Raw genomic sequence first — 115343 nt, 5'->3', positions numbered from 1 at the left:
TGATGACGATCAACTTCAACAGGCGCTATTGGTCAAAGCTCTGGGATAACCCTCGGCCTGTAATTTGCACTATGGCTTATCAAGCTCTTCGTTTTGCAAATATATTTTGTTAAAGGTGTAGTGGTTTAGACAATCTACCGGATTCACTAAGCCACGACACCTTTATTCCCACTACATCTCCACAATTTTACTTGTGAACCTATCCTCAAAATGCATTGGGTAATCGTTAAACCTCTCAAGTTACTGCCCACCTCATAATATTCAAACCGTCCTGTATTTCCCCACCATTCACCGCAAGCAACTGGTTCTTGTACCAATTTTCCTGCATTTTCAGCCTCACCTAAAACCCTTTTAAAGCCCTGAGTTTTGATCACAAAAATATGCTCGACAGTACTAATTACAAGATAAAAACCCACCCTCCCTCGGAGTTCCAACAGGAATACACCCGTTTTAAATAGTTATGATTTTCCACCTCTAACTCGCCCCCGCATCAAGGTTTCACAGTAGAAATGCGTGCAACGATTGCTTAACCAAGGAAATGCCGCAATATGGATATTATTAAACCTAAGAAACGCCCCCTGATTAAGCACCCTTTAATGCTAGGTGGTGCTGCTCTTGCTTTTGTGGCATTTACCAGCACCCTCCTGTTACTTCCTGACAGCGCCTATAAGGTAGAGCGGGAACAGCTGATGTTGGGTACCGTCCAACAGGGAGACCTGCAAGTTGTGGTAGATGGCTACGGTAGGCTGCGTTCAGACAAGCAGACTTTAATTACCGCCCTAACCGCAGCGAATGTTGAAAAAATCATGTTGCGTCCCGGTGCAGAAGTACAAAGTGATAGCATCATTATGCAGCTGAGTAATCCAGAGTTAATGCGCGACCTGGATGCAGCCGAAACCTCCCTGGAGCAAGAGGAAGCTAATCTGCGCCGGCTTGTTCTGAACAACCAGCGCGATGTTCTCGCGGAGGAAGCCATACTCGCGGAATTGAACTCCAATTACCAAGTGATCAAGTTGCGTCGCGAAGCTGAGGACGAGCTGGTAAAAAGTGGAGTGGTTTCCCAGCTCACCTACCAAACCACCGTCTTACGCCAGGAACAGATGAAAAAACGTGTGGACCTGCAAAAACAGCGTATCAATCACTTGCGCAAAGTCGCCGTCGAATCAGAGTTAATCCAGCGCGAGCAAATCAACCAAGCCCAAACCCAATTGCAAAGTATCCAGCAACGTACAGACCGACTGACAGTACGCGCCGGCCTGAACGGCATACTGCAACGACTACCAGTAGAGCTGGGGCAAGGTGTCGATCCCGGGCAAGAGCTGGCGCTGATCGGCAGCGAGACTGATCTTCTCGCTTTGGTTCAAGTACCACAATCCAAAGCAGAGCAACTGGAGGTTGGCCAGCCCGCTGAAATTGATACCCGCAGAGAAAAGGTCGAAGGTATGGTAACCCGTATTACTCCTGAAGTTCGGGACGGCAATATTGAAGTGGAAATTGCTTTTAGCGCGGGCGCGCCAGAGTCTGCCAGGCCACAGCTCAACGTCGATGCCCGGATATTCACTGCCACGATGGAAAATACGTTGTTCGTCGAGAGACCTATCAATGTGCAGAGGCACAGTGAGGCCAATCTCTTCCTGATTAACGAAAACGGGGAGGAAGCGGCACTCCAGCCCATCAGCTTCGGCGAGGAGTCAGGTCGATATATCCAGATCACCCAAGGCCTCAATGAAGCGGACCGCATCATCCTCTCGGATATGGCCAATTTTAATGAAGCTGAGCATATCCAGATTGTTGACTAAAGCCTGAAACCCAAAGCGAGAACAGGGAGTTCGCTATGTCCAAGCCAATCCTCCATATGGCCGGGATCACTAAGGTGTTCAGCACCGAAGAAATGGAAACTCACGCCCTGCGGGGCGTTGACCTGAGTATTTACCAGGGGGAATTTGTATCTATCTGCGGCCCCTCGGGTTGCAGTAAATCCACACTTCTCTCGATTCTCGGCCTGCTGGACCTCCCCACCAGCGGCAGCTATCAGATTGAAGGCATTGAAGTCGCTCAATTGTCGCTGAGTGAGGCGGCGACTATTCGCAACGAGAAAGTAGGCTTTATCTTCCAGTCCTTTAACCTGATTGACGAACTCTCTGTCTACGACAATATCGCCCTACCCCTGCGATACCGCCGCAATCCCATTCCCAAGCCTGAAGCCGACAAAAAAGTGAAACACTGCCTGGAGAAGGTGGGAATGAGTCACCGGGCCTCTCACAAACCTAACCAGTTATCCGGTGGCCAACAGCAGCGAATCGCCATAGCCCGCGCGCTAGTTGGCAATCCATCCCTGCTACTGGTGGACGAGCCCACCGGCAACCTGGATTCCCACAATGGCGATGCAGTAATGGAAATGCTGCGGCAACTCAATAATGAAGGTACCACCCTGTGCATGGTGACCCATGACCCTCGCTATGCAGATATGGCCAGCCGTCAATTGCATCTGCTGGATGGAAAAATCTCAACGCCGCAGCCCATACTAGAGCCCCATGAGATGGCCCTATGATCACCACAAAGGACCTGTCCATTGCCCTCCAGTCCCTCAATCGGGCGCGGAGCTACGCCACCACTATTATTCTGACCCTGGGTATCACTCTCGGCGCCCTGGTAACGCTGTTTAATCTCAACTACCAACTGTTAGCCGCACCCCTACCCTACCCGGACGAAGATCGGCTGTATGTCGTGAATGGTAATCTCTACCAGAACAAGCAGCTGCGGCTGGAAAACAACAGCCAATACCCCGCCCTGGTTGAAATCTATAAGAACGATAGTTTCTTCGAGTCCAGCGCCCTGGTGTACTTCTGGGAAGATGTGGTTCGCAATTTATCCGGATCACCACGGGTTAATGTTTCCTATGTCTCTCCGGAATATCTCCAGCTGGCTGGAGCACCCCTGGCCCTGGGCAGACAATTCAATGCCGATGAAGGGCTCGACAGCCGAGTCCCTGTGGCGGTTATCAGCTATCAAACCTGGGAGCAGATGTTCCGGCGCAACCCAAATGTCTTGGAGCAAAGCCTGCAATTTGGGGAGGTGGACTTTCGCATTGTCGGCGTCACCGCCAAAGACTTCATTGAACCCCAAATCTATAAGCAGGGCCGACAAACGGCGGTCTGGCTGCCCTGGGACTTTAACGATACACAAGTAGAGCGCAGAAATAATTGGAGAGGCTTCCTGCCTTTCCGCATGCTCACAGGAAAGCTGAAGCCGGGCATTGACCCCGCCAGTGCGGGGCATGAATTGAGCACATTAATGGATGCCCAATATCAAGCTGCCCTAGCGGGAAGATCCTCTTCGGTAGAAAGGTCCGTTGAATACCGACTCACCCCCTTCGCCAATAAAATACTTGGCGACAGCGCCACGCGAACCTTAATGGTAATGGGCGGTACACTGGTGCTTCTGTTAATTGCCTGCGCCAATGTTACCAACCTGATTCTTTCTCGCGCAGCCAAACAACAACGCAATATGGCGATACAGGTCGCGTTGGGCGCACATAAAAAACATATCTTTTTGGCCCTGCTATGTGAAATCGGCCTACTTATGTTAGGGGCTGCATTACTTTCTCTACTTTTAGCCCTGGGATCGACGGAAGTATTAAAGGTGATGGCTACGGAACAAATTCCTCGCATTCAAGAGCTCACCTTAAACTGGCAGACACTGGTTTTTGCACTGTTGTGTGCCTTACTGCTCGCCCTGTTCTTCTCAGCCATAGTCAGTCGCCAGGTTAATTACCGCGCACTGAATCAAATGCTGCAGAGCAGCGGCAAAGGTTCTGGCGTACAGATCTCGCCTCTAATCCGCAAAATCCTCATCAGCAGCCAAGTGGCGATGACCAGTTTGCTTATCGTCGCCAGCTTGCAGATTTTCCTTCAAGCTAACCGACTGATTAACCAGCCCTTTGGCTTCCCCTTGGACAACGTTCAAGTGATGACTCTGAATATCGGCAATCTTAGGAGTGCCCCCACTGCCGAACGAGAGAGTTATCTGAAGGCCATCAGGCAAAGATTGCTGGAGCACCCTAAAGTACAAAATGCCAGCCTGAGCCTAAACACTCCTATCTCCATCAGCCGGCCACTCTGGACCACATCCCTGAGTCATTATGCCAGCCGACAAAACCCGGTGATGGCCAAGACCACAGTGGTCGACGAAAACTACCTTTCCATTTTGCGTATGCCTTTGATAGCTGGCCGCCATATCAATGCGGCTGAATTTTCCGATAACAATCGCATGATGCTCGTCAACGAAACCCTGGCCCAGCAACTGGAGCCGGATGGAGAAGTATTAGGCAATCGCTACTACTGGCGAGGTGACTTGCCCTACCAAGTGGTCGGTGTAGTACGCAACGCAAGCCTGCCCGGCAAAAAGGAACCCGCCCGCTTATTTGTGCGCGGTATCAACGTGAGCTATCCCCTACTCGTACTCAGGCATAAGCTTCACCAACCGCTCAGCACCACAGAGATAAATCGGGAGTTTGCCGAAGTAAACAGGCAGTACAAGGTTTCCGAGCTATTCACCCTGGAGCAGGCGCGAGACCTACTCCTAAGCAATGACCGGGTCTCAGTTTGGGTAACCACCGCCCTGACATTACTGGCACTCAGCCTCGCTGCCATCGGTATCTTTGGAGTGCTCAGTTACAGTGTACAACTGCGGCGTACTGAGCTTGGCGTGCGCATGGCAACCGGCGCCCGCCCAGCGACGATTTTCTATCACACCCTGATCGATAGCCTGATTCCCGTCGTTATCGGTATCGCTGTAGCGACCTTGGTCCTAGTCCCTCTGGCGCTTTGGCTTGAGCAAAGCGAGTTCAGTATTGAAACCAGCCTCTGGGGCTGGCTGCTACCACCACTACTTATTATCGGCCTAACCGCCTCGGTGACCCTGCTTTCAGTATGGAAGATAATCAATAAGCCCGCGATTTACGCATTGCAAGGAACAGGATAATTACTTTCCACCTGATAGCCGCTGCTTGAGGTTGCGCGCTCATCGTGCAATCTTTACAGCAAATACAACAATAAGAAATGGAACAGCCAATGCAGCCTCAGCAGTGGTTATCAAACGGAAAGATTTTTGATTATCAAAACCACCAACTCTTCTATGTCGATAGCAACCCAAGCTGCCGACATAAGCATGTACTGCTTTTGATTCACGGTTTTCCGACCAGTAGTTATGACTGGCAAAAGGTATGGGCCCAACTGACAGAGCACTATCGCTGTATTGCTATGGATATGCTGGGATTCGGTTACTCAGACAAACCCAAGCAGCATAACTATAGCATCCACGGGCAAGCTGATTTACATGAAGCTCTTCTGCAACATTTAAACATTAACAAGGTCCACCTGCTGGCCCATGACTATGGGGATACCGTTGCCCAGGAGTTACTCGCCAGAGCCAATAGCGGTGGTACAACGAGATATGCCTCAGCATGCCTGCTAAACGGAGGTCTATTTCCAGAAACTCATCAAGCGCGTTTCGTACAAAAACTGCTGCTCTCTCCCGCAGGCTTCCTGGTCAACAAACTGATGAGTTACCGGCAGTTTTGCCGCAGCTTCAGTGCCATTTTCGGACCAGAGACACAACCAACCAAAAGAGATTTGCGAGACCTGTGGCAAATTCTCCAATATAAGAATGGCAACCGGCTCCTCTATAAACTAATCAGTTATATGCGCGACAGGCGCCAACATCGTCAGCGCTGGGTCGACGCCCTAAAGCAATACCCCGGCCCCCTATTACTAATCAATGGCTCATTAGACCCAGTTTCAGGGAAGCATATGGTGGATCGATTTCGGCAACTGATAGATCGGCCAACGGATATTGTTGAGCTGGGAACGATTGGGCATTATCCGCAGTGGGAGGCTCCTGAAAATGTTGGGAATGAATATCTAAAATTCCTAAAAATACACCAGAACAACCCTTTCTTACTTTCTACACTATCGGAGTAAAGTAAACTACTAGGGTAATGAGAGCTAATCATAGTAGCAATGCCGACACACTAGCCACTAGTAGTAATAACTAAGACTGGAATCTTCCTGTTTTAATTTAGTAAATCACCCAATTACAGAGCACAAAAGTAGATAGAATGATCGAAAGGATAAACTACCAAGACCTTCCCCAAGCTGCAGGCCCTTATGTACACGCAACAAAGCACAACAACACCCTATACATATCTGGCCTTACAGCGTATGAAACCGAAGTACAATCTTCTAGCTTGATTGCTCAGACTACTGAAATACTTTCCCAGCTTTCAATAATCCTTGATTGCGAGGGACTGGTAAAAAATAATTTAGTCAAACTAACAATCTTTGTTCGCGATATTGGCAGTCTAACATCCATTCGAGAGCTACTTTTTCAATTTTACGAAGAAAGTTTACCCGCTTGTTCATTGGTGGAAGTTTCAAAACTAATACACCCAGATTTACTAGTAGAAATAGAAGCTATAGCAGCCCTTTAGCGATGAAACTTACAAAATTTCACAACATTTATCTTACACTTCACGCACGAAAAGCGAGACCCAACATTTGAGTATGAGACACTTAACGACAAAAGCCATTACTATTCTATATTGCATTTCGGCCCAATATTCTATTGCCAGTAATGAAGTAACAATACATAAAATACCAAAGGAGAAGGTTGCACAGGAAAATAAACTGCTCACTGATTTATTCACCCAAGACCAAAGCGCGCGCATTGCCCCCCACCGTGACATTGACTGGGAATCACTAAATCATGAAGACAAAACCCGGCGGATAAAAGTCTTAAAAATGCTTGAGAATGGGCATATTAGAACGTCAAAGGACTACTATCATGCAGCACTTATCTTCCAGCATGGTAATAAATCAGAAGATATAAGACTGGCCCATGCTCTTGCCACTATTGCAGCAACCCTGGCAGAGGATAAGAATAAAGCTAATTGGCTAAAAGCGGCCACTTGGGATCGCTTAATGATGAATCTTGGTCGGCCACAGTGGTACGGCACTCAGTTTGTTAAAGATGACTCTGGAAACTGGAGCCTTTATAACATTGATTCTGATATAGTCTCTGATCAGCAGCGAATAGATTGGTCCGTTCGTACACTAGAAGAATCAAAGGCCATGGAAAAGTCGCTAAAGAGTAAAAAGAAAAGTTAGCATTGATAAAGCTTTACAGAGCCAGCCAGCGGGTATCTGGCTAGTCAGTTCACCACCAATCTCTGGCCAATGCTATCAAACATAGGGAGAGACAACAGTATGATACGAGCAGTTAAAGCTTCTGACTCTGCTGGGATTGCTAAAATCTACAATTACTATGTGGAGAATACCTGTATCACTTTTGAGGTAGAGCCAGTTTCTGCAGAAATTATCGCCGACCGAGTCGAAGAATGCTCAAAAAACAATCTTCCCTGGTTAGTTGCTGAGAATGAGGGCCGTTTAATTGGCTATTGTTATGCCAGTAAATGGAAAGGACGCTGTGCTTACCAGTATTCGGTGGAGGCTACCGTGTACTTGGACACGAACTATTCCTCTAAAGGCTGGGGCTCGAAGCTCTATAATGAACTGTTTAAACAGTTAAGTGAACTCAATGTCCACGCGGTAATCTGCGGTATAGCTCTACCAAATGCAGGCAGCGTAGCACTTCATGAGAAGTTTGGAATGGAAAAAGTTGCTCATTTCAAAGAGGTCGGCCGAAAATTTAACCAGTGGATAGATGTTGGTTATTGGCAGTGCTTACTCCCCTTAAGAAAGGAGAAAGCATGAAATAAGTACTTCATGAAGGAGTACATTTTAAGCAACTTTTATGTACCCACATTAACCCCACTAGGGAATTTTAACCTAAATTTTACCAAATCCTCTCTAATCTAGGGTCATAACTGCGCGCTTTTGCGCAGCAAGGGCTATTACATTGAGTAGCCGAGACTTTATTGAGGGCACTGATTCCCCCCCCATTATACCAAAATAAAAGTGGACAACTTACTATAGAGAAAGTTGCAGCAATTACTGGATTGCTTTTAATTTAGCTCATATTCCATCAAAAGTTACTGGCCTATATGATCATTACACTTTTCACCCCGGAACCCTACCTCATTTAATGTAAGATAAAAGCTAAAACCCAGAAAAGGTACGGTAGCTAAAAACAAACATTCGACCACCATAAAACAATTAAATATATTCGCATAACGGATCCAGGTTAGGGTAAGATCACCAAAAGAGCCAAAAATATAGGTAATTATAATTAAGGGAGTGATATGATTTTTTCAACTACAGAAACAGTACCAGGAAGAGAAATATCGGAGGCACTGGATATCGTTACGGGCAACGTTGTTCAATCAAAACATATCGGCCGTGACTTAATGGCAGGTATAAAGAGTATTGTCGGTGGAGAGATACGAGGCTATACGGAAATGCTGACCGAAGCGAGAAACAAAGCTTTTCAAAGATTAAGTGACAGTGCCCGGCAAAAAGGCGCTGATGCCGTGGTAGGAATTCGTTTTACTACAAGTGCAATTATGGATGGCTCCTCAGAAATTCTTGTTTTTGGTACAGCTGTAAAACTAAAAAAATAGGTTGGAATGCCCCTAAAGTTCTACCGCAAACTGCCCCAGTTTTCTCCGCACCGCAGGAATAGAACTGGCGGCAGCGATTAACGCTCGAAATTCAAATCTTGCTTTCAGAGATTGTCCAGTGATCATTTTCCGGCCACGCTCAGTAACCTCAATAACCTTTTTATCTTCTTGGTGGCGCAAATCAGAGTAGCCTAGGAGCTGCCCCTCAGTGATCCGTTTTGCCAATTCGGCTGCATCAGCTATCCCAAGGTTCATACCACGACCTCCAACCGGAGAGTGGCAATGGGCAGCATCCCCAGCTAGATGTATCCTGCCCTTTGAGTAAGTTTCCGCTTGCCGAATTGAGATTTTAAAGGTTCCCTCCCGCCGAACCCTCTTAACATCCACCGCCATCGGAAATGCTTTAATTGCATTATCACAGCTAGCTACCAGACGGTGTCGGCCTTCTCCCAATGGCACGGCAACAGCGACCACGCCAGATTCCATTTTGACCAAGGTAAACTTTCTTTTAGGAGGCCAATCCCCTGTATCAACATCCGCGATTGACCACACTTCTTCCAAGTCAAATCCAGGATAACTGATACCTGCAGCTTCACGAACAGTACTGCGAATACCATCCGCTCCTACGACCAGGTCAAATTGCTCCTCTTCACCATTATCAAAAAAAGCCACTACCCCACTCTTTTCCTCGGTAAGGGTTTTGAGTTCTTTCCTATATTCAACTTCGACTCCCATACCAAATAAAACCTGAGCCATGAGAGCTTCAGTTCTGTCTTGAGGAAGTCCAAGAATGGCGGGGAAATAAGTCCGATCGGAATGAAGGGGGAACTCTAGTGCTAAATGCGTATTTAGGTAAATGCATGCGCTCTGAACAGCGATCCCCTCAGCAATCAACTTTTCAGAAACGCCAGAGTGAGAAAGCAACTCAAGGCTGCGAGAAGTAACTCCCACTGCTCGACTAAGGGTTGACGCGCTATCCCGGCGGTCCACAATTCTTGGCAGTAGCCCTCGCCGAGCAAGCTCGACCGCTGTTGTAAGGCCCGTGGGCCCAGCCCCAACAATCAGTACTTTCACAGGCTACCTCAAATAACCCCACCTAACAGTAAGATAGTACATATGAAAGAGTAAGGGTGACTAGCTGGTCTGAGGCTCTTCATAAAAAACCTCGGCCGCTATCTGTGATCTCTTCACAGCAATACCAGTCACCGCTTGGTGAGTACGTGCTTAAACTTGCGAAGTCGAAACCTCTAATATCTGGCAACGATCTACAGAAGACTCGTCTTGCCAATAAGTACCCACTGTTATATCGATATTTTTTATGTTTCAGCTCTTGGGTATAATTTCTAAATGATTACACCACTTTACGATGATGTACATGGACTCGCACTTGAGATAGTCAATAAATCCGCCTCTGGGGATAAAGCTGGGTGCCAAGACTCCCTCAACTCGCTAGAGAGACTATGCGCAAAATATGCCGGAGGCGAGCTAGACCATCCCCTACAGTGGGAGGCTCTGGGTGATTTTTCAGAAAGCTGTGAGGATGCAATACAGGCATACACCCAGGGACTTAACTGCTCCATAAAATTAGATCTCCCTTTGTATTCAGCTTCAATTGCCCTGGAAATGGCTGAATGTTTTTTGAGACTAAACAATCAAGATAAAGCCTTGTAATTTGCCCATAAAGCACGTATCTATTCTGTCAGTACAGAGGATTATGAACTACAAGAATCCATTAACAATTTCCTTAGAAATCTTATACAGGTTTAGTTTACCCTTAAAGACCATCCAAGCTGAGTTATCATAGTTAACTAAAACAATGATTCTAAGATCACTGATTACTTCTATATTAGTCAGCCTAAGTTACACTCTGGCTGCACATTACATTTACGATAACTCTTTTGGTGAAGGTGAAATTCTGAAGATCCAGGCCTCCATATTGATGTTTCAAGCTTTAGTCGTTTTCATACCTACATTCACTGCCTGCTTACTAATCACACTCTGGCTAAGCAAGATCAATAGAAAGACAAAATAAGACATTCTGTATGCCCCCAACTTCAAGCATCATGGCTACCGCTTCAAAAATCAGCCTTTGCCTTATAGCAAGTTCAATAGCAACTCTTATTTCCATTATGGAGTACTGGCGAGGGCTTAATGGTAACGAACTTCTTTTAGCCAGAAGTGTCTCCGCTGTAACAACTGCCGGGAAAAACGGCCCCAAGTATATAGAACCGACGCTAGCTGCCGGAAATGATGGCATTACTGAAGTTCAAGTCATCTTAATGGCTCTAGGCTTATCGGCACTTTTGGCCTTAAGTTCGCTGATAGTGGTGACGATTTACAGGGTCAGGCACGGCCATCACAAACTCTATCTGCCTTTAGCTTTCTGTTCTACAGTTCTATGCTTGGGCATTATTTATGTTGGGTTTAAGTCCGGTATTCAGTATAGTCTTTGAAGTAGGACAAGCTTAGGCTAGTACTGAGGCATAACAAAGGAATATCAAAGTGAAAAGAATTGCCACCGCACTGCTATTTTTATTTGCGGCGATTGCCTGCTACGCTTTCGGAGTCCCTGTGGGAGGAGTAATCTTCCTTGCTCTTGGCATTATCTTTGAAGGAATCTTCTGGATTAAGCTATTTAAACGTAAAAAGAAGCCAACATAGGTGTAGTAATACAACGTTACTTCGGCTAGATTCAATTGAACTAGTGATTATCGAATAAACTACACGCCTCAACCTGGCACCATAGAACAGGAAGGTCGCTTACTCCCTAAGCCACCTAATTGCCATCCCATCATTCTATAAATTTATTTTCCAGCCATCAGTAATCCCCACCTCACTATTGGTACACACTTGCATCAGGAATAGATACCGAGCACGGAAACTATGGAGGAAACTTGAGACATATTTAAAGACGGACTAAATTGTGCGCCGTTAAATGGATTCTATAAGGAAATACCCATGTCCCTTCACCGCTCACCACGCTGGATTGCGGTCATTCTTCTTTGTCTTATTGCTATGGCTTGCTCACAAGAAAAGTCAGAGAAGAAACTCGCTGACACCCCCAAGCTTGCGGAAGGCGGGAGCGTTGAAGAGGGTAACAACCAGGCACAAGCTCTCAGCCCCACTGAGAAAGTGCATAAAAAAGAAGCGGCCTCTTCTAGTGAAGCAATCTCGAAAGCTGATGAAGCCCAGCGCACTTCTGAAAGAAATTCTACTGATCTGACAGAGAATGATGCTACCCCTTCACAAGTCACAGTCAATGCCAGCACTCAAATCTCCGGGGATCACTTCCTAAAGGTCCTCCACATTGGGGAGCGGACATTTAAAGATGCAAGGGCCATCGCAGTTATCTTTTCTGAACCTTTGCTGGGCAATGCCCATTTTGGCTCCTACTTGAATCTATCCCGTGACGATGGCGAGCGTGTAGATGGTGGTTGGGTTCTCTCCGATAACCAGAAAATTCTCTATTTTCCTCATATTGAACCAGATACTCGCTATAAACTCACCGTGCTCCCGGGTCTGCCCGGCGAAAACGGCTTGGAGTTACAGGAAGAGAAACAGGAGAGGATTCGCACCCGACGGATTGAGCCCAGTATCAGCTTTGCCAGCAATGGAAGTATTTTTCCCACGACGGTAACTCCCGGCCTACCTGTTACTGCAGTCAGTGTTGAGGCTGCACAGATTCACTTCCATAGAGTGAAACCTGAGCATTATTCCGAGTTCTTCAGGCTGATCAAAAGCCAGTCACTAAAATACTACTATCGCTTAAAGTCCCTCAATCAAGTGGCCGATTTTGTCTATAGTGCCCAGTTCGATCTCACCAAGGAGAAATACGTCCAGCGAGATTTCGACCTCTCTATCGGGCATATAAAGCCCCTGCAACAACCAGGAATCTATGTCGCAGTTATGCAGCCGGCAGGCGTGTATGACACTAACCTCTATGATGTCACCCACTTCTCCATCTCCAACTTAGGCCTTCATGCGAGGTACTATCCAAACAGTGTTGACCTCTATGTTTCATCTCTGGATGAAGGGCAGGCTCTTAAGGGCATTGAGGTTGAGCTGCTCAACAACAAAGGGGAGCTAATCCAGCAATACACAACCGACCAAGACGGCCAGGTGCGCTTTGCTCTGACGCAGGAACAGGAAGACTCACAGCGCTTCTTCATCGCAAGAGATCCTGATACCGGTCACTTCTCCATACTCGACCTGCGTGAACCTGCATTGGACCTTTCGGATTTTCAGTTGGGCCAGCGCCCTTCGAGACCGATGGAGTTTTTCATGTATGGCCCGCGAGATCTGTATCGCCCCAATGAATCGATCCAGGTGAGCGGGCTGCTGCGCAATTATGATGGTCGCTATATCAAAGACCTGCCGATCAAGGCAGAACTCATAAAGCCGGACAATACCAGCGCGCGCGCATTCACATGGCACGCCAGCGCGCCCGGATACTACGAAAAGCTTATTCCACTTCCACAAAATGCACCTACCGGTGACTGGCGCCTGGATGTTGAGCTAGCCGATGGGCGCAAAGTGAAATATCCATTTAAGGTAGAAGAATTCTTGCCAGAGCGAATGAAGCTGGTTTTGCAAGACGGTGAAGAGCGCAGTCTGGTAGAGGGCCATAAAGAATCTTTCGAACTTCAAGTAGAAGGTAGTTATCTCTATGGTGCGCCAGCGGCAAAGAACCGCCTGGAAACTCTGGTGCAAATTAGCCACTATCGCGAGCCCTTCCCCCAGTGGAAAGGGTTCGTATTTGGGAACACTAATGAATCTTTGCCCACGCGACAGTTTCATGCCCCAACGATTGAGCTCAATGAGGAAGGGTTGAGCAATCTGACCTTGCGCTCCCGTTGGAAACGAGCAAAGAGCCCGCTGAAAATCAACTTGGTTTCCAGCCTGTTCGAATCCGGCGGCCGCCCGGTAACTCGCCAACATCCAGTCCTGGTATGGCCCACACACCCGGTGGTAGGTATTCGCCCAAATTTTGGAGAGGAAAACCCATCGGCCAACAGCAGGCCTGAATTTGAAATAGTGGTTGCCGACGCACAGGGCGAGCCTGTTATCGGACGGGATCTCAAAGCGGTGTTAATTTCCGAAGACCGCCAGTACTTTTGGGAGTACTCTTCAAATCGGGGCTGGCACTATGAATACTCAAGTGCTGAATTTGAAACTTTCAGTCGCCAGCTCCAATTCACCGAAGAGCAACCACTGAAGCTCACAGTCCCAGTGGAACATGGCCACTACCGCTTAGAAGTCACTGATACCAATACGGGGGCAACCAGCAGCTTACGCTTCCACGCCGGCCGGGACTGGTATTACTGGTGGCGTAAGGACCAAGTAGCCAAAGGCCAGGCTGCGCGTCCAGATACCGTGGCCCTGTCACTGGATAAACCAAGGTACTCTTCTGGAGATCTGGCGCAACTCACCATAGTACCGCCCGCTGACGGAGAGGCGTTGGTGTTGGTGGAGAGCGACCAACTATTGTGGTCCAAACGACTACCTGTAGAAAAGTCGGGCACCAATATCGAAATCCCAATCTCTCCTGAGTGGGATCGCCACGACACCTATATTTCTGTTACTGCTCTGCGCCCTGCGGACAAGAATGAGCGTATCGCCCCCAATCGCGCTTTTGGTCTCGCCCACCTGCCCCTGGATCGCGATCCTCGGCGCCTGCCCATTTCACTCGAAGCGCCCACGAATGCCCTGCCCGGCTCGGAAATTGAAGTTACCATTTCTGCCGACGAAAATTCTATCGAACAAAACGGAAGCAAAGCCTGGGCCACCCTGGCCGCCGTCGATGTCGGTGTACTCAATATCACCCGCTTCAAAACCCCGGATCCCTTCGAGGCCTTTTTTGGCCAGCGCCGTTACGGTGTGGATGTAAGGGATATTTATCATCGCATTATTGAATCCAACAGTGGCAAACTGGTGGAGCAACGTTTTGGCGGCGATGCGGAACTGGCCCGAGGCGGCGACGAGCCCAACTCCGACGTTCAAATAGTATCTTTATTCTCAGGACCCGTTGAATTTGATACTCAGGGCCAAGCAAAGGTCGCGCTACAATTACCGGAGTTTAACGGACAGCTACGCCTGATGGCGGTTTCTTTCAGCAAAGACCGATTCGGTAGCACCGACGGAGAAGTAACAGTCGCCTCACCGGTTGTCACCCAAGCCGCCTTGCCTCGCTTTATGGCCCCTGGTGATAGCAGCACACTGGCCCTTGACCTCAATAACTTAAGTGGCCGCTCCCAAAAACTCACTGTAAATATGCAATCAGTGGGCGCGGTAGATTTGGAAATGGGTGAGCGGTTGCTGGAACTGGCGGATGGTGAACGCAAAACTTTGCGCTTCCCAATCACCGCCAAAGATGCCACCGGAGATGCAGAGTTCAAACTGGTCGTGCAGGGTGCCGCCGATAAAGATGGAAATGATATCGATATCGAACAGCAGTGGCGCCTGGGCGTGCGCCCCGCTTGGCCGGCAACCACACGCAACCAGCGCAGACTCCTGTCCCAGGGCGAGAGCTTCAGTGTCGATAGCAGCTTCCTGGATTCCCTAATGCCTGGAACCGTTCAAACCCTGGTATCCCTGGACAGCCGACCGCAACTCCAGTTACAGGATCACCTATCTAACCTGCTGCAATACCCCTACGGCTGCCTGGAACAAACCTCCAGCCGGACCTTCCCGCTAGTCATGGCAACGCCGCAACGACAGCAAAAACTGGGCCTTGAACCTCTGGATGAGAATGATCGGGCCGAACGTATCGACGCAGGTATTGAACGCATTTTCAGCATGCAAAAAGGGAACGGCAGCTTTGGCCTATGGAGTTCCGAGTCTTCCGAAAGCCAGTGGCTAACCGCCTATGTAGTCGATCTTATATTGCGGGCCCGGGACCAGGGAATCGTATTTGACGATAACCGCCTGGAATCCGCACTCAAGCGCCTGCAGGATTACGCCCGTGAGCGCGGTGCTTTCTATCAGCAACGCTATAGCTATAGTCCCGATTTCTATGCTTATGCCGCAAGAGCTTACGCAGCCTATGTGCTCTCACGAGTACAGAAAGTGTCTCTCGGGCAACTGCGTACCCTTTATGAAAGCGGCTCGAGCCTGACCCAATCTCCCTTACCAATCCTGCATATGGCAATCGCTTTGCACACCATGGGCGATGCCACCCTGGCCCAGGAGGCCCTGCAAAAAGCGCTTAAAATCGAGCGCAAACGCCGCAGCTACTATGGCGATTATGGGTCAGACCTACGGGATACGGCCCAAATGATCTCCCTGCTCCTAGAGCACAATTTCGCAGGTGATAAAACGGAATCCCTGGTGTTCGAGCTGGCCGATCTTCTCCACGGTCGCCAATATCTCAGCACCCAGGAGCGCAATAGTGTGTTTATGGCTGGAGCACAGTTGCAACTCAATAGCAGCGCAAACTGGTCTGCGACTTTGGCCAGTATTGATGGCTTGCGCGAGCTCAATAGCGATAACCCGCACAGCGCATTATTCCGCGGGCGCGAAGCCGCCAGCGCACTTGAGGTAACTGCACAGATAGAAAAGCTCTATGCAGCAATCACTATCAATGGTTACAGCAAGAAGTCACCTGAGGCGGAGATGGATAAAGGTGTCAGAATTAAACGCAGCTACCACAATTTGGATGGCACGGAAGTCATTCCCAATCAAGTTCGTGAGGGCGAGCTTTACCTGGTGCGTTTGCAAATTGATGCGGACCAACGCCTGCCCGACCTACTTGCAGTGGACCTATTGCCCGCAGGTTTTGAGCTGGAGAATCAAAACCTGGCCGACAGTGTCAAAGTGGATGAACTCGAGTTCGATGGCAAAAGTATTGCCCAGTGGCAGGACACCCAGGACAATATCCAACACACTGAATATCGCGATGACCGCTTTGTGGCGGCACTGGATCAGCTGAGATACAAAACCACCAATCTCTTCTATATCGCCCGCGCAGTAACCCCAGGCAACTATCAGGTGCCCCCACCCTACGTAGAGGATATGTACAAACCGGAACGCTTCGCTATCGGTGAAAATCCCCTAACGCAATTGCGGGTAATCGGTAAACAGTGAAGCTGTTGGCCACTATCCGGAGAGCCTGGCAAAGCAGCAGTCGCAGAGTTCGCGCACTGCTGCTTGCGCCCGCCGCCCTCACAGCGGTACTGCTACTGCTCGACTTTGCTTTCCCTCCACCTCTTCCCGAAACTCAAGATTTTGCACGGGTCGTTGCAGATCGTTACGGCAAACCACTACGTTTCTTTGCCGACAGTCGCGGAGTTTGGAGATACCCAATATCTCGGGAAAATGTATCACCGCGCTTTATCGAAGCTCTTCTCACCTACGAAGACCGACACTTTTATCGGCACCCCGGAGTAAATCCGCTAGCCCTATTGCGAGCTTCAGTCCAATACCTTCGCAATGGACGAGTCGTTTCCGGCGGTTCCACTCTCACCATGCAGGTAGCGCGACTACTGGACCCACACCGCAAAACTCTGCTGGGCAAAACCAAGCAGATATTGCGTGCATTGCAATTGGAGTGGCACTTCAGCAAGAATGAAATTCTCGATCTGTACCTGAACCTCGCACCTTACGGCGGCAATATTGAAGGCGTGGAAGCAGCCAGCCGTCTATACCTGCGTAAATCAGCCTCCGACCTTACCCATGCGGAAGCTGCACTGCTAGCTGTACTGCCTCAGGCTCCGAGCCGCCTGCGGCCAGATCGGCATCCTCTAAAGGCACAAAAAGCCCGGGACAAAGTTCTGGATAGACTGCAGTCATTTATCGTCTGGAGCGCAAAGGATGTTGAGCGCGCTCAACTTGAGCAGGTCTATGCGGAACGCTTGGAATTCCCACAAAACGCCCCGCACCTAGCCCGCAGGCTGGTGAATACCATCAGCGATCAAGAAGTTATTCGCACCACAATCGACGGCAACATCCAGCGCGGATTGGAAGATTTTCTGCGCGATCATATGGATAGCTATCCAGCCAAAACATCTGCAGCTGTTGTAGTTTTGGAGAATTCCGATTTATCCGTGCGCGCCTACGTAGGAGCTTCTCATTTTGGTAACAGACGCCGCTATGGCTATGTCGATATGGCCGGGGCTGTGCGCTCACCGGGCTCTACGCTCAAGCCCTTTTTGTACGGACTTGCCATTGATAAGGACCTGATCCACAGCGCCTCCCTGCTCAGCGATGCGCCCCGTATATACGGCGATTACCGCCCTGAGAATTTCCATCGAGGCTTCGCCGGCCCTGTCACCGCCACCGCCGCCCTTCAGAAATCTCTCAATGTTCCTGCAGTTCAGCTACTGGAACATTACGGCCCCGGTCGATTGGCCGCAGCCCTGGAAAATGCCGGACTAGCACTAGAGTTTCCCAGTGGCGGTAGACCCAGTTTGGCCATGATTTTGGGGGGAGTAGGTGCTCGTCTTGACCAGCTGGCAGGCATTTATGCCGCACTGGCACGGGGAGGCCAGACTGCAGCTCCCCGCTATTTACCCGAGGAGCCCGTACGTGAAAGGCATCTGATGTCTCCTGAGGCAGCTTGGATTACATTTGAAATGCTCGCTTCCAATCGCGGAGGTTCCCGCCGTTGGCGCAATCTGGTGCGGCAAAACAAGGCAGATATCGCCTGGAAGACAGGCACCAGCTACGGCTACCGGGATGCCTGGGCGATTGGCGTAACTCCCGGCTACACCGTCGGCATTTGGGTAGGCCGACCGGATGGCACTCCCCTACCCGGTTACTATGGCTCCATTAGCGCCACACCTCTGTTGAACGCAGTTATCGCCGCATTACCAGACAACAAACAACAGCACCTGAAAAAGCCCGACTTAGTAACTCAAGAGACTATTTGTTGGCCGCTTGGGGGCCAGAAGACGCTCACACAAACCAGCCACTGCCATCTGCAACACAACGCCTGGTTAATCCAAGGGCGCACACCCAGAACACTATCGCCGCAAGGTGAGCCTCTGCGGGCAGCACAAACCTTTAGTTTCTTTGCAAACCGGCAAGGTATGCGGGTAAAGCCCAGTTGTATGGATTCTTCTACTCAAAGGCATAGCTTAGCCCTTTGGCCAAAAGAACTGGAATCCTGGCTACCTGAAAACCAGACCCGGGCCCAACAAATTCCTCCGACGGCTCCCGAGTGTTACACCCCGACTGCAACAACAGGGACTCCACTAAAGATTATCGGAGCTGGAGATGGTAACCAGTATCGACCTACCGGCAAAAATGCCCCACTTCCGCGTTTAACTCTGAGCGCGATTGGCGGACAGGGAAAGCGCTATTGGTTCCTAAACGGTGAGCCCAAGGGCGAAACCCTCGGAAACGAAAACCTGGCACTATTTCCGGGAAGTGGTAAGCACCAAATTGCTGTACTGGATGCTAGCGGGAATGTCGATCGGATTGAGATTTTTGTAGGAAACGACAACTGATTTTCATAAAGCAGAAGACTGCCATGTCGTTTCTCTCACAGAACATAGCCCTTAGTGTCACCCTATCGGCAATCGAGTGTCAGCATTGGCGTGGAACATCGTAGTTCGGGCTCAATTTTAGTAACTCCACCAACTTACCCAAAATAGGGAAGACGCGAATACACAGCACACCTTAAATGCAGTATATCTTTCCGGCTTCTCCAGCAGTAACACTCACTCGCTTACTACTTTCCCCAGATTAAAAACCCCTCCGATCTTAATCCAAACAGGCAGGTTCAGCTGTTACATGAGTATTGGCAATCCAAGTATTACTTCCACTGCAAGTTGGATCGGTAGGATCACGTAAATCAAATGCAGAATTATCAAGCGATGTATTCCCTACCACCACATTATTCTCATTATTGAATCCAGCGATATTGATACCGGCTGTATCAGGCGAGCCATTTGTGCCATTTTCCATGACTATATTTTGTATTATAGAAGTACTTGATACATCCACATTGAGTTCAATCCCATTACTCGCACTGCCGGTAACAAAGTTCTGAATAACTGCTGTATTACTTTCATTAATATCAATTCCGTTATCACCATCAGTACTGCCGACAACAGTATTTAGCTGAACCAGTGTAAATACACCATTTACCGTAATCCCCTGATCACCGGCTGATTCAATATAATTATTGATAATTTGGTTTCGATCGCCTCTAACATCTATACCATCATCATTGCCAGTATCAATAATTTGATTCCCAACAATATTATTGGAGTCACTATCAATAACAATTCCCTCTCGTGGAGAGTTTAAGATCATAATTCCATCTATGGTATGAAATCCATCTCCCTCCAGGTTTAAACCATCTGGACAGTCGGTTATCGTCCCACCATAAACGGCACCAGATAATCCATTAACTAAAATTCCAGCGATACCTTCTAGATTTGGGTTATCACAAATAATTTCCCCGCCCTCTGCCATCGTAAGTCTTCCACCGGGTCCAGTTACTGTTACCGCATAGGGATTCGCCAGGCTCAGTTCACAATTCAGCATTTCCGACAGGGTTTCAGCTGTTGTTATTACATCGCCACAATCAACAGCCATAACAAGTGGTGATGAGAATAAAGTAGCACTTGTGACGAAAGCTGTGACTAACTTGTGGTAATAGGTGTTCATAGCAGGTCCCTCTCATTGATATAAGAAAATTGTAGGCATAAGCCACACTTCACGTTTCCAATATCAATGAAAAGAATTCATTCTGAGCCTAAGGGAGCTTTTATTATGTTGCTCTATCTCACATCTATTATTTGAGGTAGGCAAGCATAACGAAACTTTGATAACGTCAGCAAATAGACACTGTAATTGCCTTTATAATTTACATAATTAATCCTTGAGACCTACTAAAAAAAAGAGCCTCAATAGCGTTTCACCTCTATTTCTCATCACCTCAAAAGCTATTCTCGAACAGGACGTCATTTATCGACAGCTGTCCACCACGCCCATTCGCAACTTTTGCCGCTTTTCCAATCACTATCATCATCCCGATCAAATAACCTTCGGGCAAATTGATCAGCTCAGCGACTCTCTCTGGGTCAAACCCAACCATTGCACCTGTGTCATATCCCATAGACTTTGCCGCTAACATCATGGTTTGTGCTGCCAATCCACAGCTTCGAATAGCCTCGTCCCGCTGTAGTTGCTGCTTACCCTTGTAGAACTCAGTTAGCATTGGCACTAACACATCCCTAGCCTCTTTCGGCGCTTCGGCCCAGTACCGCTCCGGCCGGTCGCTCCAGGCATTAATATCTGCACAAAGTATGATCAACTCAGAAGCATCTTCTACTTGCTGTTGCCCCCAGGCTGCATCTTTAAGCTGGCTACGGAGGGAAATGTCAGTGATGCGCAGGAAGCGCCAGTGCTGGATATTGTAAGAAGTCGGCGACAACATAGTCGCCTGGACCAGACGGGTGAAGTCCTCGGCAGGCATCTCTGCTGTGACATCGAAATGCTTAACCGAGCGGCGGGATTCAACAGCTTTAAACAATTCCATAAGTTTCTCTCTGACTATCGTTCGTTGATTGAATGTCGATGAGAAGAAGCTTATTGGGTTTCCTTATCGTTGATAATGGGGTTCGGCGGAGACTTACTGTTGACGAAAGGTTAACAGTTTACTGATCCCAATAAGGTGTATCGCCGCCAAAGTACTCTATTGCAAAGTCTATAAAGGCGCGGACTTTGGCTGGCATAAACTGCCGCTCAGGGAAAACCGCGTAGATAGACTTGGCAGGCATCTGGTACTCCTCGAATAGAGGAGTTAGCTTTCCAGCCTCAATGTCTGGTCCTGCCACGAAGGTGGGTAAGCGGCCTATCCCTACACCCTGAAGAAGAGCTTCCCTCAGTGCCTCACTATTATTTACCTGGTAGTTACCCTTCACCTCGATGGTATTTAAGTGATTGTCTTTGATAAAACCCCACTCTTTCACATCCCTGGAATAAGTAAAAATCAGGCAATTATGGGCGCTCAACTGCTCCAGTTCTGTGGGCTCTCCGAATGCCTTCAAGTAGGAAGGTGACGCACAGAGTACACTTTTCAGAGGTGCAAGTTTGCGGGCAATCAGGCTGGTATCGGGAAGGTCCCCTCCGCGAATGGCTATATCAAAGCCCTCCCCCACTAAATCGACAACTTTATCGTCCAGTACCATGTCGATACTAATCTCGGGGTAACGCTTCATAAATACGGGAATTAACGGAGCCAAATGCAATCTACCAAAGGACATAGGAGCATTGATCCGCAAGCGCCCCCGAGGCTCCCCCTGTAGCTGCAGAACTGCGTCTTGAGCATCTTTGGCCGATTTATAAGCAATGCGTGCGTGCTCATAAAAATGCTCCCCGGCCTCCGTCAGGCTCAATTTTCGCGTAGTTCTGTGCAAAAGCTTCACCCCAAGTTGCAGCTCCAACTGGGTAACCCGCTTACTTACCGCTGATTTTGAGATGCCGAGTAACTTTGCCGCCGGGGAAAAGCCACCGGTTTCAGCCACAGTCACAAATATTGGAATCGATGCAATTGTCTCCATAAGCGACTGTTTCCTTCTCCTCAACAGTGAGTGTCTATAATGCTGGATTATCAGTTTACCAGAAACGACATACACTTATCTCTCGCTAATAGAGGGAAGAAGCATGAGTGAAGTTACCAGGGGGTTAAGCCCATCAACTACAAGCCCCAACACCTCGCTCTGGTGGGTTCACTGCCTGATGATACTTTGTACACTACTGGTTGCAGGATCATTTCCTATTGGGGAGTTAATCGCCGATTCACTCCCGGCGGATTCCATGATGTTGATTCGATTCTTAATTGCGGCGGGACTATTTGCACCCTTCATATTTTTAAAGCACGGGATTCAGCTTCCAGAGCCAAAAAAACTACTGGGGTATGCACTACTCAGTATCCCATTGGTTGTCTTTTTCTGGTGTATGTTTGAAGCACTCAAATACACCACCGCAGTAAATACCGGCGCTCTTTTTACAACCGTTCCGGCGATGACAGCCATCTTTACTTTGATCATCAATGGCGAGCGGAGCAGCACCCGTAAAGTTATCGGCCTAACCCTTGGGACTCTGGGTGCAGCCTGGATTGTATTCAAGGGGAGTATCACAACAGCGATAACGCTAGACCTAAACAAAGGGGATTGGATATTCACCCTAGGTGCTATATCACTCAGTTTATATAACCCGCTTATCAAGAAGGTTCACTCAGGGGAGCCTACAGAGGTCATGACATTCTGGGTTATTCTATTTGGTGCGCTCTGGTTACTATTGCTCTCTTTTCCAAACTTAAACCAGATAGAATGGCGAAATATACCCACCGAGACTTACGGCGGGCTATTCTATTTAGCCTTATTCTCAACTTTAATTAGTTTTTTTCTGCTGCAATTCAGTACATTAAGGATCGGGGCAACTAAAGTAGCAGCATATAGTTTCTTGAATCCGATATTTGTACTAATAGTGGCCATAGTATTGGAAATGGCAAACTTTAATATCAGCTTCATACCTGGAATAGTGTTGGTCTTTGCAGCCATGCTATTTATCCAGGCGGAAAAACCTAAGGAATAATATCTCTGAACAGCTTATAAGAGATAGAATGGTGCTGCTATCAATAAGTGCAATATTTCTAGTCTACAGGCTTTTCTATCTCATAAATTGCATCAGAAATATCCTCCAACTTAGAGGACACTATTACCTGAGCATCATGTAAGCCCTGATTATAAAATTCGGCCCCCATCTCCTTTGCAAGGAAATCAATAAAGAACTCCGCTTCAAAACCGCCAATTTCCAGCTCAAATTCTTTAGACAGATAGCCCCTGACCTTCTCGATTAGCTCTAATTTCCGTCTCTCTTCCAATTGTATTTCGGACATACTTCTACCTTGTATTAAAGAAAGCATGCAAGTATGACACAAATATATTAATCGTGGCGCCCCCAAGCAATTATAGAATCTTCTACAATATATCTCAGGGGAGAGGTATCCAAATTCAAATCTCTATCGATTATTTGTTGCGATAATACCTAATCCACTACTTTAATTTTTGATGTCCCATACTCACTGACAATATCTCCGTAAGTATCAGCACTCGGACCATTTATAGATCTTACTGTTTCATAGAGCCGCCATCGACCTGTAAACTGATCACTTTCAAATTTACTAATCAAGTAACCTGCTCTATTCCCTTTGCGGAACTTCATATGAGGATTTTTCTTTAACGTAGTCTCGGTGCTACGGTTATCTGCGATTTCGTACCAAATAGCACCACCATCCCCGCGGGTCAGGGATGGAGCCGTTATTTCAATCGCGACATTATCTCTACCCGCATTGTAATCATCCGCAAAGGGATCTAAGGCGAGCCCTGAGGCCATTGCTTTATGTAACCCCCCGGACAAGACCACGATATTGTCTTCAAGCTCACCAAATAAATTCAATAACCAGTTATGGGATTGGGGGTATCCTCGCCAGGCACTCGGGGAGTAATTGTTCCACCATTCAAAAACCGGTGCCCCAGAGCAAACTATTCGCCAGCGCGCACTGGATTGCTTAATGGCCTGCTCAAACCATGTCGCCTGTTCCTGACCAATAATACTGCGGCCAGGGTAATCAAATTCAGAAAATATAGGTTGCCGTTTCTTGAAGTTATCCGGCATATCATTGATTGGCTCATCCCGATCATAGAAGCACATATCCAGGAAAAAGATATCAGCCATTTCACCATAAGGAACAGAGCGCCATACTCGCCTCGGCGCAATAAAACGGATTGGCATCCAAAGGAAGAAGGTTTCCATTGCAGCTTCCATCACTTCTTCGAAGTCAGCTCCGTTGATTTCCGGCCCCTCTCGCCAAACACCATTTCTCAGGTCGCCATCATCCCAAATCACCATCCAGGTGTGCATTTGATGTGCTTGCTGTAGAAATGCATCCCTTCTAATTTCAGAGTATCTAGCTCGGTAACTCTCCCGATCAAATTTGAAGTCAGAGTACTCAAACTTACGGTAGTCACCAGAATTTGAGGATGCATAGGAGTAGTCCCCCAGGTGGATAACAGCATCAATATTCTGCTCCCGCTCCACCATATCCCGGTAGCCTACAAACTCCCCATGCTCAAAATGTGAGCAGGAAGTGACAACAAACTTAAGAAAAGAAACATCCTCGCTAGTCGCTGGAGCCAATTTTATGCGACCGACAGAAGAAGTCTGATCCCGGTACTTAAATCGGTAGGTATAATCCCGACCGTAGTTTAGCTCTGTAACATCCAGCTTAACCGTAAAGTCTTTTGATTCATCCGTTTGCAGATACCCGGATGAAACAACCTGGCCAAATGTATCGTCGAGAGCAACTTCCCAATAGACAAGGGGAGAAACCTCCTCAGTGGTTACCCTTGTCCAAATAATAACCGAATTGGCTGTTGGGTCTCCGGAGGCTACACCATGCATAAAGTGGCTCGAGGTACTAGCGAGCCCATCATACTCATAATCGAGCACATCACTACTGGCCCTCAGCGATGGCGCCATAGCGCTAACGGTTAACAGCCCACCCCATTTTAAAAGCGTCCGTCGATCAAATCTGTTCATTGTAAGCAGCCTTGCCCTTGCTACGGTATGAATGTTGACGCGCAAGTGAAGCAAACGATGATGACAAACAGGTTAAGGCTAAACGCCCTTTAAAAACGTGAGATCCTATTCCAATGGAAAGCTAAAATTCCCCTGCAAGTATTTACACTCGCAGTTACTTCCAAATAGCTTACAACACATGTTTTGGGGTAATTACAGCAACAGATTATTTATTGCTCTAGATAGCTCACAATAATATTTTTCCAGAACAGCTGAATTAATTACATCATTAGATCTGCGACATCATGCCGATAGTATATTGATCAGTGAGAGGTTCATTAGGCAATAAAAAAGCCGGACTGCATAATACAGTCCGGCTTTTATCATACTCGCTTAGTAACTACTTAGAAGTTGTAGTTAAAGCGCACACCGTAGCTCATTGGGGTAGAGAATGGACCAGATACCAGGCCATCACTTCCATCTGCATAGTACGGAACAACTTCGTCAGTCAGGTTGTTGCCAAAGGCTTCAACATTCCACTGATCGTCCGGGCTTACATACTTCACGGAAGCATTTACCATCCAGAAAGAATCACGGCTGTCATCAAAAGCAGAAGTATCACCAGTGGGGAAATCGTGCTTGTCAACATTCCAGTAGGTCAGGTAAGACTCATCTTCCCAGTGAATACCGACAAATGGAATAATCGCTCCACCGTGGGCTAACTCAAAGGTGTGGTCATAATTGATAGTAAAGCTGAATTCAGGTGATGCAGGCAGCTCATTTCCTTTCAGGTTGCGATAGAGTTCTTCATTGCTGTTATCGTGAGCTGCGCCCCAGTCATCAATCTCAAACAAAGACTGGTTGTTAAAGTTCCAGCGGTTCCAGAAATCAGAGGTAATTTCTGTTTTCATCCAAGTGGCGAAACCACTAATTCGGCCATTTGGATATGGAGCCCAGTCAAACTCAAACTCCATTCCCATTATTTCGGCTCTGGCGGCATTTTTTGTGAGATAAATTACGGCAGGCTCTGTCGTAACTTCTCCCGTCAAATTGCCTTCATCATCAACCTCTTTAACATAAAAAGTATAGGCAGTATCCGGCGCAGCCAGCTGCATATCTTTATACTTGGAGAAGAAGAAAGTATTGGCAAGGTTCAAGCGACCATCCAGGAAAGTCCCTTTGGCACCAAGCTCCAAAGTGACCACAGTCTCTTCATCGTAGTTGGTATCAAAAGTTGCAGCTACAACACGGTTGCCATCATCATCATAAATGTAGTCGGCAGTATCAGGGTCCTGCTCATACTGAGTAATTACATCGCCTAGACCGCCAGATTTAAAGCCGGATGCAACGTAAGAGTACAGCATCACATCATCTGTCAGATCGTAATCAAGACCAATACGGAAATCCGCATTTTCCCAATCGTCACTAACATCATTGTAAGTGTCTACGGAATAGATTGAATCATCAGCAAAGTAACCGGTAGACAATTCATTAAAGAGCGCCTGACTGTATGCAGGGAAACAGCCGTACTCGCCAGTTGCATCAGTATCAAGTGACCAATCACGTGTACAGCTTAAGTTATTACCGCCCTCATCACTTTTCTCATCATATGTATAGCGGCCACCAAGTGTCAGGTGCAGAGTATCGGTGAGGCTATAAGTTGCCTGGGCAAATGCCCCCAGTGCATCAACATTTCTCTCTGGCTGACGCCAGAAAACGGCATTATCCAGCGAAGCCAAGAAGTAACCATTGAGGTCATTGGACTCATGGAAGTAGAAGAGACCGGTGATCCATTGAAGCGGAGCATCATCAGTAGATTGGAGCTGAAGCTCATGGGAATATGAAACATTCTCTGCATCTGTGATGCTCATGCTCATATCCCAAGTATTGCGGCCGGCGTCAACATCGATCAGGTTACTGCGGTTTTGTACCGCATAGCCAGTGTTGTACACAAACGCCATGCTGTCGCTAAAGTCCCAGCGGAAGTTGGATCGGAATGAAGTCATCGTAAGGTCAAGTTCACCAGGAACATTAACCGCTACCGTATACTGATCGGCTCCAGAACCGTAGTAGGTTTCGCAGTTTACGCCATCATCGCGCTCATCAGCTTTATCACAGTCAATGGTATTAATACCACCGGCACTGCTGTCCTGATAATGCTCAGCAACGGCATACCAGGAAATATCTTCGGTTGGTTCCCACAAGGCGCCAATACGTACTGCCTGCTGGTCAACATTCCCGTAGAAATCATCAGCATCAGCCCTTACCAGGGATACATCCTCAGATGCCCACCAGTTTCCGTTTTGGGTGAAAGTGCGATCTGCATCGTCAGAAAGGGTAGTCGCCCCGAGACTATCTGCACTAACATAACGGTTGTCATATTGGTTAGCGTCGTAGTATCCAGTCAGATAGGAATCCCGAGTCTCATCCAAAAAGGATACGCGAAGAGCAAAGGTGTCAGAAACCGGGATATTAATAACACCCTTGACCAATTCTTGATTCCAGCGGCCAAGTTCAACACCTACGGAACCTTCAAACTCATCGATTACCGGTCGCTTTGAGATAACATTGATCGCGCCTACTGTAGAGTTTCGTCCATAAAGGGTACCCTGAGGCCCTCGCATGGCTTCAACCCTTTCAGAGTCAAACATCATTGCCATAGCAGACTGGGGGCGTGAAGAGTAAATACCATCGAAGTGCAGGCCTACTGCCGGATCGCCAAGTTCACTGGTATTGGTGGAGCGCACGCCGCGCATAGAAATTACTGGTGAAGACTGGGAGGCATCGTAGCCAATATCCACATTGGGGATAGTGTTGCCCAGATCTTTTACATTCTTAATACCCTGGCGATCGAGCTCTTCTTGCGTAAATGCACTGATCGCTACGGGGGTGTCCATCAAATTGGTTTCGCGCTTGGTTGCGGTAACCGTTACTTCTTCCAGCGCCCAATCGTCATCCTGTTGACTATCTTCCTGAGCCCAAGCCGACACTACCGCGACATTTGCCATTGCAATTGCAAAGGTAAGTGGTTTTTTAATTCTCATTGATGTCTCTCCAATCTGCTGCAAAAGGAAAGCCACATTTATTTTTTAATGAATGGCCATCCCATAGGGCCGTCGGCAGTACGGCGGCTAGGCTAAAATCTCAAAAAGAAGGGACGTAAGAAACTCAGATACGATAGAGCGGATCGAGACTAGGACAAAGAGGACTAGTTCACAATTTGTTGCCACTAGCTGCGACCAGCAAGTCAAATAAGTACTGAAACCGTAGGATTCATACACCAGCTGTCTACGAATATTGGGGATTTTTTAGAGTCTATCTGCTTGCTCACCCAAAGCCTCGCATCCCAACAGCAGGCCTTAAATATACGTACGCTGAGCAATAAAGGCTATATCTAAACAGACCTAGATGTGACTATTAAGGCAAGCCCTGTCTCACAATGATAAAAACACAGCCTTTTTTCTCAGATAAAAACCTACCGGAAAACACAGGAAACCGGAAAAAAAGTTATTGTCAGGATTACTGAGATTAATATTCGCCTATTAATTTAAATATATACGGAATATTAAATTTGATTGGAGTAAAAATGTAAAACCGATTCCTAATCATTTTTACAGTAGGAAATAAAAAGGGGCCAAAAGGCCCCCTGTAAAGAAATCACCAAAGTCCTAAAAGCTATTGCCAGGTATTCGCACCCAACCTTCCATTAGGATTCGGGCGCTGCGACTCATAATGGCCTTGGTAGCAGTCCACTGACCATCGACCTCTTTGGCTTGAGCACCCACACGTAAGGTACCCGATGGGTGACCGAAGCAAACAGAGCTGCGTTCTCCCCCGCCAGCTGCAAGGTTAACCAAAGTGCCCGGGATCGCCGCAGCGGTGCCAATAGCTACTGCTGCCGTGCCCATCATGGCGTGGTGCAACTTGCCCATAGATAAGGCGCGCACGAGGAGATCAACCTCGGAAGATGCCACTGCCTTACCACTGGATGCAGTGTAATCCTGCGGTTTAGCGACAAAAGCAACCTTAGGGGTGTGATGACGATTGGCAGCTTCTTCAATGGTAGAAACCAACCCCATCTTTACCGCACCGTGAACGCGAATACTCTCAAACATCGCCAGCACTTTGCTGTCACCATTAATGGCATCCTGCAATTCAGTGCCGGTGTAGCCAATATCTTCTGCATTGACGAAAATCGTCGGAATGCCAGCATTGATCATGGTGGCCTTGAGCACACCTACATCGGGCACTTCCAGATCATCGACTACGTTACCGGTAGGAAACATGGCACCCTCACCGTCGGCAGGGTCCATAAATTCCACTTCCACTTCAGCCGCCGGAAACGTCACTCCGTCCAGCTCAAAGTCTCCGGTTTCCTGAACTTCACCATTGGTCATAGGTACATGGGCAACAATGGTCTTACCAATATTGGCCTGCCAGATGCGCACGGTGCAGATGCCATTTTCTGGCACTCTGTCGGGCTCTACAAAACCGCTATTGATGGCAAAGGCACCCACGGCGGCGGTGAGATTGCCGCAGTTACCACTCCAATCAACAAACGGCTTATCGATGGAAACCTGACCAAACAGGTAGTTCACATCGTGATCGGCTTTATCGCTGGGCGATAAAATTACCGTTTTGCTGGTGCTTGAAGTAGCGCCACCCATACCGTCGGTCTGCTTACCGTAGGGATCCGGGCTGCCAATCACGCGCAGCAGCAAGTTGTCACGGGCCTGCCCCGGCACTTGTGCAACTTCGGGCAGATCTTGCAAGCGGAAGAAAACGCCCTTGCTGGTTCCCCCGCGCATATAAGTCGCGGGGATTTTTATTTGAGGAGCAAACTTCATAACTCAGACCGTCGCTTCTGCTTCGAGGAAGTCTTTGGCAAAGCGCTGCAAAACACCCCCAGCCTCATAAATGGAAACTTCTTCTGCGGTATCCAAACGACAGGTAACAGGAGCCTCAATCGTCTCACCATTGGCACGGTGGACAAGCAAGGTCAGCGTGGCATGGGGAGTGCGCTCACCGATTACGTCGAAACTCTCGGTACCGTCGATACCCAGGGTTTCACGGGTAGTGCCCGGCTTAAACTCCAGCGGCAGTACACCCATACCGATCAGGTTGGTGCGGTGAATTCGCTCGAAGCCTTCGGCCACAATCGCTTCCACACCCGCAAGGCGCACACCTTTCGCAGCCCAGTCACGGGAGGAGCCCTGCCCATAATCGGCACCCGCAATGATAATCAGCGGCTGCTTGCGATCCATATAGGTCTCGATGGCTTCCCACATACGGGTAACCTGTCCTTCCGGCTCGACACGAGCCAGGGAGCCCTGACGGACCTCGCCGTTATCATCGCGCACCATTTCGTTGAGTAGCTTCGGATTGGCGAAAGTTGCACGCTGGGCAGTGAGGTGGTCGCCGCGGTGGGTCGCGTAGGAGTTAAAGTCCTCCTCCGGCAAGCCCATCTTCGCCAGGTATTCACCGGCAGCACTGCTGGCCAGAATGGCATTGGACGGAGACAGGTGATCGGTGGTGATATTATCACCCAGCACCGCCAGCGGGCGCATCCCCTTCAAGCTGCGCTCGCCTGCAAGGGCACCTTCCCAATAAGGTGGACGGCGGATATAGGTGCTCATCGGACGCCAGTCGTAGAGTGCGTGGCCCTGCTCTTCTGCGGCATCCCGCTCTTCGAACATCGGAATATACACATCGCGGAACTGCTGTGGCTTCACGCTCTGACGTACGATCGCATCGATCTCTTCATCGCTGGGCCAGATGTCTTTCAGGGTAATCGGGTTGCCATCGGCATCGTATCCCAGCGCATCTTTTTCAATATCGAACCGGATGGTGCCGGCAATAGCGTAGGCAACGACCAGCGGCGGTGAAGCCAGGAAAGCCTGCTTGGCATAGGGGTGGATACGACCGTCGAAGTTGCGGTTTCCGGACAGGACCGCAGTAGCATACAGGTCGCGATCAATCACTTCCTGCTGAATTTTCGGGTCCAGGGCACCGCTCATACCGTTACAGGTGGTGCAGGCGAAAGCCACTACGCCGAAACCCATCTGCTCCAGATCCGGTAGCAGGTCGGCCTCTTCCAGATACATTTTTACCGTTTTGGATCCTGGAGCCAGGGATGACTTGACCCAGGGCTTACGGGTTAGGCCGAGCTTGTTCGCATTGCGGGCAATCAGGCCTGCGGCAATCATATTGCGCGGGTTGCTGGTATTGGTGCAGCTGGTAATCGCGGCAATAATCACAGCACCATCGGGCATCTCACCAGCTTTCTCTTCCCAGGCTTTAGCGATTCCACGATTAGCCAATTCCGAAGCCGGCAGAAGCGCGTGGGGGTTGGAGGGGCCAGCAAGGTTGCGACCCACTGTGTCCAGGTCAAACTTCAGTACCCGCTCGTATTCGGCATCCTTCAAGGTGTCGGACCAAAGGCCCGTTTCCTTGGCAAACTTCTCTACCAAAGCTACCTGCCCATCATCACGGCCGGTGAGTTTGAGGTAGTCGATGGTTTGCTCATCGATAGAGAACATGGCCGCAGTAGCGCCATACTCTGGAGTCATATTGGAAATAGTGGCGCGATCGCCCAGGGTCAGGTTGGAAGCCCCCTCACCGTAAAACTCCAGGTAGGCGCCGACCACGCGCTCGCGGCGCAGGAATTCAGTGAGAGCCAATACCAAGTCGGTACCAGTAATACCCGGCTGCAACTTTCCGGTGAGTTCCACTCCAACAATATGCGGCAGACGCATATAAGAGGCGCGGCCAAGCATCACGCTCTCAGCTTCCAGGCCGCCAACACCCACAGAAATCACACCCAGAGCGTCTACCATCGGCGTGTGGCTATCGGTACCGACACAGGTATCCGGGAAGGCCACGCCCTCGCGCACCTGCACCACCGGAGACATTTTCTCCAGATTGATCTGGTGCATGATGCCGTTACCGGGGGGAATCACATCGACGTTTTCAAATGCGGTTTTGGTCCAATTGATAAAGTGGAAGCGATCTTCGTTACGACGCTCCTCTACCGCACGATTTTTTTCAAAAGCATCCTTCTCAAATCCGGGGTGCTCTACCGCGAGGGAGTGATCCACAATCAACTGGGTGGGAACAACTGGATTTACCTTGGCGGGATCACCGCCTTTATCGGCAATGGCATCGCGCAGACCAGCCAGGTCTACCAGCGCGGTTTGGCCGAGGATGTCGTGGCACACCACTCGGGCTGGAAACCAAGGGAAGTCCAACTCGCGCTTGCGCTCAATAATCTGTTTCAGGGAGTCGGTCAGTTTTGCCGGCTCGCAGCGACGCACCAGGTTTTCCGCCAGAATACGTGAGGTATACGGCAGTTTGGCATAGGCTCCGGGCTGGATCGCGTCAACAGCGGCTCGGGTATCGAAATAATCGAGGTCTGTACCGGGCAGTGATTTGCGGTAATCAGTATTCATAGCAGGTAAATCAGTCGAATCTTTTTTTAAAATCGTGTCTCTTCTGAGGGTGGCTCCAGGCCGCTCACCAAAGGCGACCTGGAGCCGGCACACCGGGTGTGCCTCATTTCAAAAGTGAAATGAAAATTAACCGCGCTCAGCGATTGGAGTTACTGTACGAGGCTCAACACCTACGTACTCTGCACTCGGGCGAATAATGCGGTTATCAGCGCGCTGCTCGAAAACATGTGCAGCCCAGCCGGTAACGCGGGACATTACAAAAATCGGGGTAAACAATTTTGTGGGAATACCCATAAAGTGATACGCGGAAGCGTGGAAGAAGTCTGCATTACAGAACAATTTTTTCTCACGCCACATCACTTCTTCACAGCGAACAGATACCGGGTACAACACGGTATCACCAACATCTTCAGCCAACTTTTCAGACCAGCCTTTGATAATCTCATTGCGCGGGTCGGACTCGCGGTAAATGGCGTGGCCGAAACCCATAATCTTCTCTTTGCGCTCCAGCATGCCCAGCAGTTCTTTCTCTGCTTCGTCTGGATTGGAGAAACGCTCGATCAGTTCCATTGCCGCTTCGTTGGCACCACCATGCAGAGGACCACGCAGAGTGCCGATAGCACCGGTGATGCAGCTGAACAGATCGGACAAAGTGGAGGCACAAACGCGAGCGGTAAAAGTAGATGCGTTAAATTCGTGCTCTGCATACAGAATCAGGGAAACGTTCATGACCTGCTCGTGCAGTTCATTGGGCTTCTCATCGCGCAGCATATGCAGGAAGTGGCCGCCAATGCTGTCGTCATCGGTTTCAGTTTCGATGCGCACATTGTCGTGGGTGAAACGGTACCAATAGCAGATTATGGAGGGGAATGCGGCCAGCAGGCGATTGGCTTTATCCAACTGCTGGGCGAAGGATTCTTCACCTTCCAGGTTACCCAACATGGAACAACCGGTGCGCATTACATCCATAGGATGGGCATCAGCCGGAATGCGCTCAAGCACTTCTTTTAATGCTTGCGGCAGGCCACGCTTGGCTTTCAGCAGCGCCTTGTACTCCGCCAGCTCTCCCTCAGTGGGTAATTCCCCATAGAAAATCAGGTAGGCAACTTCTTCAAACTCACAGTGCTGGGCCAGATCTTTAATATCGTAACCGCGGTAAGTCAGGCCGGAACCGGATTTGCCCACTGTAGAAAGTGCAGTTTTACCTGCTACCTGGCCGCGCAGACCAGCACCGCCCAATGCTTTCTCTACCATCTTCTTATTTCCCCTGTTGTATACACATTTGCTGTGTTCATCCAATTGAAAGCGCAGCGCCCGGCTTTCGCACCGGGCTGCTTGGGAGCCTATGAATAACTCCGTAATGCCTACTTATTGAAAAGTTCGTCCAGCTTCTGTTCAAACTCGTGATAATTCAGGTAATCGTACAGCTCCTCACGAGTCTGCATGGTGTCGACAACCGCTTGCTGATCGCCATTTTGCAGGATACTGGTATAAACATTTTCCGCCGCGCGGTTCATCGCACGGAACGCCGACAGTGGATACAGTACGATATCTGCGCCCGCTTCGCCCAAATCTTTGGCGTTATACAGCTTGGTTTTACCAAACTCGGTAATATTCGCCAAAATCGGCACATTTAGCGCGTCCTTAAAGGCACGATAGTGCTCAAGTTCAGTAACTGCTTCCGCGAAAATGCCGTCGGCGCCAGCCTCAATACAAGCCTGGGCGCGTTCAATAGCCGCATCGAGCCCTTCCTGTGCAAAGGCGTCGGTGCGAGCCATTACAAAGAAATCGTCATCGGTACGGGCATCTACCGCCGCTTTGATACGGTCGACCATCTCCTGCTTGGAAACAATCTCTTTATTCGGGCGATGGCCACAGCGCTTCTGCGCTACCTGATCTTCGATGTGTACCGCAGCGGCACCAGCGCGGATCATATCTTTAATGGTGCGGGAAATGTTGAAAGCGCCACCCCAACCAGTATCGATATCCACTAAAAGCGGCAACTCACTGGCAGCAGTTATGCGGCGCACATCCTCCAGTACATTATCGAGACTGGTCATACCCAAGTCCGGCAGACCGTAGGAGGCGTTGGCAACACCGGCGCCAGAAAGGTAAATCGCCTTGTGACCAATACGTTCGGCCATAATGGCGGAATAGGCGTTGATGGTACCAACCACTTGCAGCGGTTGATTCTCGGCGAGTGCAGCGCGGAAACGCGCGCCAGCAGAAGGCTTTTGGCTCATGCTCTACCTCAGTTTCTTTTCAATGTTTATTCTCGAGGCGCGGATATGCCGGCGCATTAATAGCTCCGCCAGCTCACCATCCCCGGCCTCAATGGCCTCAATAATATGGTTGTGCTCGCGGAAAGCCCGCTGGGCCCGGGGACTGGCCATCCCCAATTGGTAGCGATACATACGAACACGGTAATAAAGTCGATTGCACAGGGTATCGATCAGAAGATCATTCTTTGATGCCTGCACGATACGGAAATGAAAATCAAAATCCCCTTCCGGCTGGAAGTACGCCTTACCGGCCTGCAGCTCTTCCTGCTGCTCATGGTGGTAGAGCATTTGGCGCAGCTCAACCAGGTCTTCCTCGGTGCGCTGTTCCGCTGCCAGACGGCAAGCCATACCCTCAAGGGCTTCACGAACTTCATAGAGTTCCAGTAAGCCGCGCTCACTTAACTCTACAACCCTTGCTCCAATATTGACCTTGCGTTCCAGCAGCCCCAAAGACTCCAGGCGCATCACTGCTTCGCGCAAACTCCCGCGACTGGCATTAAATCGGCGCGCCAGTTCCGGCTCGCTAATTTTGCTGCCAGAGGCGATTTGCCCCTCCACAATTTCAGCGCGCAAAGTCAGAAATAAGCGTTCAGCAAGGCTTTGACGCTCCTCTGAAGCTGAACCGGCAGTACCAACTACAGTCATGCAAGACCTAGATTGTCGACAATCTTAATGGGGCATGACATTAAATCACCAGCATTCTCTCGTCAACTGCAGGCATCCCCGATTAAACATTAAGGATTGTTGACAATAGGGCAAAATAGGTGACTTTCAACAGAGCAGTAGTCTTGCCATGTTTAAGTGGGCATAATAGCGCCCGCGCCAGATGAGCCTGTTCGACTAACGCGAGCGCTCTATGCTTTATTTGGGGCTTAGGGAAAATCCCACAGAAAGAATATCCAGGCCTCGGAACAGCGCTTGTTTTAGGCTGCCACCACCCAGGTTACAGACAGAGTTATGCCGAAGAGTATTATCAGGCGATGGCTGCCAAGCCCCGAAGAAGTTAGAGCCAACAATGGCCTCAAATTTCTGGGGACTCTTCTCCACGACCCCAACCTTTTTCATTTGAACCGACACTCAGTCTCGGTCGCATTTGCGGTTGGCGTATTTACCAGCTTCCTCCCTTTGCCAGGGCAAATGGTTATTGCCGCTCTGCTCGCACTTTGGCTGCGCTGCAATCTACCTTTGTCGATGATTCTTGTATGGATCAGTAACCCGATCACCATGCCGGCTATTTTCTTTAGCACTTACAAGCTCGGCGCCTGGGTTCTGGGGGCGCCACCGGTGGATTTCAGCATCGAACTGTCGTGGGAATGGTTGACCAGTGAAGTCGGGAAGATCTGGCTGCCACTATTTACCGGCTCTCTGATTGCCGGGGCATTCTTTGCGACAGTGGCCTATTTTGCCATGCGTGCCCTCTGGCGCTGGCACGTTGTGAAAAGATGGAAATTGCGAATCCAAAGGCGATCAGCGGTCAGTTAACTTTTCCCACTGTAAACCCTCTGCAGGCACCAACAGGCAAAAGCCCCTGAAGCAATTGCCAGCAATGCCTGCAGGTAATACTCGGTAAGAGCACCTAGCACCAGAGCTGCAATAGCTCCAACAAATAAAGCCTTGCGGGCCACCTTAATTTTGGCGGTAGCCGCAGCCAACGCTGCCGCCCACACTACCATAAACGCTGAAAGTACCGCTCCCAGTGAAACAATCCAAATGGGCCAGATCTCCCACCCCTCTGCGTAGCAAACGGAACCACTACGCATATCAGGCGGACAAAAAACCCTTAGGTACCACCCATCCAGCATCAAGGTAAAACAGGCAGCCAGCACCCAAGCCAAAATTGCGGCGGGCACCGGTAGATATCTTCTAATAATTGATACCCTACCCAAAAGCCCGGCCCGACTTATTCATTGCGCAAGGCCGCTGCCGGCTGAACCCGACTGGCCTTAAAGGCCGGATACAAAGTTGCCAGCAAGCTAAGTAGAAAGCCCGCCGCCACAACCAGTGCCACGTCTGCCCATACCAACTGGGACGGCAAATAATCCACGGGATAGACATCAGACTTTAGGAACTGAATGCCGAGCATTGACTCCAGCCCCGCTACCAATTTGGTCACCGTCAGCGAGCCTAACACCCCCAACGCACCGCCAACTACAGCCCCCACAAGCCCGACCAGCGCCCCCTGACTCACAAAAGTCAGCAAAATCTGTCGGGTACTGGCACCCATGGTACGGAGGATGGCGATATCAGCATGCTTATCGATAACCACCATTACCAAAGTGGAAACCACATTAAAAGCGGCAATCGCAATAATCAGGAAAACCAGTAACCCCACCAGGTTGCGGGACATCTGAATAGCCTGGTAGAGGTTGCCGTGGGTTCGGCTCCAATCAGTGCCGTAGAAATTGCCCCGAGGCAGGTCTTGCAGAAGACGCCGCATAATCCAGTTGGCCTCGAGCATTTCATTGACCCGTAACTGGACCCCTGCCCCACCGCTACCTCCAGCCAGAGTCCTGGCCTGCTGCCAGGCAACCAGGGCGAGAGATTGATCCAATACAGTGCCAGAGTGAAAAACCTGCGCCACTTTAAATCCAGCAACCCTGGCTGCCTTGCGTGCACCGGTGGCACTATCGTTATTTGGTACAATCAGGGAAAGGTAATCACCCGCCTCAACCCCCAACTTCTCAGCGAGCCCTTTACCCAGAACCACACCCGGTTCAGATGGGTCAAGCAAGGCATCGAAGGATGAGGATTCAAGGAAGTCCCCGATATTGGAAACTTCAGTAATTGTCTCCGGGTTGACCCCCTGCACCAACAGCGGCGTCACTTCAGCCCCACGCCTGGCAAGCGCATTGACCTGCCACACTTCTGCCGCAGAGAGAACCGCAGGGTCAGAAACCAATTGTTGGCGCAACTGGGCCCAATCCACATCAGGGCTCCCGTTGTAAATAGTGACATGGGGCATGATTCCCAGGATTCGCTCGCGCAACTCCCGGTCAAAACCATTCATCACCGACATCACCACAATCATCAGGGCGACACCGAGGATCAAACCAATCATCGATAAACCGGAAATGAATGAGACCAAACCGGCCGAATCGTCATTTCTGCGCTGGGCACCGGCATAGCGAAGCCCAATATAGGCGGGAAGAGGCTTAAACATGATCACCCTGGTGCCAGTCAGCGGTCAGCCGCCCATCGATCAGATGCAGACAGCGATCCAGGGCCGCCGCCAGATCCGGGTCATGGGTAACGATCACAAAGCTAATTCCCATCTCCTGATTCAAGCGATCCATCAACTTGTGGATCTCTGCCGCCGTAGCCCGATCCAGATTGCCGGTGGGTTCATCCATCAAAACACAGGCAGGCCTTGTCACCAGTGCCCGGGCAATGGCCACCCGCTGCCGTTCACCGCCAGAAAGCTGTGATGGCTTGTGCCCCATGCGCTCACCCAGGCCTACCGCCGTGAGCATCGCCTCGGCCTCTTTGCGGGCTTCGGCAACTGAACGCTTGCCGATCAGTAGTGGCATGGCAACATTTTCCAGGGCGGAAAACTCGTTAAGCAAATGGTGAAACTGGTATACAAAACCGAGACTGCTATTTCTCAACCAGCCCCGCTCATTGGCGTTGAGTTCAGCGAGATTCTTACCTGCAACCCAGACCTCACCGGAGCTTGGAGTATCGAGGCCACCAAGCAAGTTGAGCAGTGTCGATTTACCAGAGCCAGAAGCGCCGACGATGGCCAATTTCTCGCCCCGCTTTACCTCAAGCTCAACACCACTCAGAACCTCCAGGTCCCGGCCTCCCTGGCGATAATGTTTGCGCAATTGCCGACAAGCCAAAACAGCACCATCCGGGGCCGGAGCTGGCTGCGCTTTTTCCGTATCTATTTCCACTCGACTGTTCATCAAATTATTCGCTGTCTCTCAACATCTATAAATCACACCAAAACAGGCCGACTTATATAAATTATTCGTAACGCAAAGCTTCCGCCGGCTCAATCTGTGCCGCTCGCCAGGCAGGAAATATCGTTGCCAGCAGGCTCATACAAATTGCCGCCGTTAACACCACCACTGCATCGCCGACACGGAATTCAGAAGGCAGGTAACTAACAAAGAAAACACGGGGATCAAATATCTTGGCGCCTACTACCGACTCAATCCAGCTCACCATTTCAGTCAGGTTCATCGCTATCACGATGCCTAAAACAGCACCGGCAAAAGCGCCGATAATGCCAATGGCACTGCCCTGAATCACAAATACCGCCATAATCTGACGGGAGGTCAGCCCCAATGTTCGCAACACTGCAATATCGGAGCGCTTATCCGCAACCATCAGCACTAATGCGGAGACAATATTGAATGCGGCCACGGCGACAATGATCATCAGCATCAACGTGACAACGGTCTTTTCCATTTTAACTGCCTGGAAAAGACTTCCCTGGGAATCCCCCCAATCTTCACCCTGAAAACCCTCGCCCAGCTCATTTGCATAAACAGAAACAAGCCCCAGCGCATTGTCCATATCGTCAAAGCGCAACTGCAGCCCCTGGACCTTACCCGTCATCCGGGTCAGACGCGCAGCATCTTCAATATTGATCAGCGCGAGATTCTGATCCACCTGCGCACCCACAGAGAAAACACCGGCAACCGTGAAACGCTTTGTTCTCGGGAATATACCAGCGGGGGTCACGCTGACTTCTGGCAGGGTCAGTATTACCGAATCTCCGGGAATCACATTGAGCTGATGGGCAAGGATTCGCCCCAGAACCACCCCATAGCTGCGAGGCTCGAGCAAATCCAGGTTACCCATCACCATATGCTCACCGACGGTAGACACCTTGCGCAGCGCTTGCGGTTCCACACCTTGGAACTGGGCACCGTGACTGCTGCCATGAGCACTCAAGAGGGCATAGCCATTCACAAAAGGGCTGGTCGCTTCGACATGTGGCTGAGCTTCCAACTGCCGTGCAGGTGTCTCCCAGTCCACAAGGCCGCCTTCCCGCTCGACAAAGCCGTGAGGTACAACACTTAGTATTCGGGTTTTAAGCTCACGATCGAAGCCGTTCATAACAGAAGCGACAACAATCAACGCAAAAACACCAAGGGCCATTCCCAGTAGAGAAAAGCCATTGATAAAGGAAATAAACTGCTGCCTGCGGCGGGCAGCCACGTAGCGCAGACCAATAAATAGGGGAACAGGTTTTAACATAGGGTCGATTTAAACGGAAAAACGTCAGGAAATCCAAAGATTTAGGCAAGTTTACCGAACGTTGTAAGTCTTGAGCTGGGCCTTCAGGCGCTTCAACGCCTCCTCATCCCACTCCTCTGGCTCTGTAAGGGCGAGCCACGCTAAGGTGTATCCCCACGGGGTATACCGATGGCCAAAAGATAACGGAGCGAGCCCTACATTTAAGTCTGCCAGCAGCTGCAAGCCGGTAACTAGAGGGTACCACTGGAGATCCGGCGATACATCAGGTCCTCTGGGATGGTTCAACCAGTCGGGCCTTTCCAGCGCCCAGCGCACACTAAAGAATACTATCGGGTCACTGGCGTGCTGCAAAAATGCAATCCTGAACTCACCCCATGGCTCACGGCCAATATAGCCTCCGTACTGATTACCAAAGCGCACCACCTCTCCCCCTTTGAACTCTGGCAACCAGGCGGGAGTGCCCGGATCTCGATTTCTGACAATCCGGCTCCACATGCCTACACCGAGGGGCGGCCCAGCCCAAAGGGCTCCATCAATCGGGTCATCGATAATGTCATAAAAGTCGAAGGAGTCTTCGGAAAGTTGAGCGCCAAGACTGAGGCCAAACAAGTAAACTCGGGGCCGCTCATCTTCTGGCAACTCAGCCCAATAATCATAAATGACCTTAAACAATGCTCGCGCCGACTCAAGCCCCTCAGAATCATCCGCCATCAGCGCTATCGGGCTGGATAAATAGGAATACTGCGCCGCAACAGTGGCGGTATTACCTCGATACAAAAACTCTAAAGAATTTACAGCACCGGGATCAACCCAGCCGGCGCCGGTTGGAGTTGCCACTAACAAGATCTCACGCCTGAATGCACCAACCCGCTTTAATTCCTCCAGCGCCAACTGAGCGCTCTTCATGGGCGTCGAAGCACTATCAAGCCCAACGAAAACCCTGATGGGCTGTACTGCAGAGCCAGCCACCTCTTTTATTTCTTCTTCTGTCGGCCCCAGCGTTAAGAACCGGCGCCCCTGATTGCCAATGTCATCCCACTTGATCAGCGAATTGGCGCCGCCAGGAAGGTTGGGGTCGGCCGGTGGAGAAATACTTTTTGCATATGAATTATCTAGCCGCTGATAGGTCGATGAAATTACATGCAATCCTGCTTTTAACAGCACACCATTAAAAACAGCCCAGTAAAGAAGCACAGCCGCTAATACACCCACAAGCATCGCCACTCGCTCGGGCACATGCTGCTCCACATAGCAGGCCACCAGGAGGACTATTCGCTGAAACCCTTTTCCCAGGCACCACAAAACCAGGAACATGAGTAGTGCGGTCATAGCTACAGTAATCGGTCCTACGGACCCCACCTGCTCCATGCTCATAAGAGCACGGATCGAGTTCTGCCACCTCACTCCCTGCCAAAGAGATAAAAGGATAACCAAGAGACATACAGCCAATACGCTCCGATCAAATAAGCGCCTCTGCCATGGAGAAACCGCCAGATTTGGAATACCCAGGTATTTCCAGAGCCAACTAAGAATGACCCCGAAGACATAGCCTACAAAGAACGCAACGCCGGCCAATATTCCCTGCATAAAGTCACTGCGAGGAACAAGGGAAGGGGTAAGGGAAAGCGCAAAGCAGATGGAACCGATCAGAAGGCCGAGAATTGAAAAGGTTTTAACCAGCCTCATTCTTGTCCGCTCGACAAGCCAAGCATAATTAACAGCCTAGCATAGGCGCCGATACAGCCAGCCAAGCCGTCTTCTGTTAAATCGCATCAAAATTCGAAGTAGTAGCGCTGCAAGAATTTAGCCATCAACTCATGGCACCTAACATTCCAAAGAGGCGCATTTATTTCTATTCTTGGCGCGAAAACGTGAAGAATAACAGGAGCATTGGCGGAAATTCTGTTTTAATGGGACGGCTAATGGAACATCTACATCGGAGAACAAAAAATGTTCAGCAGACTCCGCAGCGGATTGAATTGTCTCGCTGGCTCAATGGCTCTACTTCTTACTTTTGGCGCCCAGGCGACAACCATTGAAGTACCCGTAGGCACCCAGGGTGGGGAGCTCACCATTGAAGAAGTCCGTGGGCTTAAAAAACATGATGTGACCTCACGCCTGGGAGAACCCCTTGGTATTGAAGGGCCAATTGGCGAACCCGCTATCACGCGCTGGGAATACGGCGAGTTCTACGTTTTCTTTGAACAGGACACCGTCCTACACACAGTGAAAAAACCCAGCGGCTGATCTAGCACATCCTGGCAGGCGCTCAACTGAATCTGCCTGCCTCACCCAAAGTGAAGCACCCCACTCTAGCTGCAGCTGCAAGATAATTCAGCCCCACCCTTTTGCTGATTCGGAAATTTAAGATCACAGCAACCTGAAGCAACCACCTCCAACCGGTGTTACAAGCCGTGCGCTATATCGCCATTCTGTTTTTTGCATTAACCACTATTGCCCAGGCTGAAGTCACTCTGGTGGAAGTGATTAAGTCCGAAAACAAAATGCACTTGCTCGATGGCGACAAGGTTATAAAGAGCTACCATGTAGCCTTCGGCGGGCAACCCCAAGGACACAAGCAGCAGGAAGGCGATGAAAAAACCCCTGAGGGACACTACACGCTGGATTACAAAAAAGAAGACTCCTCTTATTATCGGGCAATGCATATCTCCTACCCCAATGCCGAAGACCGCGCTCAAGCTGAGGCTCGGGGAGTCTCTCCAGGTGGCTTCATTATGATCCATGGCCAGCGCAATCGACTGGGCTGGTTCGCTCCAATCACCCAACGTTTTAACTGGACCGATGGTTGTATTGCCCTTACCAATGACGAGATGGATGAGTTTATGGCTCTCGTAAAAATCGGCACCCCCATTGCAATCCGCTGGTGAGACATCACCAATATAGAGGCCATAACAGCTCTTCAAAGTCCTTAGGGAGATTTTGAAGAGCTGCCCGATAGCCAAGGGACTGGATTTCCCCTCTACAACCAGTCAATATGCCCGCCGTAACTTCACCTTGGTGGGGTGGTCAACTTTTAGGCAAGCTGACAGAACACCACCTTCCGGACTAATGAGAAACCGATAGAAAATGACAGTAAAAGTCGAATCCGTAGATAGCCTATTGAAATCCAGCGGTCGCGAGGGCGAAGAAGTCCGCGTTCAAGGCTGGATCAGAACCCGCCGCGACTCCAAAGCCGGCCTCTCTTTCCTGGCCGTACACGACGGCAGCTGCTTTGATCCGATCCAGGTGGTTGCTGAGAATCACCTGCACAATTACCAGTCAGAAGTGCAGCGCCTGACTACCGGCTGCGCGGTAGATATCCTCGGTACCATCAAACCATCCGAAGGCAAGGGTCAGTCTATCGAACTGCTCGCCACCGAAGTCCAGGTTGTCGGCTGGGTGGAAGACCCGGATACCTATCCCATGTCCCCCAAGCGCCACACTATGGAGCACTTGCGCGAACACGCTCACCTGCGCCCGCGCACCAATGTCAGTGGTGCCGTGGCCCGCGTACGTAACTGTATCGCACAAGCGATCCACCGTTTTTATCACGAGAACGGCTTCCTCTACGTGCACACCCCAATTCTCACCGCTTCTGACTGTGAAGGTGCCGGGGAGATGTTCCGGGTTAGCACCCTGGATATGGAGAACTTGCCGCGCACAGATAAAGGTGCGGTGGACTACAGCAAGGACTTCTTCGGCGAAGAGAGCTTCCTCACTGTATCCGGCCAGCTGAATGTTGAGAGCTACTGCCTGGCCATGTCCAAGGTGTACACCTTCGGCCCCACCTTCCGTGCAGAAAACTCCAATACCACTCGCCACCTGGCAGAGTTCTGGATGGTTGAGCCGGAAGTTGCCTTTGCAGACCTGGCAGATGTAGCCGATCTCTCCGAGCAAATGCTGAAGTATGTATCCAAGGCGGTACTGGAAGAGCGCGCCGATGATATGGCCTTCTTTGCCCAGCGCATCGACAAGGAGGCTATCAGTCGCCTGGAGAATATCGTCGACAACGATTTCGCCCGCATCAACTACTCCGAAGCGATTGAAATCCTGGAAAGCTGCAAAGAGAAGTTCGAGTTCCCCGTATCCTGGGGTATTGATCTGGCCTCTGAGCATGAGCGTTACCTGGCAGAGAAGCACTTCAAAAAGCCAGTTATCGTGATGAACTATCCGAAGGATATTAAAGCCTTCTACATGCGCATGAACGACGATGGTAAAACTGTTGCCGCAATGGACGTTCTGGCACCGGGAATCGGCGAAATTATCGGCGGCGCCCAACGTGAAGAGCGTTTGGAGAAGCTCGATGAGCGTATGGATGAAATGAATGTACCCAAGGAACACCTGGACTGGTATCGCGACCTCCGCCGCTACGGCACCGTGCCTCATGCGGGCTTTGGCCTGGGCTTTGATCGCATCGTGTCCTACGTGACCGGCATGGGCAACATCCGCGATGTAATCCCCTTCCCGCGCACACCGAAGAACATCTCGTTCTAAATAAAAAGCCCCGCGTTGCGGGGCTTTTTATTTCACATACAAATCCTCAAGCGCTCTGCCCAGTTGCTGTAGCAATGATGTCATCGCTCGCCTTTTCACTGATCATATAGACCGGCACCACAATGAAGAAACCGGGGATTCGGGGGAACACCGAAGCATCCACTACCCTTAAATTATTGGTGCCGTGAACCCGGAATTTACTGTCGACAACTGCCATAGGATCACTGGCAGGCCCCATTTTATTGGAACAGGAAGCGTGATGCCCCCAAGCTTGGTTCTTAACAAAATCGCCAATTTGCTGATCTGATTGAACCTCATTACCGGGCAATAATTCCCTGGAGACCTGCTTGTTCACAATAGGGCCCGACATAATATCCCTGGAAATTTTTACCCCCTCAACAACTGCCTGAAGGTCTTCTCCCAGAGCATCATTACCCTCACCAAAATAGTGGAAGTTGATTTCCGGCGTATCCCTGGGATCAGCAGATTGCAGGGTCACACGCCCGGCGGTATTGTTCGTATGGCCTTTCAGTACAATCCAGGAGAAACGGTCTTTGTAGTCCCGCAACGCCTGGGAGTACCCGGGAAAGTATCCGTGGAAATCGGAGGGCACTCCGAAAATAAACAAGTCGGGATCTTCCAGCTCCGGTTTGGAACGTTTGACTAGAGACAATACCGGACCATTTCCACTGTAGGGCCCCTGATTGAACCAGCCATAGCGATAGCGATTTAAGCAGGGATCATTCCCCTCCCCCCAAGTGCAATCTTTAAGAAGGGCAAGATCCTCACTCATCTCACTAACGATTCCGACCTCGTAGCGATCCTGGAGGTTCTCTCCTACCCCAGGCAGATCTACCAAGGGCTCTATGCCGTGATCTCGGAGCTCATGGGCGGGACCAATTCCCGACAATTTGAGAAGTTGCGGGCTATTGAAGGCCCCTCCAGACAAGATAACCTCGCGATTTGCCCGCACTTGCCTCAAGACTCCGGCAGTACCGCTTTCGTCATGGTAAGGGTCTGCCTTATACAGGCTCGCCCCTTCTAAAAACTCCACTCCAACAGCAGTATTCCCCTCAAACAACACACGAGTTGCCAGTGAATTTGTACGAATATGAAGCAAGTTTGGGTAAACTGACTGGGTATCTAAGAGGTATTCGCGCACACTGGTACGGCGGTTTCGACTATCTGCTGCCATAGGGGCGATAAAAGGCCCTTCCTGGCCACTGGCCACGTCCCAATGATTGATATCCAGGCGAAGATTGCCGCTGATAATTTTTTCCAGGGCCCCTTCGAGCCCATACTTGGCCAGCGCAGCCTGCGCAACTTTCAAGATCGCCGGGTCTTCCAGCAACAACGCGGGGTTGCCGCGATTCGTGGGCAGCCAACCATCAAAACCGTGGCGAGATGGATTGGAGAAAATTGGGCGGGGCACATATTCACAACGCTCTAAACGCTCAAAATATCGCCGCATGTTTGCGCTATCCCAGGAAATATCCCCTGTATCCCGTGCTATGCGGTCAAAATCATTGTTATGTGGATAGACCGTAATCAGTGCGTGGTGCGTGGTACAACCACCGATAGTACTCGCCCGTGGGTAGAGGATTCCCTTCCCGGAAACGTATTTTTCGTCCAGTTTCTGCTGATTGATATCTGCATAATGCTTAACAAAAAAGTCCCAGCTCAATTTGGGGTCTTCAGACGCGAAGGGGTGCCATGCTGGAATATTATGGGTGTCATCACTGGGATCGTCAGCACCAGCTTCCAACACCAAAACAGAAAATCCCGCCTTTGCTAAATTTACCGCTAATGGCCCCCCACCCGCACCCGACCCAACAATCACGTAGTCATATTGATCATAGAAATTCCGATCCAACATTGAGAGAGCGGAAACCAATCCTGTCGAAGCCGCGCTGGCAGCAATACCCAGTTGCACCGCTCCTTTAGTAAAATTTCTACGGCTAATTTTTTTGCTCGACACTTTCTTGTCAATCGAATCCTTCTCTTCCATAGTGCTTATCCATTTTTATACGTTGTATCCGAGATAAGCATTATGCACGCCAGCTTTTGCAATTCTGTCTTACAGGGATTGCTTTAATCTAAAACTCGACCTACTTACCAGCGCGAGGATGTATCACATGCCTAAAAGATATATCGACGCAAGACTTCTTAAATGAAATTAAATAAACCTCTCCCATTCCACCTGGAGACCCCAGAAGAGAAGCACCTGTGAGGCATCAAATAAAAGGAAAACGAGTTTTTAAGCTAGCCAAAATCAAAGGTCACGCTTCAAAATTCAATCAGCCAGATAAACCTTCAAACACCACCTCAAAAAGGAAACATAAATAAATTTGAATAACTGCAAGGCAGTTTATTATTTTAAGCATTACGCCAACGCTTAAAATAATAACCCCCCAGTCCGGCAAGTAACAAACTCAGATCACAACGGCGGTTTTCGTGAATTTTCTACACAATCAGTCGCTGGAATATTCTTAGCCCCCCTATTGAGAGCTTAAAACATTGCCCAAAGTATCAATCTGTCTATATGATGCAATCATCGAATTTGATTGCGATTCTTGGAATAACAACTAGATTAATAAACACTAAAAAATAAAAGCGATCCGATTCAACCCAAAATCCTCAGGAGCATCGGACACAAGTTTTAGTTGATGACCGTGAGAAGGAGATCAGAATGTCTGGAAAAGAGCTCTATATCACCTACGAAGAACTTTTAAAACTCGAGAGTTTTAGAAAACCTAACTCAACACCAAGAAAACCCCAAAACATTGATACCACCCACCTTGATGATATCGAAGTAATCATTGCTAACGGCAAAGGAATTCAAGCTCTCGATAGAGAAGCTATCAACAAACTACCACTAACAGGATGGGTTTGTAGATTTCCCGCCCACATTCACCCCCCCAAAGGGTTGAAACTCGTTCAAGTCAGCGAGCACCTATTGAATATTGCTCCGGCTAGAAATATGCCGTTGCAAAAATTTGAGGCTTTAGTCAAGGAACTCACTATCAGCGCCATCACAATATTCAAGAAGCAAGGTCGAGCCGTCTGATATATGACCATGATCACAGCCGACTGCAAAACGGTATGCTATTGAGCTGCCGTTTTGCTATCTCTCCACTAAGTACTTACCCCCTAGCCTATTAATTTCTGAAATGCGATTAACTTCCTGATGTAAGCTCGCATTTCCGGAGTATCAAATTTCCCCTGATAACGATCAGGATCGTTGACTGAGCGCCCCTTAATACCGGGACAGCCACCAAATCGTATTAGTGTGGAAAAAGCAGGCATTAACTGCAACTCCTCTACCGAAGCCTTGATTTCTAAATCCAAATGATCTGAGTACTCTTCAATATATCTGGAAACCGTCCCCATACCTGAAAGTGTTTGTGCACAAACCATATTCCCAACTGTCCCAAACTTGGGGAATCGATGAACTTCTTTAAAGTCCACCTTATCAAAGCTGGCCAATAGATTTTCCTTCAATACCAACTCGGCAAACTCCAGGTGCTCCCCCTTTTTGGGTTTCAAGCCTGTCACCTGGTAGTGGAGCGCCTCAAAGGGAACAAAAAGATTGCTCCACCCCTTTTCAATTTTTGAAATTGCATATTCCTTATAAGCAGCTTTTTCCTGATACTTATCGATAGTCTGAAAGATTGAAAGCGCCAGACCAACAACTGCCACCCCGGCTGCAACACCGCCTATCCTGGTTACCCTTTTCAGGCCAATTTGGGTTTCATCCCATGTCTTCCCATGAATTGCCAAAAGAGCCGCGATAGCTGTAAGTGCATGCCCTAAAATAGAAATAGTCAGATCCATAAGCTCTCCCAGAAAAAGCTCAAATTTCAATATGCACTAAAAATCAAATCTTGGTATCACTATCTACCGATACCAGAAAATTTCAACACAGTAGATACACGCCACATTGCGAAAATCACCGCCAAACTATCTATTTTCATTAATGGGCAGGAACAAATAGAAAGATACACTTACTCAGAAAAGCTAATCAATAAGTTAAAATTACTATTTTTAGACTGGAGCCTTATAAGAAACCCAAAACAAAACAATCGTACCCATTTGAATTCACCTCATCGCACAGAATTAAATAGCAATATACGGAGCTTGTACTTTTCCTGTGGATTTAATTAGAAAGTAGGCAGCGCAATAAGGGGCTAAGGTTGACTCACAAGATAGCGCTTTACTAACTATACTATTTAAGTCAAATCCCCTGACTCCATACAATTAATAAATTTAAGGAGCCTCTGAATAACTCCATAATGCCTCTGCGGGTCTTGAAGGCTGCAGATGTTAGGCGCAGCTCGCCGCGAATGGCCTAGCCCTTTGCAAGAGCTGCAACGCAGCAGCTGTGGCCTTCAAGGCCCGCCCTTCGGGGCTTGCAGAGCGATTCACACTCCGCGTTGCAACTTCTTGAAAGGTCTAGACATTCCTGCGAAGCCGCGCCTTGATTGTGAACCGCTCTGCATGCCAGAGGTATCACGGAGTTATTCAGAGGCTCCTTAAAGGCCTATTATAACAACCGACCCCCAACTACCCGCCAAACATCTCCTTTGCGACCCAAAGGCTACTATTGGGAACCTTTTTAAAACTTGACCCTGAATAGCTAACTACTATAACTATTCACAAGGTTGTATAACACGCAGCATCTACTGACCAACTGGTATCCATATGATACATCTATTTATGCACGCGAATGTTAAGGACTTCAACGAATGGCACAGAGTGCTAGAAGAGTTTATGCCTATAGTGAAGCAAATGGGCGCTACAGCTACATCTGTATACCGAGAAATTGACAACCATCACAATGTAACAGTGATCCATGAGTTTCCTTCGAAGGAGCATGCTATCAAGTTTGTCAATAGTAGTGAGCTTGAAGAATCTAGAAAAAAGGCTGGCGTGCTTGTAACTCCAAAAATTTGGTATACAGAAAAATTATAATTATTCCTTATTATGGCATAAAAATTTATAAAGCGATCTTCACCCCCAATAGGCCTATCCATTCAAGGGGTGTATCTTGATCAATGGCTCTTCCTTTATAAATAAGCTGACTCTAGAGTATCCCTCCACTAACAGTACCCATATAACAATACTGATAATCCCTACCTTTAAAGTAACTTCATATACTTGACTGGCACATGATCAACCAGCCACACATTATTAGCAGAGCGATAAAAATCAAAACCATCTCGATGCATGGATTTAGCCTCCACCCTTAACAGTACGGGCTTGCCATACCTGGCCCCAACAGATCGAGCAACTGCCTCGGATTCTGACAGGTGAACATGATGCCTTTGCATTTTCTTCAGTCCTTGCGCGAGGATATCTTCAACAAAACGCTCTGCAGTGCCATGGAGAAGCGCACCTGGTGGCTCAAGGGGGCTTAAATGTAAATTAATATCTACAGAATGTCCCTGATTGGCTCTGATAGAAAGACCATCATCACTTATAGAAAACCGCTGCTTATCATTGGTTTCCACAACGACAGAAACCAAATCCCTGTTTAGCTCAAAGTCTACAGTTTTCTGAATCAACTCATCAACTGCCACCCATCCATTCTCATCCATAAACAAGCCGATGGCTTCAGGCTTATGCCTGAGCAGGTAGCTGAAGTATTTTGATATCCTGCTCAGCTCTCTACTGAATTCAGTATCTCTATTCAATTCTAATATTCCACAACTAAGAATATAACTCGAAATTTTATGATGGGACATTCACCTTGGCGAAAATGTACTCATCAAAATAAAAACCCCCTTTTTTTTACTGAGCAGCTTAAAGTCCCTTCATGCTTATACCCCGCCTTCTGTAAAACCTTCATTGATCCGACATTTCCGGAAAAGACAGAGGCATAAAGCCTGACAATATTTTGTGAAGAAAAAATCTCACGAGTAAACTGAGTCAAAGCAATAGTAGCAATTCCTCTCCCCCAAAATTCTCGCGCAACCCAATATCCAACCTCACCGGAGTGAGAATGCTCAAACAGCTGCTCGCGCATACTTATAATCCCGCAAAAGGCCCCTCTGTACTCTATTGCCTTTACAACCCCTTCCTTCTTACAACCTTTATCAACCCACCAAGCAGCATCTTCCAATGTATAAGGGTGAGGAATTCTCGATGACAAATACTTAAGCACAGACTCATCATTTAAGTACTCAACCAGTAGTGCTTCATCATTCTTTTCAATGTTTCTTAATTCAATCATTCGAACAAACCATCAATTCCCTAACCTATTACTGACACCCTTTCAATGAAAATCAATGCTTTTGAAAGCTAGGGTTCTCAGCTATCAACTCTTCCTACCTACTCTCCAATCAGCACAATAGCTTTTTATCTTCCTGCGACTGCCTCACAATTATTACTACATCTCAAAAATTTCAGCCATTATCAATTATAATCGACCCTATTTGTACGGAATGCTATCAATATGTACCCTCAACAACTCAACTTGGCAGTATGGGCCTCACTAGCCCCTGCTGCGTTGGTGTCTGCCCAGGAAGTAACTCAAACGGTAGAAGAAGTTGAAGTTATTGGTAGAGCCCAACAATTTTATCTGGACTCTCATACACAAGTTGGAACTAAAACTGACGCAGACTTATTGAATATTGCAATGTCTGCTCAAGTACTAAGTGAACAGCTTATTGAAGACCAGGCTGCCCGGGATATCACTGACTTGTACCGTTCCATCGCAGGAGTTAGTGAATTCAGCTATTCCGGAGTCACATTTCGGGGATTTCGAGACAATAAAAATATATTTTACGATGGAGTCCGCGGCGATCCCTATTCGGGGTTTAGTGTTCCTCAAGTATCAAATGTAGCGCGCATCGAGGTACTAAAAGGGCCATCCTCCGCCCTCTATGGCGGCGGTGAGCCCGGAGGGATGATTAACTACACCTCCAAGAGGCCAACCTTCGATGAGCGCCGTGAATTAACAGTCACCTCCGGAAGCGAATCGCTAAAAGGAGCTTCTGTCGAGCTAACAGGCGGTGTAATTGGAAATATCGCCTATCGTTTAGGAGGCTTCTATGAATCTCAAGATAGCTTTCGCAATAATGCGAACAGCGAGAACATTGAACTTGCCGGGGGACTACTATTTGACCTCTCAGCAGACACTCACCTGACGACCACCTTCGAGCACATAGAACAAAACCTAGGCGGTAACCGCTTGCGCGGCGTACCCGTTAATGATGACGGCAAATTCCTGGTAGATCCCTCCTACAACACCAACGAAAAATCTGATTATCAAAACCTAAAAGCCTTGGTTCTTCGAACTAAAGTCAAGCATAAGGTGACAGATAGCCTGAACTTTAACGCAACATTGCGTTACATGGAAAATGAAAGGGAGCAGGCTTATCACGAATCACGCGGTTGGGTAGACATCAATGGTGATGGAATGGCCAATGCTGAAGATGGAACCATCCGCCGTGAGTACCGCGATCAGTACCGGGCAAATGAAGAGCTGAGCCTTACTTTGGACTTTGTGTATGACACAGACATTTCAGGTATGAATCATCAGATTTTGCTTGGTGGTGACTATCATGATGTTGATACAAAATATGACTATTGGCGAGCGCGCCCTGGAGCAGACGGTGTTACAAACCTCAACATCTACGAACTCAACTACGGCATAACTGACCCGTCAACTTACAACCTTATCAATATGAATAAGGATGGTACGGCCAGCATCCGTACCAGCATTTATATCCAGGATACTGTGGAATTGACCAATCAGTGGTTCTGGATGCTAGGTGCGCGCCTTGATCAGTTCGATGAAACTGAAAAAGAAAGCGGCAATAGCTACAAAGATAATGATGCAAGCTACCGTACAGGCATCACTTATAAGCCCGTAGATACACTATCCCTCTATGCAAATTACTCCCAGAGCTTTAATCCGGTGAGCGCAGACGACTTTGAGGGCGGCGCTGAGGAGCTTGAACCCAGTACTGGCAGTCAAGTGGAGGTTGGTGTAAAGAAGGAATGGCTGGATGGGCGTATCCTGACCACTCTAGCCTTCTATCAGATAAAAAAAGCAAATATGGCCCAAAGTAACCCCGCCTATATCAGTGCCGATGAGACCCCGAATGAAGCCGAAATTATCAACCTCGGGCAGGTTCAAAGTGGTGGAAGCGAGTTCACCTTAGTCGGTGACATAACTGAGAGGCTAAGCATAACAGCTAATTATGCGTACAACGATACGTATATCGCTGAGGGTGACTCACGCAATGTGTCAGACTCAGGTCAGTTCGTAAATGCACCCAAACACCAAGCAGGCTTGTGGGCCCGCTATGACCTCAGCATCTGGGACTCAGCGTTTGCCATTGGTGCCGACTATGTGAGCGATCAAATAAGCTTCGATGATCAAAAAATAAAGGCCTACACTGTACTCGATGCCAGCTGGGCAACTCGCTGGGATGATATTCAGCTGAGTATTAACGTAAACAACCTTTTGAATAAAACGTATGCAGTGAGCGGTTTTAATGAGCGGCAAGGACATTTTCCCGGCCAACCACGAGAGCTGATCGCCCAGCTTTCCTATGACTTTTAGCAACCTAGTAATTTATCGTCAGCGGATTTCCACTGGCGATATCATCTTGTTTTATACAGGAAGGAAGTTCTTTGACGATACACTCACCAATATATCCCCGCAGATTTACCCACCTGTTCAGCCCCTCTTCTAAACTTAGATATTATGAAAACGACACTGATCCCCCAGATTGAATTTCTATTGGCAAATATTCAATCCGAGGTAGCACCTTCAATCAAGACGAGCACAGGCCGTATAAATTTCGATCGAACAATCTTTCCCTGACGCTATACAGGCAAAAACTACGATTAATCAAGTTGGTATTCAAGGTCGTAGTAATGAACTCCACCATCCATCTGAATAGACATTTTCCCAGAGAGTCCCACTAGTTCTCCAGTGCCAGAATCAGGCACAACCTCTAAAATAAGGAAGTCCTCTCCCTTCTTCATGGTCCCAAAGTGCTGTAAAACAAACGTGCCTCGCTTACCACCTAGAGTACCGGCAACTTGCTTGTAGTGGTCTAATCCTTCCGGACACTTCGCTAAGATGGTAAAACTACCAAGCGAGGTGAAGTATGACAACAAAAGGTACACGTCGGCATTTCAAGCCGGAATTTAAGAAAGACGCCGTAGCGCTAGTCTCTGAGCAAGGGTATTCAATTTCTAAAGCAGCAGAGGTTGTAGGAACAACAGCCAATAACCTGCGACGCTGGATAAAGGAACTGAAGCAGGAAGAAGACGGTGTGAGGTTGGATGTAGGTGAGCGCGCAGAATTAGAGCGATTACGACGTGAAAATAAGCAGTTGCGGATGGAGAAAGAAATCCTAAAAAAGGCCAGCGCCTTCTTTGCGAAAGAAATGAAATAAAGTACAGCTTTATTGAAAAACAGCAAGGCAGCTTTCCTGTTAGGGTGCTCTGCCGGGTAATGCAAGTAAGTAAAACTGGTTATTACGATTGGTGTTGCCGTGGTAATAGCTCAATAGATGCTCAAACATGGCAACTATGCCATCGTTTGAAGGCCCTATTTGCAGAATCTAGACAGAGCCTGGGAAGTCGTCGGTTAATGAAGCTGTTACGTAAAGAAGGCTTTGAAGTCGGGCGCTATCGAGTCCGCAAGCTCATGAAAAAGCTAGGCTTGGCAGTAAAGCGTAAGAAGCGATTTACACTGACGACAGACAGTAAACATCACCTGCCGGTCGCAGAGAACCTTCTGAATAGGGAGTTCTCACCGAGCGCTAAAAATCAAGTTTGGACGACTGATATTACATATATTTGGACTTCGCAGGGCTGGTTGTACTTGGCGGTAGTGATTGATCTCTATTCGCGCCGGATTATTGGTTGGCATCTAGATCGCAAGATGGAAACGGCCCTGGTAACTCGTGCGTTGATGATGGCTGTCAATTTGCGTTCGCCCCCAAAAGGTCTCCTGCATCACTCTGATCGTGGCAGTCAGTATGCCAGCCATACCTACCAAACGTTATTGAGTCAGCATGGGATGGTGTGTTCAATGAGCCGTAAGGGAAATTGTTGGGACAACGCACCGACTGAACGTTTCTTCAGCAGCCTGAAGCGGGAGTGGGTAACGGGAAACCTTTATCCGACAAGGGAGGATGCGGTAGCAGATGTAAGAGCCTATATTGCTTATTACAACTCACGCAGAATACATACAACACTGGGAGACCTAGCCCCTATCGAATTTGAGAAATGTGCTTAAAGAAGTGTCCGGTTGGAGTTGACCACAACACCTCTATGGCTACATACCCCGCAGATCCTTTTACAGGAGTCATTGCACTTAGCATTTCTCCTCGACTTTCTCCTGAAAGATCACCGTAAAAGACTTTATTAATTGACATACGCCCCAAGCTGTTTCCTTCACTACCTTTCGCATACGGATCCATCGGCTTTACAGTAACCTCGAACTTTCCTGAAATTTTCATATTTGCTCCTTTGCGAATTTAGATTGAAGTAGTACGTGTCTGGCTTTACCAGTAACAACTTAGGCTCTAAGGGAGTCTAAAGTGCTACTTATCGGTTTTCCATTTTAATATACAAAACTGTATATTTATACACCTAAGATGGCATAGTGAATGACTATGGGTTGAGATGTTTATGAAGGTGCGCAATTAACACTCAAAAGTACTAATGTCCATTAAGCGGTTAAGAGACATAAGCGAGAAATATTGGAACCCACCGAAGCAGTATGGGCTTTTAGCACTTCCAATCTCGTCGAGAAGATAGTTCATTATTATTTGGGACCAGGTGGAAATACGCTTGTCGATTCTACACAGAGAGAAATTAAAGAAATCGGTAAAACGGGATTACAAGAGTTCAGTGAAGCAAAGCCGAAATGACGATGCCCCCAAAACTATTTTGGAGGCTATGAGTTATTATTTTTTCTATACTAGTATTGGCAAAACGATAGATCGTAGATCTGTGGATTGATTAGCCCAAAACACTGACTGCCCAACTTATTAGCACCATTATTAGGTGTAATAAGCTAGGTATATCCCAGGAAACCAGCTTCCCTTCGTATAAAACGATCAACTACTTGGCGCAGTTGCCATAGGCGCCGGTACTAATACGTCTTCGCCATCACTATCTTCTTGAGGTTCAGTAAACCCAAAGTCCTCCAGTATTCCGTATAGTGCCGGTAGCACCAAAAGGATCAGAATAGTAGAACTGCTGATACCAAATACAATACTGGTAACAAGCGGCACCAACACCTGTGCCTGCAGACTGGTTTCAAATAACAGTGGCAACAGGCCTGCAACTGTGGTCAGTGAGGTAAGGAAGATGGCTCGGAAACGATCGCGGCTGGCTTGACTTGCCGCGCTATGCACATCCATTCCTTCACGCACTCGCCGCTTCACAAACTCCACTAACAATATTGAGTCATTGACCACAATTCCGGCGAGAGAGACAAAACCCATCATGCTTGGCATAGACATATTCTGCCCCATGATCAGATGCCCCCAGATAACACCAATCAGCGCCAAAGGAATAGCCACCAATACAATCAACGGCTCCACATAGCTGCGGAATTGCATGGATAGGAGAAGGTAGATACCAATGGCACCTATTAACAGGGCCCGACCAATGGACTTACCGGTAACCTCACTATTTTTCATTTCCCCTTGCATATCAACGCGCAATCCTGGGAACTCACGGGTAAGCTCAGACAGGAACTTCTCCTGGGTGTCACCTAGTACCTGTCCAGCATTCGCTTTCTCAGTGAAGACATCAGCAAACACACTCACTACCCGCTCGCCGTCAATACGTTGAATTCGCGCATACTCCCGATTCATTTCTATATCGGCAACGGCAATCAGCGGAACTCGTTGCTTGGTAGCTGGATGGATAATGACTAATTCATCGAAACGGCTCAGTGCACCGCGGGAATTTGCATCCATACGAACCTGAATCTCGTAGGTTTCCCCCCGATATTGAATTTCATCTATCTCCATCCCCTGGTAAGCAGCTCGCAACTGATTGGCGACATTGCTGGCATCCAGGCCGGAGGCATAGGAGCCTTCACGCATTTTGACGGTGAGTTGTGGCTTGCCGGGACGCAAGTCATCCACCACATTCACTACGCCGTCGTATCCACGCAACCAATTCTGCAAGCGAATGGACGCTGCCTTTAGCTGATCCAACTCCAAACCGGCAAGTCGCAAGTGGATAGCACGGCCGGCAGGGCCTAAGGCCGGTTCTTTGTAAAGAATAGCGATTGCCCCTGGTGTGTCGCCGGCGGCCTCACGCCAAGCATGGCGCAATTCATCCATGCTGGTATTGCGGCCTTCAGCGGCAAGCAGATCGACATTAATTGTGGCCACATGGGGCCCCGATTCAAAGGCATCTCCGTTAACTCCAAAAGTGACACTCGTATGGTTTACCAAAGGTGCTCTTTCATTTTCAGAAAACTCTGAGGCAACTTGATCCAACGTCTTCAACTGCTTATCGACTAATTTCTCCATATCGACCAAAGAAGTGCCTTGAGGCATTAAGATCCGAGCTTGCAATAAATCGCCCTCCAAGGTGGGAAACCCCTGAAACTTGACGATCCCCGATGTCATCAAACTAATAGTGACTAGGAACAAGCCAAATACACCCCCGACAAAGGCATAGCGATATTTAACAGCCCAATCCGCTGCGCGCCCCATATTTTCTCGCCAACCATCAAAACGTTTGGCAAAAGCCTGCTTCCAGGCAGGGGTGCGACTTTTATGCTCAAGGGCATGCCGCAAGTGTGCCGGCAAAATCAGGAAAGCTTCGATCAGACTAATGAGCAATACAGAAATCAATACAATGGGGAGCACCTTGAGGACCTGCCCCATATCCCCCTTAATAAAGATCAACCCCCCAAACACCATTACCGTAGTTGCGAATGAAGACAGTACTCCACGAGCCACTCGCTTGGTGCCATTGATAACCGCTTCCAACGGCGACCTTCCCTCACGGTGTTCACTGGCAATACTCTCCGATAACACAATGGCATCATCCATCAGGATACCAATGGCAATCAGCAGTCCTACCAGACTGATCATATTAATGGACACGCCCATGGCCGTGATCAGTGCAAACGAACCCAGGAATGAAACCGGCAAGCCCATGACCACCCAAAAGACATAGCGGCCACTGAAAAACAGATAGAGAGCCAGCGCTACCAAAATCAGGCCCTGCCAGGCGTTAGCCATAATCATCTGCAAGCGATCCGCAACGATAGAGGCGCTGTCTTGGGTTAGCGTGAGTTGCATACCCTCAGGCAGATTTTCATTTTCACGGTCGACAAAGTCGCGTACGGCTTCAAGCACACGCAAGCTATCATCCACACTATTCTTCTCGACATTGAGAAGCGCTGCACGATGGCCGTCAAAAGTAATTTTGTCTTCAGCCAGCTCAAAGTCATCGTAAATTTTTGCAATATCCCCAAGTCGAACTTCCGCTCCATCACCACCTTTAATCACCACCAGGTTTTCCAATTCTGCAACCGTGCGGCGCTCTTCGGTAAAACGCACCTGGTATTCTCGATCCGGCGTGGATACCTTGCCGGCGGGCATGTCGATCGCTTGCTGGTCAATAATATTGGCCAGGTCCATCACGCTGAGTCCGTACTGGCGCAAGTTATAATCTGAAACTTCAATCTGAAGCTGGTGGTCAGAAAAACCGGAAATGCGCACAATAGGAATAGCGGGATCGCGGAGTAATTCGCGGCGGTAGTGCTCCGCCAGCTGGTTTAATTGGGGCAAAGGAAGGTCAGCACTGATAGCAATACTAACCACCCCCTGAGTGCGGCCCAGTTCTTCGATCACCGGGCGCTCGCTTTCTGCAGGAAGCGAATCGATACTGTCTACTGCGGACTCCACATCAGCAACAAACTGGTCCATATCACCCGCTTCTTGCATCTTGAGGGTCATCAGGCCCAGATTATCTTTTGCCTCACACAATCGCTCATCAATAAAGCTGATTCCATCGGTGGCCTCCTCCAAGGGAAGACAAATACTATCTTCCACTTCGGCTGCCGCAGCGCCGGCATAAGGTACCGAAACCTGAACCTCAAACTTATCGATTTCCGGCATCGTTTCACGCTTCATGCTGGGCAGAACAAAAAGCCCGCTTAGCATCAGCGCAACCATCAATAAATTGGCCGCCGTTGGGTGACCGGCAAAATAACGTATCACTGCTGGGTACCTCTAGCACTCGCCGCAACGGATTGCTCATCACTGACGACGGAAACTGCCATTCCATTAATCGCAGGAATTACATCAGTCACAATAACCTGCTCACCGGGATTCAATCCCTCGCGGATCACAGTGGTGTCGCCTTGGTGGTAGTCAATCTGTACAGGGCGCACTCTTAGTTGACCATTTTGTACCAGATAGACCTTGCCTTCATGGAGGGCGCGGCGGGGTATAGCGAGTGCTGGTGCGGCGGGAGCCAATAACTCTACACGGGCATACATACCGCGAAATAGCGGTGGTTTTTCACCGGTCACCGCTTTGCCATAGGGGTCATCCACAGCTACAACAACGGAGAGTGTTCGACTGGTGCTATCCAGGGTTCCACCCAAGCGCACTACCCTCCCCTGCCACTCACTATTCCCCGGGCCACCCACCAGGGTGATCCGAGCTTCCAGCCCCAATAGCATCTTGGGTAGATCATCAGGAGTCGGATTGGAATCTATGTCAGGCCTTAAATTGCGCAAAAGTGGAGCCACATGAACCATAGGAAGCTCTGCTGCAATTTCTACTTGTGCAAGGCCGCTTGCATCAAATAAACGGGCATTGCCAGCAACATATTGGTTTTCTTCAACATGAACTTCGCCAATACGAGCATTAAATGGCAGGATCACCTGGGTGCGCTCCAGATTGTATTTACTGTCTCGTACCTGAGCTTCTGAGCGAGCTATCTGGGCTTCAATCACTTTGCGGCGGGTCGGGAAAAGGGAAAGCTGGCTGCTCTGGTTCTGCACTTCCTGGCGCAAGCGCAGCATATTTTGTTCTTCAGTATCTACGGTCGAGCGGGAGACGGTTCCCTTAGCAACTAACTTTTGTTTGCGAGCGAGTTCTTTCTCACCCAATTTGAGAGTGCGCTCGGCGATGCCCAAAGAGCGTTTACTATTAGCTTCTTCCACATCCAGCTCTTGCAAATTAGCGCGATTTGCAGCCAAGTCACTTTCAGCCTGCGCCAGGGCAAGCTGGTAGCTGGTATCATCGATCTTCAACACCAGTGTACCGGCAGAGATAATATTTCCCCGCTCCAATTCCGGAGCTGTATACACCACCCTACCACTGACTTCTGCATTGGCTTCCAGGAAAGTACTGGGTTTCACCTCACCATATGCAATGGCTTGAGCTCGCAGCGGTAACTCCTGCACTTTAATTGCGTCTACCACCGTTATAGGAGCCTCAATAGCATCGTGTTTAGGCTCACCTTTAGTGACGACCAATGCCATAGATATAAACACCCCCGCCGCTATCAAAGCTGGTAATGCCAGCCGGCGATTCATCAGCGCTTTCATATGAGTCTTAATTTCCATTGCCGACTTCCTCGCCTTTGGTCACAGATTTATTGGAAACGCCACGGAGTAAGAGTTGAACGGTATGGTTAATCCATCTCTCCCGGTTTTCCTCCCCCAGAGCAAAACCGAACCCTTCCTTCAAGGGGTCGCCAGCGATGAAGGGAAAGGCAATCAGACTGATAAAAGAGACTGGCATCAGGTCAATATCCAGGTCCTCTCGCAACTGGCCGCTGGATTGGAGAATTCCCAGCAACCCGCGCAGCTTTGGCACCAGTTGTGAGGCTAACCTGTCAACAAAGAGTTCGCGCATTCGACCAGATTTGGAAGCCACTTCATCAGCAATCAGGCGCGGAATCCAGGGCTCCTTGATGTATAGGCGTATCATTCGACTCATTGCTTCTTTCAGCAACTCTAAAGAGGGCTCCCCTCCATCCAGCCCTGCACTAACAAACGCGGGGCCATACTGCATGATTTGGCTCCGAACCACCTCGATAATTAGCCCCTCCTTACCGCCAAAGTGGTAACTGATCATCGCAGAATTCACCCCTGCTCCCTGAGCAATCTCCCGAATCGAAATATCACGGAAGGCCTTATTCCGAAGTAGAGAGTAGGCTGAGTGCATAAGTGCCTCACGCACCTGGGATTCACGCTCAGGATCTTTTGGGCGCCCGCGGCCTCGAGTGGATGGATTGTCAGTCACAGGCATTTATCCTTAATTAATCAGTTGATTAATTAAATAGGAATTACACCCATGCAACAACCCCAAAATCCGACCAGTCAGTCAGGTTGTGCCGGGTTAATTTCTGATTCACAAGCTAAGCATCTCGGGACGCAATACGTGCCAATGATCAAGGGTTTGACGGGGCTAGCAAAATAGGTTGTAAAATTGACCTCCTGCAAGTGGCCACCTTTACTAAATTCAGCAGTACTTACCGGGAAAATTCCAACCACTTAGATTGGTACATTTTCAGGCCAAATATCCAAATTTCTACTTAAAGCGGCCTGAATGCGAAACCAGGAAAGCCATTCAGCTAGAGCAGAAGAAAAACGTCGCAATCTCATCCCCTTCCATGTCCAAACGCCAATCCCAACAAGACTTTATGTATAAATGATGAGTGATGAATAATTTTAACCTTTAGATAAAGCATTACTACAACCACCACCCTTCCCGGTGCTAGTATTAGGCCGTTTCAATATGAATCTTCTACAGACCCTATCTATTTCAAGAATAATTTAACCTTCAAAGGGCATATAACTTATGGTCAAGTATTTGGCTCTCATCTCATTTTTTCTTATGGCTACTTTCGCAAAGGCTACAGACCTTAAGAGTTCTCCCCTGGTAATTGGCGACTCAATTAGTTTTCAATCAAAGATATTAAAGGAGAAGCGCACCTTAAATGTCTACTTACCCGAGAGCTACCATCGTGAACCTAAAAGAAACTACCCTGTAATCTTTCTTTTAGATGGCTCCTTATCCGAAGACTTTATCCATATAGCGGGAGTGCTCCAATTCGGCTCATTCTCTTGGATTAATATGCTTCCAGAATCAATTCTTGTAGGCATAGAAAATATTGATAGAAAACGCGACTATACATTTCCATCCAAAATAGCTTTAGATCAAAAAGAATTTCCATCATCAGGCGGATCAAAGGAATTTATTGATTTTTTGGATAAAGAGGTTCAACCCATTATTGCGAGCAATTTCCGTACAAAAGAAAAGTCCACACTGATAGGTCAGTCTCTTGGAGGACTTGTAGCTACAGAAATTCTGTTAAAACATACGGACCTTTTCGACAACTATATTATTATCAGCCCAAGCTTATGGTGGAGTGGAGAATCTCTTCTGACAAGCATCCCTGAAGACTGCTGTGAGGACAAACAGATCTATATTGGAGTTGGAAAAGAGGGGGAAGTGATGGAGCGCCTAGCGCGAACACTATACAACAAGCTAGATAATAAGAAGAGCAACACAAAAATACACTTCGGCTACTTTGAACAACTAGACCATGGTGACACTCTGCATCTTGCTGTTTACGATGCGTTTGGAAAGCTGTTTTCAGACAAAGCCCCTAAAAACTAGAAACATTTTTCAATTTAAAACTGGTTGCTTTCGTTTCAGGAAATAGAATACAAAACCTGCGGGAGCAACACACCACTTACCTCACCATCAATCAAGTACACAATTACCATAGCGCTAAGTTTTATACACAAGTTTTTTCAGTTTTATTATAAAAATCAATGAGTTACAGTTTGTACGTTATAGGGGCTACAAATTTGGCTGGATAATTATGCAGGACTGGGTCAGGGACGAAGTGAAAAATCAGGTTATGGGTGATACACGATTGAATAAGCGCTTGTCCAATATTCTCAGTAATTTAAGTTCCGACCCAAAGGGTAGCATTCCCTGTGCAAACAAGTCTTGGGCAGAAACCTTTGCAGCCTATCGATTTATCGAAAATGATAAAGTCAGCTTTGACTCCATTATGAGTGGCCATAAATCAGCCACTCTTGAAAGAATCAAGGTTCAGCCAGTTGTTCTTATCCCTCAGGATACCACTTTCCTAAATTTTGCTACCGATTTAGAAAGCAAAGAAATGGGAACACTCCGACGCAAAGAGACTAATCAGCAGCCCCTACATACGTCTATCGCTATAACACCATCCAGAGATAATCTGGGCATTATTGAGGGTAGCATGTGGCAGCGAGATAAAGAATCTAGTGCTAATTCTCGCTATACCAAGTCGATACAAGATAAAGAGAGTCGACGCTGGTTAGACCATTATGAATCAGCTTGTGAGATACAAAAGCGCTGCCCTGAAACCACGATTGTGAGCATCGCGGATAGAGAGGGGGATATTCATGAGTGGTTTCAATTAGCTGAAGATCAAAATGAACAGCGGCGTGCAAGCTATATTGTTCGAGCCAAGGCTAATCGTAGTTTAGAGATCGAAGGAGAAGATACGACTTTACTTTGGGACTATATGACCAAGCAGAAGTCCATCGGGAAATACTCAGTAGGTATCCCCAAAAGGAATGGACAGCCAGAAAGGGAAGCTAAGGTCAGTGTATCCATTGCAGAAGTAAGATTGCAGGGAAAAGGAAAATCAAAGCGACCTCTTTCTCTCTACGCAGTCTTTGCTAAGGAATTAAGCCCACCAGAAGGGGAAAAAGGTATTGAATGGATGCTGCTGACCGATCTTGCAGTTGAGGACTTTAAGCAAGCGAGGATCATTATTGAGTGGTATCGAAGTCGATGGGAAATTGAAACCTATTTCCGAGTGGTGAAAGGCGGATGCCAGATAGAAAGTAATCGCTTTAGAACCGAGCAGCGAATGCTGAACTGTATTGCAATCTATATGATTATTGGGTGGCGTCTACACTCCATGACAACACGGGCACGAACGCTTCCTGATACGTCGTGTACGGAAGTCTACTCTGAAAAAGAGTGGCGTATGATATGGATAATGCAAGCTAAAACCTCCCCACCAAATGAAGCTCCAAGTATGAGAGCTATAACGCGTATGCTGGCAGGACTTGGAGGCTTTCTGGGGCGGAGCGGCGATGGTGAGCCTGGAGTTAAAACCGTTTGGCAGGGGTACACTAAACTTCTCCATTATATGGAGGCAGCAGAGGCTTTAAATGGACTTAAATGATGTGTATAAAACACAGCCATAGCGTCAACCTCATTTCAGCGACGTTCTGAAAGAGAGGCGGTGTGACATTTACAGTAAACACCGCCAACACCCTACATTTTCTAAACCTACGTCAAAGCTGCACGACGGAAGTTGTACACAGCCACCTGAGACAGAATAAATAGTGTAAATGTCACTACCAAGCCAGTCAGCATTACTGGCTCGTAGCCCTCAACCAATACAGAAATAAGCCGCGAAGAACCATTAAATAGAAAGTACATCGAGGCAGGAAGTATTAATAACCACTCTTTGCGAAAGGCACCAATTGCCGTAATGATCGCTAAGCTAAGCGTGGGGGCACCGAGAGTACGTAGGTTAGTGAAACCGTAGTTAGTTGTGGCATCAAACCCTGCTGGACCATTAATAACTTCAGGGAAAAGCATGGTCACTAAGCCAGCCGAACCCAATATAAGTACAAATATACCGGAAAGAAATTGTGCGAAACGAATCATATTAAATATTCCATTTGGTTGATTAAATGAACAGAATGAGAACTCAAAGATCTCTAAGAAATTCCTTATCATCTCTGCGAGACCTCAACAGGCCCTTAGCTCGGATAACAGACCAAGGCAGTGCTACTAATTGACTGTATCAAGTTTCACTATTTTTGATTGCACAGGGGGCAGAGTGATTAGCCTTCAGGCTTCCAGCAAACATCAGCAAGTAATGAAAAGTGACTGGTTTATAGTCTTCAGCGGTATCAGCTATAGTTCGCCCTAGGAGGGTTCTAATCAAACCACCAGGACGATAACTAATGCTCGTCGGGCTAAACGCAAAACCAACATCACCATTAGCACCAGCAATGAGCATGTATTCATTCTTTAGCCCCTCAGTAACAAGAGGGTTTAAATATAACGACATATCGTGAGAAAAGTACGCTGTTAAGACAAGGACTAGATTAACCAGCAAGCCAACACTTTACTTGGAACATCCAGTCAAGGATTTGTACAAATCCGTCAAATCGCCTTTTTACGCATTTGGGAAGGGGCTACTTGATAGTGCTGTTTGAACACCCGGGAGAAGTAACTGAGCTCGTCAAAACCACACTCCAAAGCAACCTCAGTCAGGCTAAGATCGCTATTGAGAATCAACTGTTGTGCTTTCTCCATCCGTTTTGCGGTAATATATTTCGTAGCACTAATGCCATAGACTTGCTTAAATTTACGAGTAAATGTTGACTCGCTCATATGGCATAGAAAAGCTAGATCCGCCAGTTTCAGAGGGGTGTATAAGTGAGCTTGCACCACTTCCTGTAGTTTAGGTTGTTGCCTGATGAACAACTGCCCCAACATCTTCGCAACTCTTCCACTACGATCAAGTCTGGGGATAAGCTCTACTAATTCTCGAACCTTTAATACCACCAGTGGCTCACTGAATACTTCTGGCTGCTGGATATAGTCAATTATGCTACGCATATAATTGGAGAACAGTACAGATTCCTGCAGGCGCTCAGCCGAGGGGGGCTGATTATTGGACTTATTATCCGCCTTAACAGAAGCCCTACTTTCGCCATTATTACCAAAGGCATCAGGCATACCACTTGGGTAGAGTCGCTGTAATAGCTCTGACGTTAGCCGAAAACCGATGAAATTAATTTCATTGTTTAGTCCATCTTCATGCCACTGATTAATAAAATTATCTGTCTTCATTAGCACAGTGGCACCTGGGCTCAAGGTAAGGGTTTCATCACCGCAAACCAGGGTTGAACAGCCACTGATAACGTAAACCAACCTTGCCTCATCAACCAAACGGTCTTGATAACTTAACGGTGCCCTGAATTTACGCTGACCAATTACCATTTTCCCTTGTATTTTAAATACAACTGATTCTTCACTATCTGGCATAAATTATTATCTTTATCAGGGACCTAGTCATTTGCAATAAAACATGAAGCATATCAACTTTTCAATCAGAGAAAACGACCAATCAGAAGTGATTGCCATAGCTTCTCTGACAGGGGACCAAGTTAAATCCAGGGACTATAAAGAACATGCTCTACAAAGAATCTTCTAAACCTAAGAGACTCAAAAGCCTCAGAAAGGAATAAAACAACTTAAGGAGCCACTGAACAACTTCGTGATACCTCTGGCATGCAGAGCGGTACAGTCAAGGCGCTGCTTCGCAGGAATGTCTAGACCTCTCAAGAAGTTGTTACACCACCGCGTTAACTTCCACCTTATTCCCTACTGGATCAAAAAATACCAATTGCCGTACATTGCGTCCGGGCACATCCATTAGGTGATTGGCGACTCCCAACGCATCCAGACGCTGCTTAACCGGCTCAAGCGCATCTGTACGGAAAGCTATGTGATCCAGGTAGGGTTTCTCAGGCTGGTCACCACTCACCTCACCGTCTATTAAATGCAAAATAGCCCTACCACTGCCATAGAGCCAAAATCCATTACGCTTGAAATTTGGCCTCTCACCCTCGGTCAGACCGAGAACCTGGGCATAGAAGTCCCGTACCCGCTTTAGGGTTTCCATAGGAGCAGTAATATTGACGTGGTCGAGTTCCATCTGTTTTCCCTAATTTACAAGGCACATCCTTGTGCCTGATTATCAGCAAGTCATCTATCTATAACTTACACAATACTCTTGTTCCGCAACTCTTCTACTTGCTCGTCACTTTTGCCAAGCAAATCTCGCAATACTTCCTCAGTGTGCTCACCCAATACTGGCGGCGCCTGGGTGTAGTCGAGTGCGGACTCGGAGAAGATTACAGGGTTGCGCACGGTCTTCACCTTTCCAGCTTCCGGATGATCCTGCTCAACCACCATACCCCGGGCCTGTACTTGAGGATCAGCAAAAACCTCCTCCAATGTATTAATAGGCCCACAGGGAACATGAGCATCACTAAGATGCTGGAGCCACCAAGCGGAATCGCGCTTACGAGTCGCAGCTTCAATCTGAGGCACCAATTCTTCACGGGCCATTACCCGCGCTGAGTTAGTCCCGTAGGCAGGATTTTCTGCCAGTTCTTCTACGCCCGCGATTCCGCAGAAGCGTTTAAACTGGTCATCATTACCCACTGCCAACATAAAATAGCCATCTTTTGAAGGGACTGCCTGGTAGGGGACTATATTGGGATGGCCGGTACCCTGTCGCTCAGGGCTTTTACCAGAGGTAAGGTAATTTTGGGCTTGGTTAGCCAACCATGAAACCTGGGTATCCAATAAGGCGAGGTCAATATGCTGGCCAACACCCGTATGCTGCCGGTGAACAATAGCTGCCAATACAGAAGATACCGCGTACATCCCTGTCATCAGGTCGGCTACGGCCACCCCCACCTTTTGCGGGCCCGCACCCGGTTGCCCTTCCGGCACACCGGTAATACTCATCAGACCACCCATTCCCTGGATCATCGCATCATAGCCTGCTCGATTTTTGTACGGGCCAGTTTGTCCAAAACCTGTAATCGAGCAGTAGATAACACCAGGATTGATCGCCTTGATGGACTCATAATCCAGGCCGTACTTTTTCAACCCATCTACTTTGTAGTTTTCAAGAAGAATATCGCATCGGGCTGCCATCTCCTTGATCAAGGCCTGGCCATCTTCAGTAGTGATATCTACGGTAACTGATTTTTTTCCGCGATTGGCACTTAGGTAGTAAGCGGCATCAGCAGTGTCATTTCCCTTCTCATCCTTTAGGTAGGGAGGACCCCAGTGGCGAGTGTCATCCCCTCGTTCCGGGCGCTCTACTTTAATAACCTCAGCCCCAAAATCAGCAAATACCTGCCCAGCCCAGGGTCCGGCGAGAATACGACTTAAATCGAGTACCTTTAAGTGTGCGAGTGGACCTGCCATAACTTCCTCATATCGCTTACTTGCGGGTTAACCGCATATTTTTGCGGCAGCCTAACAGATAATTTGTGCCCGTGCTTTGATTGGCCGGGTTAGGTATTCGTCATATACTTTACTGCGCAATAAAAATAAGGAGGCACAGCATGGCCGCAATAGAAGCGCAAAAATTTGAATCTTTTCGCGAGTTTTATCCATTCTACTTACAGGAACATAGCAACCTCACCTGTCGTCGGCTGCACTTCTTTGGTACCAGTCTGGTGTTCGCGACAATAATTGCGGCTGTAGTAACTTCCAATATGTTGTGGCTGGCAGTTACTCCTGTCGCGGGCTACGGGTTTGCATGGATCGGGCACTTTTTCTTTGAAAACAACCGCCCGGCAACCTTTAAGTATCCGTTCTACAGTTTTATCGGGGACTTTGTTATGTTTAAAGATATGCTGATCGGGCGAATCGACCGCTAAACAAACTATTTTTTATTGGCCGACAAACCGTATTTCCGCAATTTGTTGGCCACAGCGGTATGAGAAATACCCAGCTCCTTAGCCAGCTCCCTGGTTGAGGAGTGACCTTTGATAATGTCCGACAGCAACGCCCTCTCCAGTTGCTCCATGATTTCCTTATAGGTAAGTCCACGGCTCCAGTCCCGCCAGGGAAGTTCCGCCTTAACCATTAAATCCGGCACATCCGCACAACTGATCGACGCCGCCCCTCTAATCAAGCATTGACTGGATGCGGCCATTAAATAGTCCCTGAGGCCGTTGAAGTTATCCGGCCAGTCATGGAGTTTGATCAACTCCATCACCTCGCTATCAAAATTGAGCTCACTAGCCTCTGGAGACTCCTGGCGCATCAAAGTACTGGCATAGCGCGGCAGAACCGGTCGCATATTTCGCAACGGGGGCAAGGACATCGCTAACGACGAAAAGAGCTGCGCAAGTGGCGGCGCAATAGATTCCCTATCAATAGCGGTGGCCACCAATCTCAGCGATGCCGGCAAATTGCGGAGTTTTCTCAATAAATCAACTTGAGCTTCTGTTTTGAGAGTATGTATATCCTCAAGAATCAAAGTACCCGTTCGACGAAGATGTGAAGGCAGCTGCATAGTGCTGTCACGGGGGATAATTCGATAGCAATCAGCCCTTGAGGCCGATGGGGAGAGGTAATGCACCGCACAGGCAAACGTTGTCTTTCCTGTGCCCCGCTCACCCAGTATCAACAGAGGTGCACTGAGTTCAGATAAGTCCTGTAACTGGAGGCAACTCCTTCGACGCAAATCAAAATCCCACAACACCATCGGTCTTGGCAGCTCAGTGACAAACTCGCTGCTATCCCAAGGCTGTAAACGCAGTACCGCCCCAGCCAGTGAGTCAACCGCTCCGGGATTTCCCTCCAGAGTGATCGGGGACCAGTCCACACGAAAACTCTGCCCCCTTACCACCAGAGGCAGTCCGTAGCGAGGCACTGCAAAATCCCGCAGCAATTCTGCGACCTGCATAAGCGGCAGGAATCTCTGCAGCTGTAGACCAGGCACCTTGTCCAAGCTCACACCGAAAGCCCTTGCCGCTGCCAGATTGGCAGCGACCACCCTGCCCTCGCGATCCACACTAAGAACCGGATCAGTCACATGACTCAGCAAAGTGTCCAACTCGAAATGACGTCGCTCCAGAGGCAATAGAGAGATCCTCCGCACCCGCTTAACTCCAGGAACCTGGTGCAGGGACTTCTCGATAGTCTGGTATTGAGTGGCAAGCATCCCGGGCGCTATCAGATAGACCTTATCTCCACTGTCACCCCCGAGCTCACCAGAGGTCACATTTATCCGATATTTTCCGAAAATTTGCATTATTTCGTGCAAAATGCCGACACGATTTGCACAAGTAATCTCTACCCGCACAGCCTCACCTGTAAAGAAATGTTTACAGAAAGTGTAATTTGAACTACCCGGAAGACGCAATAGCTCGCCGCTACCTCTCCCCACCAAGGGCACGCCTAGCTAAAAATAGAGGTCGAAACATAACAACAACAGGTTCAGCGGCAGGTGCTGGGCACTGGGAATCAGCGAGAGCTACCGAGCCGCAGGAGAGACATTCATGAAGAAAGAAGCAAAGAAGGCAAGCAAGTACGTTGCCCGTGAGCCCAATGAAGACGGCTTTATCGAGTATACCGACCTTGAACACCAAACTTGGCAGCGTCTGATTGAACGCCAACTGGATGTCTTACCTGGCCGCGCCTGCGATGAATATATGCACGGCCTGGAGCTGTTGGACCTACCGAAAGACCGCATCCCCCAGCTCGAGGAAATCTCCAGCGTGCTGCGCAAGGAAACTGGCTGGGAAGTCGCCCGGGTTCCCGCCCTTATCGGCTTCGAAACCTTTTTCGGTCTTCTAGCGGATCGCAAATTCCCAGTTGCTACCTTTATACGCACTCCCGAAGAGTTTGATTATCTGCAAGAACCGGACATCTTCCACGAGATTTTTGGCCACTGCGCCATGCTCACCAACCCAGCATTTGCAAACTTCACGCAAAAATACGGACAACTGGGCCTTAAAGCCTCGCCCAAAGAGCGCGCCTATTTAGCCCGCCTCTATTGGTTTACAGTGGAGTTCGGTCTGCTGAACACCGACGATGGTTTGCGCATTTACGGTGGCGGCATTCTGTCTTCCCCGAAAGAGACACTCTACGCACTGAGTCACCAACCAGAGCGCTACGATTTAGACGCGGTTACCGCACTGCGCACTCCATATCGCATCGATATTGTTCAACCCATTTACTATGTCCTCAACAGCTTGCAACAGCTGCAGGAACTGACAGAAATTGACCTGATGGCCAAGGTCCGCGAGGCCATTGAGCTGGGACTATTCGAACCCCGCTTCCCACCCAAAGACGCAGCCTGATCTGCATTCAAGATTGGGCGGCCAACTTCCGCCCAATCTCACCTCTGCTAAAAAGCTCCCCCAGAAGCGTTGCACATCTAGGGAAATTCCACTACCAGCACTCTCCCCCTGAGCCTATCGTATCTGCAGTAGGTGTGATGGTAGTTCGATGACTTTCATCCAATAGCCCCCACACCCACTCGCCCAAATACCGTTAGGGGTAGCCAGGGAGGCAATGCAATCAGCGCAAGGACACAAAACCCCTACCTTATAGGGAGCGCATAGCACTATGTCCTCACTTGACGCGATTGATAGAAAACTTCTTGCGATTCTGCAATCTGACGTCAGCCTTTCGATCGAGGAGCTGGCGGAGCGTGTGGGCCTGACAAAAACCCCATGCTGGCGCAGGGTGCAGAAACTGGAAAAGAGCGGCATCATTCGACGCAAAGTCGCCTTGCTTAATGCCGAGATTTTAGGACTTCCGGTCTCAGTGTTTGCCCAGGTTAAAACTGACCAGCACACACCGGAGTGGGCCGACAACTTTGCCGAACATATGGCACAGTTGCCAGAGGTAGTGGCTTGCTACCGTATGGCAGGCGACTACGATTACCTGTTGCGAGTGGTAGTTAGCGATATCACTGCCTATGACCGCTTTTACAAGGAGTTAATCCGGCATGTCGGCATTAGCGATATTGTCTCCAACTTTGCCTTGGAACAGATCAAAAGCACTACCGAGTTACCGATTCCATCCGGTGAGTAAAGTCTCAGCGCAACCACTTGGTAGGCACATAGACCTTTCAGCTGTTCGCACATCTATGGATAATGGTTAAATCTCGCTCACACACAAGGATGGCCTGTGGCGGACAGCTCCCTTTTCCAATCATTCTTCTTGATCTTTAGTGGCGCAGCAATTGTTGCCTCACTGGCTCTTTTTGGACGACAACCGCTTCTGGTCGCTTACATCGCTCTCGGTGTTTTACTCGGCCCATCCGGCTTTGCAGTAATCGACAACCTGCGACTTCTATCTGATATGTCCAGCGTTGGGATTATCTTCCTGCTCTTCCTGTTGGGGCTGGACATGCAACCTCAAGCGCTGGTAGCTGTATTGCGCAAAGCTACATTTGTGGGGGTTGTAAGCTGTGCAATCTTCCTCGGCCTTGGCTTTGGCATAGGCTTGCTGTTTGGATTTACTACCGTTGAATCCTGGGTAATTGGCATGGCGCTGATGTTCTCTAGCACCATTATCGGTATCAAACTGCTTCCCACGACCGTACTTCACCACAAGCACCTGGGTGAACTTATGGTGGGACTTCTTCTTTTTCAGGACTTTGTGGCAATAGTCTGCCTAATGGTACTGCTGAGTGATAACACCGGTGACGAACAGATCTGGCAATTGGCTCTCTCCTTTGGATCGCTGCCACTGCTAATACTTTTTGCTTGGCTAATAGTAAAATATATTTTATTGCCACTTTTTACCCGCTTTGACCGCTTCCACGAATACGTATTCTTAATGGCACTTGGATGGTGCATGGGAATGGCAGAGCTGGCGGAAGTTGTTGGCCTTTCAAGAGAGATCGGCGCATTTATTGGTGGTATCACGCTGGCTGCCAGCCGGATTTCACAGTACATCGCCCTCAGCCTTAAACCTCTGCGAGACTTCTTCCTGATCCTGTTCTTTTTCAGCCTCGGAGCGCAATTCAAGCTGGCCATGCTGCCCGAAATTCTACTTCCTGCCCTGGTCACAGCCGCCGCAGTTCTGGTAATAAAACCCGTTGTATTTCACTTCCTGCTTGGAAATCGCAGTGAGCACAAAGTGCTCTCGTGGGATATTGGATTTCGACTTGGGCAAATTAGTGAATTTTCCCTGTTAATCGCTCTGCTCGCTTATACGCAAAACCTGATTGGCAGCGCAGCATCACATTTAATCCAGGCAACCGCGATCCTTACATTCCTGGTGTCGTCTTACATTGTGGTGATGAACTTTCCCAATCCCATTGCAATCAAGGATGAGTTGCGAAGAGACTAAACCTCTTAGTCTCTTCCTGTAGCAGGATTTAGCAGACCACTGCAATCGACTAACAATGGTGACAGCTTATTAAAGCTTAAACACCCTTTCAGCATTCTTATATAAGAAGAGCTCGGCAACCTCATTCCCCAACTCCAGAAGGTGCATTTCCTTTAAACACATCTCCGGTGTCAGCATGGGATAATTAGTCCCGAACATCACCTTATTCTTACCGTGAGACTTGATAAATGAAACCAACTCGCGGGGGTATCTTTTTGGCTTATAAGCAGAAGTATCTATGTAGACATTGGGAAACTTGGTCGCAAAAGCAATCATTTCATTGTGCCAAGGATACCCAATATGGCCGCAGACAATCTTTAGATCGGGAAAATCGAGAGCAATCCGCTCAATATGGGCAGGACGGCCAGAATCAGAGCTACGCAACGGCCCGGTAAGGCCCACTTGCAAACAAACTGGCACCCCCAGCTCAACACAAGCCGCATATAGCGGATAATACAAAGGGTGAGTACAAGGCAACTCCCAGAGCCACTGCACAATGCGCAGCCCTTTAAAGTCATGTTCCAAAACGTACTTGCGCAGGGTTTGCACAGCCTCTACTGGCTTTCGCAAGTCCACTGATGCCAGACCGCAAAACCTGTCAGGATGAGTTAAAGTAAGATCCAGTACTTCATCATTGCTTATCAAGGCTCCGCTCGGCCCATGCCAAGCAGAAATCAATGCCTTGGACACATCTGCCATATCCATAGCTGACAGGGTCCACTCAAGGGGCACTTCTTTAAAATCCTGCCCCATCCAGCGCTTCAAAGTATCAAAGAAAGGTTCAGCAAGAAAACGTTCTGTAGGATGCTGGGCCCAAACATCAATCACTTTCATGCTAGCAACTCCCTGCTATTGAAATCCTTAACCGGGAAGGAGAAGCACTTATCCCCCCTCTATTCTCTGGTAACACAAGTATTGCCAGTGAACAGCTACACCCTTTTAAAGAAGTGTTATTGACTACCTACTTGAGAGGCATCGCCACACTACTAAAGAAATCTCTTTCCTTAGAGAAGGAAAACGCTAAAGAGGTAACTTTGCCCATAACCCTATCACGGTCAACCAAGCCCCAATATCTCGAATCCAAGCTATCGTTGCGATGATCTCCCATGACAAAGTACTTACCTTCAGGGATCTCAATAGTCTTCCCAATGTATGGCAATGTCTTATTACCACTAAGCTTGAACTGATGCTCCCTGCCATCAATGACTTCCCTACCCAGGATGTCCGAGCCCACCCCACTTTCCAGGCGATACTCAAGCTGAGCTCCATTAACAAACACATTCGCCCCTTCAATACGTAAGCTATCACCAGGGACGCCTATTACACGCTTAACATATAGTTGATCAGTGTGAGGTGGCAAAAAGGTAATAACATCTCCTCTGGAAGGATTCCCCCATTGAGCAACCTGCTTATTGAAGAAAAATAAAGTTGGCCCATAACTCGTCTTATCTACCCACAAAAAGTCACCAGGATGAATAGTAGGCTCCATAGACCCACTTGGTACTGGAGACCAGTCGGCATACGCTGACTTGAAAAAGTACATAAGAAATAGAAACAATATTGCACTGCGGTTGTTTCTTACCGCACTCTTAAAACTAAACCCACTCATTCCCTAAACTCCTTTCCCAGGGCAACGCACCACTTACAACTGATCACTCAGAAATAACAGAACCTCTGAAAACTAAAAAATCAGCCTCTAGCCTTCATTAGGTGGGACATTATCCTTATCAGAACGTTCGAAAAGGATTACCCTATTTGCAGCACATCCGTACTAAAAGGGAGCCATAAATATCAAAGGGCACTCGTATTACACAGCGTTTATAAACTCGGATAAAGCTCCAAAATTTTTTCCCTTAGCCATCGATGAGCTGGATTTGTTGTCTGCGACTTATGCCAGGTGAGCTGAAGCACTACCTTTGGAAATGCCATTGGCAGTTTGAGCATACGTATGGGAAGCTCTTTATAATAGCTTGAAATCATCATTCTTGCTGGTACAACGCCAATTAAATCGGTTGTGCAAACCACATATGGGAAAGACGAGAGGTGTGGGACTCGTAAACAAATATTACGCTGTAACTTTCTGGGCCTGGCTAGCCTTTCCATTGGAGAGCCCATAGGGTTTCCTCTTAATAGGGATACTTGTGGCAGCGATTGGAATTTTTTTTCACTGATTGTCTCACCCACATTTTTATTATGTTTGCTGACAATAACCACAAGCTCTTCTTCTGCGATAGGCTGGTTAACATAGCTGGGGGAATTGACAGGTAGGTAGTCAATGATTAAGTCTACTTCCCCATTACTCACCATTCTGGCTGTCATTTCTGACTCATCGGGGAGTACAGTAAGCCTTATGCCGGGTGCAAATTCTCGAAGCCATTTACAGAAGCCGGGGATCATCAGAGTTTCCACCACATCGGGCATAACGACGGAGAATTCCTGCTCTGCTTTCCGGTAATCAAAAGACGTTTGCTGGAAGCCTGAACGGACGGTGTTGAGTGCCTGGTGAATAGAGGGGTGCAGTACCAGTGCGCGTTCAGTGGGGCGCAATCCCCTAGCGGTCCGTATAAAAAGCTCATCTTCATAAGTAGCTCTCAACCGCTTGAGGGCAGCACTAACGGCCGGTTGGCTCATATGCAGTTTTACTGCAGCTCTGGTCAGGTTTCGCTCAATCATAAGTGCTTCAAAAACGGGAAGCAGATTTAAATCCAGTGATCTAAGGTGCGTAGACATTATCAACCTGATGAATAATGCATTTAATAATTATTTATTAGACGATACATGATGTCCCTGATTATATTTATCGTCAATAGCATGAAAAACCGTAAATACTATAAAAAGTCAGGTGAAATATGTCGAACATGCATGATACGGCGGCTTTCAGAGAGCAATATAGAGCCTATGCCCAAAGCCGCTATAGCGGCTGGTTCCATTTAGGGAGTATTCTACTGATCAGCCTAATCGGTGCTATTTACTGTAGTTTTCAGATAAGTGAGCTGAGGGCGCATGAACTGCTAATAATTCCACTGGGAATTCTTGCTTACAACGCTGTAGAGTATGCCGCCCATCGCTGGTCTGGGCATAATAAGTTGAGATTTACCAAACTGTTTTACAAGAGGCATACTGGCGATCACCACAGTTTCTTTTCTGCACCTTTGCTGTCTTTTGAGTCAACTCGTGATTGGCGTATAGTACTGTTTCCAATCTATCTAACAGCTGTTATCACTTTTATTCTGGCACCACTTTGTGGTTTTTTTCTATCCTGGGTGGCTTCAGGTAATATGGGATATATCACAGCAGCAACCATGATATTAAATCACCTGGCTTATGAGCTAATGCATATCGGTTATCACCAGCCCAAGAGTCACTGGTTTCATAAAGTGCCAGTGTTTCGTGAGTTAGCCCACTTACACAGAATTCATCATCACCGTAAACTAATGAAAATTTATAATTTCAATTTAACTTTTCCGCTATTCGACCTTTTATTAGGCACTTTCTATTGGGAGCCGCAGGATTCCTTTGACGACTTTCGCGACTGATAGTTTGTAGATTACTTGTACCTTATTACGCACTAGGTTCTGCCTTTGATCTTGATCTTCTTCCTGTAATCTTGCCAGCATTAACTCTCGGATAATTGGCACTGGCGCATTACCAAAACTTAGAAACTCCTCATGGAAGACCTTGAGATCAAACTTTTCCCCAGGACAACGCACCACTAAACTGATTGCTCTATTTAAAGCACATCCGTACCAGAAAAAAGGGAGCCATAAATACCAAAAGGACAATTACATTATACAGCGTTGACTTGGCCAGCATTCTTATACCAGCCAAGAAATTCAACAATAAAATCTGAGAAACTAAGAGCTGTGATAATTAAGCATTGAGTTGCCTCCTACACTGGACAGAACACCTCACCAAAAGGTGTTCCGCCTTGTAGGCTTATTCAGCAATAGAGGGACCATAGAAGCTCGTACCACTATGTATAGGCAACATTCACATCAAAGCGATTGGTAATAAACTCGGAAAGTTGCTTAACTGAACAATTTGACTGCTTGATCGTAAACTCTTCTGCAATTTTCCGCGGATACTTAACCTTCATCCTTTGATCTTTTTCTGAGCTATATTGAAACGTTATTTTCTCTACCTTATCAAGGTCTACAGTCTTCTTTATAAAGACTCCGGTATAAACCGTTAGTGTATTTCCATTAATTTCTGCAAGTGGAAGTAATCGTATCAAAGAAAGGTATATATAAACGATAACACCTAAAGAACCTAAAATCACAAAAGTCCAAAAGGTAAGATCTGACTCACCACTCTCGGCTGAAGAGCCAAACATACGCGTAAAGATAAGAGCAACTAGTAATGCAATACCTATAACACCAAGATTGACAGTTAAGATTTTTTTGGCAGACTCACGTGAACTGAGTCCATTTCTATAAATTTTTTCCATACATCCCTCTAAAATCATTCCGTTACTTACTAAAGGCATCCACCAATTATACATGCCCAAAACCAGTATCAGTAGTGGCAGCCACCCCCAAAAAATATCAACAGAACGAATGAAGCTGCCAACCAGCAAAGTAAGGGCTTAAGAGGGAACTTCTATTTCCCGGAGGGTCCTATTAACAGCATCAGTTTTATCCAATAAGGACAACATCTTATAATCAGATACATCCCCTTTCTCCAAGCCCTTCTCTCGAACTTCAAGTGGAGCTGACCGCTTCAAAGGCGCAGGGATATCCAGATATTCAATATCCCGTCTTTGCATAGATTCTAAACAATCAACATCAGGACTAACGCTCTGCTCAATATCAGCAAAGGGATCACTCAGTGGCATTGCCGCAGGAACTGCCGGGCTAGCAAAGCTGATCTTCCTTTGCAGCATTTCAGCCTCTGACTGGATGGATGCTATCCGCTGCTCCATAATTGACTCAAATTGAGAAAACCTTTCTTTTTGATGGGTAATCTCTAACTGTAGGACTTTAATTTCCTTTTTGTGGATCAGATTGGAAATCATCCAGGATAACGCAACCCCGCCACTTAGTAACGCAAAATAAATACCTACAATATATTCCCAGTTATTAACAACACTCTTGCCTATAAATGTTATTAACTCTTCATCTGTCACGTATAGCACTCCATTTCTACACAACTCTTTATCAAGCAAATACAGCTAAGGGCCTTTAGCTCCACTCCCCCCTTGAGAGATTAAGTTTACAGCGGTAGTTGACTCAACCCTGCAGTTCGGCACCTAAATCCATTAGCCATTTACTCTTATCACCTTATCAATATGAGGCCTTGCCGATAAAATTTCTTTTACTAACTTGTATTGGCTCCGCCACTGATCTGATTCTTTAAAAAATACCACTCCCGGCATATGAGCCTCACTCTCGCAAAAATCGGAAGCGTCAACTGAGTCTTCACATTGATGGAGCTTACAAAGGTAGGCAAGAAGTCTCTCAGTTGAAAGCTGCTCAAGTTCCTCTAAGCTAAGCAGCTTAACATATCTAGGCATCATTCATCGCCCCCACACCCGCTCTATTGATCATTCCTTAATCGCTCTCACAAATGATAGAAACAGCAAAGAGGCTCGTCTGACCACGACTTATCTGCTGCTTTTACCTATAGCGATGAAACGCCCTTCATAGGCATAATCTATAACTTCTAATGCTCCAAACTCACCTGAAAGACTCTCACCCTTCAAGTTCCACCTCCAGCCCTCTTTCTGCCAATCATAAATATCTTCATCTTCGCAAGAAATCACTTGATCTTTGATCTGAAGCTTTTGGCAATAACCGGAAGCACTCCATAAGTGATGTTTTGACGGCATCAGATATCTATTTTCTCGTGTAAGCAAAAGAAATGCTCTTACCTCGCCCCTATCCTTTAAAATCAAATACGAGTGCCCCCAATAGCCATCAAAGCCACTATCTATAATTACAAAGCGATTTTCTTTCAGCTCACCTATGTCGAACCTTATCAAATGCTCACCAGCATTGGCAGGCATACTCCACGATTCTATTAGTGGCTTAAAGCTGAAACCAAAACCAACAAGAAGTAGAGATATCACTAAAGCAACTAAAACCCTCTTCCTACACATGGAGGCTCCCTCTCCCAAGAACCAACAACACTACTTACAAAAGGCACGGGAATCATTCGAAGCTTCCCGACCATCTAACCCATCCTTGTTAAACACATAGCAGAACCTGTGCTAGACCTCCCTAGCACGATCAACCCTATCGATTAAATCTACAACAATAGGACTTTTAGAGAAAAAGTTAAGCCTCATTGGGGGAATAAAAGCCAACTCCTTTCCAATATCCCCCTCCGTGCGCACTTGCAAAACAATTCTCTCGGGCGCGTTCATTTGCGCATAGTTGACATTAATAATATCTTTAAGCTGAACTCTTTGCCGCTTACTCCCTTTTTGAAAGAGCAATGATTCTCCCTCATCGTATACTTCATCAGCCAAACTCCACAACAGCTTTTTAAAAAAGAAAAAGCCAAATACAGCCATAAAAATCGGCATGACTAAAAACATAAACGAATCTTTAACTGCACCTCCAGATATAGAGGCAGCCACAAAAAGCACCAAGAAACCAAACCATATACTTGGAAAAATTTTCTTAAAATAGAATGTAGATCCTGATATCTTCTTCATGTTTCCCATATTACTCAACGCGCATTTAACTCTAAACATTATCTTTCGGTGTGGATTACGCCGTCTCCCAGCGAGCACTCACATTCCACTTAACCTCAGACAAGCCCATTTAATATTACAGGAATTTATCGTGATAAACTCTAGCAACCAAACAACTACAAATTCCACAAGGAAGTTATACAAACCTTATCATTATTACGCTTCAATCGATACAGATGATTTATCATTCGCCTCAAAAGTAAAAATAACGTGAGACATACAAGCAAAACAGCAAGTCTCAGAATAAGCTCATCCACCCCTACAACCACGCTCATACCATCGGGAGAAAATTGAAAGATTCCAACAGCTTGGCTAATGCCAAATAAACCTATAGCGGCACGTATAACTCTAATTATAATTATCATCTCACCATCCGATAGCTACCAAACAATATCCAATCAAAAAATAAGATCCCTATCGCAGCCAAACCAATAACTGAACTCTTCTAATAACACCTGCTGAATATCTTCTATCGTTTCAGTTTCATGTAGGCGGTGGTAATATTGTCCCAACTTCTGACTCATATTCATCTTGATTTATCCCGAAGTTGATACCTTCTATATCATTTTCAAACAGTATTCTGGAAATACAATAGTAAAGTTTTTCATACCTGCCCGATATAGTTCGCTTATCTACTCTCATACTTATGCAGTTATTGGCTCTCTGATTCCTGCGCATGCTCACACAAACCACGTCGCACCTGCCATATCTATTTATTTATAATTGTCACCTCAGTGACTATATCGATTAGGGTCTTTTCAGGTCAAAATAACACCCACCGTAGTTAACCCTAAAATGATAAGTCTTGATTTTTTTACCACTCGGTTTTAGCTAGATATAAGCCTCCAAAGGCACCTGGAAAAAATTATCAGCTCCTTCAGGACCTATCCATGCTGAGCCGCTGAAGCGAATAGCTCTCTTACCAGCAATATGTATATCTTCGAACTCAACCCCATCACACCACATGATATCAGGGCAGCATCCTGTTTTTAGCTTCCAAGTAAGTAGAAATTCAAGACTGGTCGCAAAGCGCCAATCATCAAGTGATCTTTCCTTAACCAGCAGCAGACTAAGTCTCCTTGCTGCCAGCCGCTCCATTCGCAGCACTCGTCGCTTAATTCTCAGCTTGCTGGAATAAATATACTTCCAGTACCGATCCTCTCTCGATCCAACTTCTTCCGTCATAAGTCAGGCTTCTATTCGAAGCTAGTTGAAGGGGTAATGGTTAGGCAGGTAGCTAACTCGATAAAAACAATGCTATAAGTCGATATTTATAACATTCAAAAAGTGGGCAGGCGAGGGGTAAGTGATATGAAGGGGCCAGGAGGAAAGCTGGCGATACGATACTCTTCAATCAGCAGGCAGTCCCCTACCCGCTGATCCAAAAAGCCACCCCCAAACAGGAAATGACTCAGCTCTAAAAAGAACGCCCCAAAATCCGCTTGGCGGCATCCATCGCAAAATCCTTATAGTCCGCCTCTACTTGCGCCATCTCCAATTCATACTTGAACTGTTCTTTACGCGGCAGTTCTTTCCAGTCTTTGAGAATTGGGATATGACTGGTTTTCTCTGCGATGGTGTAAAAGGCCACAAACTCTTCACGCACTTTATCTTCCACCTGAAGTGCATCCAAAAGAACGCGAATACGAATCGAAGCTTCGGTAAGCCCGACTCCATCATCCAATAGCGTGCGAGCAATAATCTGAATACTGTCATTTACTCTTTGTCGCTGATCCTCTGCAGCCTGCTCTAGCTCAGCTAGCTGCGCGGCCTGCTTCTTCTGTGCAATCGATAATTTGCGCAGATAGTAGCCAGCTACAATCGCCAGGGAGAAGATAACTAAAGCCGCAACAATCAGCAGCCAAGTAGGAAACACAGTCATTAAATATACACCTTAAGTAACGCCAGCCCGATGCTGGCCGAAATCACAGAGAGCACTGTACTAAGACCAACAATATTGGCCGCCAATTGGCTATTACCACCCATGGTATGAGCCATCACAAAGGCCGATATCGCGCAAGGCGAGCCAGTGATCAGCATTAAATAGCCCAAATAGGTCGGACTCATACCCAGGGCCCAACCAATCAGCACTGAGAGTATTGGTACTCCTAATAACTTGAGCACTGAGGAGGTCAGCGCTGTTGGCGAGCTACGCAGTAGCTGGCCTAGCTTCATACTCGCACCAATGCAAATCAGCCCCATTGGTAAACTTGCAGAACCCAGTATTTTAACGGTATCAAGCACCATTTGTGGCACTTTGATATCCAGCACCCGGCACAAAATTGCCAGGAATACCCCGATGATTAATGGGTTCTTTGCCAACTCCTTCAGCAACAAGCCCAGGCTGAATTTCTTCTCTTCGTTGTAAAAAACAAAAAGTATTACGGCGAATACATTGAACTGAATTGTCAACGCTGCAACCAGCACTGCCGAGTGAGAAACGCCCGACTCACCAAACGCCTTCTCAACCCAGGCGAGCCCCACAATGGCAACGTTTCCACGAAATGCACCCTGGATAAACGCACTGCGATCCTTCACATTAACGGGCCGAGCCATCAGCCAAGATATGGGGATTATCGCGAAGGTACCCAAAATTCCCGCTGTTAAAAGGGGGATCTCTTCTGAGGGTTTTGCATTCGATGAATAAATACTATCGAACAACAGTGCAGGCAGCATCACGTTGAAAACCAGCACCGTTGCGTCGTCGATAAAGGATTTATGCAACATGCCCTGCCTAGTAAGCAAGTATCCACCGATAATCATCAAAAAGATCGGGCCTGTAACTAGCAGAGCAAAGGAAATATTTTCCATAGGGAATTAGTCTTCCGCAGCAACTCCCTCTTCCTGAGGAAGCGCCATTTGTCCTGAATCCTCAGCCCTGTCACGGAGCTGGGCGGATATTTGTTTGCGGGTTTTAGCACCAAGCTTACGCAGACTATCAATACGCTTCACCGCATTACCACGCCCTGTCGCCAGTCGCTTGTAAGTCTGCTGGTAGGCGTCATCCGCTTGGCGCAAGCGGTCACCAAGAACGTCCAGTGACTCCAGCACCATAGCAAACTGATCGTGCAGTTTGCCGGCTTCGTCGGCGATTTTTTCCGCGTTCTTGTTTTGTTTCTCGTAGCGCCAGATATTCTCGACGGTACGCAGGGTCGCCATCAGGCTGGTGGGGCTCACCAGGACAATTTGCTTCTCATACGCGAAACGGAACAGGTCCGGGTCCGCTTGCATAGCCAACATATACGCAGCCTCAATGGGCACGAAAATAAAGACGAAATCCAGGGTGCGAACACCCTCCAACTGCTCGTAGGCCTTCTTGTTAAGGCCGGTGATATGGGCGCGCAGGGAATTCACATGCTGCTTCAGGGCCTGAGTGCGCTCCTCATCGGTTTCCGCCGAGCTGTAGCGCTCGTAATCCACCAGGGAGACCTTGGAATCGATAATCAGGTCTTTGTTTTCCGGCAGGCGCACAATCACATCCGGCTGGCGCCTGCGGCCATCGCTCGTCAGGGTTACCTGGGTTTCGTACTCGCGACCCTTCTGCAAGCCGGACTCCTCCAGCAAGCGCTCCAGCACTACTTCACCCCAGTTACCCTGGATCTTGCGATCTCCTTTCAGGGCCGAAGTCAGGTTCAGGGCCTCATCACTGATGCGCTGGGTTTGCTCGCGCAACGCTTTAATCTGCCCAAGCAGACTGTTGCGCTCGGCATTTTCGCGATCGTAGACATGCTCTACTCGTTTACGGAAATCCCCCAGCTGACGCTCCAACGGATCGAGACTTTTGCGCAAACTGTCCTCACTGCGGCGCACGAAGCTCTGCTGCTTCTCTTCAAAAATCCGGTTGGCCAGATTCTCGAACTGCTCACCCATGGCAATACGCATTTGCTCCATCAGCTTGCGCTGCTCCGCCAGGGCCGCCTCCCCTTTTTCTACCAACACTTGGCTTCTCGTGAGCTGTTGCAGCTTATCCGCCAGCTCGGTACGCAGGGATTCCACCTCAACCCCAAGTTGGGATTCCCGCTCGCGGCTGCTATCGATACGCGCCTGGGCCACCTGCAAAGCGGCTTGGCTCTGCAATAAAGCGCGGCGGCTACTGGCTCGCGCCAACCAAAACACCAAGCCCAACAGAAACAAGATGGCAACAGCCGCCATCACCGCGTGATCGGCATTCAATTGCAGCGGAAACGCTGGCATAGAGTGGTACTCCCAGACCTGGAAAGAGAAGGATAAATCAGGATTTTGCCAGGGGCCTCGCCCGCTGGCCTGCCCGGGATACCACCCAGGCGAAGGCGCCATTCTACCAGCTTGCCCCTGGAAAGTACCCCGCGCCAGCCCGGCCGATAACCTCAGTATCAAGGGATAGGTTTGCGCCCGAGAAGACCCAGCGGGAATTTTTACGGGGTTTTAGGTATTCTTGGAGGATTGGTTTCGATGTTGGTACTCCAGAACGCATGCACAAACACAGCGCCCTCCCAGACAGCCCAGCCCCCAGCGCCCTGATCTTTGATTCCGGCGTGGGCGCCGTCAGCATTGCGCGGGAGATCCGCCGCCTGATGCCGGGCCTGACCTTGCACCTGGGTGTGGACAACGGCTTTTACCCCTACGGCAACAAAAGCGAAGAAGAACTGCGCCCCCGGATCGTCCAGCAGGCCCAAGCCATGATGGAGCACTGCGGTGCCGATATTTTAGTGGTGGGCTGCAATACCGCCAGCACCCTGGCCCTACCCCAGTTGCGCGAATCTCTGAAGAAACCCGTAGTGGGTGTTGTGCCCGCGGTGAAACCCGCCGCTGCCGCCAGCCGTTCCCGCACTATTGCCCTGATTGCCACCGAGGGCACCGTCAATCGCCGCTACACCCGCGAGCTTATTGAGCAATTTGCCAACGGCAACCGGGTAATTAATGTGCCCGCACCGGAGTTGGTGCATCTGGCGGAAAGCAAACTGCGCGGCGAAGCTATCACCGCAGAGGATTTGGAGCCGGTATTACACCGCGTCTTCCACACCGCCGGTGGCGACCAAGTGGATATTGCCGTATTGGCCTGCACCCACTTTCCCCTGCTGCGGGAAGAACTGGACCAGTTCGCCCCTCGCTCAATCCAATGGCTGGATTCCGGCGAAGCCATCGCCCGGCGAGTGCGCTGGTGGCTGGAAGAACTCGGGCTGATGCTGCCGGATGCCCCAAATACTGGCCGCCTGATCACCAGCACGGTTGACCTAACCGGCAATATCGAACGGGCCTTCCGCGAGTTCGCCCCGGTTGCCGAACCCCTCACATCCAACACCTAATATCGCCAAAATGATGAGAACTGCGCACTTGGGTTGACAGTTCCGTCACAAACCGCGACCGTTCCCCGAATAACAAGCCCTAACCGGTACCCGAATTCATGCTGAAGCCGGCATTTCCCGCTCTCGAAATATTTGCGCAGCTGCCCCCCGGCGGACTGCTGCTCACCCCCAACAACCGTTTGCGCAACCGCTGCCAACAAGTGTTTGCCGCGCAGCAGTCGCCCGGTGCCTGCTGGATGCCGCCGCCGGTGGAATCCCTGCGCAGCTGGCTGGACAAACTCTGGTTCCAACTGCAACAGCGCAACTGGCAACCCGCCTTGCAACAGGTATTGAATCGCGAGCAACGGCAATTACTCTGGCAGCGCGCCCTGGATGAATCCCTGGACCGGCAACTGCTCAACAGCCAGCAGTTGTGCCGGGATGCCGATAGCGCCCTGGCGCAGCTGCTCCAATGGCAGCTGATTTCCGATCTCTCGCAAATAGATGAAGCGCTAACTCCCCTACTGGAACAGTTCGCACTCTCTATGCGCAGCGACGAACTGCCGCTGTGCGCCATGATCAAGGCCTTTGCCACTGAACTTCAGGCCCACAGCGCCATCACGCCAGACCAGCGCGATCAATTGATCCTGCGTGCATTCCAGGAAGGCATTCTGGAACCCGTCGCGCAAATTGATACCGCCGGCTTTGCCCAGATTTCGCCCCTCGCCAATGCCCTGATTCACGCAGGTGCAGCAAGCGTTTTCGAAAGACCGGGACTCACCCAGCAGAGTGAATTATCCGTAGCCGCCTGTTCCGATTTGGATGAAGAACTCTACCAGGCAGCCCTTTGGGCTGGGCAAAAGCTCGCCGAAAACCCCGGCCACAGTGTCGGCATAGTGGTAAATAATCTGGGCCAGTGCCGCGCCCAGGTGGAAGCGGTATTTTCCCGCGTGCTCGAACCTCAATACCTGGACCCGCAGCAACCGCGCTACACACTCCCGTTTAACTTCTCCGCCGGTACGCCCCTGGCACAGACACCGGTCGGCAGCGCCGCCTTACAATTGTTATCGCTATTGCAAGACGAATGGGATTACCCTCAATTGCAAAATATCCTGTTCAGCCCCTTCTGGGGTGACGACAGTGAAACCTGGCTGCGCAGCGCCCTGTTCCGCCGTTTACAAAAACTGGAACTTCGCCGTATCGACGGCGCCACCCTGCGCTACTGGGCCGAGCGCACCGCAGAAGTCCTCTACTTGGAAGCGCCGCAACTGCCCCGCCAGCTGGAACAAATGGCCGAGCGCGCCCGGCGCTGGCAGCGAGCGCCGGCAGAAATTTGGGCCGCGCGCTTTTCCGAAACACTTACCGCATTAAATTGGCCCGGCAGCCGCAACCCGGACAGCCAGGAATACCAGCAGCTGATGCAATGGGAGTCCATCCTGGAAGAGTTCGCCGCACTCAGCGCCTGCGGTGGCAACCTTACCCTTACCCAGGCCCTGCAATTGCTGCGTCAGATTGCCAGCCGCACCCCCTTCCAAGCGGAAACCCGCGATGGCCCCCTGCAAATTCTCGGGGTACTGGAAGCCGGCGGCCTCGCTTTCGATCACCTTCGCCTGGTCGGCTTCGGCCAACAACAGTGGCCGCCGGCACCGGCACCCAATCCGCTGCTGCCAATTCAATGGCAAAAACACTGGAAGATGCCCCGCGCCAGCGCTGAGCGGGAATTGGAACTGGCCCGAGAACTCACCGCCGACCTGCAGAATGCCAGCGGCGATATCGTCGTGAGTTACACCTGTGAAGAAGACGGTGTGCAGCAGGGACTGAGCAGCTTGTTTGAAAGCCCGCAACAAGCCCAGCACTTTGCCGAAGGCGCCCTGCACAATCACTACAGCCAACTGGCGCAAGCCTGCCAGCTGGAAAAAATCGAAGACAAAAAGCTACCGCCACTCACCCCCGCCGAATGCGAACGGGTGCGCGGCGGTGCCTCGGTGCTCAAGGCCCAGGCCCTGTCCCCATTAAATGCGCAGTTGCGCTTCCGCCTCGGCGCCAGCAATTTTACCCAACCGGATATCGGCCTCGGCCCCGCCGAGCGCGGCAATGTGGTGCACCAGGTGCTGGCGGAATTCTGGCAACAGTGCGGCACCCTCGCACAACTGCAAGCTATGGACGACGAGCAACGCCAAGCGCAAATCGAACGTGCGGTGGAGCGCTCCCTCGGCAGTGTGCGCAAAAAATACAATCACCTGCCGATCGGATTTTGGGCCATGGAAAAGCAGCGCCTGGAGCGCCTGCTGCAACAATGGCTGTCCGTGGAACTGGACAGGCCCAATTTCTCCGTAGAAAAAGTCGAATGGGAACAAGCCGTGGAAATCGGCGGGCTGCACTTTAACCTGCGCCTGGACCGGCTGGACCAACTCGCCAGCGGCGAACAACTGGTAATCGATTACAAAACCGGCGTCCCCAGTATTCGCGACTGGCTAACCCAGCGCATCCGCGAACCCCAGCTGCCGCTCTACGCCCTATTCCAACCGGACGCCCACGCCATCGCCTTCGGCCAGGTGCGCAACGGCGACTGCAAATGGAATGGTTGCGGAGACCTGGAGCACCCCATTACCGGCATTAAAGCCGTGGGCGATACCGAAAAGGAATCCCCCTACGGCACCTGGAGCAATCTGGTGGAGCACTGGCGCTACAGCCTGGAATCCCTCGCCACGGAATATCGCAGTGGTGTAGCCACCCTCGCCTTTGATCGCCTCACCGATAACAACAGTGAACTCTGGCCCCTAAACCGCTGGCCGGAAAGGGAGCAAATAACCGAATGAACGAAGTCGTGACCACTCCCGCCCTGCGCCGCCCCATCGATGCCGACGCCCGCAGCCAAGCCCTGGATATCAGCCGCAGCTTTGCCGTATCTGCCCCGGCGGGCTCCGGTAAAACCGGCCTGCTCACCCAGCGCGTATTAAAGTTGCTCGCCGCCTGCCAGCAGCCGGAAGAAGTGCTGGCCATTACCTTCACCCGCAAAGCCGCCGGTGAAATGCGCGAGCGCCTGATCGATGCCCTGCACAGCGCCCGCGACCAAGCCCGGCCAGACAACCCCCACGATGCCATCACCTGGGATTTGGCCCGCGCCCTACTGGAGCGGGATCGCGAACTGGAATGGGAACTGCTGCAAACACCCCAGCGCCTGCGCATTCAAACCATCGACGGCCTCTGCCGCAGCCTCGCCAGCCAACTGCCAGTCGAAAGCGGCCTGGGAGCACCGGGTGAACCCCTGGAGCGCACTCAAATCGCCTTTGAGCTAGCGGTGGTGAACCTGCTCAAACACCTCGATGGCGAAACCCCAGACGCAGATCTACAGCAGCTACTGCTCCACCTGGACAACGACCTGGGCCAACTCAATAAGCTGCTGCGTATTTTGCTGGATAAGCGCGAGCAATGGCTCGGCCCACTTTTGAGCGTTAACTTCGATGGCGCCCAGGATTATTTCCATTTTGTTATCGACGAACTGGTGGCAGAAAAGCTGCAAGACCTCACCACAGCCCTCGGCAGTTATGCCGGGGAACTGCTGGAGCTAGCCAGTTATGCCGGCGGCAATTTACAAAAGGAAAACCCCAGCCACGGCCTGTGCCTCTTCTCCGAATTGGACGATTTCCCCAGCACAGACAGCAGCGGCCTGCCCGCCTGGCTCGCCCTCGGCAGCCTGCTCCTCACCACCACCGGTGACCTGCGCAAAGGCGGCGGCATCAATAAAAAAATCGGTTTTGGCCTGCCGGATAAAAAAGATCCCGAGCGCCCCATCGCCGAAGAATACAAACAGCGCATGAAAGACCTGCTGGCAGAACTAGCCGGCAACGAACCGCTGCTCTCCGCACTGCGGGAAGTGGGCAAGCTCCCCAGCGGGCTGCAACAGAGCCAATGGCAACTGCTGCAAGGGCTCGCCCAGGTACTGCCCAAGTTAGTCGCAGAATTAAAGCTGGTCTTCCAGCAACTGGGCGCCACCGACTATACCGAAGTGGCCCAAGCCGCACTGATCGCCCTGGGCGATAGCGATAACCCCACAGACCTGGCCCTAAAACTGGACCTGCAAACCCAGCATATTCTGGTGGACGAGTTCCAGGACACCTCCCACACCCAGCTACAACTGCTGGAAAAACTCACTGCCGGCTGGCAGCAGGGAGACGGCCGCACCTTATTTATTGTCGGCGACGGCATGCAATCCTGTTACGGCTTCCGCAATGCCAACGTGGGTATTTTCCTGGATGCACGCGAACGCGGTATCGGTGAAGTGCCCCTGGAAACCCTCGACCTCCAGGTAAATTTCCGCTCCGAAAGTGCGGTAGTGAACTGGGTCAACGAGACTTTCCAAAGGGCCTTTCCGCAAGCAGACAATATCGGGCGCGGCGCCGTACGCTATCTGCAATCCGAAGCTTTTAAAGGCAGCAAATGGGCCGAGCCCTCGGTGAATTTCTACGGCTGCATAGATGACGAAGACCGCAACCGCGAAGCCACCCAAGCGGTTGAACTGGTGCAGCAATTACAAACGCAAGATCCGGAAAGCCGTATCGCCATTCTGGTGCGCAAGAAAAAACACCTGCAAAAAATTCTGCCGGCCCTAAGCGCCGCCAATATCGCCTTCCAGGCCCCAGAGCTGGCGCCACTCGCCAGTAAAATGGTGGTGCTGGATTTACTCAGTCTCACCCGAGCCCTACTCGATCCCAGCGATCGAATCAGCTGGCTGGCCGTACTCCGCGCTCCCTGGTGCGGACTGCAACTGCCAGACCTTTACACCCTGGCCAACTGGGGCAATGGGGATATCACCGTAACCGATACCAGCGCGCGCCCATTATTAATGGCCTTGCAGGAAGTGGAAGATATCGGCCTGCTCAGCGATGAAGGGCGCACACGCCTGGCCCAAGTGGCTCCCAAACTGCTGCACGCCTGGCAACAGCGCGGCCGCAAACCCCTGCGCACCTGGATTGAAGGCCTCTGGCTGGAACTGGGCGGCCCCGCCACCGTTGCGCAAAAATCTGATCTGAATAATGTGCAGGATTTTCTGCAATTATTAGAAGCCTTCGATACCGGCGGAGCCATTACCGACTGGCAACAGTTCACCCTGGCCCTGGAACAGCTCTACGCCCGCCCCGCCCAGGATGCCAAAGTGCAGGTGATGACCATTCACAAATCCAAAGGGCTGGAGTTCGAACACGTACTGATCCCAGGCCTGGACCAAGGCGGCAAACCCGGCAGCGACCAACTGCTGCGCTGGAGCGAGTGGCTCAGCCGCGAAGGCGAAAGCCGCTTCCTGCTCGCCCCCAAAAATGCGCGCGGCGGCCGCGACCCGGTTTTTGAATACCTTAAGCACGACAACAGCGAGCGCGAACGCCTGGAAGGCACCCGCCTGTTGTATGTAGGCTGTACCCGCGCCATCCGCTCGCTGCATCTTTTGGCCTGCATCAACCGGGATGAAAAAAAGGGTCACCTAAAAGCCCCCGGCAGCGCCGCTCTACTCTCCGGCATCTGGCCCAGTGTTTTACATCACCAGGAAAGCGACTGGTGCCACTGGCTGGAAGCGGAAGAACCCCTGCTCAACCAGGATGAAGCCCGTAGAGATCACGACTACCTGCTGCGCCTGCCCCACCAATGGCAACCCCAAGCTATGCCCCGGCAGGAATGGCTGGCCCAATACCGCATGCCAGACTACCAACCCAAAACTGAGGAAGAAGACAATATTCCCGAACTGGGCCAGGTAGCCCTGCGCTGGCTCAAACACGCCGGCACCGTAGCCCACGAAACCCTCGCCACCATTGCCGAGACCAATATTAACGACTGGACACCCACCAAACTGGAAGCCCAGCGCCCCCTATGGCAACTGCGCCTGAAACAATTGGGGCTATCCGCCACCAGCCTGGACCGCGCTGCTGAGAAAGTGGAGATCGCCGTACGCAACAGCCTCAGCTGCCCCACCGGCCGCTGGCTATTGGATGGCTCACTAAGGGAATCCGCCTGCGAACTAGAACTCCACAGCGGCGGCCGACAGTTACGGCGCTCTATTGTGGACCGTACCTTTATCGATAACGAAGGCACCCGTTGGATTGTCGATTACAAAACGGCTGAGCCCAGTGGTGAGGAAAGCCAGGAAGAGTTTACTGCGGCTCAGCTAGAGCAGTATCGGAATCAGTTGGAGAATTACCGCAAGCTCTTTTATGCACGGGGGGAGCGGAATATTCGGTGTGCTTTGTATTTTCCGTTGATGCAGAGATTGGTGGAGTTAGGTTAGGGAACGATGGGTATAGCTCCGAGGTTCATATCAATTATTTAAGAGAGCAGTACTGGGTATGTAAAGGACAAGAGAAATCCAATCTCCATATCTTAAAGTAGCTCAATGTGATGCGATTAAGTAAACAAAAATATAGTTACATCACATCGAGCCAGCTCTAGGGGCTAAGTAGACCGGTAATGCAGTCAAAAACTGAAAGGAACCTCATCCAAGCATTATCCCAAAAGAGGTTTTGGGGTTCACTGGGTAAGCCCACAACAAATACAACTTGACCCAATATAGCTGGCAGTACAAAGCATCTTAGACAGAGAGACTAATTCCTACTTCGACCAGAGTCTACGGTCAACCACCTTATTGATTTTAGTAAAATAAAAACACGGATCATTTAACAATTCATAATTACTGAACTTGTTTTTTGGCGCATCATCAAATCGCAATACGGGCATTTTTTCACTGAAGTTCCGAAGACCAGATTTCGACAATGCTTTAATTTCTTCTGCAATCGAATCAGTTAATACAATCTCAACACTATTCAATATAAAGTTTGAAATTTCTTTGAATAATCCGAAAGCACCAGAATCATAATCATCAGTTGTGGCTCTAAATGAGAAAACCAATTCATGCTCAGATGAAATTGCAGCACGAACATAATATTTGATTAGATCACCTTCCTGGCAGCTTAAATCTTGAACAGCGTAGGCAACCCATTGAACACCATTCGTATTAGGTAGCTTGAAGGTTTGCCAGAACAGCGGGAAAAGATAGAGCCATTCCTGGAAAACAGACCCAGTACCTGGGGAGTAATAGGCTTTAATATCACTATCAACCCAATGCTCATAGTCACTGGCTTTAAGTAGATTTAAGTCATTGCCTATCTTCCTAAGTGAGGCAGTAAATTCCATCCCACCAACATCAGGATTAATGAACGGCGGGCCATGATATTTATACCGCTCCTCTGCAAGCAGTATGCCCCATGCATTGTTACGAATTTCATTAAAACTATCTAAGGAGTAGATATTCTCATTGAAAGCCAATGGCAAATCAGCACTTGGCTCTTCACCACTAATTTTTGAGGCGTTGCTTAAGGGCTTTAAAAAAGTAAGCTTGGTACCAGAAAGATTACATCTTACCGGTACTGACTTTCTTAAATTAGGCCCTTTAGGGCTTTGTGTAGTGCCAAATAACATCAATTTTTCACAAGCTGCTTTCAAATTAGCTATTTAGGGAGCCTCTGAATAACTCCGTAATGCCTCTGCGGGTCTTGAAGGCTGCAGATGTTAGGCGCAGCTCGCCGCGAATGGCCGTAGCCCTTTGCAAGAGCTGCAACGCAGCAGCTGTGGCCTTCAAGGCCCGCCCTTCGGGGCTTGCAGAGCGATTCACACTCCGCGTTGCGACTTCTTGAAAGGTCTAGACATTCCTGCGAAGCCGCGCCTTGATTGTGAACCGCTCTGCATGCCAGAGGTATCACGGAGTTATTCAGAGGCTCCTTAGGTTATCACGAAATAACTATATTGACCCCAAATGTTGTGGTCAACTCCAACCGGACACTTCTTTAAGCACATTTCTCAAATTCGATAGGGGCTAGGTCTCCCAGTGTTGTATGTATTCTGCGTGAGTTGTAATAAGCAATATAGGCTCTTACATCTGCTACCGCATCCTCCCTTGTCGGATAAAGGTTTCCCGTTACCCACTCCCGCTTCAGGCTGCTGAAGAAACGTTCAGTCGGTGCGTTGTCCCAACAATTTCCCTTACGGCTCATTGAACACACCATCCCATGCTGACTCAATAACGTTTGGTAGGTATGGCTGGCATACTGACTGCCACGATCAGAGTGATGCAGGAGACCTTTTGGGGGCGAACGCAAATTGACAGCCATCATCAACGCACGAGTTACCAGGGCCGTTTCCATCTTGCGATCTAGATGCCAACCAATAATCCGGCGCGAATAGAGATCAATCACTACCGCCAAGTACAACCAGCCCTGCGAAGTCCAAATATATGTAATATCAGTCGTCCAAACTTGATTTTTAGCGCTCGGTGAGAACTCCCTATTCAGAAGGTTCTCTGCGACCGGCAGGTGATGTTTACTGTCTGTCGTCAGTGTAAATCGCTTCTTACGCTTTACTGCCAAGCCTAGCTTTTTCATGAGCTTGCGGACTCGATAGCGCCCGACTTCAAAGCCTTCTTTACGTAACAGCTTCATTAACCGACGACTTCCCAGGCTCTGTCTAGATTCTGCAAATAGGGCCTTCAAACGATGGCATAGTTGCCATGTTTGAGCATCTATTGAGCTATTACCACGGCAACACCAATCGTAATAACCAGTTTTACTTACTTGCATTACCCGGCAGAGCACCCTAACAGGAAAGCTGCCTTGCTGTTTTTCAATAAAGCTGTACTTTATTTCATTTCTTTCGCAAAGAAGGCGCTGGCCTTTTTTAGGATTTCTTTCTCCATCCGCAACTGCTTATTTTCACGTCGTAATCGCTCTAATTCTGCGCGCTCACCTACATCCAACCTCACACCGTCTTCTTCCTGCTTCAGTTCCTTTATCCAGCGTCGCAGGTTATTGGCTGTTGTTCCTACAACCTCTGCTGCTTTAGAAATTGAATACCCTTGCTCAGAGACTAGCGCTACGGCGTCTTTCTTAAATTCCGGCTTGAAATGCCGACGTGTACCTTTTGTTGTCATACTTCACCTCGCTTGGTAGTTTTACCATCTTAGCGAAGTGTCCGGAAGGATTAGACCACTACATGTCGTGCTTAGTCGATCTATATTTAATACATAAATATATTTCTTTCACAGCTTCGGATTGAATTCTCTTGTCTGTATTCTCTGAGTAAGAATAACACGTGAGGGTTAGTATTGCCCCACTTACAAACCAAACTCCAAATATCACCCCTAGAAATTCAAACATCTATATTCACAAAGCGCTCGAAAAACTTCTGGACACCCATATAAGTTGTCGGTGCCCCTAGGAGCTTCCAACTCAACTTGAGTACTACTTATCATTTCCCCCACGGCAGCAACGAATTCCGCAAACATCGCCCCCGAAGCAAACTTGCCTTCCGTCATCCTGGACATGATCCCGCCGAGCACCACCTTCGCTATAAATTGCCCCGTTCGGGCGCCCATATTTGCTTTAGCACCAATGGCATAGCCAAACCCAGCCGACACAAAATTGACTCCCCCCTAGGGGGCCAGGGGGTAAAAACCCTGCGACCAGCCCGGCCTACACGCCTTGGGAACCTAACATTGGTACAGTGTTTATTGAAAGTACCGTCCACCCAGTCGGCACAGGGCTTGCCCGTGCCGGCGGGCAGGAGTTTTTCGGGCGGGGAGGCGAACGGCTTTTGCGTGCCGGGGGAGGCATGGCTTAGACAGCAGCCGCCAAACTGGATCCGCTACTCCCACCACAACAAGTACGAGAGCGGTATGCATGCGCCGCCGCTGGATAGCTGATCCAGCTAGCGGATATTTTCGAGGTGTCCCTGGACTATTTGATGATAGACCAGTAAATGGAGGGAAGTTCCATCCGCAATGAAGTGTTATTTAAGCGCTTCAAGCTGCTGGAGGCTTTTGATGATCAAGACAAGAACACGGTGAATCGGGTGATCGATACGATTTTCGCTCAACGCCAGGTGGAACATGTCATGCGGCCATTAGAGAGCTAACCATTGATAGTTAGCTCTCTAATATAGGGGCTAGAACTGTTTCTTTTTGTCCTACTTATGGGGGAGCTACTCATAACCATCTGGGCTTAGAGTTACCTCTTATTTGATTTATGCCTTATAACTATATCTGATTTATTTTGTGAAACTTTGTCGATCGTTATAAGACCACCATATAATAGAGCACCAGAGTTTTTGGTTTTAATCTGAACACTTTCACCCTCTTCCACACAAAATCAAATCTACTTTCATCCGAAGATTCTACTTGTTTAAGAAGCTTATAAGTACTTATTTTAAAAATACTCCCCTACTCAAACAAATAAAGCTCTACATTTACTTTTCCCATAGGAAAAACTGACACATCCCCTGCCGACGAGGCACTGTGGCGACAGTTGATGGTATTCAACTATGTCCTGTTTGAAGCGCTGGATGCTATGGAACAAGAACGCGCCACTGGCAATCACACCCCACTCAATCGCCACTGGTAGCAATTTGTCCATTACCTCCGGTCTAGCAAGCCCAAGCTCGGCACTTATCTTGGCTGAACAGAAGGGCATCCAATGACAGCGCAAACCAAACACATCAAAGTCAATAAGATTATTATGATTACAAGCCCAAGAATGCCGGGTCTTACTCGGTGACGCCGCCGGTTCCTTGGATTCAGCTCAAGGGTAAATGGTTGGCAAAAGCAGGATTTAATATCGACACACCTATCAAGGTTGAAGTGGATGAGGGTCGATTAATATTAACAACCGAGTAACAAAATAAAGCCCCGGTAGTTCACCATCCTACCGGGGCTTTGGGGTTGGTTTCGCTGTTACTTACACCCCTTAACTAAATACAGAGCCTCTTCCTGTTCTTTATCGTCCGTGTAAACTCTAAATTCCTTAGCGCTAGTGAATACCGCCTTAAGCGAAGAACTAAATAACCCATTTTTAACGTACCCCTCAGGAGGTATCACCGGCTTATACTCATAAACTTGGCCGCCAGACTTAACTCGGAAACAATCAAAGTTATAAGCAACTTTATCTGCATCCCCTGACTCAATTTCTGATAACACTACGTCAGAATACCCTGAGAGAATATAAATAATCTCATCAGTATCATTCCGAACATCGACCTTAAACTGAACAGGACAGCCACTTAATATCAAGCAGCCAATCACAACAACAAAACTTCTTAACAATGTAATCAAAATCTTCATTAGAACGTCCTATCCTGCATAGGACCAGTTTCCATAAAGTTATTACTGTGCCAAGCATCAACACCATACCTTAATCCTGGGTGCGGTGACCGAAATAGCGAACTGACCCCACCTATCGCATGGACTGGTAAATACAATGGACCAAGAATTTGCCCTTGTTGTGTATGCCTAAATTCTTCACGCCCTACGGTATGGTTTGGAGGGGTATTATGGAAATGAACATTCGACGCACTCGGCGATGTTGACGAACCATAGACAATTACATTTCCTAACGTAATTGCGGATGGCATCAACGGATTGTTATGGAACTGAATTGCGTTGTTTCCAAATGTTGTGTAAGGGTTTGTTCCCATTATCCATCCAGCAACGTGCCCAACGCCTCCATACACTAGACCTATGATTGTATTCGGCAAATTCCAAATCTTCCCGACGACATCGCCAACGACACTGAGGGCATTGGCCAAACCTGATAGCTGTTGTTGACCACCGCTAACAGCAGGTGCACTTGTTTGATTTGTCGGCGCTCCATTGGTTGGCCTAGTCGCTCCAGCCAACCCAGATTGAATCATCATTGAGAATGCCGCAGTAGCCGCCCCATTTGCGAATTTCCCTCCACTTAGTACGGAAGCAGTTCCGCCAACTACAGCAGAGATAATAACACCATCCACAGTGGGGCCCATTCCCTCCGGACCTGTCCACCCCTCACTGCTTGCCAGAGCGCTAAACCCGGCCGCAGCAAAGCCATGGCCAAATTTTCCTCCCTGTAAATGTGCCATAGTACCGCCTACTATACCGTGAGCAATAATGTTTGTTGGGCCTTCAAGGCCCAGACTTCCAACCCCATAGAAAGCGGCTGAGGTTGCTCCAGATATCGCCGCAGCCCGCATAGCTACTCCAAAATCATCGCTTTGAGCATAAGCCATGTTTTTGGAGAACTGAGCATTAAACCCAATGGAGCATGGGCCACAGTAAATTGTACTCACTACTGAGCCAATAATTTGTGCAGCCGTAGCTAGAGCGGGGTTGTCTGCTAGCACCTTAAATACTGGCTTACTTATTTGCGCATCGGCATAAGAAATGGCTACTGCAGTGACGGCTTTAGAAATAAAGCTCAAAAAATACCCGCTCGGATCAGTCGCGTTTAGAGGGTTATTCCGTACATAACTATAGCGGTTGTACATCTGCGTATCCGCAGCGGCCTGAATAAATGGATCTGCCTGGACAAAGCGCCCTAGGCGCGCATCGTAGATGCGGCCATTCATATGAATCAGCCCTACCTCATCCAGCATTTCATGCCCGGTATAACCGCGCGTGGTACGCCCATGATCAAAACTTGTCAAGGCGGTATTTGACAATGCATTCCAGTTTCCAGTATTCCTGCGCTGCCCCCAGGCGTCGAAGGCCATTTCCTGTTCCACTGCCCCCGACTCATCAGTAATCAGATCCATTGATCCCAGGTGATCTTTGTACAGGAACGTCTCTTCAGTGGATTGCACCACATAATCTACGTCGGTTTTAACTGTGTATAAAACACTACCTCCCAGATAGCGTTTCCACTGGATCTCATTGGGGGTACTCGATTTTTGGATGCGCTCGACACCACCGATATACCAAGTCTCAGTTACCTCGCCATTGCTGCTGTTAGTATCTTTACGGTAGTAACGGCCATGACTGGGTCCGTATAGGAACTCGGTAGTATGGTTACCTTTCTTGATCCAGGAGGCTTTGTCGAATGTGGTATAGCGGATAGTACGACCACCATCAAAACCATCAGATGTCATATTGCCATTGGCATCGTAGTTATAGCGAATGCCTCCGGCTGTAGTTACCGCATGAGCACCTGCACCATTTTGACCATAGATATATGAACCAACTCCATCCTTGTAAGTAATATTGCCAATGGCATTGTACTTAATATCCTGATTACCACTACTCAGGGCACTACAGTTGTAGTTGCTACTACCGATATGATTTTTTATCAATCGATTTAGGTTGTCATAGCAGAAGCTCTCACGCAGGTTCTTGCTACCACTTCGATTATGGCGGCTGACAAGATTACCAAGGGTATCCCACTGATAAGTGATATTCTGAACACCAAAAGTGCCCAGCACCGTAGAAGTCTGATTAAGCAACCGGCCTGTAGAGTCCTGATAGGTGTATACCGTAGTCGCACCATTGCCAAGAAGCTGCTCCTTTAGCTGCCCTCGGGCAGTATGTGCCTTGATCTCCTGAATCAAATTGCCAGTTGCCAAGTCAACAGTCTTGTATAGCAAACCATATCTATAGTAGTTGCGGATACCGGACTGCCCAGTATTCAAGAGGCTGTCCAGGGCATCGTAACTGCGCTCTACGCGCCCATAATCATCAAAGGTCTTCGTTGTGATATAGGTAGGCTGGGGACCACCACCATCGAAGTCTACTGCTTGAGTGCTATTTCTACCAAGATAATCATATTGATATACCGCCTGATAACCAGTAACGCTATCAATGATCATCTCTATCTGACCAACGCCATTATGAGCACTATCGTAGAACCAGCTCACATCGCTAGTGATGCTGGTACCGCCCTCTTTTTCAATCCGCGTGAGTTGGCGTCCCAACTTATCGTAAGTTAATGCTACTGTATGGCCATTGGCGTTAGTCTGCTTCTCCAGTTCACCATAGCCGGTATATTCGTATTCCCAGAAACCCTTGTCCGGATCATCCATATTCAATTTACGACCCAAGTGATCGTGATTGATAGTGACGACAATCGGATAGCTGATTCCATCACCTTCATCTATATGGCTGCCGGAGGAGTTGGTTTTACCCCAGGATTTGGCCTTGTGTAAATTGCCCTGACTATCGTATTCATAGGTAAGGCGGCCATTATTAGCGTCTAGAACTTCAACCAGTTCACCAACAATGTTCTTGATTTCAGTCTTTTTCTGAACCTTATCATTGGTGGTAATGGTTTTCAGGCCCAAATACACAATAGTGGAATCCGAATCATCTGGCGCTATAACACGAGTTGGACGGCCGAGTAGGTCATACTCAGTCTCTGTCCACATAGGGGTGTCGCCGGAGAAATAAGGTTCACTGAAAAATTTGGCCCGGCCTAAATTATCGTATTCCTTATCCATATAGATTTTATGATACAGGCCCTGTGTTTCCGTGCGAATCGACCGGCCTAATACATCAAAGTACTCCCTCCCCCATTTTCCAGAGCTACTACTGGTAGTAATTCTGTATTTTGCCCCGCTAGGACATCCACTCGTACAACGCTCATACTTGGTTTCCTTATCCACTCCCGCATTGTTCCAGGAGTAACCTTCACGCCCCAAAGCATCATAGGCGAAGTAGCTCATCAGGCCATTTACACCCTCAACAATTAAAGGAGCTCCAAAATGGTTGCGGGACACCACTTTTTCAACCAAGTGATTTAGTGCGTTATAAGTTTCTGTAACGTAGCGACCAGAGGGATCGTATACAGTTCTGACAGATCGACTTGCCTCACCGGAAGCACTCAAAGTTTTTTTCGAAACATTGCCGAAACTGTCATAATCATAGGTGGTTGTCTGCTTGTATGCAGATTTGTTCGGTTCAACAACCTCTGTTCGCAAAAGCCCTTTATGTATTCCGGATGTGTAGTAGGTAAAAGATGACTCCTGTATATGGCTAGTCATTCCTGGACGAGTATTGGTAACCCTGGTATTGCTAAGGCGTCCCATCTCTTTTTCCCAGGTACTGTTACCATAAACATTTACTACCTTTTTAACGAACTGCTCACTAGTTGCTGCATCTGTCGTAGTTACATTAATTGTGAGGGCATTCCCGTAATTATCGTAACTATTAGTTGTTGCTACTGTCTGTAGCAAATCTCCAACACTTTCCCCTCCGTCCTTTAGGTCGTAAGTATTCTCAACTGCACTATAAATATAAGGTTGATAAGGCGCCGATGGTGTGCCACTCCCGCTCCACCCTTGAAGTCGCCAGTTATTGGTGGCCTGACTTAAGATTTTTCCCTGGGCAGTGCGAGTTACTGTATGCAGGGGCACTCCGGTGAAGGGGAAGTCCTGTCGGTATGTAGTTTCAGTAATTACTCCGGTCTGGTTGTCTGTACTACTTACCTTCTGGAAGCCCAGTGCACCTCGGCCAGCAGCCTGTAATTTCATCTGGTGATAGTGGTAAGAAATTGAGCTTTTAGCCAGCTGTGCTACTGATCCAGAGTTAATTCCGGCTGCAGGCGCAGAACTTTCAACCTTGGACACAAGAAAGATTGGCGCCAGGATATCAAACACTGGCTTACGTTTGCCCAATGTGTGACTACCTGAAGGTAGCTCCCAGTCACCATTTAATTCGGAGTAAAGAGAAGAAGGGTTTGGAGTAGAGACAGTGTAACAAATCACTTCCCCTCCGATACTTCCACCGCCGAACCCATCTTCCGAATCGAAAATCCTAACGCACCTTTCCTCGTGGGTGGAAGACATGGATAAACGGGTATATACATCACCATCTACCATATTTTCATAGGTAACTTCGGTCAAATTACCCAGACCATTATCAATTACACTGATTACCTTACTTGGCTTATTTTTATGTTCAGCATACTTTTCATTGGCAATCTGGGTTCGAACTTTACCCGAAGACTGGTCATACCTATGATAATCAACTTGACCATCACCATTGGTATCGGCAAACCAGATAAAATCTCTCTTGTCGGTTCCGATATATTTCCAGCTTCTTTCAGTACTAACAAAATTACCGGTATTTTGATCAAAATACCGGACTTTGGCATAGCCAGTATCGAAGTCCGCACGTACTAAATCCGGGAAACCATCATTATTGAGATCAGCAAAAGTTGCCTTTTCACCATCAGGGAATGAGCCTAGGCTAACAAAGCCTGATCCGGTGCTGAGCTTAATTGCAAGGTTGTTAGCACTACCAGTTATATAAGCAATATCTGTTAACCCATCACCATTGATGTCTATGGCAATAGGGTCGCTATCTGGCTCACTACTAGCAGAGAGAAGGTGTGATGAGTTGAATTCTTGTTCTTCCTGATCAAATACTGCCACACGGTAACCATCAAAGTAATTACCCAAGAACCTCCATTGCTGATTAGTTCCGCAACTGTCAGGCCCCCCAACCAATTGTCGAGGTAAAAATGGTTCATGAGTAGGTGGGCCACCGCCACCAGGGGGATTTACCGTTACACAGCCGAATCTACTGGTATAGGTGGCCACCAGCAGATCTATAGAGCCATCACCGTTAAAATCACCCAGCGTATCTGGCACTCGTTTATCCGGTGTACCAACTGTGGCTCCAGTGACATTTAAATCGTAGGTTTTTACAGTACTGCTAAACTTATAGTAGCGGTCCGAAGATTCAGACAAGCCCGCAGGTACCAGAAGACGTACTTTCACGCTACCTGCCGTTGCGGTAGAAATGTAATCTGCTAACCCATCACCATTAAAATCAGCAAATATTGCATCCTTATCATTAAGGCCGGTATAAATACCATCTGAATCCAGCCTCCAGGCACCATTGCTATACCTGCTGAGGAATACATGCCAGTAACCACCGGAAAATTGATAAGCTTGCCTGGCATTGAAGATAGCCAAGTCCTGACGGCCGTCGCCATTATAGTCCAACACCCGAATGGCAAAGTCTTTATCAATATTAATGCCTGAGAAGTACGCCAAATCAAATGTTGAACCTGAGAAGTTTTGTTTGACGAACCTGGTACCATCTGAAATTGCGTATTTCACCCTGGTATCGGTATCATCACCATCAGCATCTCCTTCAATCCATACAAGGTCTTGCTTGCCATCGCCATTAATATCAGCATATTTATAATTTACAAGGAAACGGCTACTGGCAGGAGAGAAATCGATAGCCTCGTGCGCTGTACCATCATGAAGTAAAGGGGACTGCAGCCACTCGAAACTCATAGCAGGTAAGCAGCTTGAGCCAACACACTCCTGAAAACTGGAAAGAAGAGAAGTTCTATCAGAATAATCTGTCCCAGACCCAAAAGTTCCAACGGGCTTATATCCCAAGTTATATTCGCGAATAACACTACCATTCGACCTAGAAGTGATTTTTTCCAAGCGCTTTGTGGTAATAAATTCGTATCCAGAGGTATAACTTTGCAAGTAATCCGGGCGAGTAGTGTAACTAAACTCTACTTCTCCCCCGTAGCTACCCGAGCCATACGCATAGCGAATTCTTTTGATACGTTGACCACTATCAGCATTACCCTCGTACTGGAATTCAATATGATTTCCAACACTATCCTCAAATTGATTTTGCGCCCACACCAATACATGACTTCCGGCCAACAACTTTGAAGCACTGCTGTTACCGTAATAGCTCAATGACCCATCTTTTCGCTCAACCGTAAAGTAAGAGGGCTTCCCCAGAGAACCACCAACAGATGTAACTTTTGCAAAGGAGTCCATCTCAGTTTTGTAAACGGCTCCAACTGCGCCATATACTGAGCCGCTCACTTTAATTAGGCGCTGTCCATCAAGACAGAATCGATCAGAATCAGTCCAATTAATTGGAGCTACACGCCCTTCAATTGCTAATGTTTGGCGACAGCGGGAAATGCCAGACAAACCACCGATCGTCCATCCCTTGCCCAGTAATCCATTACCTCCATTACTTGAGTAACTGAGAGTTAATTGAGGAGTAACTCCACCGGTACCTGAGGCTGCCATAATGGGTATTGAGTAAGTTACAGCACCCATCTCATTTACCCGAAACTCTCCTCCAGAGGCTCCAGCCATATTAGCGCTGTTCGTGACCAAGGGCGTACCATGGCTATCAAAGGTGCCTGATGTACTTGCAAGTAGAGTCGCATCGATAACGCCTTGAACTAAAATATCATCTCGACCATCGCCATTGGCGTCTTCAATTCTTAAACTTTCAGGGTCTGCACCTGAAAGAATCAGAGCTATCTCCTCCGTATTATTCCCAATTGGAAACACCTGAGACAAAGTAGGAAAACCATTACCATTAGCTTGTAGTACCAGGGGTGTGGCGGCTAACACTAGTAAATCGAATTCGCCGTCTCCGTTAAAGTCCCCGGAAAAAGACAGGTTGCGGTCTATTTTTTGTAGAGTCGCTAGAATTGTTTCTGTCAGAGTGCTGCTTTGCGGCGTTCCGTACCCAAGACCACCATTGTCTCTCGTGCCATACAATACAAAATTAGGTAGTTCTGGCATTGCTACAGGAGTGGCTACTTTACGATGCAAAATAATAAAAGGACGATGGTACTCAAAATAGAGATCATTAAGGCCATCATTATTAATATCGCCACTATAAATTTCGTATCCACCCTCCCAAATACCAGACGAAGCACTAGCAAATGAGGAGAATAGCCCAGCAACAGCGAGACAGAGGTAGGCAAGAGTGATGCGCATCCGAAGAGGCCCCAAGATGAAGGATGTAATTTTATTTTTGCTTCTCTCAATATTTAACTGAGAGAAGGGTGGCGGGAATTTACACAACTTTACAGATTGTTACAAGCCAATATGATAACTGGTACTACCGTTTAACAGCCAAGTAATTGATCATTACCTAAAACTCTCAACGAGAAGCTTTCTGAAAAAAACAATTTATAAATTTATGCATTAGACTCCACCCTCCGCCCACAAAATCAAAAAACGCCAAACTCGGCACTCTCATTCGTTCGACGCGCATACCAAGTACGTCCACACGCTCTTGAGTTGCTCCTAGATTCCCACAACAACTGACAGACTTGGCAACCACAAAAGGGAGCAGCTCGCTGAAGTCTTATCAGGCAGCATGTGAGATCATAACCTCCGACAATGGCGATAAACTCTGGGCCGTTAGTCAATCACGCAAAAAATAGACTGCAAGATTTTTTTGGTAGGCAGTGTCACTCATCAGAGCACGCAATAAACGAAAGTATAAATAGGCTAATAAGACATTTCTTCGATAAAGGGATGGAAATTGACAAGTTATCGAAAGAGCAGATTGATGATGCGGTATTTCTTATTGGTGACCAGCTACGCTGAATTCTTGGAGCACGCTGATATTTCTGGTGGGTACGCGTGTGTCGCTTAGGTCCTCAATCTAGTACATGACTCCCAAAATCATGTACTACTAAATATCCACCTCAACCGGCGGTTCTGATGACGCAGGCCATACCAGTCCAGCTCTTGTTACTAGGAGCAATAATACAAAAGACATCTCCAATGCGAGAAATATACCAATAGGGTGATTAGGAACTCCACGTATCATTAGGTAGAACAAATAGCTCGTAGTAAGCAAATTTACCGCGAGAGTAACGTTGAGGGCACGGCGACGTTCTTGCCAGAGTGGCTTACAGAGCAGGAGGTTCAACACCGCCGTGCCGGCGAGCATCACACCGGGTAACATCAACAACAAGCGACGGGCTAAACCAGTCCCATCGCTGGTTACCAAAGGCCAGATGGCAACAAAGTGGCCCTGGGCTCCAAGGAAGAGGAACAGCCCCAGAACCACAGTGCCACAGGCGGCAAGGCGATAAAGTGCATTGCGTTGCAAAGCGGGCTTTGATCTAGAAGCCAACATCACGCTCCCCCACGGTGGCTAGGCCACATTCGTAGGCGAATACGACTGCCTGCGCACGATCGCGCACCTCCAATTTTGACAGCAAACTGGAAACGTGGGTTTTCACGGTAGCAGGGCCAATAAATAGGGTCTCGGCAATCTCTGCATTACTCTTGCCTGCGGCGATGGCTTCCAGTACTTCACGCTCCCGGGTGGTCAGGCGCTCCAGCCGCTTTGCCAGGTTGCGCCCAGTTCCCAGTTTCTGTGCGAACTGGCTTATCAAGCGTTGGGTGATGCCCGGTGCGAGCATGGCACCGCCCTCTGCTACGGTGCGCACTGCCTGTACCAGCGCCTCTGGGGGAATGTCCTTGAGCACAAAGCCACTGGCGCCAGCCCGCAGCGCACGAAACACGTATTCATCAGGATCGAACGTGGTCAAAATAATGACACGGCAAGTTGCATCACTAGCTTCCAGGATGCGCGCTGTGGATTCCAGCCCGTCCATCTCCGGCATACGGATATCCATTAGGATGATATCCGGCTGGTACACTCGCGCGGCTTCAATCGCCTCGACGCCGGTACCGGCCTCGGCGACCACCTCGATATCGGGCTGGTTATCCAGAATCAGGGCAAAACCGCGTCGCACCAAAGCCTGGTCGTCCACTACCATCACTCGCAACATTATGTTTTCACCATTCCTGTAGGTAGTTGTGCATATAACTCAAAACCGCCACCATCGACTACACCCGCATACAGATAGCCACCGAGCAGTTCCGCGCGCTCGCGCATTCCCGCGATGCCGTGCCCACCGCCTGGCTGCCCATCAATAGCTATTTCCCTCATGGGCCGCTCGCCGTGAGTATTTCCATCATCGCGCACTCGAATTGTGAGCGTGCCGTGATCTGCGCGCACACTCACTTGCACTCGCGCTGCAGCACCGACGTGCTTGATGACATTGGTGAGGGATTCCTGAACGATGCGATAGGCGGCGAGCGCGACGCTGGTTGGCACTTTCTCCAGTGCACCGTTGGCCTCATAGTCAACCTGGATTAACACCTGTCGGACCTTTTCAATCAGATCTGGCAAATCGCCGAGTTCTGGTTGCGGGGTGAGCGCAGTGTCGTTATTAGTCGGTCGCAGTACACCGAGTAAATGACGCATTTCTGCCATGGCCTGACGGCCAGCCGCCTCTACAGAAGCCATAGCCTCATTAGCAGCTTGCGGGTTATTGCGGCTGATAGCCCTGGCGGCACCGGCCTGCACAGTCATAAGACTCACTTGGTGCGCCACCACATCATGCATCTCACGGGCGATTCGAGTGCGCTCGGCTACAACTGCGCGCTCGGATTCGGCATTGCGCTCGCGCTCCAAATACTTGGCCCTCTCTTCCAACAAGCGCAGATATTCACCGCGAAAGCGCAGCCGGCGGCCGATATACCACAGCGCCCATACCAGCATCACCGTTACTGTGCCTGCTGCAGTTGGCTGAACCGGAATACCCTGGTCAAGCGCCACAAAAACCAGCGTCGCGATAACGCCAAAAAAGCTGGCCCGGGTATTGGCCTCGTAACGACCGAGGCTATACAGCGAAATCGCCATAGCCACGATGCCATCTGCCGGCAAACCCAGCTCCAGCAATATTGTTGCGCCGAGAATAACGGCCTGTACCTGCCAAGGGTGGGTGCGACGCCACAACAGAGCGAAGGAGCCAACGAATGCACACTGGAAAGCAATAACATCCCACAGGCTCTGCATGGATAGCACTTCGGGGGAGCCGTTGCGCGACCACATCAAAAGCGTCAGCAAGAACATAAGCAACGCAATAAACAAGTCGGTCAGGTGCGGCCATCGCTCAAACGGCCCACGTAAGGGCCGCCACATAGGGAGCTTGGGCAGTTCCGTGCTGGCATTGGGCGGATTCGGCGCAGGCGTACTTAGGGACGAAGATTTCATTTCCGCATGCTAAACCAGGGGCAACCAGCTGTCATGGGACTTTCGGGGGAGATGGATACGGCAAACTCTCCACCTTTTGGGGGAGTTCGATTCCTGCCTGCGGCCGATGTGCGTAGGTCTGAAAAAGCAGAACATGTCCGGCAAGCACATTAAGACCCAATACGGACCATAATCGCCTGGAGAACCCCATGAACGACGCTGTACTCAGCCAAACACTACCGCGACCATTCGATACCCGGCGGGCTGTTAACCTGTCGGTAAAAACCTGGTTCTGCATCGCGGCTATCGGCCATGCGATCTTCTTCGCCTATATCCTGGCCGTCTTCTACCCACCCATTGCCGAATCAGGAGTGCACGGCTTGAAAGGGATCCACCTACCGGCAGGCTTCCGCGAGGGAGATATATTAGGCAACCTGGCTTCGGTGAGCCACGTGCTATTGGCCGCGATTGTCATCGGCGGTGGTCCACTTCAGCTGATCCCTTCGGTGCGGCGCCATGCCCCTAACTTCCACCGCTGGCTGGGACGCAGCTATCTGCTGACCGCTGTCATCGCCAGTATTGCGGGGCTCTACATGACCTGGACGCGGCACACTTTTGGCAACCTGGTGTCGCAGATCAGCATTACAATGGACGGCATACTGATTCTGTTATTTGCCTTTCTGGCAGTGAAGACTGCGTTGGCCAGACGCATTGCTGAGCACCGCCGCTGGGCCTTGCGTCTTTTTATGGCAGCAAGTGCAGTGTGGTTTTTTCGTGTAGCCTTGATGGGCTGGGCAATGCTAACCGGCGGCTGGGGGATTGACTGGAAATCCTTTACCGGGCCTTTCCTATATGCACTGGGCTTCGGCCAATACCTGCTCCCACTGGCCATGCTGGAATGGTATTTTCACTGTCAAAAGCGTGGAGCCGCACAGGGTACCCAGATTGCGTTTGTCAGTACACTAGTGCCGCTGACCGTGTTTATGGCCATTGGTATTTTTGCTGCTACGATGGGAATGTGGCTGCCACGGATCTAAGGCTACCTGGGCTGGTTATCGTGAACTTCTTGTGCTGATTTGGCTTTAGAGGTTCACGACTTGGAAATCCCGCTCTGAGCGAAGAATTAGAAACTAGAGTACTAAATTAATTTTGGCACTATGCATTTGTGTGATCCGAGGAGTTACCTCGTACTGACAGCTCGGCACCCACCTTCCCCTATTCTACACCCTCAAGCTATTTTAGATGCCTGTTAGCCTGGCTCTCACTTCCATAAGTGCGAACCCTAAAAGATTAAGGCCTTTCCAATCGTTAGGATTTTCTGACGCAGAATGATCTTGGGCCAGACCAATGCCCCATATTCTATCTACTGAACTAGCCTCAACTAATACTCTGTTTTCAGTACTAAGCAAAAATTGCTTGAGATAACATTTTGAGAGAATTTGGCTAGAGCAGCATTTACCACAAACTTAAAAGGAATGAGAAGCAGGGAATGGCAAGAGATGTAGGCGATGATTATCGTGCTGACTTCAACATAACCAGCCACAGGTAAAAAATAATACAGGTTCAGTAAAAGCCATGTAAATGGCTAGGACGAGATTTATATCCTGGTTGGCTGGCACTACCGCACGATATAGTGCGATCACCAGCTACCCTGGATAATCATTTGGTTAATATAGGATATTAAAGTCTCTCTTTGTGTGACTGTCGCCCATACGCAAGTAGTATAGAAACCACTCCTCTATAAAGAGTTTAGCTTTAAAACTGATCACTTCCGCCCACTTAGCAAGGGCAAGTTCAACTGGAACTTGCCAAACATCACTCAACCCCCCTAAAGGCTATGCCACCACCAACCGCTACCAGAGCAAATTGTAACCGGTCCTGTGGAGCCCCGTATTTTGTGGCCAAAACAACTTCAATGATCTTGTTATGGACTTACCGGAGGCTCCGAACTTTGAATGTTACTGGTATTAAGTTAAAAATTGATCTTCCCATCTTCACCCAAAATTAAATGCTCTAGGACTTGATCTTTTGACAATTTACTCTTTCTCTGTGTATCAATCTCTCGCTGCTCCAGCATTTTAGCTCGAGGTGTTTTCCCAAGATCTTCGGTAGCCCCATCGCTACCAGGAATGTTTATATATGGATCGCCGGACCAAAGCTCAGCATCAAGCAAATCTTCCTGGCTCGCACACCCTATCCCACACACAGCCATAAAAACAGCTATTATAAAAATCAATTTTTTACTCATAACCTCCAGACCTCTACACAATGCATAATCGCAAATATCAGTAGATCGATCGCGGCATGGCCTGGTTATGTATTTGGTGAGATACAAAAAAACAAAACCAACTTCCATATGCCAACTACCATTAGAACAGCATATTCTATCTTGATTAGAACATAATTCAGAGAGATTTTTCCAAGCCCCATAGCTTTATCATAAATGAAACCCTAAAGCACCAAACTAGTAAGAGGCAAATATCTGGTACAATCGCTCCATCAGATGCGGTGGCAGCAGAAAGTAATCTAGTAAAAGTTGACTCCTAAATACCTTACCCCCCACCATGAAGGGGTCCTTGTGCGCACCAAACCTGATCAATAAGCAGGCAGGGTCAATTAAGATGACATATAGATAATCTGACTCTAAAGACTCTCTATTTCTGAGCCACTTAAATTTCTAAAAGTTGGAGAATTTATGTCAGAGCTATCGGCGTACGTTTAATTTTTTTCATGACGAACAGCCCACTTTCTTGTTGCCAGCACTACTCGGTTTTTCCGTCGCCATTATTATCGTTATCTTTCAAGCGACTCCTATCAGGGCAGGGTAAGAAATAGCGTAAGGATACTCTTGGGTGCAGATTTTGTGGAGAACTATCAAACTATTCACAGACTTACTGTATCGCGCCAATATAAAGGTCAGTGTATTTTTGGCTTGCCCTTACACGCTAATGGGCTATGATGTTTGAGGGATAGTGGAGTGTCACGTTTCTACTTTAATTTTAGATAGCCCTATATCCGCTACATTCAAATACGGTACGTAATCGAGACTGCTCACTAGAGATTGCCACTGCATATTTCACATTTAATTAATGTATAATCCGAAACACTATTTGCGCCTACGTCTGAAAAGTTAAGGAGTCTTTGGATTACTGCTCTATAAATATTTTAGGTTCAATATTAGCCATACAGTGTAAAGCCAAAATTAAGGTGCATAAAACTTCTTTACTGGGCACTCATAATTTGGGCGCAACCATGCAAGAGGGCATATATGTTTACTCAACCTTCTTCTTTAATTAAAAAAATACTTATAGGTAATCGCAGCTGGGAATGGGTGCCCATCTTAGTTGCACGCGTATCTCTGGGGCTATTTTTTTCAGTATCTGGGTATAACAAACTATTCGATCCTGAGAAACATGCAGACCTTATTAACTTGATGAGCGAAATAGGAATGCCCTTCCATAAATTTATGGCGCTGGTTTTAGCCTCTATAGAGTTCTTCGGAGGATTACTTTTAATTATGGGCCTACTATCAACACTTGCTGCCATTATCCTATCCATTGTAATGATTGTTGCTATTGCCACAGTTGAAATCGAACACGCCATCCCTAAAGGCATTGGACCACTAGACTGGATGAGCTGGTTTCTTTATTTACCCCAAGTTTTGTATATTATTTTATTTATATGGTTAATAACTACTGGTCCCGGCCGATTTAGCTTAGATCATCTAATTGCCGATAAGTTGGGCCTCAACAGAACAGCTAAATAAAACAGACAGATTTGTAGGTCTGGAAGATGGGTATTGAATTGCTGTCAGTATTAGCGAAACCCTTACCTTTACTCTTAATCAGAATTTGCAAATTCCCGAAAACATGCAATTTTAAACACTCGTAAAACGCACCTTAAAGACTAACAAGCAGAAGAAAAATCAGGGAAACTAGCGAACACCTAACCAATCTTGTATTGCAAGCATTAATTCTTATATTTTAGAATCCAATATCCTTGGGCCACATATTGAGAGTCTCGATCTGAGTATACAATTAGCTTTGTCTCTAATTTGCAGCCATTCATGGAGTACAATACACTATCCATCTCTAGAAGGGGAAAATTCATAACCATCTATATTTCACTTAAAATATAGTACGCTGCTGTAGTAAGCTCCACTTCCAGCAGCACATATTAAGAGCCTGTCTCCAGCACTAGAGTTTCACAGTCATATTTTCCTCACTAAACTCCGGTATAACCTGATCCCTAAATAAACATGAGTAAGAATTGCCCCAATACTCAGAGCAGCATTCGCAACAGTATTTTGATATAGGTGGACACTCTCCTTTCAAGCACTATCAGTTATTAGAATTGGTCTACACTAATCCAGATCAGACTGACCCACTTACCACTACTTAATTGTAGGGGGATACTTAGTGCGGAACGACTTAAATTTAGTGGAACATGTTGTAGTGCCCAGGGAAAATCAAATGGAAAATCAACCTTCCGTAAGAAGTACTCGATTTTGGTTATGGATTTCGATTCTTATTTTTGCTGCCTCCAACGCAGTCGTTGCGAAAATTGGGGAACTGGGTGCCAGCCACCCCATTAATGGAAACAACCCTATCTCTTTTTGCAACCTCTTGTTCGCTGGAAATCTCTTGGCGGGTATCACCCTTTTAATTATCTATAGAAAAGATTGGCGCCTCAGCATCTTAAAGCAGTATCCTTTCAAAGACTGGTTTTACATGTTCGTGCTTATTTTGATGTCTGGAGTTCTTGCCCCCGCTTTCTTCTTTATTGCTCTGATGCTCACAGAAGTGACCAATGTCGTTTTAATTGCAACTCTAGATGCTCCCTTGGGACTTTTGTTCGCTTATCTGATGTTCCGGGAGAGGCCTACCGCATTCTCAATAGTGGGAGCCCTTGTGGTAACGGTTGGCGTTATTGCAATTTTTGTCCTACACCAACCCCCGATGGAAGATCCAATGAGTATGAAAATGCTCAATCTTGGAAATCCAGCCATGAACCAATTTCTTCAAGACCTCCCCAAAGCTGGAGAAATTTTAACCGCTTTAGCCACACTCTTAGGGGTCATTGCGGTTCAGGCAAGCCGGAAACTGCTTGATCGGGTCCCTATTGGCGTCTTTTCAACTTTCCGTATGCTTGCGGGAGCGATACTCTTTTCGGTCATTGTCCTCTCTGTATTTGGCCCCCACCACTTTGACGACCTATTCTCTCCCTTCCTCTGGGTGTGGATGCTTGTATACGGGGCAATCATTATTGTCCTTGGGCAGATCACCTGGTTTAAAGGACTCCAAGGAGGGGCGAGCTCTGCTGATATCTCTATCGCCACAGCCATTACTCCCGTAGCCGGTACTTTCTTCGCCTTTCTTATCCTGCAAGAGGTTCCCAACTTCGCTCAAATTATTGGGGGTATCATTATTATGTCCGGAATAGGTATCTCATTACTCGGCCAATATCGCGAGCAAAAAGCCATCGAAATGAAGTATGAAAAACCATGCTCTTTTAAAGGGGTATAGAGCTTTCCAGGCAAAATAGCAATAAAGTCGATAAATCATCTTTTTTTACAATATGGAGTCATAGGTGGCGATGTACTCTTTGCAAGGCTACGTAGTGAATTCTGCGCAAAATCAAAGCTCAAAGTTACTACTATCGCATATGGTGAGAGAAATCTGTGTACGCATGTGGGTATAGCCAATAAAGATTAGTGAGAAATTACTCTTGTAAGGGGGTAGATTTATCTTATTCTATGTATCTATACCTGCCAATCCAAATTATATTGCAAGAAATCTTAAGCTAAGGCTTAAAAAGATAAATACCTAAATGTATTAACTAAAATCTGATAATCTACTTCCCAGATTGTCAATATAGGAGACACACGCCTACCCGCCAAAAATTACAACGGACACAAGTAATTTAGCACCTTCCATGGACGAAAATTTATACGGAATACTGCATCATCAATACATATTTTGAATATCTTGCCAATATTCACACCTTTTGGAGAAAAGATCTCTCCAAGCCATTCGTATTTTTGTTCAACCCACGCTCCTAAAGAGGATTAGGCTTCACAAATATGCTTGGGAACAGTATTGCTTAGATGATAATTGATTTTCACCTTCATAGATAAATCGAACTTGATGTACTTATATGCTCCTTGTCACCTCTGTAACACAATATCTCGAGCCGAATAGTTCTATCCATTAAGAACTTCGATCCGGTATCGTTCTTTCAAAGTTAGTTAGTTGGTAAGGGCTCCTATAAGGTTTCTGGATTGTTAGTGCGGATTCTAACCAGCCAGCAGATCTCCTTCGCTATCTCCATCTATGTCGGCTATTGCATGAACCTAGGAATAAAACAGGCAGTTTATAGCGTTGTTCTCACTCCATCATCTTTTTCATACACCAGTTAGCTTTGTAAGTGACAGCCATATACTGTGCAAGCTGAAAAACTCCGATGAACCTGGGGGCAAGGAGGATCTGCGTGGAGTCAAGAATCGGACGGCAAGTAATCGATGTCTGGCATCAACACTGGCAACATCGTTTTAGTTTCCAATAGGTAAGTTCGTAATGTTTGTCATGTCGATAGTGAGGCCAACAAAAGTCATTGAATTAGTGAAATCGGAAAAGTGCATCGAAGCACAGTTCCCCGCTGCCGTATATTTTAAGAGGTTAAGCCAAATTAAAGCCTTTCTGAAACAGCACCTTCTTGCAAGCTTTAATGTATTCCATAGTGGATCAACGAGAAAGTTGTATTTATATACACGTAAGTATAACTTAGCAAGAGAGGTAGTTAGGTCTCATTTTACAGGCTTCTTGGTTTACCCCTCAAAATAATGCACACCTACTTACAACTTAACAACCAATATAGTGCACACCTATTTGCCACAGTCAAATTCGCAGTTTAGATGAGCCTATGTACACACTACCGAAATTGCTCTTCAGAATAGGAAAGAAGTCACTCAAAAATATCAAAAAACCCTCTTTAGGCTTACCCGTAAAACTGTATAATTTACAGTAAGAAAGCAGGACAAAAACTTATGGTTTCGTTAAGTGACCTTCACAGAAAAAAAGATACTGAACCAGATAGAAAATTTATTGAGGCTTTAGCTCGTGGGTTGGATGTACTCCGAGCCTTTCAACCTGGTGATGGCTTCCTGGGTAATATGGAGATCGCCCAGCGCACTGGCCTGCCCCGCTCCAGTGTTTCCAGGCTGACTTATACCCTGACCAAATTAGGCTATCTTACCTACTCTGATCGAATGGAGAAATATCAGCTGGGTAGTGGCGTCCTGGCTCTTGGTTATGCTTTTGTCTCAAATCTCACAGTCAGGCAGGTAGCCAAGCCTTTAATGCAGGATCTAGCTAATTCTACCGGTACCGCTGTTGGTCTCTCTGATCGGGACCGGCTGGATATGATTTTTGTCGAGTTCTGTGCTCCTGCAAATGTCACAACTTTTCGCCATGAAATCGGTAATCGCGTACCCATAGCTTCCAGCGGCTCCGGGCGAGCTTTTTTGGCAGCACTCCCTCAAGAAGAACGGGAATATTTTTATGGCTACCTGGAGAAAAAAGCTGGTGATCAATGGCCAACGATCAAAGCCGGTATTGAAGAAGCGGTCACCAGCTACCAGCAGCGCGGCTTCTGCTGCTCTTTTGGCGAGTGGAATCGCGATGTCAACGGTATCGCGGTACCTCTCTCTTTAAGCCAAGGTCATATTTACACTTTTAATGCTGGCGGACCTGCTTTTAGACTTAACCCGGAATACTTAGAAAATGAAGTAGCTCCTCTGTTGAAAAACCTGGTAGGCAATATCGAAGCTATGTTAATCCGATATTAGTCGACTCAAACTCCAGATCTTCTCAATCAGTACAGCTACAGTTTGAAACGCAGTAGAAAGTTGAAAATTTTATCAAATCTTTGGCCATAAGGTGGTCGTAAAGGCACCGCCGCTGACTTTTTGGCTTGTGTAAAGATCGGTCGTAATTTTGAGAATTCCAAAAAACCCTCATAAGCGTGATATTGCCCCATGCCACTCGCCCCAATACCACCAAAGGGCAAGTCTGCCTGGGAGACATGCATCGCGCAGTCATTGATACAAACACCTCCAGACATTGTGCTTTTGATAATCTTTTCCTGAACATCTCCGCTAGAACTGAAAATATATAATGCTAAAGGCCTATCTTTACTATTTATGTAATCTATCGTATCAGACAGATTCCTATACGTAAGAATAGGTAAAATAGGGCCAAATATCTCCTCGCGTAGCAGACTCATGTCTTCTGTCGGGTTTAACACTAAGGTGGGAGCAATTTTTTGCAAACCTTTATTGTTTTCAACATCTAATAACGGCAGAACTGTAGCCCCTTTCTCCAGAGCATCCGTTAGACAAGTATTCAGCCTATTAAACGCCTTTTCATCAACAATCGAAGTATAATCTTCTGAATTTAAAGATGGATACCATTTGGGTACAAGTCTCTTAGCCGATTCCAAGAATCCTGAAAGTTTTTCTTCAGGAATCAATAAATAATCTGGAGCTACACAAGTTTGGCCCGCATTGAAGAATTTTGAGCTCAAAATACGTTCCGCAGCAATATTTTCATCAAAGTCGCCACATATTATGGCTGGAGACTTACCTCCCAGTTCTAGTGTCACAGGAGTTAGGTGATCCGCAGCTCTCCGCATTACCACTTTTCCTACTTTGCCAGATCCAGTAAAGATCATGTGATCATATGCCTGGGCTGTAAACTCCGTAGCGCTCACTCCAGGAAGAATAGCTACCAGATCCTCTGAAAAGAATCTATTAAATAACTGATGTAATAATGCAGAAAGGGCACGCGAGTTAGCAGCCATCTTGATCATACAGCGATTCCCTGCGGATATCGCACTCACCAAGGGCCCAACAGATAGAAGTAGTGGGTAATTCCAGGGGGTAACAATAGCAACCACCCCTTTTGGTTGAGGTAATACGCGATTTTTTACTCCTCGAAGTAGCAAAGGCACATGACGTTTCTGAATTTTCATCCACTTTTTTAAGCGCTTACGAGTGTAACGAATCTCCTCGATACACCCATAGATCTCTGCAATTTTAGTTTCCTGGATGGCACGATTACCAAAATCCTCGCTTATTGCCTTTGCTATGGATTTCTGGTTTTCCAGGATCAATTGCTCTAATTTTTTTAAACTTTCCAGACGCTCCTGAAGACT

General features: G+C 48.3%; 92 protein-coding genes and 1 pseudogene (2 of these 93 running past the window's edge). 38 read left to right on the top strand and 55 right to left on the bottom strand.

The annotated features are described in order from the left end of the window. Positions 1-49 carry the final stretch of a prephenate-dependent tRNA uridine(34) hydroxylase TrhP gene (gene trhP, locus ACJJIS_RS09285; protein WP_475710081.1) on the top strand. It extends 1283 nt beyond the left edge of the window, so 49 of the gene's 1332 nt are visible here — the last part of the coding sequence; its start codon lies off the left edge, out of view; it ends in the stop codon at positions 47-49. A gap of 97 nt (positions 50-146) precedes the next feature. Here trhP and ACJJIS_RS09280 read toward each other — a convergent pair whose 3' ends face one another. Further along, positions 147-416 carry a hypothetical protein gene (locus ACJJIS_RS09280; protein ID WP_475710080.1) on the bottom strand — a complete coding sequence of 90 codons (270 nt, stop codon included), beginning with the start codon at positions 414-416 and terminating at the stop codon, positions 147-149. Positions 417-548: 132 nt separating this feature from the next. On the opposite strand from ACJJIS_RS09280, the gene ACJJIS_RS09275 reads away from it, so the two are divergent. The 8 genes from ACJJIS_RS09275 (at position 549) to ACJJIS_RS09240 (ending at position 8578) form a co-directional block, all read left to right on the top strand. Then, the gene (locus ACJJIS_RS09275) at positions 549-1799 is read left to right on the top strand and encodes an efflux RND transporter periplasmic adaptor subunit (RefSeq protein ID WP_475710079.1); all 1251 of its coding nucleotides are present in this window, start codon (positions 549-551) and stop codon (positions 1797-1799) included. A 35-nt stretch (positions 1800-1834) separates the two neighbouring features. Further along, the gene (locus ACJJIS_RS09270) at positions 1835-2551 is read left to right on the top strand and encodes an ABC transporter ATP-binding protein (protein ID WP_475710078.1); all 717 of its coding nucleotides are present in this window, start codon (positions 1835-1837) and stop codon (positions 2549-2551) included. Further along, complete coding sequence (locus tag ACJJIS_RS09265) at positions 2548-4983, top strand: ABC transporter permease (protein WP_475710077.1); 2436 nt, start codon at positions 2548-2550, stop codon at positions 4981-4983. The genes ACJJIS_RS09270 and ACJJIS_RS09265 overlap by 4 nt, the downstream gene beginning before the upstream one ends. A gap of 89 nt (positions 4984-5072) precedes the next feature. Beyond that, a complete protein-coding gene (locus tag ACJJIS_RS09260; RefSeq protein WP_475710076.1) occupies positions 5073-5981 on the top strand; it encodes an alpha/beta fold hydrolase in 909 nt (302 codons plus the stop codon). Between the two features lie 137 nt (positions 5982-6118). Next, positions 6119-6490 carry a RidA family protein gene (locus tag ACJJIS_RS09255; protein WP_444897162.1) on the top strand — a complete coding sequence of 124 codons (372 nt, stop codon included), beginning with the start codon at positions 6119-6121 and terminating at the stop codon, positions 6488-6490. A 73-nt stretch (positions 6491-6563) separates the two neighbouring features. Beyond that, positions 6564-7166: a hypothetical protein gene (locus ACJJIS_RS09250; RefSeq protein WP_475710075.1), complete on the top strand. Its 603-nt coding sequence runs from the start codon at positions 6564-6566 to the stop codon at positions 7164-7166. 99 nt (positions 7167-7265) lie between these two features. After that, positions 7266-7772, top strand: a complete 507-nt coding sequence (locus ACJJIS_RS09245) for an arsinothricin resistance N-acetyltransferase ArsN1 family B (protein WP_444905377.1) — start codon at positions 7266-7268, stop codon at positions 7770-7772. A 488-nt stretch (positions 7773-8260) separates the two neighbouring features. Beyond that, the gene (locus ACJJIS_RS09240; protein WP_475710074.1) at positions 8261-8578 is read left to right on the top strand and encodes a heavy metal-binding domain-containing protein; all 318 of its coding nucleotides are present in this window, start codon (positions 8261-8263) and stop codon (positions 8576-8578) included. Between the two features lie 12 nt (positions 8579-8590). Here the strand turns inward: ACJJIS_RS09240 and ACJJIS_RS09235 are convergent, their stop codons facing one another. Continuing rightward, a complete protein-coding gene (locus tag ACJJIS_RS09235; RefSeq protein WP_413665653.1) occupies positions 8591-9652 on the bottom strand; it encodes an FAD-dependent oxidoreductase in 1062 nt (353 codons plus the stop codon). A gap of 968 nt (positions 9653-10620) precedes the next feature. On the opposite strand from ACJJIS_RS09235, the gene ACJJIS_RS09230 reads away from it, so the two are divergent. The 4 genes from ACJJIS_RS09230 to pbpC all read left to right on the top strand — a co-directional run bounded on the left by ACJJIS_RS09230 (position 10621) and on the right by pbpC (position 19023). Continuing rightward, positions 10621-11031 carry a hypothetical protein gene (locus tag ACJJIS_RS09230; protein WP_413665651.1) on the top strand — a complete coding sequence of 137 codons (411 nt, stop codon included), beginning with the start codon at positions 10621-10623 and terminating at the stop codon, positions 11029-11031. 49 nt (positions 11032-11080) lie between these two features. Next, positions 11081-11239, top strand: a complete 159-nt coding sequence (locus ACJJIS_RS09225) for a hypothetical protein (protein ID WP_282932647.1) — start codon at positions 11081-11083, stop codon at positions 11237-11239. A 297-nt stretch (positions 11240-11536) separates the two neighbouring features. Continuing rightward, complete coding sequence (locus tag ACJJIS_RS09220; protein WP_475710073.1) at positions 11537-16660, top strand: alpha-2-macroglobulin family protein; 5124 nt, start codon at positions 11537-11539, stop codon at positions 16658-16660. Next, positions 16657-19023, top strand: a complete 2367-nt coding sequence (pbpC, locus tag ACJJIS_RS09215) for a penicillin-binding protein 1C (protein ID WP_475710072.1) — start codon at positions 16657-16659, stop codon at positions 19021-19023. Before ACJJIS_RS09220 ends, pbpC begins: the two co-directional genes overlap by 4 nt. A 256-nt stretch (positions 19024-19279) precedes the next feature. On the opposite strand, the gene ACJJIS_RS09210 is transcribed toward pbpC, so the two are convergent. The 3 genes from ACJJIS_RS09210 to ACJJIS_RS09200 form a co-directional block, all read right to left on the bottom strand. Further along, positions 19280-20191, bottom strand: coding sequence for a right-handed parallel beta-helix repeat-containing protein (locus ACJJIS_RS09210; RefSeq protein WP_475710071.1), 912 nt, complete (start codon positions 20189-20191; stop codon positions 19280-19282). Between the two features lie 271 nt (positions 20192-20462). Continuing rightward, the gene (locus tag ACJJIS_RS09205) at positions 20463-21065 is read right to left on the bottom strand and encodes a nitroreductase family protein (RefSeq protein ID WP_444913658.1); all 603 of its coding nucleotides are present in this window, start codon (positions 21063-21065) and stop codon (positions 20463-20465) included. A gap of 118 nt (positions 21066-21183) precedes the next feature. After that, positions 21184-22089 carry a LysR family transcriptional regulator gene (locus ACJJIS_RS09200; RefSeq protein ID WP_444913657.1) on the bottom strand — a complete coding sequence of 302 codons (906 nt, stop codon included), beginning with the start codon at positions 22087-22089 and terminating at the stop codon, positions 21184-21186. 103 nt (positions 22090-22192) lie between these two features. On the opposite strand from ACJJIS_RS09200, the gene ACJJIS_RS09195 reads away from it, so the two are divergent. Then, positions 22193-23125, top strand: a complete 933-nt coding sequence (locus tag ACJJIS_RS09195; RefSeq protein ID WP_444913656.1) for a DMT family transporter — start codon at positions 22193-22195, stop codon at positions 23123-23125. A 58-nt stretch (positions 23126-23183) separates the two neighbouring features. Here the strand turns inward: ACJJIS_RS09195 and ACJJIS_RS09190 are convergent, their stop codons facing one another. The 8 genes from ACJJIS_RS09190 to ACJJIS_RS09155 form a co-directional block, all read right to left on the bottom strand. After that, the gene (locus ACJJIS_RS09190) at positions 23184-23429 is read right to left on the bottom strand and encodes a DUF2164 domain-containing protein (RefSeq protein ID WP_444913655.1); all 246 of its coding nucleotides are present in this window, start codon (positions 23427-23429) and stop codon (positions 23184-23186) included. A 149-nt stretch (positions 23430-23578) separates the two neighbouring features. Beyond that, a complete protein-coding gene (locus tag ACJJIS_RS09185) occupies positions 23579-25132 on the bottom strand; it encodes an alkaline phosphatase D family protein (protein ID WP_475710070.1) in 1554 nt (517 codons plus the stop codon). A gap of 383 nt (positions 25133-25515) precedes the next feature. Continuing rightward, positions 25516-28155 carry a TonB-dependent receptor gene (locus ACJJIS_RS09180; RefSeq protein WP_475710069.1) on the bottom strand — a complete coding sequence of 880 codons (2640 nt, stop codon included), beginning with the start codon at positions 28153-28155 and terminating at the stop codon, positions 25516-25518. Between the two features lie 624 nt (positions 28156-28779). Further along, on the bottom strand, positions 28780-29958 hold the full coding sequence (prpF, locus tag ACJJIS_RS09175; protein ID WP_475710068.1) for a 2-methylaconitate cis-trans isomerase PrpF: 1179 nt from the start codon (positions 29956-29958) through the stop codon (positions 28780-28782). A gap of 3 nt (positions 29959-29961) precedes the next feature. Then, complete coding sequence (acnD, locus tag ACJJIS_RS09170) at positions 29962-32559, bottom strand: Fe/S-dependent 2-methylisocitrate dehydratase AcnD (RefSeq protein ID WP_475710067.1); 2598 nt, start codon at positions 32557-32559, stop codon at positions 29962-29964. A 126-nt stretch (positions 32560-32685) separates the two neighbouring features. Continuing rightward, positions 32686-33813 carry a bifunctional 2-methylcitrate synthase/citrate synthase gene (gene prpC / locus ACJJIS_RS09165; protein ID WP_444905390.1) on the bottom strand — a complete coding sequence of 376 codons (1128 nt, stop codon included), beginning with the start codon at positions 33811-33813 and terminating at the stop codon, positions 32686-32688. Between the two features lie 110 nt (positions 33814-33923). Beyond that, on the bottom strand, positions 33924-34802 hold the full coding sequence (gene prpB, locus ACJJIS_RS09160; protein ID WP_444933084.1) for a methylisocitrate lyase: 879 nt from the start codon (positions 34800-34802) through the stop codon (positions 33924-33926). A gap of 3 nt (positions 34803-34805) precedes the next feature. Continuing rightward, positions 34806-35486: a GntR family transcriptional regulator gene (locus ACJJIS_RS09155; RefSeq protein WP_444933083.1), complete on the bottom strand. Its 681-nt coding sequence runs from the start codon at positions 35484-35486 to the stop codon at positions 34806-34808. Between the two features lie 312 nt (positions 35487-35798). On the opposite strand from ACJJIS_RS09155, the gene ACJJIS_RS09150 reads away from it, so the two are divergent. Then, positions 35799-36323: a DUF2062 domain-containing protein gene (locus ACJJIS_RS09150; RefSeq protein WP_413665638.1), complete on the top strand. Its 525-nt coding sequence runs from the start codon at positions 35799-35801 to the stop codon at positions 36321-36323. Here ACJJIS_RS09150 and ACJJIS_RS09145 read toward each other — a convergent pair. The 5 genes from ACJJIS_RS09145 to ACJJIS_RS09125 all read right to left on the bottom strand — a co-directional run bounded on the left by ACJJIS_RS09145 (position 36320) and on the right by ACJJIS_RS09125 (position 41735). Continuing rightward, on the bottom strand, positions 36320-36691 hold the full coding sequence (locus tag ACJJIS_RS09145) for a hypothetical protein (RefSeq protein ID WP_475710066.1): 372 nt from the start codon (positions 36689-36691) through the stop codon (positions 36320-36322). The genes ACJJIS_RS09150 and ACJJIS_RS09145 overlap by 4 nt on opposite strands. Before the next feature lie 50 nt (positions 36692-36741). Beyond that, a complete protein-coding gene (locus ACJJIS_RS09140; protein ID WP_444936008.1) occupies positions 36742-38001 on the bottom strand; it encodes a lipoprotein-releasing ABC transporter permease subunit in 1260 nt (419 codons plus the stop codon). Further along, a complete protein-coding gene (gene lolD / locus ACJJIS_RS09135; RefSeq protein ID WP_282932629.1) occupies positions 37994-38746 on the bottom strand; it encodes a lipoprotein-releasing ABC transporter ATP-binding protein LolD in 753 nt (250 codons plus the stop codon). Before lolD ends, ACJJIS_RS09140 begins: the two co-directional genes overlap by 8 nt. A gap of 61 nt (positions 38747-38807) precedes the next feature. Further along, positions 38808-40049 carry a lipoprotein-releasing ABC transporter permease subunit gene (locus tag ACJJIS_RS09130; protein WP_444912943.1) on the bottom strand — a complete coding sequence of 414 codons (1242 nt, stop codon included), beginning with the start codon at positions 40047-40049 and terminating at the stop codon, positions 38808-38810. 51 nt (positions 40050-40100) lie between these two features. Beyond that, positions 40101-41735 (bottom strand): alpha/beta hydrolase, encoded by a 1635-nt coding sequence (locus ACJJIS_RS09125; RefSeq protein ID WP_475710065.1) that lies wholly within the window; start codon positions 41733-41735, stop codon positions 40101-40103. Between the two features lie 264 nt (positions 41736-41999). Here ACJJIS_RS09125 and ACJJIS_RS09120 point away from each other — a divergent pair, with 264 nt between their 5' ends. From ACJJIS_RS09120 to asnS, 3 genes are all read left to right on the top strand, one after another. Continuing rightward, positions 42000-42296 (top strand): hypothetical protein, encoded by a 297-nt coding sequence (locus ACJJIS_RS09120; protein WP_282932628.1) that lies wholly within the window; start codon positions 42000-42002, stop codon positions 42294-42296. 167 nt (positions 42297-42463) lie between these two features. Next, a complete protein-coding gene (locus ACJJIS_RS09115; RefSeq protein ID WP_475710064.1) occupies positions 42464-42937 on the top strand; it encodes a L,D-transpeptidase family protein in 474 nt (157 codons plus the stop codon). Between the two features lie 199 nt (positions 42938-43136). Continuing rightward, complete coding sequence (asnS, locus tag ACJJIS_RS09110; protein ID WP_282932626.1) at positions 43137-44543, top strand: asparagine--tRNA ligase; 1407 nt, start codon at positions 43137-43139, stop codon at positions 44541-44543. A 46-nt stretch (positions 44544-44589) separates the two neighbouring features. Here the strand turns inward: asnS and ACJJIS_RS09105 are convergent, their stop codons facing one another. Further along, positions 44590-46551 carry a GMC family oxidoreductase gene (locus ACJJIS_RS09105; RefSeq protein WP_475710063.1) on the bottom strand — a complete coding sequence of 654 codons (1962 nt, stop codon included), beginning with the start codon at positions 46549-46551 and terminating at the stop codon, positions 44590-44592. A 681-nt stretch (positions 46552-47232) separates the two neighbouring features. Here ACJJIS_RS09105 and ACJJIS_RS09100 point away from each other — a divergent pair. Further along, a complete protein-coding gene (locus ACJJIS_RS09100) occupies positions 47233-47610 on the top strand; it encodes a hypothetical protein (protein ID WP_413665631.1) in 378 nt (125 codons plus the stop codon). 83 nt (positions 47611-47693) lie between these two features. Here ACJJIS_RS09100 and ACJJIS_RS09095 read toward each other — a convergent pair whose 3' ends face one another. Beyond that, positions 47694-48377 (bottom strand): hypothetical protein, encoded by a 684-nt coding sequence (locus ACJJIS_RS09095; RefSeq protein ID WP_444941879.1) that lies wholly within the window; start codon positions 48375-48377, stop codon positions 47694-47696. Positions 48378-49259: 882 nt separating this feature from the next. On the opposite strand from ACJJIS_RS09095, the gene ACJJIS_RS09090 reads away from it, so the two are divergent. After that, complete coding sequence (locus ACJJIS_RS09090) at positions 49260-49514, top strand: DUF1330 domain-containing protein (RefSeq protein WP_444933074.1); 255 nt, start codon at positions 49260-49262, stop codon at positions 49512-49514. Between the two features lie 167 nt (positions 49515-49681). Here the strand turns inward: ACJJIS_RS09090 and ACJJIS_RS09085 are convergent, their stop codons facing one another. Both ACJJIS_RS09085 and ACJJIS_RS09080 read right to left on the bottom strand, forming a co-directional pair. Then, positions 49682-50236: an RNA 2'-phosphotransferase gene (locus ACJJIS_RS09085; protein ID WP_444905401.1), complete on the bottom strand. Its 555-nt coding sequence runs from the start codon at positions 50234-50236 to the stop codon at positions 49682-49684. A gap of 74 nt (positions 50237-50310) precedes the next feature. After that, positions 50311-50775, bottom strand: a complete 465-nt coding sequence (locus tag ACJJIS_RS09080) for a GNAT family N-acetyltransferase (RefSeq protein WP_475710062.1) — start codon at positions 50773-50775, stop codon at positions 50311-50313. A gap of 222 nt (positions 50776-50997) precedes the next feature. Here ACJJIS_RS09080 and ACJJIS_RS09075 point away from each other — a divergent pair, with 222 nt between their 5' ends. Further along, complete coding sequence (locus tag ACJJIS_RS09075) at positions 50998-53115, top strand: TonB-dependent siderophore receptor (protein ID WP_444905403.1); 2118 nt, start codon at positions 50998-51000, stop codon at positions 53113-53115. Between the two features lie 287 nt (positions 53116-53402). Here the strand turns inward: ACJJIS_RS09075 and ACJJIS_RS09070 are convergent, their stop codons facing one another. Next, on the bottom strand, positions 53403-53687 hold the full coding sequence (locus tag ACJJIS_RS09070; RefSeq protein WP_475710061.1) for a DUF3224 domain-containing protein: 285 nt from the start codon (positions 53685-53687) through the stop codon (positions 53403-53405). On the opposite strand from ACJJIS_RS09070, the gene ACJJIS_RS09065 reads away from it, so the two are divergent. Further along, positions 53669-54807, top strand: a protein-coding gene (locus ACJJIS_RS09065) for an IS3 family transposase (RefSeq protein ID WP_475708187.1) whose coding sequence is annotated in 2 segments (ribosomal slippage) — positions 53669-53918 and positions 53918-54807 — 1140 coding nt in all. Because the reading frame shifts where the segments join, the coding sequence is not laid out codon by codon here. The two genes, ACJJIS_RS09070 and ACJJIS_RS09065, sit on opposite strands and share 19 nt — an antisense overlap. Here ACJJIS_RS09065 and ACJJIS_RS09060 read toward each other — a convergent pair. The 4 genes from ACJJIS_RS09060 to ACJJIS_RS09045 all read right to left on the bottom strand — a co-directional run bounded on the left by ACJJIS_RS09060 (position 54782) and on the right by ACJJIS_RS09045 (position 60811). Beyond that, on the bottom strand, positions 54782-55030 hold the full coding sequence (locus tag ACJJIS_RS09060) for a DUF3224 domain-containing protein (protein ID WP_475710060.1): 249 nt from the start codon (positions 55028-55030) through the stop codon (positions 54782-54784). The genes ACJJIS_RS09065 and ACJJIS_RS09060 overlap by 26 nt on opposite strands. A 603-nt stretch (positions 55031-55633) precedes the next feature. Then, positions 55634-58771 carry an efflux RND transporter permease subunit gene (locus ACJJIS_RS09055; protein ID WP_475710059.1) on the bottom strand — a complete coding sequence of 1046 codons (3138 nt, stop codon included), beginning with the start codon at positions 58769-58771 and terminating at the stop codon, positions 55634-55636. Beyond that, positions 58768-60129, bottom strand: coding sequence for an efflux RND transporter periplasmic adaptor subunit (locus tag ACJJIS_RS09050; protein ID WP_444897128.1), 1362 nt, complete (start codon positions 60127-60129; stop codon positions 58768-58770). The genes ACJJIS_RS09055 and ACJJIS_RS09050 overlap by 4 nt, the downstream gene beginning before the upstream one ends. After that, a complete protein-coding gene (locus tag ACJJIS_RS09045) occupies positions 60119-60811 on the bottom strand; it encodes a TetR/AcrR family transcriptional regulator (protein WP_444905407.1) in 693 nt (230 codons plus the stop codon). The genes ACJJIS_RS09050 and ACJJIS_RS09045 overlap by 11 nt, the downstream gene beginning before the upstream one ends. A gap of 558 nt (positions 60812-61369) precedes the next feature. Here ACJJIS_RS09045 and ACJJIS_RS09040 point away from each other — a divergent pair. Then, positions 61370-62191 carry an alpha/beta hydrolase gene (locus tag ACJJIS_RS09040; RefSeq protein WP_475710058.1) on the top strand — a complete coding sequence of 274 codons (822 nt, stop codon included), beginning with the start codon at positions 61370-61372 and terminating at the stop codon, positions 62189-62191. A gap of 208 nt (positions 62192-62399) precedes the next feature. Continuing rightward, positions 62400-63764: an IS4 family transposase gene (locus tag ACJJIS_RS09035; protein WP_475710057.1), complete on the top strand. Its 1365-nt coding sequence runs from the start codon at positions 62400-62402 to the stop codon at positions 63762-63764. A gap of 107 nt (positions 63765-63871) precedes the next feature. On the opposite strand, the gene ACJJIS_RS09030 is transcribed toward ACJJIS_RS09035, so the two are convergent. From ACJJIS_RS09030 to ACJJIS_RS09015, 4 genes are all read right to left on the bottom strand, one after another. Then, positions 63872-64255, bottom strand: a complete 384-nt coding sequence (locus ACJJIS_RS09030) for a hypothetical protein (protein ID WP_444933068.1) — start codon at positions 64253-64255, stop codon at positions 63872-63874. A gap of 504 nt (positions 64256-64759) precedes the next feature. Then, a complete protein-coding gene (locus ACJJIS_RS09025; protein ID WP_475710056.1) occupies positions 64760-65647 on the bottom strand; it encodes an AraC family transcriptional regulator in 888 nt (295 codons plus the stop codon). Between the two features lie 307 nt (positions 65648-65954). Then, positions 65955-66320, bottom strand: coding sequence for a VOC family protein (locus ACJJIS_RS09020; RefSeq protein ID WP_444957526.1), 366 nt, complete (start codon positions 66318-66320; stop codon positions 65955-65957). 65 nt (positions 66321-66385) lie between these two features. Continuing rightward, entirely contained in the window at positions 66386-67609 is a 1224-nt protein-coding gene (locus ACJJIS_RS09015) for a CaiB/BaiF CoA transferase family protein (RefSeq protein WP_475710055.1), read from the bottom strand. Positions 67610-67749: 140 nt separating this feature from the next. On the opposite strand from ACJJIS_RS09015, the gene ACJJIS_RS09010 reads away from it, so the two are divergent. After that, a complete protein-coding gene (locus ACJJIS_RS09010; RefSeq protein WP_282932610.1) occupies positions 67750-68067 on the top strand; it encodes an Mpo1-like protein in 318 nt (105 codons plus the stop codon). Positions 68068-68072: 5 nt separating this feature from the next. Here the strand turns inward: ACJJIS_RS09010 and ACJJIS_RS09005 are convergent, their stop codons facing one another. Further along, on the bottom strand, positions 68073-69584 hold the full coding sequence (locus ACJJIS_RS09005; protein WP_475710054.1) for a TyrR/PhhR family helix-turn-helix DNA-binding protein: 1512 nt from the start codon (positions 69582-69584) through the stop codon (positions 68073-68075). Between the two features lie 112 nt (positions 69585-69696). Between ACJJIS_RS09005 and phhA the strand changes: the two genes are divergently transcribed. The 3 genes from phhA to ACJJIS_RS08990 all read left to right on the top strand — a co-directional run bounded on the left by phhA (position 69697) and on the right by ACJJIS_RS08990 (position 72505). Beyond that, positions 69697-70500 carry a phenylalanine 4-monooxygenase gene (gene phhA / locus ACJJIS_RS09000; RefSeq protein ID WP_444957523.1) on the top strand — a complete coding sequence of 268 codons (804 nt, stop codon included), beginning with the start codon at positions 69697-69699 and terminating at the stop codon, positions 70498-70500. A gap of 268 nt (positions 70501-70768) precedes the next feature. Continuing rightward, a complete protein-coding gene (locus ACJJIS_RS08995) occupies positions 70769-71239 on the top strand; it encodes an Lrp/AsnC family transcriptional regulator (protein ID WP_108733441.1) in 471 nt (156 codons plus the stop codon). 96 nt (positions 71240-71335) lie between these two features. Continuing rightward, on the top strand, positions 71336-72505 hold the full coding sequence (locus ACJJIS_RS08990; RefSeq protein ID WP_444897120.1) for a cation:proton antiporter domain-containing protein: 1170 nt from the start codon (positions 71336-71338) through the stop codon (positions 72503-72505). A 69-nt stretch (positions 72506-72574) separates the two neighbouring features. Here the strand turns inward: ACJJIS_RS08990 and ACJJIS_RS08985 are convergent, their stop codons facing one another. The 3 genes from ACJJIS_RS08985 to ACJJIS_RS08975 all read right to left on the bottom strand — a co-directional run bounded on the left by ACJJIS_RS08985 (position 72575) and on the right by ACJJIS_RS08975 (position 75274). Further along, complete coding sequence (locus ACJJIS_RS08985) at positions 72575-73378, bottom strand: amidohydrolase family protein (RefSeq protein WP_475710053.1); 804 nt, start codon at positions 73376-73378, stop codon at positions 72575-72577. A gap of 127 nt (positions 73379-73505) precedes the next feature. Further along, positions 73506-74153, bottom strand: a complete 648-nt coding sequence (gene lepB, locus ACJJIS_RS08980; protein WP_475710052.1) for a signal peptidase I — start codon at positions 74151-74153, stop codon at positions 73506-73508. 209 nt (positions 74154-74362) lie between these two features. Then, on the bottom strand, positions 74363-75274 hold the full coding sequence (locus tag ACJJIS_RS08975; protein WP_445358475.1) for a LysR substrate-binding domain-containing protein: 912 nt from the start codon (positions 75272-75274) through the stop codon (positions 74363-74365). 119 nt (positions 75275-75393) lie between these two features. Between ACJJIS_RS08975 and ACJJIS_RS08970 the strand changes: the two genes are divergently transcribed. Continuing rightward, positions 75394-76080: a sterol desaturase family protein gene (locus ACJJIS_RS08970; protein ID WP_445358476.1), complete on the top strand. Its 687-nt coding sequence runs from the start codon at positions 75394-75396 to the stop codon at positions 76078-76080. 437 nt (positions 76081-76517) lie between these two features. Here the strand turns inward: ACJJIS_RS08970 and ACJJIS_RS08965 are convergent, their stop codons facing one another. From ACJJIS_RS08965 to ACJJIS_RS08925, 9 genes are all read right to left on the bottom strand, one after another. Further along, positions 76518-76991: a hypothetical protein gene (locus ACJJIS_RS08965; protein WP_413665609.1), complete on the bottom strand. Its 474-nt coding sequence runs from the start codon at positions 76989-76991 to the stop codon at positions 76518-76520. A 138-nt stretch (positions 76992-77129) separates the two neighbouring features. Continuing rightward, entirely contained in the window at positions 77130-77669 is a 540-nt protein-coding gene (locus ACJJIS_RS08960) for a hypothetical protein (RefSeq protein ID WP_413665608.1), read from the bottom strand. A gap of 132 nt (positions 77670-77801) precedes the next feature. Beyond that, positions 77802-78059 carry a hypothetical protein gene (locus ACJJIS_RS08955; RefSeq protein WP_444905419.1) on the bottom strand — a complete coding sequence of 86 codons (258 nt, stop codon included), beginning with the start codon at positions 78057-78059 and terminating at the stop codon, positions 77802-77804. Between the two features lie 87 nt (positions 78060-78146). Beyond that, positions 78147-78548: a hypothetical protein gene (locus tag ACJJIS_RS08950; protein ID WP_444905420.1), complete on the bottom strand. Its 402-nt coding sequence runs from the start codon at positions 78546-78548 to the stop codon at positions 78147-78149. Positions 78549-78752: 204 nt separating this feature from the next. Continuing rightward, the gene (locus tag ACJJIS_RS08945) at positions 78753-79202 is read right to left on the bottom strand and encodes a hypothetical protein (RefSeq protein WP_444933058.1); all 450 of its coding nucleotides are present in this window, start codon (positions 79200-79202) and stop codon (positions 78753-78755) included. An 870-nt stretch (positions 79203-80072) separates the two neighbouring features. Next, positions 80073-80426, bottom strand: coding sequence for a hypothetical protein (locus ACJJIS_RS08940; RefSeq protein ID WP_444933057.1), 354 nt, complete (start codon positions 80424-80426; stop codon positions 80073-80075). A 232-nt stretch (positions 80427-80658) separates the two neighbouring features. Further along, positions 80659-81123: a DUF2489 domain-containing protein gene (locus tag ACJJIS_RS08935; RefSeq protein ID WP_413665600.1), complete on the bottom strand. Its 465-nt coding sequence runs from the start codon at positions 81121-81123 to the stop codon at positions 80659-80661. Beyond that, positions 81123-82052 (bottom strand): AEC family transporter, encoded by a 930-nt coding sequence (locus ACJJIS_RS08930; RefSeq protein ID WP_475710051.1) that lies wholly within the window; start codon positions 82050-82052, stop codon positions 81123-81125. Before ACJJIS_RS08930 ends, ACJJIS_RS08935 begins: the two co-directional genes overlap by 1 nt. A 6-nt stretch (positions 82053-82058) precedes the next feature. Beyond that, complete coding sequence (locus ACJJIS_RS08925; protein ID WP_475710050.1) at positions 82059-83435, bottom strand: DNA recombination protein RmuC; 1377 nt, start codon at positions 83433-83435, stop codon at positions 82059-82061. A 257-nt stretch (positions 83436-83692) separates the two neighbouring features. On the opposite strand from ACJJIS_RS08925, the gene murI reads away from it, so the two are divergent. The 3 genes from murI (at position 83693) to ACJJIS_RS08910 (ending at position 90779) form a co-directional block, all read left to right on the top strand. Further along, complete coding sequence (gene murI, locus ACJJIS_RS08920; RefSeq protein ID WP_475710049.1) at positions 83693-84526, top strand: glutamate racemase; 834 nt, start codon at positions 83693-83695, stop codon at positions 84524-84526. Positions 84527-84624: 98 nt separating this feature from the next. Then, positions 84625-87324 (top strand): PD-(D/E)XK nuclease family protein, encoded by a 2700-nt coding sequence (locus ACJJIS_RS08915; RefSeq protein WP_475710048.1) that lies wholly within the window; start codon positions 84625-84627, stop codon positions 87322-87324. Beyond that, the gene (locus ACJJIS_RS08910; RefSeq protein ID WP_475710047.1) at positions 87321-90779 is read left to right on the top strand and encodes a UvrD-helicase domain-containing protein; all 3459 of its coding nucleotides are present in this window, start codon (positions 87321-87323) and stop codon (positions 90777-90779) included. The genes ACJJIS_RS08915 and ACJJIS_RS08910 overlap by 4 nt, the downstream gene beginning before the upstream one ends. Positions 90780-91099: 320 nt before the next feature. Here the strand turns inward: ACJJIS_RS08910 and ACJJIS_RS08905 are convergent, their stop codons facing one another. The 3 genes from ACJJIS_RS08905 to ACJJIS_RS08895 form a co-directional block, all read right to left on the bottom strand. Beyond that, positions 91100-91966, bottom strand: a complete 867-nt coding sequence (locus ACJJIS_RS08905; RefSeq protein ID WP_475710046.1) for a hypothetical protein — start codon at positions 91964-91966, stop codon at positions 91100-91102. Positions 91967-92331: 365 nt separating this feature from the next. After that, positions 92332-93470 (bottom strand): IS3 family transposase gene (locus ACJJIS_RS08900; RefSeq protein WP_475708187.1). Its coding sequence is split into 2 segments (ribosomal slippage): positions 92332-93221 and positions 93221-93470, totalling 1140 coding nucleotides; the frame shifts between segments, so codons are not numbered across the junction. A gap of 210 nt (positions 93471-93680) precedes the next feature. Then, positions 93681-93956: a hypothetical protein gene (locus tag ACJJIS_RS08895; RefSeq protein ID WP_475710045.1), complete on the bottom strand. Its 276-nt coding sequence runs from the start codon at positions 93954-93956 to the stop codon at positions 93681-93683. A 341-nt stretch (positions 93957-94297) separates the two neighbouring features. Here ACJJIS_RS08895 and ACJJIS_RS08890 point away from each other — a divergent pair, with 341 nt between their 5' ends. Further along, complete coding sequence (locus ACJJIS_RS08890; RefSeq protein ID WP_475710044.1) at positions 94298-94453, top strand: hypothetical protein; 156 nt, start codon at positions 94298-94300, stop codon at positions 94451-94453. A gap of 607 nt (positions 94454-95060) precedes the next feature. Further along, a pseudogene (locus tag ACJJIS_RS08885) lies at positions 95061-95210 on the top strand (SymE family type I addiction module toxin); the annotation flags it as partial. 57 nt (positions 95211-95267) lie between these two features. Here ACJJIS_RS08885 and ACJJIS_RS08880 read toward each other — a convergent pair. From ACJJIS_RS08880 to ACJJIS_RS08860, 5 genes are all read right to left on the bottom strand, one after another. Further along, positions 95268-95654 carry a hypothetical protein gene (locus ACJJIS_RS08880; RefSeq protein ID WP_475710043.1) on the bottom strand — a complete coding sequence of 129 codons (387 nt, stop codon included), beginning with the start codon at positions 95652-95654 and terminating at the stop codon, positions 95268-95270. Further along, positions 95654-103063, bottom strand: a complete 7410-nt coding sequence (locus ACJJIS_RS08875; protein WP_475710042.1) for an FG-GAP-like repeat-containing protein — start codon at positions 103061-103063, stop codon at positions 95654-95656. Before ACJJIS_RS08875 ends, ACJJIS_RS08880 begins: the two co-directional genes overlap by 1 nt. 706 nt (positions 103064-103769) lie before the next feature. After that, positions 103770-104219 carry a hypothetical protein gene (locus ACJJIS_RS08870; protein ID WP_475710041.1) on the bottom strand — a complete coding sequence of 150 codons (450 nt, stop codon included), beginning with the start codon at positions 104217-104219 and terminating at the stop codon, positions 103770-103772. Next, entirely contained in the window at positions 104206-104880 is a 675-nt protein-coding gene (locus ACJJIS_RS08865) for a response regulator (RefSeq protein ID WP_444897063.1), read from the bottom strand. The genes ACJJIS_RS08870 and ACJJIS_RS08865 overlap by 14 nt, the downstream gene beginning before the upstream one ends. Further along, positions 104880-106151 carry a sensor histidine kinase gene (locus ACJJIS_RS08860; protein WP_475710040.1) on the bottom strand — a complete coding sequence of 424 codons (1272 nt, stop codon included), beginning with the start codon at positions 106149-106151 and terminating at the stop codon, positions 104880-104882. Before ACJJIS_RS08860 ends, ACJJIS_RS08865 begins: the two co-directional genes overlap by 1 nt. 188 nt (positions 106152-106339) lie before the next feature. Between ACJJIS_RS08860 and ACJJIS_RS08855 the strand changes: the two genes are divergently transcribed. Then, a complete protein-coding gene (locus ACJJIS_RS08855; protein ID WP_475710039.1) occupies positions 106340-107167 on the top strand; it encodes a DUF2306 domain-containing protein in 828 nt (275 codons plus the stop codon). Positions 107168-107368: 201 nt separating this feature from the next. On the opposite strand, the gene ACJJIS_RS08850 is transcribed toward ACJJIS_RS08855, so the two are convergent. After that, the gene (locus ACJJIS_RS08850) at positions 107369-107569 is read right to left on the bottom strand and encodes an NADAR domain-containing protein (protein ID WP_475710346.1); all 201 of its coding nucleotides are present in this window, start codon (positions 107567-107569) and stop codon (positions 107369-107371) included. A gap of 533 nt (positions 107570-108102) precedes the next feature. Further along, a complete protein-coding gene (locus ACJJIS_RS08845; RefSeq protein WP_444941940.1) occupies positions 108103-108378 on the bottom strand; it encodes a hypothetical protein in 276 nt (91 codons plus the stop codon). A gap of 1020 nt (positions 108379-109398) precedes the next feature. Between ACJJIS_RS08845 and ACJJIS_RS08840 the strand changes: the two genes are divergently transcribed. The 3 genes from ACJJIS_RS08840 (at position 109399) to ACJJIS_RS08830 (ending at position 113976) form a co-directional block, all read left to right on the top strand. Beyond that, complete coding sequence (locus tag ACJJIS_RS08840) at positions 109399-109896, top strand: DoxX family protein (protein WP_475710038.1); 498 nt, start codon at positions 109399-109401, stop codon at positions 109894-109896. Between the two features lie 706 nt (positions 109897-110602). Further along, positions 110603-111655 (top strand): DMT family transporter, encoded by a 1053-nt coding sequence (locus tag ACJJIS_RS08835; RefSeq protein ID WP_444941942.1) that lies wholly within the window; start codon positions 110603-110605, stop codon positions 111653-111655. 1520 nt (positions 111656-113175) lie between these two features. Further along, entirely contained in the window at positions 113176-113976 is an 801-nt protein-coding gene (locus ACJJIS_RS08830) for an IclR family transcriptional regulator (protein ID WP_475710037.1), read from the top strand. Between the two features lie 35 nt (positions 113977-114011). Here ACJJIS_RS08830 and ACJJIS_RS08825 read toward each other — a convergent pair whose 3' ends face one another. Further along, a protein-coding gene (locus ACJJIS_RS08825) for a coniferyl aldehyde dehydrogenase (protein ID WP_444913233.1) crosses the window boundary here: on the bottom strand, positions 114012-115343 show its 3' portion. The gene runs 99 nt beyond the window's last position; 1332 of the gene's 1431 nt are visible here — the last part of the coding sequence; its start codon lies beyond the right edge, outside the window; its stop codon occupies positions 114012-114014.

It is taken from the genome of Microbulbifer maximicatervae (SeqCode), from assembly GCF_056231245.1.
Note: the sequence above shows the minus strand (reverse complement) of the source record. Positions and strands in the feature narration are given on the sequence as shown.

What these genes read in the sequence shown, in the direction of transcription:
- ACJJIS_RS08905 (WP_475710046.1), bottom strand. Translation starts at nt 91,966, where the DNA reads ATGTTATTTGGCACTACACAAAGCCCTAAAGGGCCTAATTTAAGAAAG.
- ACJJIS_RS09025 (WP_475710056.1), bottom strand. Translation starts at nt 65,647, where the DNA reads ATGCCAGATAGTGAAGAATCAGTTGTATTTAAAATACAAGGGAAAATG.
- ACJJIS_RS09120 (WP_282932628.1), top strand. Translation starts at nt 42,000, where the DNA reads ATGTTCAGCAGACTCCGCAGCGGATTGAATTGTCTCGCTGGCTCAATG.
- ACJJIS_RS09205 (WP_444913658.1), bottom strand. Translation starts at nt 21,065, where the DNA reads ATGGAATTGTTTAAAGCTGTTGAATCCCGCCGCTCGGTTAAGCATTTC.
- ACJJIS_RS09265 (WP_475710077.1), top strand. Translation starts at nt 2,548, where the DNA reads ATGATCACCACAAAGGACCTGTCCATTGCCCTCCAGTCCCTCAATCGG.
- ACJJIS_RS09150 (WP_413665638.1), top strand. Translation starts at nt 35,799, where the DNA reads ATGCCGAAGAGTATTATCAGGCGATGGCTGCCAAGCCCCGAAGAAGTT.
- ACJJIS_RS08975 (WP_445358475.1), bottom strand. Translation starts at nt 75,274, where the DNA reads ATGTCTACGCACCTTAGATCACTGGATTTAAATCTGCTTCCCGTTTTT.
- ACJJIS_RS09015 (WP_475710055.1), bottom strand. Translation starts at nt 67,609, where the DNA reads ATGGCAGGTCCACTCGCACACTTAAAGGTACTCGATTTAAGTCGTATT.
- ACJJIS_RS09035 (WP_475710057.1), top strand. Translation starts at nt 62,400, where the DNA reads ATGCAGGACTGGGTCAGGGACGAAGTGAAAAATCAGGTTATGGGTGAT.
- ACJJIS_RS08860 (WP_475710040.1), bottom strand. Translation starts at nt 106,151, where the DNA reads ATGAAATCTTCGTCCCTAAGTACGCCTGCGCCGAATCCGCCCAATGCC.
- prpC (WP_444905390.1), bottom strand. Translation starts at nt 33,813, where the DNA reads ATGGTAGAGAAAGCATTGGGCGGTGCTGGTCTGCGCGGCCAGGTAGCA.
- ACJJIS_RS09195 (WP_444913656.1), top strand. Translation starts at nt 22,193, where the DNA reads ATGAGTGAAGTTACCAGGGGGTTAAGCCCATCAACTACAAGCCCCAAC.
- ACJJIS_RS09125 (WP_475710065.1), bottom strand. Translation starts at nt 41,735, where the DNA reads ATGAGGCTGGTTAAAACCTTTTCAATTCTCGGCCTTCTGATCGGTTCC.
- ACJJIS_RS09105 (WP_475710063.1), bottom strand. Translation starts at nt 46,551, where the DNA reads ATGGAAGAGAAGGATTCGATTGACAAGAAAGTGTCGAGCAAAAAAATT.
- phhA (WP_444957523.1), top strand. Translation starts at nt 69,697, where the DNA reads ATGAAGAAAGAAGCAAAGAAGGCAAGCAAGTACGTTGCCCGTGAGCCC.
- murI (WP_475710049.1), top strand. Translation starts at nt 83,693, where the DNA reads ATGCACAAACACAGCGCCCTCCCAGACAGCCCAGCCCCCAGCGCCCTG.
- ACJJIS_RS09010 (WP_282932610.1), top strand. Translation starts at nt 67,750, where the DNA reads ATGGCCGCAATAGAAGCGCAAAAATTTGAATCTTTTCGCGAGTTTTAT.
- ACJJIS_RS08965 (WP_413665609.1), bottom strand. Translation starts at nt 76,991, where the DNA reads ATGGAAAAAATTTATAGAAATGGACTCAGTTCACGTGAGTCTGCCAAA.
- ACJJIS_RS09020 (WP_444957526.1), bottom strand. Translation starts at nt 66,320, where the DNA reads ATGGAACTCGACCACGTCAATATTACTGCTCCTATGGAAACCCTAAAG.
- ACJJIS_RS09220 (WP_475710073.1), top strand. Translation starts at nt 11,537, where the DNA reads ATGTCCCTTCACCGCTCACCACGCTGGATTGCGGTCATTCTTCTTTGT.
- ACJJIS_RS09095 (WP_444941879.1), bottom strand. Translation starts at nt 48,377, where the DNA reads ATGGATCTGACTATTTCTATTTTAGGGCATGCACTTACAGCTATCGCG.
- prpF (WP_475710068.1), bottom strand. Translation starts at nt 29,958, where the DNA reads ATGAAGTTTGCTCCTCAAATAAAAATCCCCGCGACTTATATGCGCGGG.
- ACJJIS_RS09260 (WP_475710076.1), top strand. Translation starts at nt 5,073, where the DNA reads ATGCAGCCTCAGCAGTGGTTATCAAACGGAAAGATTTTTGATTATCAA.
- ACJJIS_RS09230 (WP_413665651.1), top strand. Translation starts at nt 10,621, where the DNA reads ATGCCCCCAACTTCAAGCATCATGGCTACCGCTTCAAAAATCAGCCTT.
- ACJJIS_RS09060 (WP_475710060.1), bottom strand. Translation starts at nt 55,030, where the DNA reads ATGAAAATTTCAGGAAAGTTCGAGGTTACTGTAAAGCCGATGGATCCG.
- ACJJIS_RS08830 (WP_475710037.1), top strand. Translation starts at nt 113,176, where the DNA reads ATGGTTTCGTTAAGTGACCTTCACAGAAAAAAAGATACTGAACCAGAT.
- ACJJIS_RS09050 (WP_444897128.1), bottom strand. Translation starts at nt 60,129, where the DNA reads ATGGAAATTAAGACTCATATGAAAGCGCTGATGAATCGCCGGCTGGCA.
- ACJJIS_RS09100 (WP_413665631.1), top strand. Translation starts at nt 47,233, where the DNA reads ATGTCTGGAAAAGAGCTCTATATCACCTACGAAGAACTTTTAAAACTC.
- ACJJIS_RS08955 (WP_444905419.1), bottom strand. Translation starts at nt 78,059, where the DNA reads ATGATGCCTAGATATGTTAAGCTGCTTAGCTTAGAGGAACTTGAGCAG.
- ACJJIS_RS08915 (WP_475710048.1), top strand. Translation starts at nt 84,625, where the DNA reads ATGCTGAAGCCGGCATTTCCCGCTCTCGAAATATTTGCGCAGCTGCCC.
- ACJJIS_RS09155 (WP_444933083.1), bottom strand. Translation starts at nt 35,486, where the DNA reads ATGACTGTAGTTGGTACTGCCGGTTCAGCTTCAGAGGAGCGTCAAAGC.
- ACJJIS_RS09210 (WP_475710071.1), bottom strand. Translation starts at nt 20,191, where the DNA reads ATGAACACCTATTACCACAAGTTAGTCACAGCTTTCGTCACAAGTGCT.
- ACJJIS_RS09255 (WP_444897162.1), top strand. Translation starts at nt 6,119, where the DNA reads ATGATCGAAAGGATAAACTACCAAGACCTTCCCCAAGCTGCAGGCCCT.
- lolD (WP_282932629.1), bottom strand. Translation starts at nt 38,746, where the DNA reads ATGAACAGTCGAGTGGAAATAGATACGGAAAAAGCGCAGCCAGCTCCG.
- ACJJIS_RS08925 (WP_475710050.1), bottom strand. Translation starts at nt 83,435, where the DNA reads ATGCCAGCGTTTCCGCTGCAATTGAATGCCGATCACGCGGTGATGGCG.
- ACJJIS_RS08995 (WP_108733441.1), top strand. Translation starts at nt 70,769, where the DNA reads ATGTCCTCACTTGACGCGATTGATAGAAAACTTCTTGCGATTCTGCAA.
- ACJJIS_RS09080 (WP_475710062.1), bottom strand. Translation starts at nt 50,775, where the DNA reads ATGATTGAATTAAGAAACATTGAAAAGAATGATGAAGCACTACTGGTT.
- ACJJIS_RS09270 (WP_475710078.1), top strand. Translation starts at nt 1,835, where the DNA reads ATGTCCAAGCCAATCCTCCATATGGCCGGGATCACTAAGGTGTTCAGC.
- ACJJIS_RS08940 (WP_444933057.1), bottom strand. Translation starts at nt 80,426, where the DNA reads ATGACGGAAGAAGTTGGATCGAGAGAGGATCGGTACTGGAAGTATATT.
- ACJJIS_RS09185 (WP_475710070.1), bottom strand. Translation starts at nt 25,132, where the DNA reads ATGAACAGATTTGATCGACGGACGCTTTTAAAATGGGGTGGGCTGTTA.
- ACJJIS_RS08865 (WP_444897063.1), bottom strand. Translation starts at nt 104,880, where the DNA reads ATGTTGCGAGTGATGGTAGTGGACGACCAGGCTTTGGTGCGACGCGGT.
- ACJJIS_RS08870 (WP_475710041.1), bottom strand. Translation starts at nt 104,219, where the DNA reads ATGTTGGCTTCTAGATCAAAGCCCGCTTTGCAACGCAATGCACTTTAT.
- ACJJIS_RS08845 (WP_444941940.1), bottom strand. Translation starts at nt 108,378, where the DNA reads ATGAGTAAAAAATTGATTTTTATAATAGCTGTTTTTATGGCTGTGTGT.
- asnS (WP_282932626.1), top strand. Translation starts at nt 43,137, where the DNA reads ATGACAGTAAAAGTCGAATCCGTAGATAGCCTATTGAAATCCAGCGGT.
- ACJJIS_RS08890 (WP_475710044.1), top strand. Translation starts at nt 94,298, where the DNA reads ATGGAGGGAAGTTCCATCCGCAATGAAGTGTTATTTAAGCGCTTCAAG.
- ACJJIS_RS09180 (WP_475710069.1), bottom strand. Translation starts at nt 28,155, where the DNA reads ATGAGAATTAAAAAACCACTTACCTTTGCAATTGCAATGGCAAATGTC.
- ACJJIS_RS09090 (WP_444933074.1), top strand. Translation starts at nt 49,260, where the DNA reads ATGCACGCGAATGTTAAGGACTTCAACGAATGGCACAGAGTGCTAGAA.
- ACJJIS_RS08985 (WP_475710053.1), bottom strand. Translation starts at nt 73,378, where the DNA reads ATGAAAGTGATTGATGTTTGGGCCCAGCATCCTACAGAACGTTTTCTT.
- ACJJIS_RS08835 (WP_444941942.1), top strand. Translation starts at nt 110,603, where the DNA reads ATGGAAAATCAACCTTCCGTAAGAAGTACTCGATTTTGGTTATGGATT.
- ACJJIS_RS09140 (WP_444936008.1), bottom strand. Translation starts at nt 38,001, where the DNA reads ATGTTTAAGCCTCTTCCCGCCTATATTGGGCTTCGCTATGCCGGTGCC.
- ACJJIS_RS09250 (WP_475710075.1), top strand. Translation starts at nt 6,564, where the DNA reads ATGAGACACTTAACGACAAAAGCCATTACTATTCTATATTGCATTTCG.
- ACJJIS_RS08945 (WP_444933058.1), bottom strand. Translation starts at nt 79,202, where the DNA reads ATGAAGAAGATATCAGGATCTACATTCTATTTTAAGAAAATTTTTCCA.
- ACJJIS_RS08880 (WP_475710043.1), bottom strand. Translation starts at nt 95,654, where the DNA reads ATGAAGATTTTGATTACATTGTTAAGAAGTTTTGTTGTTGTGATTGGC.
- ACJJIS_RS09240 (WP_475710074.1), top strand. Translation starts at nt 8,261, where the DNA reads ATGATTTTTTCAACTACAGAAACAGTACCAGGAAGAGAAATATCGGAG.
- ACJJIS_RS08875 (WP_475710042.1), bottom strand. Translation starts at nt 103,063, where the DNA reads ATGCGCATCACTCTTGCCTACCTCTGTCTCGCTGTTGCTGGGCTATTC.
- ACJJIS_RS09130 (WP_444912943.1), bottom strand. Translation starts at nt 40,049, where the DNA reads ATGTTAAAACCTGTTCCCCTATTTATTGGTCTGCGCTACGTGGCTGCC.
- ACJJIS_RS08950 (WP_444905420.1), bottom strand. Translation starts at nt 78,548, where the DNA reads ATGCCTGCCAATGCTGGTGAGCATTTGATAAGGTTCGACATAGGTGAG.
- ACJJIS_RS09190 (WP_444913655.1), bottom strand. Translation starts at nt 23,429, where the DNA reads ATGTCCGAAATACAATTGGAAGAGAGACGGAAATTAGAGCTAATCGAG.
- ACJJIS_RS09245 (WP_444905377.1), top strand. Translation starts at nt 7,266, where the DNA reads ATGATACGAGCAGTTAAAGCTTCTGACTCTGCTGGGATTGCTAAAATC.
- ACJJIS_RS08855 (WP_475710039.1), top strand. Translation starts at nt 106,340, where the DNA reads ATGAACGACGCTGTACTCAGCCAAACACTACCGCGACCATTCGATACC.
- prpB (WP_444933084.1), bottom strand. Translation starts at nt 34,802, where the DNA reads ATGAGCCAAAAGCCTTCTGCTGGCGCGCGTTTCCGCGCTGCACTCGCC.
- acnD (WP_475710067.1), bottom strand. Translation starts at nt 32,559, where the DNA reads ATGAATACTGATTACCGCAAATCACTGCCCGGTACAGACCTCGATTAT.
- ACJJIS_RS08930 (WP_475710051.1), bottom strand. Translation starts at nt 82,052, where the DNA reads ATGGAAAATATTTCCTTTGCTCTGCTAGTTACAGGCCCGATCTTTTTG.
- ACJJIS_RS09200 (WP_444913657.1), bottom strand. Translation starts at nt 22,089, where the DNA reads ATGGAGACAATTGCATCGATTCCAATATTTGTGACTGTGGCTGAAACC.
- ACJJIS_RS08970 (WP_445358476.1), top strand. Translation starts at nt 75,394, where the DNA reads ATGTCGAACATGCATGATACGGCGGCTTTCAGAGAGCAATATAGAGCC.
- ACJJIS_RS08910 (WP_475710047.1), top strand. Translation starts at nt 87,321, where the DNA reads ATGAACGAAGTCGTGACCACTCCCGCCCTGCGCCGCCCCATCGATGCC.
- ACJJIS_RS09275 (WP_475710079.1), top strand. Translation starts at nt 549, where the DNA reads ATGGATATTATTAAACCTAAGAAACGCCCCCTGATTAAGCACCCTTTA.
- ACJJIS_RS09075 (WP_444905403.1), top strand. Translation starts at nt 50,998, where the DNA reads ATGTACCCTCAACAACTCAACTTGGCAGTATGGGCCTCACTAGCCCCT.
- ACJJIS_RS08840 (WP_475710038.1), top strand. Translation starts at nt 109,399, where the DNA reads ATGTTTACTCAACCTTCTTCTTTAATTAAAAAAATACTTATAGGTAAT.
- ACJJIS_RS09030 (WP_444933068.1), bottom strand. Translation starts at nt 64,255, where the DNA reads ATGATTCGTTTCGCACAATTTCTTTCCGGTATATTTGTACTTATATTG.
- lepB (WP_475710052.1), bottom strand. Translation starts at nt 74,153, where the DNA reads ATGAGTGGGTTTAGTTTTAAGAGTGCGGTAAGAAACAACCGCAGTGCA.
- ACJJIS_RS09040 (WP_475710058.1), top strand. Translation starts at nt 61,370, where the DNA reads ATGGTCAAGTATTTGGCTCTCATCTCATTTTTTCTTATGGCTACTTTC.
- ACJJIS_RS08935 (WP_413665600.1), bottom strand. Translation starts at nt 81,123, where the DNA reads ATGACTGTGTTTCCTACTTGGCTGCTGATTGTTGCGGCTTTAGTTATC.